At 51.3% G+C, this 100,368-nt stretch carries 67 protein-coding genes and 1 tRNA gene (1 of these 68 running past the window's edge); 43 read left to right on the forward strand and 25 right to left on the reverse strand.

Translation table 11 applies throughout. The features are described from left to right. From lpxA to B0B12_RS14450, 4 genes are all read right to left on the reverse strand, one after another. A protein-coding gene (gene lpxA / locus B0B12_RS14435) for an acyl-ACP--UDP-N-acetylglucosamine O-acyltransferase (RefSeq protein ID WP_076669997.1) crosses the window boundary here: on the reverse strand, positions 1 to 551 show its 5' portion. 241 nt of this gene lie to the left of the window's left edge; the window shows 551 of its 792 coding nt (coding positions 1-551); its start codon is at positions 549 to 551; the stop codon falls past the left edge of the window. Next, positions 548 to 1,942, reverse strand: coding sequence for a bifunctional UDP-3-O-[3-hydroxymyristoyl] N-acetylglucosamine deacetylase/3-hydroxyacyl-ACP dehydratase (locus B0B12_RS14440; RefSeq protein WP_076670000.1), 1,395 nt, complete (start codon positions 1,940 to 1,942; stop codon positions 548 to 550). Before B0B12_RS14440 ends, lpxA begins: the two co-directional genes overlap by 4 nt. 160 nt (positions 1,943 to 2,102) lie before the next feature. After that, the gene (gene lpxD, locus B0B12_RS14445; RefSeq protein ID WP_076670003.1) at positions 2,103 to 3,125 is read right to left on the reverse strand and encodes a UDP-3-O-(3-hydroxymyristoyl)glucosamine N-acyltransferase; all 1,023 of its coding nucleotides are present in this window, start codon (positions 3,123 to 3,125) and stop codon (positions 2,103 to 2,105) included. Between the two features lie 140 nt (positions 3,126 to 3,265). Then, positions 3,266 to 4,498, reverse strand: a complete 1,233-nt coding sequence (locus B0B12_RS14450) for an HD domain-containing protein (protein ID WP_076670006.1) — start codon at positions 4,496 to 4,498, stop codon at positions 3,266 to 3,268. A 168-nt stretch (positions 4,499 to 4,666) separates the two neighbouring features. Here B0B12_RS14450 and porX point away from each other — a divergent pair, with 168 nt between their 5' ends. From porX to B0B12_RS14465, 3 genes are read left to right on the forward strand one after another with little or no spacing between them, the layout of a single operon-like run. After that, positions 4,667 to 6,229, forward strand: coding sequence for a T9SS response regulator signal transducer PorX (gene porX / locus B0B12_RS14455; protein ID WP_076670009.1), 1,563 nt, complete (start codon positions 4,667 to 4,669; stop codon positions 6,227 to 6,229). Next, positions 6,222 to 6,668: a tRNA (adenosine(37)-N6)-threonylcarbamoyltransferase complex ATPase subunit type 1 TsaE gene (gene tsaE / locus B0B12_RS14460; RefSeq protein ID WP_425298499.1), complete on the forward strand. Its 447-nt coding sequence runs from the start codon at positions 6,222 to 6,224 to the stop codon at positions 6,666 to 6,668. The genes porX and tsaE overlap by 8 nt, the downstream gene beginning before the upstream one ends. A gap of 2 nt (positions 6,669 to 6,670) precedes the next feature. Continuing rightward, the gene (locus B0B12_RS14465; RefSeq protein ID WP_076670012.1) at positions 6,671 to 7,897 is read left to right on the forward strand and encodes an alanine dehydrogenase; all 1,227 of its coding nucleotides are present in this window, start codon (positions 6,671 to 6,673) and stop codon (positions 7,895 to 7,897) included. A gap of 653 nt (positions 7,898 to 8,550) precedes the next feature. Here the strand turns inward: B0B12_RS14465 and B0B12_RS14470 are convergent. Further along, on the reverse strand, positions 8,551 to 9,867 hold the full coding sequence (locus tag B0B12_RS14470) for a M20/M25/M40 family metallo-hydrolase (protein WP_076670015.1): 1,317 nt from the start codon (positions 9,865 to 9,867) through the stop codon (positions 8,551 to 8,553). Between the two features lie 112 nt (positions 9,868 to 9,979). Between B0B12_RS14470 and B0B12_RS14475 the strand changes: the two genes are divergently transcribed. Then, positions 9,980 to 11,077, forward strand: a complete 1,098-nt coding sequence (locus B0B12_RS14475; RefSeq protein WP_076670018.1) for an AI-2E family transporter — start codon at positions 9,980 to 9,982, stop codon at positions 11,075 to 11,077. Here B0B12_RS14475 and B0B12_RS14480 read toward each other — a convergent pair. Continuing rightward, positions 11,043 to 11,633: a GNAT family N-acetyltransferase gene (locus B0B12_RS14480; protein WP_076670021.1), complete on the reverse strand. Its 591-nt coding sequence runs from the start codon at positions 11,631 to 11,633 to the stop codon at positions 11,043 to 11,045. The two genes, B0B12_RS14475 and B0B12_RS14480, sit on opposite strands and share 35 nt — an antisense overlap. A 128-nt stretch (positions 11,634 to 11,761) precedes the next feature. Here B0B12_RS14480 and B0B12_RS14485 point away from each other — a divergent pair, with 128 nt between their 5' ends. Continuing rightward, positions 11,762 to 12,358, forward strand: coding sequence for a porin family protein (locus B0B12_RS14485; RefSeq protein WP_076670024.1), 597 nt, complete (start codon positions 11,762 to 11,764; stop codon positions 12,356 to 12,358). Between the two features lie 82 nt (positions 12,359 to 12,440). Here B0B12_RS14485 and B0B12_RS14490 read toward each other — a convergent pair whose 3' ends face one another. Further along, on the reverse strand, positions 12,441 to 13,271 hold the full coding sequence (locus B0B12_RS14490; protein ID WP_076670027.1) for an NYN domain-containing protein: 831 nt from the start codon (positions 13,269 to 13,271) through the stop codon (positions 12,441 to 12,443). A gap of 235 nt (positions 13,272 to 13,506) precedes the next feature. On the opposite strand from B0B12_RS14490, the gene B0B12_RS14495 reads away from it, so the two are divergent. The 3 genes from B0B12_RS14495 (at position 13,507) to B0B12_RS14505 (ending at position 17,132) form a co-directional block, all read left to right on the forward strand. After that, complete coding sequence (locus tag B0B12_RS14495; protein ID WP_076670030.1) at positions 13,507 to 14,562, forward strand: hypothetical protein; 1,056 nt, start codon at positions 13,507 to 13,509, stop codon at positions 14,560 to 14,562. Positions 14,563 to 14,603: 41 nt separating this feature from the next. Continuing rightward, positions 14,604 to 15,599 carry a DUF1028 domain-containing protein gene (locus B0B12_RS14500; protein ID WP_076670033.1) on the forward strand — a complete coding sequence of 332 codons (996 nt, stop codon included), beginning with the start codon at positions 14,604 to 14,606 and terminating at the stop codon, positions 15,597 to 15,599. Between the two features lie 105 nt (positions 15,600 to 15,704). Continuing rightward, the gene (locus B0B12_RS14505) at positions 15,705 to 17,132 is read left to right on the forward strand and encodes a M20/M25/M40 family metallo-hydrolase (protein WP_076670382.1); all 1,428 of its coding nucleotides are present in this window, start codon (positions 15,705 to 15,707) and stop codon (positions 17,130 to 17,132) included. Positions 17,133 to 17,393: 261 nt separating this feature from the next. On the opposite strand, the gene B0B12_RS14510 is transcribed toward B0B12_RS14505, so the two are convergent. The 3 genes from B0B12_RS14510 to B0B12_RS14515 form a co-directional block, all read right to left on the reverse strand. Next, positions 17,394 to 18,608: an S-adenosylmethionine:tRNA ribosyltransferase-isomerase gene (locus tag B0B12_RS14510; RefSeq protein WP_076670036.1), complete on the reverse strand. Its 1,215-nt coding sequence runs from the start codon at positions 18,606 to 18,608 to the stop codon at positions 17,394 to 17,396. A gap of 248 nt (positions 18,609 to 18,856) precedes the next feature. After that, positions 18,857 to 19,021: a DUF2721 domain-containing protein gene (locus B0B12_RS20125; RefSeq protein WP_244554718.1), complete on the reverse strand. Its 165-nt coding sequence runs from the start codon at positions 19,019 to 19,021 to the stop codon at positions 18,857 to 18,859. A 45-nt stretch (positions 19,022 to 19,066) separates the two neighbouring features. Next, a complete protein-coding gene (locus tag B0B12_RS14515; protein WP_076670039.1) occupies positions 19,067 to 19,606 on the reverse strand; it encodes a hypothetical protein in 540 nt (179 codons plus the stop codon). Between the two features lie 1,304 nt (positions 19,607 to 20,910). Between B0B12_RS14515 and B0B12_RS20130 the strand changes: the two genes are divergently transcribed. Continuing rightward, positions 20,911 to 31,650, forward strand: a complete 10,740-nt coding sequence (locus tag B0B12_RS20130; RefSeq protein WP_076670043.1) for a T9SS type B sorting domain-containing protein — start codon at positions 20,911 to 20,913, stop codon at positions 31,648 to 31,650. Between the two features lie 27 nt (positions 31,651 to 31,677). Beyond that, the gene (locus B0B12_RS14525; protein WP_076670046.1) at positions 31,678 to 32,631 is read left to right on the forward strand and encodes a PorP/SprF family type IX secretion system membrane protein; all 954 of its coding nucleotides are present in this window, start codon (positions 31,678 to 31,680) and stop codon (positions 32,629 to 32,631) included. Between the two features lie 701 nt (positions 32,632 to 33,332). On the opposite strand, the gene B0B12_RS14530 is transcribed toward B0B12_RS14525, so the two are convergent. Further along, a complete protein-coding gene (locus tag B0B12_RS14530) occupies positions 33,333 to 35,921 on the reverse strand; it encodes a M14 family metallopeptidase (protein WP_076670049.1) in 2,589 nt (862 codons plus the stop codon). 138 nt (positions 35,922 to 36,059) lie between these two features. Continuing rightward, entirely contained in the window at positions 36,060 to 36,872 is an 813-nt protein-coding gene (locus tag B0B12_RS14535; RefSeq protein WP_076670051.1) for a PepSY domain-containing protein, read from the reverse strand. Between the two features lie 708 nt (positions 36,873 to 37,580). Here B0B12_RS14535 and B0B12_RS20030 point away from each other — a divergent pair. Then, entirely contained in the window at positions 37,581 to 45,923 is an 8,343-nt protein-coding gene (locus B0B12_RS20030) for a PKD-like domain-containing protein (protein WP_083704218.1), read from the forward strand. Between the two features lie 64 nt (positions 45,924 to 45,987). Here the strand turns inward: B0B12_RS20030 and B0B12_RS14555 are convergent, their stop codons facing one another. Continuing rightward, a complete protein-coding gene (locus tag B0B12_RS14555; protein ID WP_076670060.1) occupies positions 45,988 to 46,680 on the reverse strand; it encodes a TIGR02117 family protein in 693 nt (230 codons plus the stop codon). Positions 46,681 to 46,890: 210 nt separating this feature from the next. Between B0B12_RS14555 and B0B12_RS14560 the strand changes: the two genes are divergently transcribed. The 4 genes from B0B12_RS14560 (at position 46,891) to B0B12_RS20370 (ending at position 51,888) form a co-directional block, all read left to right on the forward strand. After that, positions 46,891 to 49,449, forward strand: a complete 2,559-nt coding sequence (locus B0B12_RS14560) for a M14 family metallopeptidase (RefSeq protein WP_244554719.1) — start codon at positions 46,891 to 46,893, stop codon at positions 49,447 to 49,449. Between the two features lie 165 nt (positions 49,450 to 49,614). Further along, positions 49,615 to 50,139 carry a DinB family protein gene (locus B0B12_RS14565; protein ID WP_076670062.1) on the forward strand — a complete coding sequence of 175 codons (525 nt, stop codon included), beginning with the start codon at positions 49,615 to 49,617 and terminating at the stop codon, positions 50,137 to 50,139. A 96-nt stretch (positions 50,140 to 50,235) separates the two neighbouring features. Next, positions 50,236 to 51,675 carry an SLC13 family permease gene (locus tag B0B12_RS14570; protein ID WP_076670064.1) on the forward strand — a complete coding sequence of 480 codons (1,440 nt, stop codon included), beginning with the start codon at positions 50,236 to 50,238 and terminating at the stop codon, positions 51,673 to 51,675. Positions 51,676 to 51,711: 36 nt separating this feature from the next. Continuing rightward, positions 51,712 to 51,888 carry a hypothetical protein gene (locus B0B12_RS20370; protein WP_170871869.1) on the forward strand — a complete coding sequence of 59 codons (177 nt, stop codon included), beginning with the start codon at positions 51,712 to 51,714 and terminating at the stop codon, positions 51,886 to 51,888. A gap of 30 nt (positions 51,889 to 51,918) precedes the next feature. Here the strand turns inward: B0B12_RS20370 and B0B12_RS20375 are convergent, their stop codons facing one another. Both B0B12_RS20375 and priA read right to left on the reverse strand, forming a co-directional pair. Then, positions 51,919 to 52,137, reverse strand: coding sequence for a hypothetical protein (locus B0B12_RS20375; protein ID WP_170871870.1), 219 nt, complete (start codon positions 52,135 to 52,137; stop codon positions 51,919 to 51,921). Positions 52,138 to 52,244: 107 nt separating this feature from the next. Further along, positions 52,245 to 54,776 (reverse strand): replication restart helicase PriA, encoded by a 2,532-nt coding sequence (gene priA, locus B0B12_RS14575; RefSeq protein ID WP_076670067.1) that lies wholly within the window; start codon positions 54,774 to 54,776, stop codon positions 52,245 to 52,247. A gap of 337 nt (positions 54,777 to 55,113) precedes the next feature. Between priA and B0B12_RS14580 the strand changes: the two genes are divergently transcribed. Continuing rightward, positions 55,114 to 55,506: a hypothetical protein gene (locus B0B12_RS14580; protein ID WP_076670388.1), complete on the forward strand. Its 393-nt coding sequence runs from the start codon at positions 55,114 to 55,116 to the stop codon at positions 55,504 to 55,506. Positions 55,507 to 55,545: 39 nt separating this feature from the next. Here the strand turns inward: B0B12_RS14580 and B0B12_RS14585 are convergent, their stop codons facing one another. The 5 genes from B0B12_RS14585 to rpsF form a co-directional block, all read right to left on the reverse strand. After that, on the reverse strand, positions 55,546 to 57,612 hold the full coding sequence (locus B0B12_RS14585) for a thioredoxin domain-containing protein (protein ID WP_076670391.1): 2,067 nt from the start codon (positions 57,610 to 57,612) through the stop codon (positions 55,546 to 55,548). Between the two features lie 114 nt (positions 57,613 to 57,726). Continuing rightward, complete coding sequence (locus B0B12_RS14590) at positions 57,727 to 58,707, reverse strand: GSCFA domain-containing protein (RefSeq protein WP_076670070.1); 981 nt, start codon at positions 58,705 to 58,707, stop codon at positions 57,727 to 57,729. A gap of 349 nt (positions 58,708 to 59,056) precedes the next feature. Further along, positions 59,057 to 59,500, reverse strand: coding sequence for a 50S ribosomal protein L9 (gene rplI / locus B0B12_RS14595; protein ID WP_076670072.1), 444 nt, complete (start codon positions 59,498 to 59,500; stop codon positions 59,057 to 59,059). 13 nt (positions 59,501 to 59,513) lie between these two features. Beyond that, a complete protein-coding gene (rpsR, locus tag B0B12_RS14600; protein ID WP_068838643.1) occupies positions 59,514 to 59,765 on the reverse strand; it encodes a 30S ribosomal protein S18 in 252 nt (83 codons plus the stop codon). Beyond that, positions 59,765 to 60,133, reverse strand: a complete 369-nt coding sequence (gene rpsF, locus B0B12_RS14605; RefSeq protein ID WP_076670074.1) for a 30S ribosomal protein S6 — start codon at positions 60,131 to 60,133, stop codon at positions 59,765 to 59,767. Before rpsF ends, rpsR begins: the two co-directional genes overlap by 1 nt. A 612-nt stretch (positions 60,134 to 60,745) precedes the next feature. On the opposite strand from rpsF, the gene B0B12_RS14610 reads away from it, so the two are divergent. The 19 genes from B0B12_RS14610 (at position 60,746) to B0B12_RS14700 (ending at position 85,949) form a co-directional block, all read left to right on the forward strand. Beyond that, positions 60,746 to 61,978, forward strand: coding sequence for a c-type cytochrome (locus B0B12_RS14610; RefSeq protein ID WP_083704220.1), 1,233 nt, complete (start codon positions 60,746 to 60,748; stop codon positions 61,976 to 61,978). Positions 61,979 to 62,017: 39 nt separating this feature from the next. After that, positions 62,018 to 65,020, forward strand: coding sequence for a TAT-variant-translocated molybdopterin oxidoreductase (locus B0B12_RS14615; RefSeq protein ID WP_076670077.1), 3,003 nt, complete (start codon positions 62,018 to 62,020; stop codon positions 65,018 to 65,020). A 20-nt stretch (positions 65,021 to 65,040) separates the two neighbouring features. Then, positions 65,041 to 66,459, forward strand: a complete 1,419-nt coding sequence (gene nrfD, locus B0B12_RS14620; protein WP_076670079.1) for an NrfD/PsrC family molybdoenzyme membrane anchor subunit — start codon at positions 65,041 to 65,043, stop codon at positions 66,457 to 66,459. Between the two features lie 2 nt (positions 66,460 to 66,461). Beyond that, positions 66,462 to 66,986, forward strand: a complete 525-nt coding sequence (locus tag B0B12_RS14625; RefSeq protein WP_076670082.1) for a DUF3341 domain-containing protein — start codon at positions 66,462 to 66,464, stop codon at positions 66,984 to 66,986. After that, positions 66,986 to 67,609, forward strand: a complete 624-nt coding sequence (locus B0B12_RS14630) for a c-type cytochrome (protein ID WP_076670084.1) — start codon at positions 66,986 to 66,988, stop codon at positions 67,607 to 67,609. The genes B0B12_RS14625 and B0B12_RS14630 overlap by 1 nt, the downstream gene beginning before the upstream one ends. A gap of 26 nt (positions 67,610 to 67,635) precedes the next feature. Next, the gene (locus B0B12_RS14635) at positions 67,636 to 68,922 is read left to right on the forward strand and encodes a quinol:cytochrome C oxidoreductase (RefSeq protein ID WP_076670087.1); all 1,287 of its coding nucleotides are present in this window, start codon (positions 67,636 to 67,638) and stop codon (positions 68,920 to 68,922) included. Positions 68,923 to 68,943: 21 nt separating this feature from the next. Next, positions 68,944 to 70,002, forward strand: coding sequence for a cytochrome c oxidase subunit II (locus tag B0B12_RS14640; RefSeq protein WP_076670089.1), 1,059 nt, complete (start codon positions 68,944 to 68,946; stop codon positions 70,000 to 70,002). A gap of 18 nt (positions 70,003 to 70,020) precedes the next feature. Then, complete coding sequence (locus tag B0B12_RS14645) at positions 70,021 to 71,847, forward strand: cytochrome c oxidase subunit I (protein ID WP_076670091.1); 1,827 nt, start codon at positions 70,021 to 70,023, stop codon at positions 71,845 to 71,847. Between the two features lie 5 nt (positions 71,848 to 71,852). Next, the gene (locus B0B12_RS14650; protein ID WP_076670094.1) at positions 71,853 to 72,929 is read left to right on the forward strand and encodes a COX15/CtaA family protein; all 1,077 of its coding nucleotides are present in this window, start codon (positions 71,853 to 71,855) and stop codon (positions 72,927 to 72,929) included. Then, positions 72,929 to 73,825, forward strand: a complete 897-nt coding sequence (gene cyoE, locus B0B12_RS14655; RefSeq protein ID WP_076670097.1) for a heme o synthase — start codon at positions 72,929 to 72,931, stop codon at positions 73,823 to 73,825. Before B0B12_RS14650 ends, cyoE begins: the two co-directional genes overlap by 1 nt. A gap of 3 nt (positions 73,826 to 73,828) precedes the next feature. Beyond that, on the forward strand, positions 73,829 to 74,419 hold the full coding sequence (locus B0B12_RS14660; protein WP_076670099.1) for a cytochrome c oxidase subunit 3: 591 nt from the start codon (positions 73,829 to 73,831) through the stop codon (positions 74,417 to 74,419). Between the two features lie 24 nt (positions 74,420 to 74,443). Further along, positions 74,444 to 75,190: a cytochrome c oxidase subunit 3 gene (locus B0B12_RS14665; protein WP_076670100.1), complete on the forward strand. Its 747-nt coding sequence runs from the start codon at positions 74,444 to 74,446 to the stop codon at positions 75,188 to 75,190. Between the two features lie 74 nt (positions 75,191 to 75,264). Continuing rightward, positions 75,265 to 75,612: a cytochrome C oxidase subunit IV family protein gene (locus tag B0B12_RS14670; RefSeq protein ID WP_076670103.1), complete on the forward strand. Its 348-nt coding sequence runs from the start codon at positions 75,265 to 75,267 to the stop codon at positions 75,610 to 75,612. 11 nt (positions 75,613 to 75,623) lie between these two features. Continuing rightward, positions 75,624 to 76,292: an SCO family protein gene (locus B0B12_RS14675; protein WP_076670105.1), complete on the forward strand. Its 669-nt coding sequence runs from the start codon at positions 75,624 to 75,626 to the stop codon at positions 76,290 to 76,292. Then, the gene (locus B0B12_RS14680; RefSeq protein ID WP_076670107.1) at positions 76,270 to 76,824 is read left to right on the forward strand and encodes a DUF420 domain-containing protein; all 555 of its coding nucleotides are present in this window, start codon (positions 76,270 to 76,272) and stop codon (positions 76,822 to 76,824) included. Before B0B12_RS14675 ends, B0B12_RS14680 begins: the two co-directional genes overlap by 23 nt. Positions 76,825 to 76,855: 31 nt before the next feature. Next, a complete protein-coding gene (locus B0B12_RS14685) occupies positions 76,856 to 77,125 on the forward strand; it encodes a hypothetical protein (RefSeq protein WP_425298500.1) in 270 nt (89 codons plus the stop codon). Between the two features lie 510 nt (positions 77,126 to 77,635). Beyond that, positions 77,636 to 81,256, forward strand: a complete 3,621-nt coding sequence (locus B0B12_RS14690; RefSeq protein ID WP_244554720.1) for a sensor histidine kinase — start codon at positions 77,636 to 77,638, stop codon at positions 81,254 to 81,256. Further along, positions 81,253 to 84,735, forward strand: a complete 3,483-nt coding sequence (locus B0B12_RS14695; RefSeq protein WP_076670112.1) for a hypothetical protein — start codon at positions 81,253 to 81,255, stop codon at positions 84,733 to 84,735. The genes B0B12_RS14690 and B0B12_RS14695 overlap by 4 nt, the downstream gene beginning before the upstream one ends. A 98-nt stretch (positions 84,736 to 84,833) precedes the next feature. After that, the gene (locus B0B12_RS14700) at positions 84,834 to 85,949 is read left to right on the forward strand and encodes a hypothetical protein (RefSeq protein WP_076670113.1); all 1,116 of its coding nucleotides are present in this window, start codon (positions 84,834 to 84,836) and stop codon (positions 85,947 to 85,949) included. 107 nt (positions 85,950 to 86,056) lie between these two features. On the opposite strand, the gene rfaD is transcribed toward B0B12_RS14700, so the two are convergent. Then, positions 86,057 to 87,022: an ADP-glyceromanno-heptose 6-epimerase gene (rfaD, locus tag B0B12_RS14705; RefSeq protein ID WP_076670116.1), complete on the reverse strand. Its 966-nt coding sequence runs from the start codon at positions 87,020 to 87,022 to the stop codon at positions 86,057 to 86,059. Between the two features lie 108 nt (positions 87,023 to 87,130). Between rfaD and B0B12_RS14710 the strand changes: the two genes are divergently transcribed. From B0B12_RS14710 to lpxB, 4 genes are all read left to right on the forward strand, one after another. Then, a complete protein-coding gene (locus B0B12_RS14710; RefSeq protein WP_076670118.1) occupies positions 87,131 to 88,027 on the forward strand; it encodes an ABC transporter substrate-binding protein in 897 nt (298 codons plus the stop codon). Beyond that, a complete protein-coding gene (locus B0B12_RS14715; RefSeq protein ID WP_076670120.1) occupies positions 88,024 to 89,031 on the forward strand; it encodes a FecCD family ABC transporter permease in 1,008 nt (335 codons plus the stop codon). Before B0B12_RS14710 ends, B0B12_RS14715 begins: the two co-directional genes overlap by 4 nt. Beyond that, positions 89,032 to 89,448 (forward strand): 6-pyruvoyl trahydropterin synthase family protein, encoded by a 417-nt coding sequence (locus B0B12_RS14720; protein WP_076670122.1) that lies wholly within the window; start codon positions 89,032 to 89,034, stop codon positions 89,446 to 89,448. Between the two features lie 84 nt (positions 89,449 to 89,532). Beyond that, a complete protein-coding gene (lpxB, locus tag B0B12_RS14725; protein ID WP_076670124.1) occupies positions 89,533 to 90,651 on the forward strand; it encodes a lipid-A-disaccharide synthase in 1,119 nt (372 codons plus the stop codon). A gap of 105 nt (positions 90,652 to 90,756) precedes the next feature. On the opposite strand, the gene clpX is transcribed toward lpxB, so the two are convergent. From clpX to B0B12_RS14745, 4 genes are all read right to left on the reverse strand, one after another. After that, a complete protein-coding gene (gene clpX / locus B0B12_RS14730) occupies positions 90,757 to 91,980 on the reverse strand; it encodes an ATP-dependent Clp protease ATP-binding subunit ClpX (RefSeq protein WP_076670126.1) in 1,224 nt (407 codons plus the stop codon). A gap of 353 nt (positions 91,981 to 92,333) precedes the next feature. Beyond that, positions 92,334 to 93,032 (reverse strand): ClpP family protease, encoded by a 699-nt coding sequence (locus B0B12_RS14735; RefSeq protein ID WP_170871878.1) that lies wholly within the window; start codon positions 93,030 to 93,032, stop codon positions 92,334 to 92,336. An 88-nt stretch (positions 93,033 to 93,120) separates the two neighbouring features. Continuing rightward, complete coding sequence (tig, locus tag B0B12_RS14740; protein WP_076670130.1) at positions 93,121 to 94,443, reverse strand: trigger factor; 1,323 nt, start codon at positions 94,441 to 94,443, stop codon at positions 93,121 to 93,123. Positions 94,444 to 94,519: 76 nt separating this feature from the next. Further along, positions 94,520 to 94,601, reverse strand: a tRNA-Leu gene (locus B0B12_RS14745). Positions 94,602 to 94,906: 305 nt separating this feature from the next. On the opposite strand from B0B12_RS14745, the gene B0B12_RS14750 reads away from it, so the two are divergent. The 4 genes from B0B12_RS14750 to B0B12_RS14765 are packed head-to-tail and all read left to right on the forward strand — an operon-like array spanning position 94,907 to position 99,246. Continuing rightward, positions 94,907 to 97,096 (forward strand): RelA/SpoT family protein, encoded by a 2,190-nt coding sequence (locus B0B12_RS14750; RefSeq protein ID WP_076670133.1) that lies wholly within the window; start codon positions 94,907 to 94,909, stop codon positions 97,094 to 97,096. Between the two features lie 36 nt (positions 97,097 to 97,132). Further along, positions 97,133 to 97,633 (forward strand): Fur family transcriptional regulator, encoded by a 501-nt coding sequence (locus B0B12_RS14755; protein ID WP_076670135.1) that lies wholly within the window; start codon positions 97,133 to 97,135, stop codon positions 97,631 to 97,633. Beyond that, complete coding sequence (locus B0B12_RS14760) at positions 97,605 to 97,955, forward strand: STAS domain-containing protein (RefSeq protein WP_076670137.1); 351 nt, start codon at positions 97,605 to 97,607, stop codon at positions 97,953 to 97,955. The genes B0B12_RS14755 and B0B12_RS14760 overlap by 29 nt, the downstream gene beginning before the upstream one ends. 7 nt (positions 97,956 to 97,962) lie before the next feature. After that, positions 97,963 to 99,246, forward strand: a complete 1,284-nt coding sequence (locus tag B0B12_RS14765) for an adenylosuccinate synthase (RefSeq protein WP_076670139.1) — start codon at positions 97,963 to 97,965, stop codon at positions 99,244 to 99,246. Positions 99,247 to 100,368 lie beyond the last annotated feature (1,122 nt).

A 100,368-nucleotide genomic window follows, 5' to 3' on the forward strand; every position in this document is an offset into this window, starting at 1 on the left:
GGCTCGCGCGCTGCCTTCACATAAGGAGGCACGTCTTTGCGAACCAGCGAACCACCCGAGATCATGGCATGGGCACCGATCTTCACGAACTGGTGCACGGCGCTCGAACCCCCGATGATGGCGTAATCGCCCATCTCCACGTGTCCGGCCATCTGCACGGCGTTCACCACGATGCAGTTATTGCCCACAATACAGTCGTGCGCAATATGGGCGTAGGACATGATCAGGCAATTGCTGCCCACTACGGTCTTCATCTTGTCAATGGTGCCACGGCTGATGGTCACGCACTCTCTGATTACGGTATTGTCACCGATGATGGCGGTTGTCTCCTCGCCGGCGAACTTGAGGTCCTGCGGCACAGAAGAGATAACGGCACCCGGGTATATTTTGCAGTTTTTGCCTATACGGGCGCCCTCCATAATGGTCACGTTGGGGCCAATCCAGGTGCCTTCTCCGATCTCTACGTTCTTGTAAATCGTGGAAAAAGGCTCTACGACCACATTCTGGGCAATTTTAGCCTCTGGGTGGATGTATGCTAACGGCTGATTCATGCGTCTTTCTTTACTATACTTGCCGACATCTCTGCCTCCATTACCAGCTGGCCACCCACAAAGGCCTGACCACTCATTTTGGCAATACCCCGCTTCACAGGGGCAAGCAATTCACATTTAAAAATTATGGTATCGCCCGGAATTACCTTGCGCTTGAAGCGGCAGCGGTCTATGCCCAGGAAATAGGTCCAGTAGTCTTCCGGATTCTCCACCGTGTTCAGTACCAGTATACCGCCCGTCTGGGCCATCGCCTCGATCTGAATCACGCCAGGCAGCACAGGGTTGCCCGGGAAGTGGCCTTGGAAGAAAGGCTCGTTCATGGTCACGTTCTTAACGCCCGTTACCGTGGTTTCGTCTAAGTGGATGATCTTGTCTATCAGCAGGAAAGGGTACCGGTGCGGCAGTGTGGCCGCAATCTGGTTGATGTCCATCACCGGTGGCTTCTTCGGGTCGTAGGTGGGTACGGTCTTGATCGAAGCTTCCTGTATAAGTTTCTTCACACGGCGTGCAAACGCGATGTTGGCGGCGTGGCCTGGTCTGGCTGCCAGAATCTGTCCTTTGATCGGGCGTCCGATCAGGGCGAGGTCGCCCATCAGGTCCAGCAGCTTGTGGCGGGCCATTTCGTTTTTGAAGCGGAGGGCTGTGTTGTTCAGAATGCCTTCTTCCTCTACTTTCACTTTCTTCTTGCCCAGCAGGTCAGCCAGGTATTCCAGCTCACCATCCTCTACCACGCGGTCCACGATCACGATGGCATTGTCCAGGTCACCGCCTTTGATTAGATTTTGCTTATAAAGCGCCTCGAGCTCGTGCAGGAAGCAGAAGGTACGGCAAGGAGCAATTTCCCCCTCAAACTGGTTCATGTCGGTGATGGAGGCGTGCTGACTGCCCAGTACAGGCGAGTTGTAGTCCACCATCACGGTCAGGCGGTAGTCGTCGAGCGGCAGGGCGGCTATTTCCACGCCACGGCTGTCGTCTTTGTAGCTCACGCCTTCGGTTATCTCGAAGTAGTTGCGCAGGGCGTTCTGCTCCTGCAGGCCTACTTCCAGCAGGGCTTTTACAAACTCAATGGAAGAACCGTCCATGATGGGGGGCTCCGGGCCGTCGAGTTCAATCAGCACATTGTCGATCTGCAGGCCTACCAGGGCCGCCAGCGTATGCTCCACTGTGTTCACGCGCGCGCCGTTCTGCTCGATGGTCGTGCCACGCGAAAGGTCCACCACATTGTCCACGTCTACATTTACAATCGGCTGCCCCTCAAGGTCAATGCGCTGAAATTTGTAGCCATGGTTTGCAGGGGCGGGCTTAAAGGTCATGTTTGACACAACGCCCGTATGCAACCCAATGCCCGATACCGTTACCGGACCTTTGATAGTGTGCTGTTTATAATTCATTTAATGTTTCGTTGTTAGCTTGTGGCGATACTTTCGCTGCTGTAGCGCACAGAGTATGAGCGGACTTACAGCGGAGGGAGCATTGCGAGTGCAAACTTAAGATTTTATACACTGCCTGCCAATTTTAATTATTGGCACAGGGCAACAGTGACCTGAAGTTTTAATTCTTCTCTTTCAGCTCGTCCAGAACACGCTGCATTTCCGGCAATTTGCGGAACACGGTGATGGCTTTGAGGTTTTGTTTGTAGTCGAAGGCAGGGGAGCCTTGAATAACGGTGCCCGACTCTTTCACAGACTTGGACACGCCTGATTGTGCACCAATGGTGGTTTTGTCGGCTATGCTGATATGGCCTACGATGCCCACCTGCCCGGCAATCACACAGTTATTGCCAATTTTAGTAGAGCCGGAAATGCCTGTCTGTGAGGCGATAACGGTATGCTGGCCAACCTCCACGTTATGGGCTACCTGCACCAGGTTGTCGATCTTGGTGCCCTTGCGGATAATGGTAGAGCCCATGGTGGCGCAGTCGATGGTGGTGTTGGCGCCGATGTTCACGTCGTCTTCCAGCACCACATTGCCGATCTGCGGTACATTTTTGTAGGTGCCGTCTGGCTGAGGGGCAAAGCCGAAACCGTCACTGCCCAGTACCACACCGGCATGCAGGGTACAGTTGGCACCCACTACGGTGTTGGCGTATAACTTGGCTCCCGCGAAAATAGTGGTGTTATCGCCAATGGTGCAATTGTCGCCGATGTATGCCTGCGGGTAAATGCGCACGTTCTGGCCAATTTTGCAGTTGTTGCCGATGTAAGAAAAGGCACCGCGGTAATGGCCTTCGCCTATTTCGCTGCCAGCGCCCATAAAGCAAGGCTCTTCTACGCCCACCTTAGAAGCGAGCACAGCCTGCTGGTAATAAGCCAGTAAGGTTGAAAAACTGGAATATGGATCGGCTACACGGATGAGGGAGGCGGACACAGGCTTTTTGAGCTCCAGTTTGTCCGATACGATCACCGCACTTGCTCCGGTAGTGTAAAGATAGGGTTCATATTTTAAGTTAGACAAAAACGCGAGTGCCCCAGCCTGGGCCTCTTCAATTTTGGCTAATGTGCTGACCTTTACTGTATTGTCTCCTTCAACTTCTCCCTTCAAAAGGTCTGCAATCTGTTGAATAGTGAATTCCATCTTGTAAAATTAGAGCAAAAAATAAAATGTGCTACCCGTCGGGGACGCAAACTTACTAAAAACTTTACGCTGCGCCGCCATATTCTGCCGCAGATTACGGAGAGGACAAGCAAATCCCGTGCAAATCCTATAGCCGGTTTCTATAAAGCTGCTACTTCCTTCGGGTAACAGACAAAGTATTTCTCCACTTTGTTGCTCAATGCCTGTATGTTGGGCAGATCCGAGGCATCGGCCGCGTTCACCACATAGCCCGTTTTCGTGAGCACGTTAATGGACTGCCCCTCAGCCTGATAGGCATTGTTGCTGATGCGGCCCGAAATCATCAGATATTTCACGTCTTCAGGATGCACCTGGAAACGCTCCATCACCAGTTCGCTTATACCCAGCATCATCTCCTCATCAATCGGCTTGCTCGAGATGTATACCTTGAACAGCTTGCGGTTGAGGATGCTTTTGGAAAGATAAGAAATGACCGGGTCGGAGTGGCTGGCCCATTCTTTAATGCCGCTCCACACATCGTGGTCGTCGAGCGAAACGAAGCGCTCCAGAATGCTGGCATCTCGTTGGAAATCCTCCAAAGTGAGGTTGGAAGACAAAAAGAACTTGAGGCAGGAGCTGGCGGGTACGTCTATACCTTGCTGCAGCAACTCGCGGGCGCGCTGCACGGTACGCAACACCATGTGCTCGGCACTGATCACAGTCTTGTGCAGGTATACCTGCCAGTACATCAGGCGGCGGCTCACCAGAAAGTTTTCGATGCTATAAATAGCTTTTTCCTCTACCACCAGCTTGTCGTTGGCCACGTCCAGCATCTTGATCAGACGGTCGGCGCCGATCTTTCCTTCGTATACACCGGTATAGAAGCTGTCGCGGTTCAGGTAGTCGAGGCGGTCCACGTCGAGCTGGCTTGAGACGAGCTGGTGAAAGAAGCGGCGGTGATAGGTATCCGTAAAAATTTGAATGGCCAGGCTCAATCTGCCGCCAAATTCTTCGTTAAGCAGGTGCATGATGTGCAGCGAAAGGTGCTCGTGGTGCACCTCTTGGAAAATAGCCGTCTCCAGCGCATGCGAAAAAGGTCCGTGCCCCACGTCGTGCAAGAGGATGGCAATCAGCGAGGCTTCGAACTCAGCATCGGAAATCTCGTTGTTCTTGCCGCGCAGCGTGTTCAGGGCCAGGTTCATCAGGTTCATGGCCCCCAAGGCGTGATGAAAACGGGTATGCAGGGCACCCGGGTATACCATCTCGGTCAACCCCAATTGCTTGATCCGGCGCAGACGCTGAAAGTAGGGATGGTCGATGATGTCGAACAGCAACTCAGACGGCACCGTAATGAAACCGTATACAGGGTCGTTTAATATTTTTTTCTTATTCACAAAAACCGAGGTTTTTAATTGTTAAATTGCTAATCGTTAATCGGTTGCTCATACAGAAGCCAAATCAGCCCCGGGCATTAACCGCCACCTGTGCGCGTTTGTTTGCGTTTAGGTATAGTAACCAATTAACAATGAAGCTATTTAGTAACCCGCGCAACAAATAAAACTATGCAAAGATATACCATTTTATGGGCCGATGACGAAATCGACCTGCTCAAGCCACACATTCTTTTCCTGGAAGAGAGAGGCTACGATATTACCCCTGTCAACAGCGGCGCCGACGCCATCGAGAAGGTGCAGGAACAAGCTTACGATGTGGTGTTCCTCGACGAAAACATGCCCGGCATCAGCGGCCTCGAGGCCCTGAACGAGATCAAGACCATCCGGCCGGCCATGCCTGTCATCATGATCACCAAGAGCGAGGAAGAGCACATCATGGAGGAGGCCATTGGCTCCAAAATATCCGACTACCTGATCAAACCGCTCAATCCGAACCAGATCCTGCTTTCAGTTAAAAAAACGCTGGAGAACAAGCGTTTGGTATCCGAGAAAACCAACATGAGCTACCAGCGCGACTTCCGCCAGCTGGGCATGGCCTTTGGCGAGCGCCTGAGTCCGGGTGAGTGGGCCGATATTTACAAGAAACTGGTGTACTGGGAGCTGGAGATCGACGAGACGGAAAACAAGAGCATGGCCGACGTGATCAACATGCAGAAAGACGAGGCCAACTCCAATTTCGCCAAGTTCATCATGGACAATTACGAAGACTGGATCAACAAAGAGTCGGATGATGCGCCGATGATGTCGCACCAGCTGTTCCGCGAGCGCGTGTTCCCGATGATGAAGGAGTCAGACAAGCCAATCTACTTTGTGCTGATCGACAACCTGCGTTATGACCAGTGGAAGGTGCTGGAGCCGCTCATTTCGGAATACTTCACGGTAGACTCAGAGGAGATGTTCTACTCCATTCTACCCACCACCACCGCCTACGCCCGTAACGCGATCTTCTCAGGTATGATGCCGACTGAGATCGTGAAGAAATACCCCAACCTGTGGGTGAGCGACGACGAGGAGGAGGGCAAGAACCTAAACGAGCCGGACTTTCTGGATATACAGCTGCAGCAGAACCGCATTTCTGAAAAGCACAGCTACCATAAGATCACGAACCCGGCCGCGGGCAAAGACCTGAACAGCAAGTTCAATAACCTCGACAACAACAAGCTGAACGTGATCGTGTACAACTTTGTGGACATGCTCTCGCACGCCCGCACCGACAGCAACATGGTGCGCGAACTGGCGCCGGACGAGTCGGCTTACCGTTCCATCACCCGCTCGTGGTTCATCCACTCGCCGCTGTTCGAGATGCTGAAGCTGATTGCCGACCGCAAGGCCCGCCTCATTATCACGACCGACCACGGCACCATCCGGGTGAAGCGTCCGTTCAAGATCATCGGCGACCGCCAGACGAACACTAACCTGAGGTATAAGCATGGTAAGAACCTCGGTTACACCGACAAAGATGTGTTCACGGTACGCAAGCCGGAGCGATTTTTCTTGCCAAAGGCCAACGTTTCCACTACGTTTGTATTTGCGATCGAAGACTACTTCTTCGCATACCCGAACAATTATAACTATTACGTGAACTACTACAAAGACACCTTCCAGCACGGAGGCGTGTCGCTGGAGGAGTGTATTATTCCGTTTGTGACACTGACGCCCAAGAATGCATAACATAGGAGTGGAGAAGGCAAGTATCAAGATGTCGTCGTTGGCTGACCTGCCGGCGGCGGCTTCTGTGCTTTTAGAGGAGGCTCGCGAGGAGCCCATTATTTTGTTTGAAGGCCCGATGGGTGCCGGAAAGACCACGCTGATCAAAGAGCTCTGCCGCCAGCTAGGCGTGGAGGAGAACGTAAGTAGCCCGACCTTCGCCCTGGTGAACGAGTACGAAACGAACGAAGGGAACCTAATTTATCATTTTGACTTTTATAGGATTAACGAGGAACGTGAGGCGCTCAACATCGGGGCGCTGGAGTACTTTGACTCCGGCCATACCTGCCTGATTGAGTGGCCTTCTATGATCCCGAACTTGTTGCCGGAGCATTACCTGTTAGTACAGCTGCAGCCCGCTGCAGAAGGAGAGGAGCGCACCATGACCATAAACCGTGTATGAGCATGACGGAGAGATTCGCCGTTGAATTAGGAAAACTGGCTGCCAGCCAGGCCCTTTACCCCAAGGAGTCGATGCTGGCGGTGGAGGAGCGATACAAGAGCCTGTTTATCGGGCTTCCGAAAGAGTCGTCGTTTCAGGAAAACCGCATCGGCCTTACCCCCAATGCCGTGAAACAACTCACCGACCAGGGCCACGAGATCTGGGTCGAGACTGGCGCCGGCGGCCCGTCCAAATACTCCGACAACGACTACTCCGAAGCAGGTGCCCGCATTGTGTACTCCTGCAAAGAGGTATACGAAGCCGGTATCATCCTCAAAATAGCACCTCCTACGTACGACGAGATCGAGTACCTGCGCCCCGGCCAAACGCTGATTTCCGCCCTGCATTTCGGCAACCTGACCTCCGATTACATCAATGCCCTGCTCCGCAAAAAGATAAACGCCATTTCCTTTGAGCTGATCCGCGACAAGTCGGAATCGAAGCCCGTGGTACGCGCCATGAGCGAGATTGCTGGCAGTTCGGCCATGCTGATCGCGGCGGAATATCTGAGTAGCAGCAAAGACGGAAAAGGCGTGATTCTGGGAGGTATAACGGGCGTGGCCCCATCCAAAGTGGTGATCATGGGTGCAGGTACTGTGGCCGAATACGCCGCCAGAGCCGCCCTCGGACTGGGAGCGGAAGTAAAGGTATTTGACAATCATATTTACAAACTGCGTCGCCTGAAGCACAACATTGGCCAACCGATCTTCACTTCCACGCTAGACAAAACGATTCTGCACCATGAGCTCAAAAACGCAGATGTGGTGATTGGCGCACTGGTAGCGGAAGAAGGCCGCATGGCGTGTATGGTAGAGGAGGGAGTCGTCGCCCAAATGAACCCGGGCTCCATCATCATCGACGTCTGCATCGACCAGGGAGGCTGCTTTGAGACTTCCGAGCTGACCTCGCATAGCCGCCCGATCTTCCGAAAATACGATATCATTCATTACTGCGTACCGAATATCGCTTCGCGTGTGCCGCGCACCGCTTCCACAGCGCTCAGCAATATCTTCACCCCGATTTTTACCGAGATCTCCAAATTCGGCGGCATCAACGAGGTGCTGTTCATGAACGAGCACTACCGCAGCGGCGTTTACATCTACAAAGGCAGCCTGACGAATTCGCAGATCGCCAAGAAGTTTGGGATGCGGTACAAGGAGCTGGGGTTGATGATTGCGGTGAGGAATTAAGGTATAGCGTATAGCTATTAGGTATAACAGAACAGGTCCCGTCTAGGTATAGGCGGGACCTGTTCTGTTTTGTAACTACGGATGTTGCAGGTATAGCCATCTACGTTGCTTTGTAGCTTCGCCTGTGCAGCGGGCACCGTTTGCCCTGGCCGGGCGGGCCTTACTTTTTTCCTTGATGAAAAAAGTAAGCAAAAAAATCAAGACGCTCCAAACTCGCTGAACGCTCAAACAGTGGAGCGTCGAAAAGCGCACCTGGCACGACTTCTAGTTTCATAGTGCAAGGGGCAAGTTAGTCTTTCGATGCGTGCCAGTGTTTGTTTGCTACAGTTATTATACCTATGAACTGTCAGTTACAGAAACTCCCTTAGACAAGGAGGGGTTAGGGGTGGTTGGACCCGGCAGGGCCATACCTTTGCTACAAGGCTTATACTATGGACAAGCAATAGCCGCAAAGTCCCCCTTTGAAGGGGGCAGGGGGATGTCAATGGTGCACCGGAATCCTGTTAATCCGTGGGGATGGGGGCCCTATTTAAAATCCTGCAAATCCTGATTCAGACAAAGAAAGAGGCACGGGAGATAGGCAAAAGCTGCGAATCTATACCTGCATCAGAAAAAATTCCCCCTCCTGTTTTTAGGAGGGGGGTAGGGGGGAATTACTTCACCAATGCCTTATCCACTCGCATTGGCGTGTCCTCACCCGACACAACACCCTGTGCAGCCAGCGCAATGGCGCGGATCATGCTGGTGAAGTGCGGCATATCGAGCAGTTCGAACTCGTCTTTTACGGTATGGTAGGTTTTGTCTTGGTCGATCTGCACCGATGAAATGGTATGGGCTGGTACACCTAAGCGGGCTAGGGTGGCATTGTCGGAGCGGTAGAAGAGGTTTTGCTCCGGGTAGGGGTCGGCGTGAATGCTGTAGGTGGTGCCTTCGAGGCGCTTCTGCATCATTTTGCCCAAGTCAGACTTTTCGTAACCAGTCAGGTAGGCGCTGTTCGGACCGAATTTAGAGGGTTTGCCCACCATCTCGATGTTGAACATGGCCACGATCTGGTCGGGGTTGAGTTGCTCGGAGAAGTAGCGGGAGCCGTGGCCACCGATCTCTTCGGCTGTGAAAGCGGCGAAGATCAGGGTACGCTCCGGTTGCGGCTGTGCTTTGTAGTAGCGGGCCAGCATCATCATGGCTGTGGTGCCGGAGGCGTCGTCGTCGGCACCGTTGGCAATACTGTCGCCGTCGATGGTGTGGTGGAAGCCGATGTGGTCGTAGTGGCCGGAGAACACCACAAACTCGTTTTTGCGCTTGCCTTCGATCATGCCCACCACGTTAGAAAGCGGCAGTTTCTCTACTTTGTTGGCAAACTTCACCTCATACTTCTTCGGGGCAGCCTGATCGGTGAGCACGTATACCTTGCTGCTGCCGGTACCCACTTCTTTCCGCACGCCACCTCTTGCAAAGTAGCCTCGGTAGTTGGCAAAAGCCTCGGCATGGCTTGGGTGTACGAGCACGATCGCGTCCTGCTCCGCTGCATTCGCCTTCCCGAAAGCCGCCCTGAAGTTCTCTCCCTCAGGTATAGAGATGATGTTGATCTTGTTCTTATGCTTCCAGTTGAACCCCTCGTGTGCCGTGTTCACAAACAAATGCTCCGGTGCAATGGTCTTTTTGCCTAGCTTTACTTCTGTCTGGCTGGGCGTGAGGCGATGCACATAAAAGGTCTGGCGGTAAGAGGGTGCCTGGCTGGAACTGGTGCCATTGAGCGGCGTGAGCCCGGCGGCATGAAACTCCTCCTCAATAAAGTCAGCGGCTTTTTCTATACCTGCCGAGAAGGCGGCACGGCCCTGCATGTTGTCGTGGCTGAGGGTCTGTAGCAGGCGGGTGGCCTCCTGCTGGTTGATCACGGAGAGGTCCTGGGCAGAGAGCGAAGCACCCAGCAAGAGAGAAAAAGCGGTAGCAAATAGCTGTTGGCGTGTCATAGGTATAGCAGTGTATACGATTAGGATTTTGGTGTTTTTTTGGAAATATTGTCGGGGTAAACGCTGCCTCTGGAAGCAACTGTACGGAAACAGCAACCCAATATAGCGAAATATGGAAAAGAGCTCCAAAGTTAACTGGCTAAAGTTACTGCAATTCATATTGCTGGTGGCGGCCTTGTTATACTTCGGGCGCACGCTCTTCGTTCCGCTCAGCTTTTCGCTCCTCATCAGCTTCATTCTTTACCCCGTGGTGAAGTGGCTGGAAGACCGTGGCTGGAGTCGCTGGGGTGCGATTCTGTTCTGTCTGCTGACCTTGCTTTTAGTGGTGGGTGCGTTGAGCTGGCTGCTGGTGCGGCAGATGATCAGCTTCGGGCAGGAGTGGCCCATGTTGCAGGAAAAGCTGTTGCAGGCCTGGCAGCAGTTCGGACTATACCTGGAGCAGCAGTTTGGTGTGGACGATGTGCAGCGGAGCAACTGGATGGAGGGGCTCGTGAACGATGCTGCTTCTTCTGTGCTGAAGGTAGGAAGAGGTGTGCTTTATGCCTCTGTTACCACGGTGGTACTTTTTCTCCTGATTCCCCTTTACGCGGCGCTTATCCTCTACAACCGCGAGCAATTGGCAGCGGCGCTTTTCTCGATGTTCCCGCAAACCGAACACAGCAAAATCCGAAGCATCCTGCACGAAACTATCACGACGTACTACAACTTCATCAAGGGCATGATCATCGTGTATGCGGTGGTGGGTGTGTTGAACAGCGTGGGACTGTTGCTACTAGGTATACCGCATGCCATTTTCTTCGGTATCGTGGCCTCTATCCTCACTTTTATACCTTATGTGGGCATCTCCATCGGAGCGATTTTGCCGATGGCCGTTGCCTGGATCACCTATGACTCGGTTTGGTATCCGGTTGGGGTGGTGATGGTATTTACTGTGGTGCAGTACCTGGAGGCGAACCTTATTTTTCCGCTCGCAGTAAGCTACAGGCTACAGGTGAACATGCTCTTTACTTTGCTGGCCATTGTAGCGGGCGGCATCCTGTGGGGAGCCTCCGGTATGATCCTGTTCGTGCCCTTTGTGGCCATCCTGAAACTGATCGCAGACAAGCACGAGGAGCTGCGGCCGGTGTCGCTGCTGCTCGGTACTGGTAAGCCGCCTGTTAAACCGAAGCCCGGTATTAAGCTTGTTCGTTTCCGCCGGCCGGAGGAGTAGCGTTGTTCTCCAACCATTCCCTTTTCAGCAGGCTGTATACCTCCAGGTCGATGAAGCGGCCCTGCAACCACTCCCCGTCGCGCTCTATACCTTCCATTTTGAAGCCCAGCCGCTGCGGAATGCGATTGCTTTTGCCCACGCCCACCTTTATCTGAATCCGGTTCATGCCCATCTGCTCAAACGCCTGTGTTATCAAAGCCGCGCAGCATCGGGCCATGATGCCCTTTTTCTGAAATTCCTCGCCCAGCCAATAGCCGATTTCCAGTTTGCTGTTCACGCGGTCGATGGTTTTGTAGCCGATGATGCCCGCCACTTTATCCTGATACCGGATGACGTATACCTGGTCCTGCAAATTGCCGGGTGCGGTGACGCTGCGCAGGTATAGCTCGGTGTCGGTTGCGGAATGGCTGAAGTCGATGAAGGGCAGCCACTCCCGCAGGTATAGCCGGCCCCTGTCGATCAGTTGGAAGAGCGCAGCGGCGTCGCTCACCTGGGCTTCGTGCAGAGTGATGCCAGGTGCTACCGATAGGGGTTGTAGAGTTGAGGCAGATCGCATGGTATGGCAGGTGCTAGGGTAACGTTGTGAAAATACATGTGCTAAACATATGGGCCTAAAAATGAGTTAAATAGCTTAGAGTCAGGTAATGCTGCTCTTTTATGAACGCACATATTTGTTACAAGACTATGAAAAACACCTTACTACTGCTGCTTTTTTTAAGCCTCACATTTACAGCCGCCGCGCAAGATACCAACATTGATCTGGGCGCCAAAATAGGACTCAATATCTCCAACATCAGCAAAGACCCTAGCCTTGTGGATGAATCAGCTGGCCTGGGCACAGAATTCGGACTTTTCGCCCGCATCGGCGAGCGCTTTTTTGTACAGCCGGGCGTCGATTTCGTGAACAACAAGCTAACCATCCAGCGCACTGTGCAGCCTCGCTCCGGCGAGAGCGACGAGGTGCGCTTCCGCTATTTCCGGGCTCCGGTGCTGCTGGGCTTTGAGGGTGACTATTCCAGCGGCGGCGGCTCTACCACGTACCGGCTCATGGCGGGGCCCTCTTTTGCCTACAACATCGGGGTGAGCGACAACAACCTGGACGTGCGCCGGCGCGATGTGCGTAATGCCCAGTTTGCTCTGCACGGCGGTGTGGGCATTAAACTGCTCCGTCTCATAGAACTCGATTTGATGTACACCCATGGGCTCACCACGGTGTTCAACGACAGCGGTGCCGACGGAAAGTTCAGGAATATCTCGCTGACAGTGGGTTTTAGTATTTAGCAGGTATAGCCCGCCACAAAAAAGCCTGAGAAAGCTAGTATGTTGCTTTCGCAGGCTTTTGTTTTAAGGTATAGCCAAAGGCTTAGTTACGCTCGCTGCGCTCTTCTCTGACAGGGGCGGCTTCCCTTTCTTTTTCTTTGCTGGCCTTGCGTTTTCTGTCAGCACTGCGGCGCTTCACGTACACTGCCGACGAGCCTTTGTCGTCTTCTTTTCGGATCGTGAACAGGTCTTTATGCGCCTTGATGAGTTGAATCAACTGGCTATACCCAAAGGTGCGCGGGTCGAAGGCAGGGTCGAGGGTGCGCAGGCTGGTGCCTATACCTCCCAGGTGCGCCCAGCCATCTTCGCCTACGGCCATCTCGAATGCCTCTTTCAGCATGGGCACTGGGTTGGGTCGTGGGTTTTCCTTTCCGTTTGGCGTGGATTTATCTGCCTCCGCTATTTGTTTCTCGCTGATGTCGTCTGTCAGGTTTTCGGTGTAGATGAAGATGTTGCAGGCGTTCACAAAGGGCTTGGGTGTTTTGCGCTGCCCGATGCCCATCACAAAAATGCCCGCCTCCCGGATGCGGGTCGCCAGTCGGGTATAGTCGCTGTCGGACGACACGATGCAAAATCCGTCCACCAGGTGACTGTGCAGCAGGTCCATCGCGTCGATGATCATGGCGCTATCGGTGGCGTTTTTGCCGACGGTATAGCGGAACTGCTGGATGGGCTGTATGGCGTGGTTGTTCAGGCAGTCTTTCCAGCCGTTCATCTGCGGTGTGGTCCAGTCGCCGTAAATGCGGCGGATGGTGGTTTGTCCGTATTTGCCGGCTTCGGCCAGTATTTTGACGATAAGGGTTGGTTGCGCGTTGTCGCCATCTATCAGCATGGCCATGCGCTGTTGTTTTTTGTCGTGGAAGGGTTTGCTCATAAGTTGTTTCGACGGGCTGTTGTCGCCCGGGCTGTATCAGGTAGGTTATACTTCCGAAACGGCGCTGGGTTGTAAACAGGTAGGGAATTTACTATATAAGGGGAGAATGGTTATATTGGGGTGGGGTTGAATGGTTTTATAATCAGATGGATAAGTTGAATAACTTTAATTGGCTTACAGCTTCGGGTTATCTGAAAATGAGCCTCAGTTAATATCATGTTAAATTCAGAGACCAATGCATAAACTACTTGTGCTTTTGCTGGCAATAGCGGCCTTTTCTTGCACCAATAAGCCGGGCTCCACGGCGCAATCGGCGAATTCCGAGCAATTAGTGTTTGACAGGATCGCGTATGTGTATCAGCTTAAACCAACTATAGCCAAAGATATCTGGCCGGGTTTTGATGAGGAGCGCTACGATGTTCCTTTGATTTATTACACCGACTCCTCGTCCTTTATAGCTAACCCAACAGACAAGTTTCTGCAGATGTATAGCCCTGCACTGGTTTTCCAAAACAGCGCTTTACAGATATACAAAACAGCCGCCCGCCTCGATAGCACACCGTTTCATATGGCTGTTGGTTTTTCCTTTAGCGATGCAAGCGATTACGATTATTTCTCGCCCTTCATGCACTGCAGCAGCCTGGAGGAAACAGCCAAAGTTGTAACCGATGTGGCGGCAACAGAAGTATGGGTGAGCATGGTTGTCCACGAGTATTTCCATGGGTTTCAGCTCCAGCATAAAAGCTATCGTCAGTACTTCGCAGATAGCTTGGGTAGTTTTAATAAGGGCTTACTGAAGGGCCTTTACAAAGACCAGGTATGGTTTAAAAAGCAAATAGACCAAGAAAACACCCTGTTGCTACAGGCTTTAGAAACGGATAATCGTGATGAGATCAGGAAACTGCTCAGTGCTTTTTTCAAGGAAAGGGAAAACCGTAGAAATGAAACAATGCTGAAGCACGACGTAGACATTGGGGCTGCCGAAAAGTTGTATGAGACAATGGAGGGTACGGCCAGGTATGTGGAACAAAAACTTTACGAGAAGTTTTCACAGAAACAACCCGACGCCAATTTACAACGGGCAGATTCAGCGTATCAAGGGTATGAGTATTTCAAAAGCCATAAATTAGACAATGACAAATGGCTATACCTGACAGCGGAATCGGGCGTATATTTTTACGCTACTGGCTTTAATATGGCAAGAGTCCTCGATAAACTGGGTGTGCCCTACAAGGAACGCCTATTTAAGGAAAGTAAACTGTCATTGGAAGATATTCTTAGAACAATTTAAGGGTAAAATCAGCGCTAGCTATTACTTAACTCATTACCCCCATGAAAAACCTATTCTCCATCCTAACCCTCCTCCTCACCGTGACACATTTCTCAGCACAGGCGCAGGTGTTTAAAAGTGAAGCACCCTTTGCCCATACCTACTCAATTGTAGCCCGCGACGCAAAAACCGGCGAGATGGCCGTTGGCGTGCAAAGCCACTGGTTTTCGGTGGGTACGGTGGTTCCTTGGGTAGAGGCGGGCGTAGGTGTGGTGGCGACACAGTCTTTCGCCAACAAGTCGTTTGGCCTGCGGGGCTTGCAGCTGCTGAAAGAAGGCAAGTCACCCCAGGAGGCGCTGGACATTTTACTGGCCGATGACGAGGCCCGTGAGGTACGGCAAGTGTCGATCCTCGACGCACAGGGCCGCGTAGCGACGCATACCGGCAAACAGTGCGTCCGCTATGCAGGGCACACCATCGGCAAGGACTTTTCGGTGCAGGCGAACATGATGCTCACCAACAAGGTATGGCCGGCCATGGCCAAGGCTTTTGAGATGAGCGCCGGCAAGCCGCTGGCCGAGCGGGTGCTGCTGGCCATGCAGGCAGCGGAGCGGGAGGGAGGCGACATCCGGGGCAAGCAGTCTGCGGTGCTGGTGGTGGTGCGCGGCGAGGCAACAGGTCAGCCTTGGGACGATAAGACCATGGACCTTCGCGTGGACGACCACGAAAAGCCGCTCGACGAACTGGCACGCCTACTCAAGGTATACCGCGCCTACGAACACATGAACAACGGTGACCTCGCGGTGGAAAAGGGGCAGACCGACAAGGCGATGGAAGAGTACGGCAAAGCGCAGGCCATGTACCCGGACAACCTCGAAATGAAGTACTGGCACGCCATCGCGCTGGCTAACAAGGGCGACATCACTGGGGCGACCAAAATCCTGAAAGAGGTATACAAGAAAGACAAGAACTGGAAGGAACTGACCGAGCGTCTGCCCGAAGTTGGGCTGCTTACGCTGAGTCCGCAAAATCTGGAGAAGGTGCTGCAGGTGAAGTAGGTATAGCCGGAAATAGTTGGGATGTTGTTTGTACTTCGAAATGATTTCCTAACTTAACCCCACAAACTAATCTACACTAACCTTTCAAGCATTATTCACCTGATGATGTTACTTAAACACAAACTTCGCGCCTTCGTAGCGGGGGCTGCCATGCTGGCCGCTATACCTGCTGTGGCGCAGCAAAGCACCTACAAGTCAGATTCCACCGTTATCCGCAAATTCTACGACGGCGCCCTCACCAGCTACGAGAGTTACGAGAACCTGCGCTACCTCACCAAAAACATCGGTGCCCGCCTGAGCGGATCGCCGCAGGCTGCCGCCGCCGTGGAGTGGAGCCGCCAGGTGATGGAAAAGATGGGCCTCGACCGCGTATACCTGCAGGAGGTGATGGTACCGCACTGGGTGCGTGGCGATAAGGAAGTAGGCCGCATCTTGAGCGGACGCAACGGCAGTCAGGAGGTGAACATTCTGGCGCTGGGCAGCTCGGTGGGCACTGGTACGCAGGGCTTGAGCGCGCAGGTAATCGAAGTACAGAACTTTGAGGAGCTCGAGAAGCTGGGCAAGAAAAAAGTGAAAGGCAAAATCGTGTTCTTCAACCGTCCGTTCGATAACAAGCATGTGCACACCATGGCCGCTTACGGCGGTGCCGTGGATCAGCGTGGCGGCGGCCCGGTGGCGGCTGCCAAACTCGGTGCCGTGGCCGTTTTAGTACGCTCCATGGCCAACGACATTCAGGACGTAGCCCACACCGGCAACACCCGCTATGCCGACGATGTGGAGAAGATACCGGCTGCGGCCATCAGTACCAAAGGTGCGGATGAGTTGAGCGCCATGCTGAAAAACGACCCGGAGCTGAAATTCTACATGCGCATGACCTGCGAAACCCGTCCGGATGTGCTTTCCTATAACGTGATCGGCGAGATCAAAGGATCTGAAAAACCCGAGGAAATCGTAGTAGTAGGCGGTCACCTGGACTCCTGGGACGTAGGCGAAGGCGCCCATGACGATGGCACTGGCTGTGTGCAGTCGATCGAGGTGCTGCGCCTGTTCAAAGAGCAGGGTATACGTCCGAAACGCACCATCCGCGCCGTGATGTTTATGAACGAAGAAAATGGTTTGCGCGGCGGTCGTAAATATGCCGAGGAGGCCAAAGCGAAAAACGAAAAGCACGTAGCAGCCATCGAGTCGGATGCCGGCGGTTTCACGCCACGCGGTTTTGGTTTCGACGCCAACGACGAGCAGTTTGCCAAAATAATGGGTTGGAAAGAGTTGCTGGCCCCATACGGCCTGCACGAAATGAACCGTGGCGGCGGTGGCGCCGACATCGGCCCGCTCAAAGGCCAGAATAACGTCGTACTGATCGGCCTGCGCCCTGACTCACAGCGCTACTTCGACTACCACCACACTGAGATCGACACCTTCGAAACCGTAAGCCGTCGTGAAATGCAGCTGGGCTCCGCAGGTATGGCCGCCTTGGTATACCTGATCTCAGAGCACGGCCTGAACGGAGGAAGTGCCAAAGTAGAAAAGTAATTGTCTGTAATCAGCATCAAAAAAGCCAGTTCTATACCTGAGATAGAACTGGCTTTTTGTTTGGTATGCAATAGGGTTGCTTCAAAGACCTCGCAGTGTCCGCAGGCCCCGCGAGTGTCTTAACCAACCACGGTGCTATACCTTAGTTTTTACATAAACTATACCTGATATCAATGCGACCGGAGCGCCATACCTATACCTTGCTTTGTAGTCAAAAAGACACTCGCGGGAGCTGCGCACACCGCGAGGTCTTGGCGAATTCTACGGCAGCAGGAGGGAGCTGTCGCCGTAGCTCAGGAAGCGGTAGTCGTTGTCGAGGGCATGTCGGTATACCTGTTTCCAGTCTTCGCCGATGAGGGCGGCTACCAAAAGCAGCAGTGTACTTTCGGGTTGATGGAAGTTGGTAACGAGTCCCTTGCACAGCCTGAAGGTATAGCCCGGCGCGATAATGATTTGCGTGCTGGCATGCAGGTACTGTGTTTGGTGCCGGTCCATGTAGTTGAGCAAAGTCTGCAGTGCCTCAGCAGCGGCAGGCGGCGTTTCGGCTTCATAGGGCAGCCACTGCGTCACGTGCAAATCTTCGGGCCTTAGATCCGGTTGCCTCCAAAGTAGGGTGCCTAGCCAGTATAGGCTCTCCAGGCTGCGCATCGAAGTAGTGCCTACAGGTATAAGCGGTCTGCCTAGGTGTTCTAGCAGTTGCGCCACCACCTCTCGCGACACCATCAGTTGTTCGGCGTGCATTTCGTGGGTTTCCATGGTGTCGGCCTTCACCGGTTTGAATGTGCCGGCGCCCACATGCAGGGTCAGGTAAGTGCTGTCTATACCTTTGGCCTGTAGCTGCGCCATTACTTTGTCGGTAAAGTGCAGACCGGCAGTCGGGGCAGCCACAGCGCCCTCGTTGCGCGCATAAATGGTTTGATAGCGGGAGCGGTCTTCGGGGATGAGTTCGCGGTTCAGGTAGGGGGGCAGTGGCAGTTTGCCGCAGCGCTCCAGCACCTCCGCGAAGGTCAGCTCGGCAGGCGTCCACGTGAAACGGATCAGAAAATGGCCTTCCTGCTGTGCCTCGCGCTCGGCAGTCACCACGCCCCCTTCAAAGAATATTTTCAGCGGGCCTTCTTTCCAGCGCTTGTTGTTGCCCACCAGGCATTTCCAGGTGCAACTGCGGGTCTGCTGCATGGCCAGCTGCACTTCGCGGTGCGGCTTTACCGGCTCCAGGCAAAAAACCTCCACCGCACCACCCGTCGGCTTGCGGAAAATCAGCCTCGCCTGCACCACTTTGGTATTGTTAAACACCAGCAGACTCCCCGCTGGTAGCAGCTCCGGCAGGTCTGTAAAGGTATGGTCGGCTATACCTTGCTGCTTATAATAGAGCAGCTTGGACTGGTCGCGCTCCGGCAGCGGAAACTTGGCAATGCGCTCCTCTGGCAGCTCGTACACAAAATCCTTAATGGCCAGATTTTTCGGGTTGGCATTCATGTGGGTTAGTTAAGAGTTTAAAGTTATGAGTGGTGTAGGAGGACATCTCATTTCTAACTCCTGACTCATAATTTCTAACTTAATGCAGTGCAAAGGTACGCAAGGATGAATAAAATTATACCTGGCTATAACATTTGGTGTGGAAGCAAGTGGGGAAATGAATATGAGATCTCTGCGGAAAGACGTGCAGCAACCCTAAAATAGGGTGACGGAACATCGGGCAAAATTTTTAGAGGGGGTGAGAAAATCTAGGGTGCCGAAGTTTCCTCGAAGTCATCCAATTCCAACTCTAACGACTTCACCGATATCCGGATTTCGCGCAAGGCGGGTGCCAGTGAGATTATCAATAGCGAAAGGCTCAGGCCGAAAGTATATTTGCCCACAGTACTATACCCTGCAAAGAGGATGAGCATACAGTTGTCAGGGTGATTTCCATGGACCCAAATGGGAAACCGTTACTACTGAATGCTCTTCAGGAAGTCCTCATCCAGAGGCTCGTCGTCATCGTCGGCTTGCGGGGCGTCGAAGTCAATGTCCTGCAGCGCTTCCAGGCCTTCCAGAATCAGGTCATCCAACTCTTCTTTCGATGTGGCGTCCAGCGTTTGTTCAAACAGGGCCAGCAAATGCTCGCGCTGCTCGTTCACAAATATTTCGTGGTACAGGTTATCGAACAAGCCGATCTTCTTCTGGATGATCTTATCAATTTCGCGGGTGTTCTTCGCCTTCACAGCCTCTAGGAGCAGACCGAGTACATCCTTAGCGCCCTCATTGTCGGCCAGGCGGGCATAGGCCTTAATCAGCGCGATGGCTACGCCCAGGCGCAGACGCTCAAACCGAAAACCTACCTCATCCGACACATTCGCTCCCTTGCTGATGCGGGATTGCTTCAGGGCCTGTTCCAATTGCTGGTAAACAGCAGCGGCGGGCTCCTCAAATACCTGCGGGGTTTCAGGTGCAAAGGCAGTTTGGAGTAATAGCTCGAAGCTCTTGGCGCTCATAGTAGCGTGGGTGTTAAATGAGAGATGTGCAAAGGTAATATTTTGTGACAGGTTTTACTAAAAACATAAGCTTCCGGGCATTGTCATAACATTTCACAAACTGTGAAAATACTTAGAATTGATTCATGTATCGTAATATAACTATATTTAAGCGTCAGCTTTGAAAAGGTATAGTTACCTTTTGTATATTTATTCCTTTCTATTAAATATATTTTGCATAGTTTTGACATGCCAATAATGCGCTGCAGAGACCTTTTGTTACTCTAAACAAATGATTAATAGCCAGGATGCGTGTTTTAAGGCGTTTTTGATGGAAGCGCAAAACCTTGTGGCAACCTGTTATTTTTGCTCGATTATATTTAATTTATTATTCATATAGTTTAATTAGTTCTATTTAATTCTAAATGCATACAGGTAAAGTTATATTGGGTATTTAGCTTAAATGCCCGATTGACGTGTTACTTTATGCGCTTTAACCTATTTTTTCAGATTATGAAGACTCTTAACTCAGTTGAAACATTAACCCTGCCTATATGGAGATAAACTTTACTCAAAAAATTTCCCACTTTCTTGCGATTTTACTCTTAGGGATGTTACAGCTGGTAGCATCCCCTAAAGTGTTTGCGCAGAATAATGAAGTACCTACCTATACCATTGACCTGACCGGTAAGCCCAACGGCTATTGGCAGTCACCTGAAGTGAAAAGAAAGGGTGTCATTTGTAATGCGCCCAAAGGTGATTGTATACAGTTTATCGTTATCCTAGACAAGGATGCCGCACAGGTAGAACTCGATGTAGTTTCAGGGGCTGAGTCTGGCGGCTCGATGGGCTATACAGTTGACTGCGGTACACAAGTGTTTCCTGTTGGGCAGGCGATGTGTATTCCCAGAACAGAGAGTAAATATATAACACTTACAATATGTAAACCTGGTGGGAACGCTAACATATACTCCATAACATCGCTGGCTGCTTTTGAGCCGCAGGGTGACATTTCTGTAATAGGTGGATGTTCTGCGCAACTTAGAGCGCCTGCCACCTTCCTGGACGATGGTACAATCCTCTGGCAGGATATTTCAGGGCGTGGTTATGAAAAGTTTTTAAGCGACGTTAGGGCTGCAAATCCTATGGTCACACCTGATGCTACTGCGCCGGCGTATGTAGACTATAGAGTGACAGGTTCTGTGAGACCAAGTGAGTGCGCGACTTCTTCTACTCATTATGATGAGGTTAGAGTATATTTTCACCCAGAACCTGTTGTTTCCGTTGGGCCTGAGCCAGCCATTATTTGTCCGGGAGGAAGCAGTGTGGAGCTTACCGGCAATGTAACAGGCGGTGATCAGGCAGCTGGCTTTGACTACTTCTGGTATAATTCAAACGGCGTTGAAGTCGGGCGGGGCATCACTTATACCGCTCCTGCTGTCGGAACCTACAAATTTGCGGCGGTTCCGAAAAACTCCCTTAACTGTAAAGAGTTCTCGGCCACGGTTAACGTGGTGACCAACCTTACCGCGAACGCCGGGGCAGATCAGCTGGTCTGTTCTTCGGGCACGGTGCAGCTGGCCGGTACGGTCACAGCTGCCCTCGGAGGGCGCTGGAGCACGAGTGGCAGCGGTACGTTCTCTAACCGGGATGATTTGAATGCCGTTTACACGCCTTCTGCTGCCGATATCGCTGCCGGGGCTGTTACGCTTACCCTCGAGTCAACTGGAAACGGCAACTGTTCGCCGGTTCGCAGCACGACGCGCATCACCTTCTATAAAATGGAGGTAAACCTGACAGGTACGCCTGTGATCTGTAACGGCACGCTCGGCACCATCACGGCAAACGTAACGGGTGCGCAGGGCGCCTTGCGCTACCGCTGGAGCAACGGTGCGACAACAGCCACGATCAACGGCCTTTCCGCAGGCACTTACTCCGTAACGGTTACGGACGAAAAAGGCTGTGCTATTACGCAGTCGTTTACAGTGACGCAGGTAACCGGCCCGGCTGACTTCGCGGCCACACCAACCAACACGACTTGCGGTAACGCCAACGGACGCATTGTGGTGAATGGCGTAACAGGCGGCACGGCACCTTATACCTACAGCAAAGACGGGGCGAATTTCCAGACTTCCACTACCTTCACCGGGCTGGCTGTGGGTAACCATACCATTACAGTGAAAGACGCCAATGGCTGTATCGTTGCCAAGTCCTTCACGCTGACCAATACGCCGGGGCCAACGGCCGTAGCAGCCACTTCAAACCCAGCCAGCTGTCTGAACAACGACGGCTCCATCACGGCGGGCGCAGTGACGGGCGGCACGGCACCTTATGAGTACTCCATCAACGGCACAACCTTCCAGGCGGGCACTGTCTTTACCGGCCTTGCCTCCGGAAGCTATACCTTAAGAGCCCGCGATGCCAACGGCTGTATCATTACCAGAGCGGTGACCGTTACTCAGGCAACACTGACCAACTTCACCGTTACCCCAGTTGCTTCTACCTGCGGCGCCAGCAACGGTACCGTTACGGTGAGCGATGTGGTGGGTGGTATCAGTCCGTATACCTACAGCAAAAACGGCACTACCTTCCAGACTTCGGCAGAACTTACCGGATTTGCGGCTGGCACGCATACCATCACCGTGAAAGATGCCAAAGGCTGTACCTTCGCCAAGCAAGTGACGGTAACCAACATCGCCGGCCCTACTGATTTCACAGCCAGCCTGAAGGCCACCACCTGCGGCGCTACGAACGGCGAGATCACGGTGACAGGCAGAACAGGCGGCACGGCTCCGTATACTTATAGCAAGGACGGCGTGAACTTCCAGACCTCAGCCACCTTCACCGGCCTGGCGCAGGGCGCTCACACCATCACGGTGAAAGACGCCAACGGCTGTATCATCGCCAAGTCCTTCACCCTGACCAACGTGGCCGGTCCAACGGCAGTAGCGGCTACACCAGCAGCAGCCAGCTGCGCCGACAACGACGGCTCCATTACAGCCGGTGCAGTTACGGGTGGCACAGCTCCCTATACCTACAGTATCAACGGTACCACTTTCCAGACAGGCACGGCTTTCACAGGCCTTGCCTCAGGCAACTATACCTTAACGGCGAAGGATGCCAACGGCTGTATTATTACCAGAGCGGTGACGATCGATAAAGTGATGCCGACAAACTTTACGGCTACGCCAGCTGCGGCTACTTGCGGCAACGCAAACGGCACCGTGGTAGTGAGCGGTATTGTGGGTGGCACGGCGCCTTATACCTACAGCAAAAACGGCACGACCTTCCAGACTTCGGCTACGCTGACTGGTTTGGCGGAAGGAACCCACACCATCACGATTAAGGATGCGCGCGGCTGTACGTTTGCCAAGACGGTAGCGATCACCAATGTCCCAGGTCCGACGGATCTGCAAGCGACGGTGAAGGCCTCTACCTGCGGTGATCCGAATGGCTCATTTACCGTGAACTCCGTAACCGGCGGCACGCGAAACTATACCTATTCCATCAACGGCGGCGCTTACCAGACCTCGAACACATTCACTGCATTGGCGGCTGGCAGCTACCAGGTCAGAGTGAAGGATGCCAACGGCTGTATTTATATGGAGACGGTGATGGTGCCAAACATTGCCGGACCAGAACTGACGGCAACAGCCACATCCTCTACCTGCGGTGCCAGCAATGGCCGCATCAATGTAGCGGTGAGCGGCGGAACGGCTCCTTTCAAGTATAGCAAAGACGGCACCACGTTCCAGGATGCGGCCTTGTTCGACAACCTGGCGGCCGGAAACTATACCATCACGGTGCGTGATGCGAATGGCTGTTTGAATACGGCCGCCGTGGCCGTGACCAACATTGCCGGACCTACGAACCTGAACCTGGCCAGCACAGCCTCTACCTGCGGAAGCGCCAACGGTGTGGTGCGCATTAACGGAACAACGGGCGGCGTTTCGCCTTATACCTATTCCATCAACGGCGGTGCCTTCCAGAGCACTACCTCGTTCAGCAACCTGCTGGCGGGCAACTACTCCATCACGGTGCGCGACGCCAACGGCTGTACCTTCACTAAAGCAGTTACAGTAACCAACACAGCTGGCCCGTCTGCACTGACCGCTACCGTAAAGGCCTCAACCTGCGGCGCCAGCAACGGACAACTGACTTTGAGCGGCGTGACAGGCGGAACATCTGCCTATACCTATAGTATCGATGGCACCAACTTCCAGACCTCGGCTACTTTCACAGGCCTGATCGCCAAAACCTACAACGTGACGGTGAAGGACGCCAATGGCTGTACCCATACCCAGGCAGTTGTGGTGCCGGATGTGGCGGGCCCTTCTGATTTCACGGCTTCTGTTACCACCACTTCATGCGGTCGCAACAACGGCAGCATCCGGGTAACGGCTGTTTCGGGTGGTACCTCTGCCTATACCTACAGCAAGGATGGGGTGAATTTCCAGACCTCTAACGCCTTCGGATCACTCACAGCCGGTACCTATACCATCACGGTGAAGGACGCAAACGGCTGTACCTTCGCGAAGTCTGTAGTGGTTGAAGACGTGCCTGGTCCAAGCGATTTCGCGCTGACGGCCAGTTCCTCGACTTGCGGTGCCAGCAATGGTTCCATTGTGGTAGGTGCGGTTACGGGCGGAAAAGCCGGTTATACCTACAGCAAAGACGGCACGAACTTCCAGGCTTCCACCACTTTCGGATCGCTGGCGGAAGGCAACTATACCATTACGGTGCGCGATGCCAACGGCTGTACGTTTACCAAGCAGATCAGCGTAACCAACATTGCCGGTCCAACTGATTTCACCGCTAGCCTGAAGGCCACTACATGCGGCGCTGCGAACGGAGAGATTACGGTGACAGGCAGAACGGGCGGCACGGCTCCTTATACCTATAGCAAGGACGGGGTGAACTTCCAGACCTCGGCAACTTTCACAGGACTGGCACAGGGTGCACACACCATCACGGTGAAAGACGCGAACGGCTGTATCATCGCCAAGTCCTTCACCCTGACCAACGTGGCTGGTCCAACGGCGGTGGCGGCTACTTCGGCAGCGGCCAGCTGCGCCAACAACGACGGCTCCATCACGGCGGGTGCGGTAACGGGCGGCACGGCTCCTTATCAGTACAGCATCAACGGCACTACGTTCCAGACAGGCACTGCCTTCACAGGTCTTGCCTCCGGAAGCTATACCTTGACGGCGCGCGATGCCAACGGATGTACAGTCACCAGAGCGATTACGATCAACAAGAACATCCCAACCAACTTTGCTGCTACGACTACTGCCACCACTTGCGGAAGCAACAACGGCACGATCACGGTAGGCGCGGTAACGGGTGGATTTGCTCCTTATACCTACAGCAAGGATGGAACGACTTTCCAGACTTCTTCAACCCTGACAGGCTTTGTGGCAGGCACGCACACCATCACGGTGAAAGATGCCAAAGGCTGTACGTTCGCCAAAACTGTGACGGTAAGCGATGTGGCCGGTCCGGCTAACCTGACGGCTACTGCCACTTCCTCAACCTGCGGCAACCCGAACGGTCAGCTGACTGTGACAAATGTGAGCGGCGGCGTGGAGCCTTATACCTACAGCCTCAACGGCGGTACTTTCCAGACTTCAGCTACTTTCACAGGTCTGGCAGAAGGCACCTACAGCATTGCAGTGCGCGATGCCAACGGCTGTACCTTTGCCAAAGACGTGGTCGTGACTAACATCGCCGGTCCGAACTTTGCGGTTACCGCGCAGGCCTCGACTTGCGGCGCCAGCAACGGACGCATCAGCGTGAGCGAGGTGAACGGTGGCACGACTCCTTATACCTACAGCATCTACGGTGGCACCTTCCAGAGCGGCAACAGCTTCGCCAATCTGAAGGCGGGCACTTATACCATTGCCGTGAAAGATGCCAATGGCTGTACTGCGGTGAAGGAAGTAGAAGTGACGGACGTCGCTGGTCCATCGGACCTGACGCTTGCTTCGAAAGCCTCTACCTGCGGCAGCACCAACGGCTCTGTTTCAGTAAGCAACGTGGCAGGCGGCACGGCTCCTTATACCTATAGTGTAGATGGTACGAACTTCCAGGCAACGGCTTCTTTTGGAACCCTGCTGGCCGGTACCTATACCATCACCGTGAAGGACGCCAACGGCTGTACGTTCAGAAAGGAGGTTGTGGTAGAAAATATCGCCGGGCCAACGGACCTGACCGCTACTGCCAAAGCCACTACTTGCGGTACCAGCAATGGTGAAATTACAGTAACAGCTGTGATAGGCGGAACATCCGGCTATACCTACAGCAGGGACGGCGTGAACTTCCAGGCTGAGACCACCCTGACCGGTTTCGCAGCAGGCACGCACACCATAACTGTAAAAGACGCCAACGGTTGTACTTTCTCCAAGTCCGTAACCGTTGCCAACATCGGCGGCCCGACGGCTGTAGCAGCTTCGGCAACACCAGCCAGCTGTAACGACAACGACGGTACGATCACGGCCGGTACGGTAACCGGTGGCACAGCGCCTTATACCTACAGCATCAACGGTACTACTTTCCAGACTTCAACAGCCTTCACGGGCCTCGCTTCCGGAAGCTATACCTTGTCGGTGAAGGATGCCAACGGCTGTATCGTGACACGCACGGTGACAGTAGGCGAGAACGTGCCGACGAACCTGGCCCACACCACCGTGTCATCTACCTGCGGTCGCAGCGACGGTAGCATTTCGGTTGGAACAGTGACAGGCGGAACGGCTCCTTATACTTATAGTGTAAACGGCGGCAGCTTCCAGTCGGGTACCACTTTCACCGGACTGGCAGCGGGTGCGCACCGCATCACCGTACGCGACGCGAAAGGCTGCGAGTTCACCAAGTCGGTAACGCTGGAGAATGTGGAAGGTCCGCAGTTCACAGCCACGACAAAAGCCACTACCTGCGGCGCCAGCAACGGCAGCATTTCGGTAGGAACAGTAACAGGTGGCGTGGCCCCTTATACCTACAGCATCGACGGCACCGCGTTCCAAAGCACTACTACTTTTGCCAATGTAAAGGCAGGGGAGTATGCGGTGTCGGTGAAGGACGCCAATGGCTGTATCGGCACGGTAACGGTACAGGTACAGGACATCGCCGGACCATCTGACTTCACACTAGCGGGCGCTTCGTCCACTTGCGGAAACCGCAATGCGAGCATCACCGTGAGCAATGTGATGGGTGGCACAGCGCCGTATACCTACAGCAAAGACGGCACAAACTTCCAGACTTCGGCCAACTTCGGTTCGCTGGCGGCAGGGGAGTACACCATCACGGTGAAAGATGCCAACGGCTGTTTGATTGCCAAGGACATCACGATCGAGAACATCCCGGGACCAAGCGAACTCACACTGGCCAGCACGGCCTCTACCTGCGGCAGCGCCAACAGTGTGGTTACCGTGAACGGCGTAACCGGTGGAACAGCTCCTTATACCTACTCGATCAACGGCACGACCTTCCAGGTTGGAACACGCTTTGAGTCCGTACTGGCTGGTAAGTATACCGTAACGGTAAAAGATGCCAACGGCTGTACCCTGAGCAGAGAGATCACGGTGACTGACATCGCAGGTCCATCTGACCTGGCAGCCACTGCCAAAGCCTCTACCTGCGGCACGTCTAACGGCGAACTGACCATCACAGGCACAACAGGCGGCACTGCTCCTTATACCTACAGCAAAGACGGCGTGAACTTCCAGGCTGAAACGACCCTGACTGGTTTTGCAGCGGGGTCGCACACCATCACCGTGCGTGACGCCAACGGCTGTATTTTCGAGAAGGCCTTTGATGTGACCAACATCGGTGGACCTACTGCAGTGGCAGCGACATCTGGTGCAGCGAGCTGCGCCGACAACGATGGCTCCATCACGGCGGGTGCGGTAACAGGCGGTGTTGCTCCTTATACCTACAGCATCAACGGCACGACGTTCCAGACGGGCACTACTTTCTCAGGCCTTGCCTCCGGAAGCTATACCTTGTCAGTGAAAGACGCCAACGGCTGTATCGTGACCAGAGCAGTAACCATCAACAAGAACATCCCGACCAACTTTGCCACTACTACTATCTCAGCTACCTGTGGAAACGGTAACGGTACGATCACAGTGGGTGCGGTAGAAGGTGGCACGGCTCCTTATACCTACAGCAAGGACGGGGTGAACTTCCAGACCTCAGCAACCTTTATTACTATGCTGCCGGGCAACCATACTATCACAGTGAAGGATGCGAAGGGATGTACAGTAACAAGGACTGTAACACTGGACAACGTGCCCGGTCCATCTGACATGACTATTGTAGTGAAAGCTTCTACTTGTGGTAGCCCGAATGGTCAGATTACAGTTAGCGCCGTAACAGGGGGGACTCTTCCTTATACCTATAAGATAGACGGCACAGCCTACCAGGAATCCAACACATTTACTTCGGTAGCGGCGGGCGAGTATACCGTGTCCGTGAGAGATGCCAACGGGTGCTATTTCTTTGTAACGGTTGTTGTTGAGAACATCCCAGGACCGTCTGACTTCGTAGCTACTGCCCTGTCTTCGAGCTGCGGTCGCGCGAACGGTTCTATTACCGTGGCTTCAGTAGAAAAAGGCACAGCGCCTTATACCTACAGCACCGACGGCTCCAACTTCCAGGCCTCGGCTACGCTGACAGGGCTGCTGGCTGGCAAGCACACCATCACGGTAAAAGACGCCAACGGCTGCGTGATCTCGAAAGAAGTGACGATAGAGAATGTGCCTGGTCCAAGCAACATGACGCTGGCCAGCACGGCTTCTACCTGCGGCGCTGCAAATGGTACCATTACGGTGACAGGTGTAACAGGCGGAACAGCCGGCTATACCTACTCCATCAACGGGAACAGCTTCCAGGCAGGCACCACCTTCGAGGCGGTACTAGCCGGAACTTATACCGTGACCGTGCGCGATGCCAACGGCTGTACCTTCAGCAAGGAGATTGTGGTGACGAACATCGCCGGGCCTTCCGACCTGACGGCTTCTGCCAAAGCCTCTACCTGCGGTGCGGCAAACGGCGAGCTAACCCTGACGAATGTTTCAGGTGGAACGGCTCCTTACTCTTACGCCATCGATGGCAAAACCTTCCAGGCTGCGGCTACCTTCACAGGGCTGCTGGCCGGAAACCATACCATCACGGTGAAAGACGCCAATGGCTGTACGTTTGCCAAAGCCTTCACGGTAACAGATATCGCGGGTCCATCTGCGGTAGCGGCGAGCGCGCAAGCGGCAACCTGTGCTGACAACGACGGCCGCATTACGGCAGGCACAGTAACAGGCGGCGTGGCTCCTTATACCTACAGCCTAAACGGTGGTGCGTTCCAGAGCGGAACAGCCTTCACGGCACTGGCTTCAGGAGAATATACCCTGACCGTGCGCGACGCGAACGGTTGCGAAACGACCACAACAGTGAAAGTTGAGAAGGACGGTCCGGGCAGCTTTGTTGCTTCAACCAACAACTCCACTTGCGGCAGCGACAACGGCAGCATCCGCATCACTTCGGTTACCGGCGGCGTGGCTCCTTATACCTATAGCCTGAACGGAGGCGCCTTCCAAAACGCAGCCAGCTTCTCAGGTCTGCTGGCAGGGGAGTACACGGTAACGGTAAAAGACGCCAACAACTGTACGCACACCGAGACCATCACCATCAGCGACGTAGCCGGCCCATCTGACCTCACAGCCGCTGCCCAGAACACTACCTGCGGCAACAGCAACGGACAGATCAGCGTGAGCAACGTAGCGGGCGGCACGGCTCCTTATACCTACAGCATCAACGGCACCAACTTCCAGACAGCAGCCAGCTTCTCTGGTTTGGCAGCTGGCGAATACCAGGTGACGGTGAAGGATGCCAATGGCTGTACCTTCGCCAAAGCGGTGACAGTAACGAACACCGACGGTCCTTCCGGATTTGCCACTACGACCAAAGCCTCTACCTGCGGTGCCAGCAACGGCAGCGTGACGATAGGCACGGTGACGGGCGGCAAAGCACCTTATACCTACAGTAAGGACGGCACAAGCTTCCAGGCTTCGGCTGAACTGACAGGTATGGCGGCTGGTAACCATACAGTATACATCAAAGACGCCAACGGCTGTACCTTCAGCAAAGCGGTCGTGATCGAGAACATTGCCGGTCCGACGGAGTTTGCGCTGACAGCCTCTACCGCAACCTGCGGCGAAGCCAACGGCGGCATCGTGGCGAGCGGCGTGAAAGGCGGTACGGCTCCGTATACCTACAGTCTGAACGGCGGAAGCTTCCAGAGCGAAGCGGCCTTCACTTCAGTAGCGGCAGGTGAGCATACTGTCGTGGTGCGCGATGCCAACGGCTGTACCATCGAGAAGAAAGTAGTGGTGGAGAACGTAGCCGGTCCATCGGCCGTGACTGCTAACGCCACCGCTGCCTCTTGCGACGCCAAGGACGGTAAGATCACAGTGGGCCAGGTAACCGGCGGTGTGGCACCTTATACCTACTCACTTAACGGCGCTGCTTTCCAGGCTTCCACGGCCTTCGCGGCACTGGCGCCGGGTGAGTACGAAGTGACGGTGAAAGACGCGAACGGCTGTACGGTTGCCACCAAGGTGACAGTTGGCCAGAAAGGTCCGAAAGAAGCGACTGTAGCAGCCAAGCAGGCGGCCTGCGGTGAGGCAAACGGCTCGATCACGGTAACGACTGTAGACGGAGGCACAGCCCCTTATACCTACAGCCTGAACGGTGGCAGCTTCCAGGCCTCGGCCACTTTTGCTAACCTAGCAGCAGGTGCTTATACCATCACGATCAAAGACGCCGAAGGCTGTGCCATCACAGTAGAGCAGGCGGTTACAACAAGCGGAGGTATAGAGAGCTTCACAGCGACCGGCACCGATGCCAGTTGCGATGAGCGCAACGGCCGCATTGCCATCAGCGCGATCGTGGGTGGAACGGCTCCTTATACCTACAGCCTCGACGGTACGAACTTCAGCTCAGAACCAACCTTCACGGGTCTGGCCGAGGGAGAGTACACGGTAACGGTAATAGACGCCAGCGGCTGCACACTGGTACAGACCGTGACGCTGCAGAATTCTCCGATGCTGACCGACGTGAAGTTCACTGTATCGGCCGCGGCCTGCGGCAATGCGGCTGGCGAAGTGAAGGTAACCGAAGTGACAGGTGGCACAGCACCTTATACCTACTCACTTGACGGTACGAACTTCTCCGCTTCGGCCACCCTGGCTAACGTAGCAGCCGGTAGCTATACCTTGATCGTGAAAGACGCCAAAGGCTGTACCTTCTCAGTGCCGGTTACTGTGGTTGGTCTGTCGAGCAAAGTGGCCAATGTGACGCATATCAGCTGCTACGGCGAGAAGAACGGGGTGATCCTGATCGAGGCGACCGGCGGCGATGCCAACACCGAGTACAGCATCGACAACGGCAAGACCTTCCAGAAGACTCCGGAGTTCACAGGACTGGCCAAGGGCACTTACCAGGTCGTGACGCGCTTCTCTTCCACCTGCACCATCACACTGGGTGCTGTGGAGATCAAGGAGCCAACCGCCCTGCAAGTGGAGATGGACGTGAACGACGGTATACCTGGCAAGCCTAACTCAGGCAGCGCCAAAGTGAGCGCAATCAGCGGCGGAACGGCACCCTACGCCTACTCCCTGAACGGTGGCGAGTATGTGGCTGAGTCGGAGTTCCAGAACCTGCGCGGTGGTAAGCACTACCTGAAAGTGCGCGATGCCAACGGCTGTATCACCGAAGTGGAGTTTGACGTGACGAGCCTGGGCGAGCTGGACATTCCGAACGGCTTCACACCGAACGGCGACGGCCTCAACGACACCTGGGTAATTCGTAACCTGCCGCAGGTTTATCCGAACTGCCGCGTGACGGTGTACAACCGCTGGGGTAGCCCGGTGTTCGAGTCGAAGGGATATGTAAAAGAGTGGGACGGTACGCACAATGGCAAACGCCTGCCAGACGGCACCTACTACGCCATCATCGAGTTCGGTGACGGTGACAAGACCCCGGCCGTCAAGACTTCAGTGACCATCATGCGTTAAGTTTCGCCATTTTAGAAAGAGACCGTTATGAAAAATAATATCTTAATAATTTGCTTCCTGCTGATCGCGTTCACGGCATCGGCCCAGCAGAAAGCCCTTTACTCGCAGTATATGACCAATTACTTCATTCTCAACCCGGCAGTAGCCGGGTTCGAGAAGGATGTAAGCATCAAAATGGGCTACCGTAACCAGTGGGTTGGCTTTGAGGGCGCTCCCAAAACCTTTTACGTGAGCGGCGAGGGTGCCCTGTTTAACAAGCACCTCAAGCGCAGCCGCAGGGCGCAGGGCTTCCATGGCGCGGGCGGCATGGTCTACACCGACCAGACTGGTCCCACCACCCGTACCGGCGCGCTGGCTTCCTACGCGTACCACGTACCCCTGAACCGAAGCATCTTCCTGTCGTCTGGCTTCTCAGCCGGTTTCCAGCAGTTCCGTTTCGACCCAGCCAAGGTGCGCCTGGCAGACGGCTCCAACGAGCGCGACCCAGTGACTAACCACGGCCGCGTGGATGCCTTCATGCCCGACCTGACGCTGGGTACGTTCATGCACTCCAAGGACTTTTACTTCGGCATATCTCTGTTTCAGGTACTGGGCAACAAGATCCACGAAGTGGATGGGGGAGAAGAAGTAAGCCGCCTCTCGCGCCACTTGTTTGTGTCGGGTGGGTATAACTTCGATGTGCACGACGAGATCATGCTGATGCCCTCTGCTTTGCTCAAGTACGTGCAGGGCGCCCCGATCCAGGCTGACTTTAACCTGAAGGCCTCCTACCACATGAGCAAGCGCCGCCAGAAAACCGTGTACGACGACCAAGTATGGGCTGGCGTTTCGTATCGCACCCAGGATGCCATTGTGGGTTTGGTTGGCGTGCAGTTTCAGGAACAGTTCCAGCTCAGCTATACCTACGACATTACCGTATCGCCGATGCGCCACCAGAGTGCTGGCTCCCACGAAATTGTACTAGGTTACCGCTTCAAATAAGAGCCAGGTCCATCGTTTACAAAAGAGAAAGGCCGGCGCATTTGCGCCGGCCTTTCTGCTTTTAAGGGCAGTTTATTGCCATTGAGTGTAGACTTGACTGGTTTGCTTTGTAGTTGCTTCTGCTGCAGGTATAGCAAGAGTGCTATTGCATAGCTGGCTTTTCGCCTGTGCGGCGGGCAGGTGGTATAGCTGGAGCTGTCGCAGGTATAGCAACCTGTACTGCTTTGTAGCTTGCCCTGGCCGGGCGGGCCTTACTTTTTTCCTTGATGAAAAAAGTAAGCAAAAAAATCAAGACGCTCCAAACTCGCTGAACGCTCAAACAGTGGAGCGTCGTAAAGTGCACCTGGCACCGCTATTCACTTTGTAGCCAGCGTGCAAGTTAGTTTTGCTATACCTGCCAGTTGTTTGTAACAATACCGGAAACTACAAAGTCAATACCTGGCACTGGTAATGGCAGAAAGTCCCCCTTCGAAGGGGGCAGGGGGATGTCAATCGTTACCTAATACCCTTCCGAAAAGAACGAGGGGAATGCATAAATCAGCTAAAGCACCAATTGAAACTACACTGCTATACCTGAGAAATAGCAATATCATAAATGTTCTCCCTGGTTGATAAAAGAGGCTATGTATTACAACCTGTAAAGCCAACAAAAAAGGCCGGTGCTCATGCACCGGCCTTTTTCTCAAAAGATAATCTATACCTTATTCATGTGCTGCTTCCTCGGCACGGGCGGAGCTTCCGCTGATAATCTGGCCGAAGAAAATGCTGTTGAGGAATAACTTGTTGGTACCAAACCAGAAGGCGCGGAAATTTGGGTTGTCCGTCATGCCGATCACTTTGCCGCCACCTAAAGCAGAAACAGAGATGGCTGCGGTGTTACCAAGCTGCTGCAGGTTGGGTTTTGAAATATAGCCGCTCAGCAGTGGCTTGGCAGTGTATAGCAACGGGTTTGCAAAAGGGCTCTTGCTCGGCTCCATGAACAAACGGTTGTCGCGGAACACGGGTAGTTTGCTGTTGTAGTAGCCATAGCCCAGCGGATGTGTCAGATCGAGGCTGGTTTCGAAGATGGCACCGCCGATTACCTGTGCACCGGTTGTGTTGCTCATGCTGGCGTAAGGTATACGGGCTGCGTTGTCAGCGGCTTCGTCCTGCTTGAAGCTGAAGCTGCCGATCTTATTATCCGCGAGCCAACGGGTGGCATTGCCCATACCGATTAACGTTCCTCCCTGCTGCACCCAGGTGCGCAGTCTGGTTTTGCCCATCTCCGAAATGCTGCCATAAGAACCATCCGCCATCACGATCACATTGTAGCGGCTTAGGTCGATGCGGTTCACAGAAGCGGCATTCACCATACTGGTGTTGATATCGAAACGATGGTCGAGCAGGTGCCAGGCCTCGCCGGCATCGTTGCTGTTCACGCCATCGCCAATCAGCATGGCTACTTTGGGCTGCTGCAAGGTATAGATGCCGGGACTTCCGAGGTTGATGCCGTCGGTAAATCCGGTGTTCATGGCGTGTACCGTAATGCCGTTGTCTTTGGCTATCTGGGTCATTAGTTCATGTATGCGCTCGGCATTGTGCGGCTGACCTGTCACCGGGATCAGGATGGTGCCATAGTCGAATTGCTTTCCATCGCCTGTAAACTTGCTCGTCGCTACGCGGGCCTGCAGACCGTGGTTGAAGAGCGTGTTGAGCGCTCGTGGGGCATAGTAACCGTGCCACTCAAATGCGTAAGCATATGCGCTGTTGCCGCCCACTACCTGACCTGTCGGGAAGTCAACAGAGGCGAGCTTCTGGCCCAGCATGTTGCGTTTGAACTGACCGGACTTCAGGTTGGCGTGCTCCAGGTTAAAGGCAAGCGGCAGCGTCCAGGCCGACACGTCGTAAAAGAGGCTGTCCTGGAACGAAGTGCGGCGCTCGAACATCCCTTCGATCAGCTTGTACTGCGGCTGATTGGTCGGTATGATGTAGCTATTCTCAGGCGTATAGGTCACGTTGTTGATCGTAAATTTTTCCTGCGGACGGTAAATGTCGATCTGATGCTGGTGGATGATCTCGGCCAAGTGATAGGCACGGGCAGGGTCTTTCTCGGCACTGAATACATAGGCACTGAACGAGGCCTTGGCAGACTCTCTCAGGGCATCGCGGTAAAAATCACGCTGGTGGGCCAGCAACTCCTCACGCATGTTCTGCACAGCCTCCAATGTAGAAAGCGTCGTGGTGAACTGGTTGCGGATGGTGAAAGGGAAAGTCAGTACGCCGTTCACGCTCTCCTGCGCATGGCCTCTGGAACTGGCCTGCTCAAACAAGATGCCGATGGCGCCATTCACATCCGGATAGGTGGAGCCTTTGCCATAATAGAAGTCATCGAAGCTCTCCTCGGTGTAGTAGAAAGATCCGATCTTATCGAGGGCCTTGGCATGGAAGCCGGCGATCTTTTTGGTCAGTTCGTAGTTTTTGGCTGGTGTGAGCGGGTGGTTGCGGCTCGGTATACCTGGCTGGAAGAAGAAAGTAGAGTTGGTGCCCATTTCGTGGTGATCGGTAAGCACGTTCGGCTTCCACTCATGGAACTTTACCAGTCTGCCCCTCGACTCAGGGTGCTGCAGTGGCAACCAGTCGCGGTTCAGGTCGAACCAGTAGTGGTTCGTGCGGCCACGTGGCCAGGCCTCGGCAAACTCCTCGCTGTTCGGGTCTGTTACCAGGTTTTTGCCGCGGTGCGTGTTCACCCAGCTGGCAAAGCGGTTCAGCCCGTCCGGGTTAATGGAGGGATCGATCAGGATTACCGTTTCGCTGAGCAGCTTTTCGATCTCAGGACCCTGCGCGGCAGCCAGGTGGTACAAGGTAAGCAAAGACGCATTGCTGCCGCTCGGTTCGTTGCCGTGCACGCTAAAACCCATCCAAACCACACCCGGCATGTTCTTGATGTCGAGCTTGCCAGAGGCATTCGGATCCGTCAGCTGACGGTGCTGCTCCTTGATGCGCTGGATGTTCTTGTGGTTCTCCGGTGAGGTGATGGTGAGCAGGTATAGCGGGCGGTTTTCGTGGGTGCGGGCATACTCCTCTATGGTGATACGATCGGAGAGCTCTGCCATCTGGCGCATATACATCGCCAATTGGTCGTGGCTCACGTGCCACTCGCCAACATTGTAGCCCAATATTTCTTTGGGGGTGGGAAATTCTTTGTTGTAGCTCACATCCTGCGGGAGGTAGTAGGAGAGGTCTCTCTGCGCCAAAGCCCACTGGCTAAGGAAGACCAGGGCCGCCGTGGCGAGCGCGTAAATTTTTCGCATGGGTAAGATAGTTTTAAGGGTGATCGTAGATTAGCGTTAGGTATGCAATTTCCCCTTTTGACGCGCCTTTTCCAAAAATAAAAGCCCCGCCGGTTAGGGCAAGGCTCAGGTGGAGAAGGTATAGCAATTTATTGAAGCTTAGCTGATAACGGGCCGCTTCCGTGCTTGCGTTCGCAACATGCTTCTGCGGGATGTGCCGTTGCTCACAAAATAGAGCGCGAAGCCGGAGAGGATCGTCACGATGCCAGCAACAGAAAACACCCGAAGCAGCAGATTGCCAAAGTTGTCGCGCCCCTGGTAGTCCATGGTGTGCAGCATCCAGAGGAAGTCGAAAACGCGCCACTTGTCGTTGCGGAATTTCGTGACCATGCCCTGTTCGGCTGCCACATACACAGTGGTCTGGGTAGGGTGCTCCATGGTGATGGCCCAGGCTGGGAGGGCGCTGCCCCTGTATTCGTGGTGCCCGGTCATGTTCTCCTGTGTGATATACTCCACTTTCGCCACCGCGACCGGATCCACGAAGCTTTGTTGGGCAAGTTCGATGGCCTCCTGTTCATTCAGGGCAGGGCGCAGCTCACCAGTTGCTGCAACGGCGAGCTGGGTTCGTACCATAGTTTGTCCCTGTTCGTGCCCAGTCCCGTGTTCGGCATAATCCTCAGCCTCCTGATAAGCGATTTGGTAGTGCGGTGTGCCCAGAATGTTGATCAGTTTGAGTGAGGTGATGGTAGCAGTGCGGGGTAACTGTGCCATGACCTCAGCAGGGGAGGCAAGTTTCGTATCGCTTGCAAGCGCCATGCCACCTGCTTTGCGCTGGTGGTCGCCGTGGATCTCGTCCAGGTCGCTGAAGCTGAAATAGATGCCTCCGATGGTCCACATAACAAACTGTATACCTGTGATAAGGCCCAGGTAGCGATGGGTTTTGCGGATGCGGAGGTGGGTGGTTCTTTTCATGGCATTTATCCTACAGGCAATCAATATACAGGATAGAATTACTTCGCACAAGCACTGCTTTTGTCAAACTCTAGGATTTTTTTAGCCTTTCATTGCTTTCTCATTGTCAATTCGTTTAACAGACTCTCAAATAAATGTCGGAGAAATTAGTGCAATTTATACTTAGACTAAAATATATATAAGTATTCATATTTAAGCTTGAATCATTATTAGGCGCATGTTGCGCTTTTATTCTAGGAGTTCTGAATTTAACAAGGGGTAAACAATAGTGCAATTTATTATATTTTTTTATTAATAACTTTAATATTATTTATTAAAAATTGCTATAATTATAACTAAATATGAAACTTTTATATTTAATAAAGGTATCATAAGCTAAATACGCTACCCTAACTAGCAAATCCTGTGAGTAATTTAGCCGAAAGTTTGCCAGGGCCATCCCTGTTCAAAGCAGATGGTCCATGTGAGTCAGCACCATCTGGCTCGTCAGTATCCTATATTCCCCCACCACAATGACAAAGCCCGGCTAACTGCGCCTGCTGGGCCAGCGAAAGCCTGACACTAACCAGGTAACTCTTACACAAGAGGCCTGCCTCCCCCTCCGAAGCTCCAGTAGAGCTTTCGTATGCTCCCTATTGCCTATTGTAAGCGAAAACAAGCACCAAATCCCTAATAGCGTGCTCGCATCTCACCTTAACCTTTGAGTATATGAGAAAGAATTTTACACGATTGATTAGTAGTGTTTCCCGAACCAAAAGCTTTGCAATCGCCCTCACCAGCCTGATGATTCTGGCTGGTTCTGTATATTTGATGGCGGCTGTGGGAGTGACTATTACTGGAGGAGGCTCCTTTCCTATTTCTGCTGATTTGGCTGCGAATGCAACAGCACCTGGCTTTACTTCAGTTGGGACAATTACTATTAGAGAAGTTTCTACTAATGATTTCGGTTCAAGTGGGAATATTGTATTAAGAGCTCCTGCAGGCTGGCGATTCAGAGGTTCGGGTGTTACAGCGAATGTGGCTATATATAATGATAACGGAGGTGTATCAATTGCTACCGGAGCGGCCACTTATAGCGCAGATGGAACAACTATTACAATTCCATTGACAGTTAATGGAACAAATAAACGTGAGCAAATAACTATATTAGGTGTTCAAGTTCAGGCTTTGGATGGTGCTAACGTGCCAGGAACTGGAAATATTAGGATTGAGGTGGCTGATGGTGCTACAGTTTCTGGTTTGCCGACTACGTTAATGCAATCAATATCCCAGAGAGCAGGTGCCGCTCGCAAATTAGCTTTTGCGCAACAGCCTACCACAACAGACATTTATACTGCTATTTCTCCTGCGCCTACCGTTCTTATTCAAGACCAGTTTAGTAACACGGTAACCAATGCTACCAATAGTGTCTCAGTGGCATTAGGTAACAATCCGGCTGGAGGCACACTAGGGGGAACTAAAACAATGGCTGCCGTTAATGGTATAGCTACTTTTTCTAGTTTAAGTATTGATGCTTCTGGAACAGGCTATACCTTCACAGCTTCCAGTAACTTGTTAATTTCTGGAACAAGTGCAGCTTTCAACATTACCAGTACACAACCGAACTTAGAATCGATTGAAGCACCTTGTATTACAATTGGAGCAGGAGCGACAGAGATTACATTACGTGGCTCCAACTTTGCCCGAAATGCAGTAGGCCGTATAGGAACTAGCGGTACCGGCATCAGAACTACCACATTTGTAAGCTCCACAGAGTTAAAAATGACTTTAACGGCTGGTGATTTAGCTACTGCTGGAAACAAGACCATGTATGTCGTTAACCCAGTTCCCGCTAATGGAGCAAATGTGTCTTCAGGACAAACAGTTGAGGTACACCATACAATAGAAACGGCCACAATTGGCAATAGTACGAGAAGTCCAGAATGCACGGGGGCCAGCAGAACGTATACTGCGCCAGCAGACTTTACTAACTACGATTGGACAGTATCTGAAGGTGCTACCATAACTTCTGCAACTTCTAATTCAAATGCGATCACTATTAGATATAATGATGTTGCTCCAACATCAGGCAAAGTAACTGTAACTGTAAAGGCTACAAATCCTTGCGGGGTTGCTGGAACCCGCTCATTTGATATCCTCGTTAACCAAACTCCTCCGGATGTCATCACTTATGACACTCCAACCACGTTCTGTGAGGGAGGTTCTGTGGTGCTTAAGGCCCCTGTGGCAGCATCTGGCGAACCTGCCTATGGTTATCAGTGGTTGCTTAATGGGGCAGCAATACCGGATGCAACTGCTTCGACTTACAAAGCAGAGGCAGCAGGAGGCTATAGAGTTACAGTTAGGGCAGCCGACCCAAATGTCTGTAGCAATACATCCGGTACAGTTACTGTATCCATCACTTCACCGCTAAATCAGGGAGCAATAACAGGAGTCACAACCTATTGCCATCTTGCCACTGTCGCTTCAGTAGATAGGCTAACCGCGACAGTAGAGGGGGGAACATACAATGATGGCAACTCTACTCGCCCAAGAACCTACCTTTGGGAGCAAAGCACCAATGGAAGTACAGGCTGGGAACCTGCCGCTGGTACAAACACCTCATCAGTTTATACCCCTTCTACAGCCGAGACCGGCACCACATACTACAGAAGAACAGTTTATGCCGGTGGTTGCGAAAATACCACGGAGCCAGTAGCGGTACTTGTAAAACCAAACCCAGTTACAACTGTCAGTGCAGACAATGCTGCAATTTGTCAAGGGGAGTCGGTAAAACTTACAGCAACTGGTGCGGATTCCTACGTCTGGTCTGTAGGCGGTATTCCGTTGAGTTCTTCAGATGCTGAAATTACAGTGACGCCAGCTGCAACTACGACCTATACTGTAGTAGGCTGGACTAATGACTGTAAATCTGCAACACAAACTATCACCATTACTGTAACCCCAGCCCTCACGCAGGGTGCTATAACCGGAACAACACAATACTGCCAGGTTGCAGGCGGAACAGGAACCAATCTGACCAGCACAGTCGCAGGCGGTATAACCGCAAAAGCCTATCAGTGGGAACAAAGCGTGAATGGAAGTACGGGTTGGGAGCCTGCTGCAGGTACAAATAGCACAGCCAACTTTGCTCCTTCTATAGCAACGGCAGGCACTATGTACTACCGAAGAGTAGTAACTTCCGGTAGTTGTACCAGCATAGGCGATCCAATAGCTGTAACTGTTACGCCTGCTGTAACAAATGAAATTTCAGAGACGCAGGTTGTATGTTCAGGCGACCCTATTCAACCACTGACAGGCACATTCACAGGTGGCGACCCTGCTGATATAAGCTTTGTTTGGGAGCAGAGCCCAAATGGCTCCACCTCTTGGACCGAGGCAACGGGGGCAAACACGGGGGCAAACTATGCACCTGCTACAGAGAATGTAACTACTACTAAAACAACTTACTACAGACGCAAGGTTGTATCCGGCAACTGTACGCTTTATAGCAATACAGTTAGTGTGAGAATAACGGCACGACCTGTGGCTGCTATTACACAGGGAACGAATACTTACTTTTGTCCTACTGGCAGTCCTGGTACAGCGGCTCTGACTGCCTCATTATCTGGAGCAAGTTATAACTGGTATAAAGTAGGCGAGTCAGAGTCCATTGGTGATACTCGTACTATAAACGTTTCTGAAGCCGGTGAATATTTTGTAGTAGTGACGGCAAATAATTGCTCAGCAACATCTGACAAGATTTTGGTTCAGGAAACGGTTGTGAATAACAACGTACTGAATAGCCCGAACCAATTGGTATGCTATGGAGGAACTCCAGAAAAACTCGTAGGTAGCGCGGCATCCTCCCGCTTTAATAATGTGGTATATCAGTGGCAGGAAAAAACTTCAGAAGGAGGTAGCTTTACAAACATATCAGGAGCAACAGGTGCCGACCTTATACTGGGTGCCCACACTGCCGACAGGTGGTATCGCAGGGTAGCCGCAGAAGGTAGTTGTGCGATCTACAGTAATGAGATTCATGTTGAAGTCAAACCTGAGCTAAAGGTTACGAATATACCAGCTTCAGCTACTGCTATTTGCAATAGTACTTTGTTTCAGTTCGATCCTAATGGAAGTGCAGCTGGAGCTACTTTCGCCTGGACTAGAGCTGCTGTAGAAGGTATCAGCAATCTGCCTGTTACAAACGGGGGGGGCGGTATAAACGAGACGTTGATAAATACCTCTACGGCACCAATAGATGTAACTTACATTTATACGACTAGTGGCAATGATAACTGTACCGGCGCTCCACAAAACCTAGTAGTACGCGTCAATCCAACGCCTGTGCTAAATAGCTCCCTAACACCCCCAGCTATTTGCGGCGGGACTGAATTTGATTATACTGCTAGAAGTGCTACTTCTGGTACAACATTTAGCTGGGTACGACAACCTGCTGCAGGTATAACAACAACTGCAGATGCTAGTGGCACCGGAGCGAAAGTAGAACATGTTCTAACAAACACAACCGCAGATCCAATAGATGTAACCTATACCTATACACTGACTGCGAACGGTTGTTCCAACACCCAGGATGTTGTGGTTACAGTTAACCCAAGGCCACAACTGAGCAGCACCTTGACACCTACAGCGATCTGCAGCGGAACCGCATTTACTTATGAACCAGACAGCGAAACGGATGGGGCTTCATTCTCCTGGATCAGACTAGCAGCCACAGGAATAACAAGCGATGGCGGGACAACAGGAGTTGGGACTATCAACCAATCGCTCACCAACAGTGGCACTGCTCCAGTAAATGTGACTTACCGCATCACGACTACTGCAAATGGATGCCCCGGCACAGCCCAGGATGTTGTGGTTACCGTTAACCCAAGTCCAAAATTAAGCACCCCACTTACAAGTAGCGTATGTAGTGGCAGTACATTCATATACGAACCTGCCAGTGCGACTACTGGTGCTACATTCTCTTGGAGCAGAGCAGCATCAGGAGGTAATGCAGCTTCTAGCGGGACAGGCGATATTAGTGAAGTGCTCACCAACTCGACCACTGCGCCGATTACAGTTACTTACGAAATCACTACACGGGCGAACGGCTGCAACGGGGAGCCACAGAACTTGGTAGTAACCGTTAACCCGAGACCACAACTTAGCAGCCCACTTACCGCCACAGTTTGTAGTGGTGTGGCCTTCAGCTATACGCCTGCAAGCGCTACAACAGGAGCTACTTATACCTGGACAAGAGCTGCTGTGCCAGGTATTTCGAACGCGGCAGTAACAAACGGAACCGGCGCAGTAAACGAAACGCTGGTGAACACAACTGCTAATCCGGTTGATGTAACATATGTTTACACAACAACGGCTAACGGCTGTGCAGGAAACTCAACTCAGAACGTAGTGGTAACTGTTAACCCAAGACCACAACTAAGCAGTACCCTCACACCTACTGCTGTATGTAGTGGCACACCGTTTAGCTATGAACCAACAAGTGCTACAACGGGTGCGACATTCTCCTGGACCAGAGCGGCTGTTACAAGCGTCAGCAATCCAGCAGTAACTACGCCGGTCGCAGGCGCTGTAAATGAGACATTGGTGAATATCGGCACTGCTCCGGTTACCGTAACTTACCGTTATACCACTACTTATGCATCGAATGGTAGCTCATGCGCAGGTACTGTTCAAGAGGTAAAAGTAGTCGTGAACCCTTCGCCAAGACTGAGCAGCACGCTAACGCCAACAGCAGTATGCAGCGGAAACACATTTACATATAATCCTCAAAGTGCCACAACTGGAGCTACCTACACCTGGACCAGAGCAGCGGTGCCAGGCATTAGCAGCCCGGCCGTTACAACGCCGGTAGCAGGAGGTGTGAGTGAAGTGCTGGAGAACACAACTGCCAGCGCAATTGATGTAACTTATGTATTCAACACGACAGCTAATGGTTGTACAGGTGCTTCACAAAATGTAACCGTAAAAGTGAATCCAAAACCTGTTGCAACTTTCAGTGGTGTCACAGATGGCCAGACAGTGTACTCAGATGGCGGAACGATCACACTTACGCCAACGGTAGCGGGAGGAACTTTCTCCATCGTATCTCCAGCAGGCACCGAAGGTTTAGATGGACGTGTTCTGACTCCTTGTACAGCACTGGGTTCAGCAACGGAAAAGGAAATCACCATCCGTTACACTATAAATCCATCCTCCAATGGCATTACTTGTACAGCTTTCGAGGAAAAGAAAGTACTTCTGAAGCGGTCAAGATACGTTGTTGTAATCGAAGCAAATCCGTTCCCAACTTGTAGAGGTCAGAATACAACTTATAGAGCGGTAGTTTATAAAGATCCTGTATCTGTTACGTATCCTTATTTGGTTAATAGTAATGGTCAACCTGTAGATAGAAATGGAAGTTTATTGGGTGCCAAGACCTATCCTATACCCAATCCCGCTTACCCTTACCCAGCAAATGCTCCTCAGATTCTAAAGGATAATGCCTACAGATATTACCAGCCTATTGTAGTGGGCGGTGAGAGAGTGAACGATGGAGCAGATGCAGCGAAGTTTACTTACCGCTGGACTAAAAACTACGATGTTTATCCTTTTGGTAATACTGTAGAAGCCGGTAACGCGGGCCTTTCATCTGAAGACTACTATGCGGTTTCTATAACAGCTGGTCCTGCAAATAGCTGTATATCCTCTATTCCAACGGGTCCAGATGGCCCAACGAGTGGCATCTGGTCAAACCGAACTTATACAGCGGCCCCTATCAACTACGTGGTAGATCTGACAACTGATAAAACCACTATTTGCGAAGGTGGAGCAGTCACAATGTCGGCCAACCTGGATGCAGCCTTTGCATTCTGGAAAGACATTGAACTGACACTTTATTGGATGGTGCAGCGGCCAGGAATTCAGACACCAATTGAGTTAAGCTCAACAAAATACACTACCGGTAATACTGTCTCTTTTAGCACGACAGGTCCAGCTGGTGGCTTCCGTGACGGGGACATCGTTTATGTTGAGTTCAGTTCCGTAATAGATAGGCAAAACAATGTGAGCAGTAAGTGCTCCAGAGGTTTTACAACAAACCAGATTCCGATCACCGTAGTTGGTACTCAGACTATGGCCGGAGGTGGTGCATTCTGTTCGGGTGGCACAGGAGTACCTGTAAGCCTTGCCAGTTCACAGCGAAATGTGTTTTACCAACTGATGCGTGATGGTCAACCTGTTGGCAGTCCTGTAGCAGGTACAGGTAACGCACTGCCTTTTGGTAACCAAACAGTAGCTGGTTCTTACACCGTACAGGCATTAGCTACCACCACTGCAACAGCTTGTCTCACTTACGGACCTGTGAATGTGTACGTCACGCCACAGCCTATAGCTCAGACCTTGACAGCAGCCAACAATGGGGAATACTGTGCAGGAGGTACTGGTGTAGCAATTACGCTTAATGGATCTCAAAGCGGTGTGAAATACCAGCTGCAGCGCACAGTGAGTGGTTCAACCACAAATGTGGGTCAAGAAGTGTTAGGAGATGGGCAGCCAATTGTATTCCCAAATCAGACAGCTGCTGGTGAATATCGAGTATTGGCTACCACAGTTGCACAGGATGGAACAGTAGCTGCCTGCCCGCTGCCAATGGGTAGAGCAATTATCACCATCAATCCTATACCTACTGTTGCTGTAAACAGCCCGTCAACCTGTGCCGGAACGCCAGTGCAGGTAACTGCTACTCCAGTAGTAGGTACAGCACCGTTCAGCTATACCTGGACTGTTCCAGCGGGTTGGACAGGACCTATCCCGACTACTGCTAGCTTTATGACAACGGTGCCGGGTACCTACACGGTAGCGGTGAGAGACGCTAAATCCTGCGCTATGAGTACGCCTGTTAGCACGACTGTGGTTGTGAAAGAACTGCCGACTGTAACGGTGAACGACGTGACGGTTTGCGCAGGTACAGCTGCTACTGTAACTGCTACACCAGCTGATGGTGTCGGCCCTTATACCTATACCTGGACAGTTCCGTCAGGAGCCGCCAATCCTGGTAACGTAGCGAGCTTCCAAACTACGACTGCAGGCCAATACAGCGTACGTATCCAGGATAGCCAATCCTGCTCTGCCAGCGAAGCCGCAACTAGTACAGTTACTGTCAACCCTATTCTCCCGGTAACTGCTAAAATCCTGATTTTCGATGAAACTGGTACTCAGATTGAGGACGAATCCAAAATGGAGTTTGGTATGAAATATACCTTTAAGGTCGAGTCTAACATGATTGATCTCGATGGTGCTGATATTAGCTCTATAAAATGGTGGATGGGTGATGGCACAGACGGCGGCTGGGTAATGGTAGAACAAGGAGTTACCGAGTTTACCATGAAAGAACCAATGGGTGCCTTGCGGGTGTCAATCAAATGTGATATACCTGCAGTACCAGGAACCTGTTTCGCATTGGACGCGAGTAACATATTCTCCATATTTACTGAACCCATTGTCCCTCTCCCAGTCGAACTCCTCTACTTCAATGCCAAGAAGCAAGGTGCCGACGTAGTCCTGGATTGGGCGACGGCTTCCGAGCTTGACAACAAAGGCTTTGAGGTGCAGGTGTCGAGTGATGCGAAGAACTTCAGAGCACTAGGCTTTGTGGAATCGAAGGTGAATACGACCAGCCTGAAGCAGCTCTATACCTTCGTGGACAAGGAGAACGGCAAGCAGGGTGTGCGTTACTATCGACTGAAGCAGGTGGACCTGGATGGCAAGTCTGAGGTCTTCAACATCAGGGCGGTGCACTTCGATGTGGTGTCGGCCAACAAAGTGAAGGCTTATCCGAATCCATTCCACTCTGAAATAGAGCTGAGCATCGATGCGGAACTGGACGGCGAGCTACAGATCACGGTGACCACGGCTACCGGCCAGCAATTGCTGCAGCGAACTGTGCAGGTGGCCAAGGGCACTAACATCGAAAAGCTGACGCTCGATCCGAACCTGCCACGCGGCGTGTACATCATCTCTACCCGCATGGGCGATTTCAACAGTCATTTCAAATTACTCAAACAATAGACTATTAGGGTTTAATAAGAAAACCCCGGGTATCTTACCCGGGGCTTTTATTTTTATACCTGGCTCAATCCCGCACCTGCCGCATCACCACAAACGAAAAAGGCGCCCAAAGCGCGGCCCGGTGTCCCATGGCTTTGAGTCCGCCGTTTACCCAGCTGTTGCAGGTCTTGAAGAGGTGAAACTTGCCGTTGGCTTCGTAGAAATTGTCGCGGGTATGGTAGCCTTTGCCTTCGATCAGCAGAAACTCGCCATTGGGTTGCTGCTGGAAGGTGTTTAGGATATACTGCACAAGGGCCTGGTACTGCGCCTGGGTGATAATAACAGGCTGCTGGTATTTGTTTTGCCGGAGCGGTTGGGCGATATATTCTACGTGCATGGCCGTGCGGGTAGGCCAGAAGAGCGAAGTGATGGCAGTGGTGAGGGTAAGGTCTTTCCACTCGGGTGTTTCCATGTAAAACTGCCGGTCGCCCCAGCCAAAGCCCACATGGGTAAAGGAACTGTCGGCACCGGCAAAGTCCTGCAGGTATAGCCTGTCGCGCCAGTCGATGAGGTCGGTCTTCACAGGCAGCACCAGGTCGGTGTGCACGCCGTTGTCGGTCACAAAGATCTCTATACCTTCGGTGGCCTGTGCGTAGCTGCTGTTGACAGGTATGCTGCCCAGCGTCAGGCCGGCCAGTACATACAGCACGGTCATGATGGCTAGCCCTGCCAGAAATGCCAGGAAACCCTTGCCGGTCTTTCGCCAAAACAGATACATCGCTATAGGTACGCACATAAACGGTTTGGTATCAGGTATAGAAAATAAACGGAAGGCTGCCCGCTTAAATTCCATGCTCGATTTGGATAAGTTTTCTGATAAAAGTATCCCCAAGCTTTAGCGGTATAAAATTGTCAGATTCAGCTTTTTTGCGCAGATTGTGCCTTTATTTTCCATACCTGTCACATCCCCTCTTTAAAGAGATACATCATGCAAAACACCATGAAGCGATTGTTCGCTTTTGCCCTCTTGTTGCTGAGTTTGCAAACGGCCTTAGCCCAAAAGCAGGCCCTGCAGACACCGGCGCAATTCCTGGGCTATACCTTGGGCCAGGAGTTTACGACCCACGCCCGCATTACAGACTATGTGCTATACCTGGCACAGCAGGCTCCAAACCGTATACGGGTGCAGGAGTATGGCAAAACCTACGAGGGACGCCCTTTGCTGCTCGCTTATGTGGCCAGCGACGAGAACCTCCCGCGTCTGGAGCAGATCCGGGAGAACAACCTGCGGCAGGCAGGTATAGCCAGCGGCGCAGTGCAGGGCAAGCAGCCGGCAATCCTCTGGATGAGTTACAATATTCATGGAAACGAGTCGGTGAGCAGCGAGGCGGTGCTGCAAGTGCTCTACGATCTGGTAGACCCCAACAACCAGCAGACCAAGAAGTGGCTGGAGAATACGGTCGTGATCCTGGACCCATGCGTGAACCCGGATGGACGCGAGCGCTATGTGCAGTGGTACAAGCAGACACAGAACCGCGGTGGCAATGCCTCGCCCTATGCCTGGGAGCACTACGAACCCTGGCCGGGCGGCAGACCCAACCACTATTACTTCGACCTGAACCGCGATTGGGCCTGGCAGACACAGATCGAGTCGAAGCAGCGTATGGCGCAGTACAACCAGTGGCTACCGCAGGTGCACGCCGACTTCCACGAGATGGGACCGGAACAGCCTTACTACTTTTCGCCAGCCGCCAAGCCGCTGCACGAGAGCATCACGCCCTGGCAGCGCGACTTCCAGTATACCATCGGTGATTATAACCGTAAATACTTCGACCAGAACAACTGGCTCTATTTCACCCGCGAAAACTTCGACCTTTTCTACCCCAGCTACGGCGACACCTGGCCTACCTTCAACGGCGCCATCGGCATGACCTACGAGCAGGGCGGCTCCGGCCGGGCTGGGCTGGCCTACAAGAAGCAGGACGGTGACACGCTCACCCTAACGGACCGCATCGCGCACCACCACATCGCCAGTTTGGCCACTTTGCAAGCTACGGCTGAAAAGGCAGACCAACTGACGCAGGAGTTTCGCAAGTACTACGACAACAACCTCAAAAAGCCGGGTGGCGACTACAAGACCTTCGTGTTCAAGGCTGATGACCGCAGCACCGGCAATCTCAAAGCGCTCACCGACTACCTCGACCAACAGCAGATCCGATACGGCTATGCAGGCAAAAACAGCTCAACCAGAGGCTTCAACTACGCCACCGGCAAAGAAGAAAGCGTGAAGGTTAGCCAAAACGACCTGGTGGTGAGCATGTACCAGCCGAAATCCACGCTGGTGAAAGTGCTGTTCGAACCGAACTCCAACCTGGAGGATTCCCTGACTTACGACATCACTTCCTGGGCCATGCCTTACGCTTTCGGTGTGCAGGCCTATGCCCTGAAGAGCCGTCTGGAGGCAGGCAACCAAAAACCAACCAAAGTGGCCAACACTATTACTGTGGAGCGTCCTTTCGCTTACCTGGCCCGTTGGAATAGCCTGCAGGACGTGAAATTCCTGACCGACCTGATGGCACAGAAAGTAAAAGTACGCATGTCGGAGAAGCCGTTTGAGATGGAAGGCAAGCAGTACGAAGCCGGTACCTTGATCATCACCCGTACCGGAAACGAAGGAATGGGCGACAAACTGGATGCTGTGGTTCGTGCCACTGCCGACAAGCATGGCGTGCCGCTGCAGGCTTCCACGACGGGCTTTGTGAGCAGCGGCGCCGACTTCGGTTCGGGCAGTGTGCGTTTCCTCAAAATGCCGAAGGTAGCGGTGATGTCGGGAGAGGGTGTGTCGCCTTACGCGTTTGGGGAAATCTGGCACTACTTTGAACAGCAGATCGGCTACCCAGTGACGGTGCTGGGCACCAATTACTTCGCCAATGTGCCGTTGCACGAGTTCGATGTGCTGATCTTGCCTGCCGGTTCTTACGGCCGCGTGCTGAACGAGCAGGCGCTGGAGCAAGTGAAGAATTGGGTGCGTGGTGGCGGCAAACTGATCGCGCTCGAGAGTGCCGCAGGTTTCCTGGCAGGCAAGAAAGACTTCAACCTACAAAAGAAGAGCGAAGGAGAGGGTGCAGAGAAAGACAAGGCCAAAGAATCAAAAGAGGACCCCTACCGACTGCTTCGTGCTTACGGCGACCGCGAGCGGGAAGCCATTTCTGAAGACGTGCAGGGCAGTGTGTTCCGCGTGAACCTCGATAAAACCCACCCGCTGGCATTCGGCTACGGCGACACGTATTATGCCCTGGTGCGCACCTCCGATACCTTCAGCTTCATGAAGGACGGCTGGAACGTAGGCGTGCTCAAGAAAGACAATTACGCCACCGGCTTTGTAGGTGCTAAGGCGAAGGAGCGACTTAGAGACGCACTGATCCTGGGTACGCAGCCCATGGGCAGGGGGCAAGTGGTATACCTGGCCGACAACCCGTTGTTCCGTGGTTTCTGGCACAACGGCAAACTGCTCTTCGGCAACGCTGTCTTCCTGGTGGGGCAATAGCCATTTCCTGTCTGCCGCCGCTGAGCAGTAGGTATAGATTGAATCATTGCAAAGGCCTGGCTTTCACAAGTCGGGCCTTTGTTTTTAGTTGTATTTGGGAACAGGATACGCGTATAATTTGTACCTTCACGTATACCTATGGTACTACCATCTTAAGCCAAAACTATGGAGAGAATCATCACCGCGCCTGATCCAACTGAATACGACGAATTTTTCAACAGCTACATCACCAATGCGAACACCGACGACTTGTTGTCGGCGCTGGCGGCAAGCGAGGAGTACATTGTCAATTTCATGCTCTCCCTCAAAGAGCAACAGCTGAAACACCGCTACCAGCCCGGCAAGTGGTCGATCAAGGAGATGCTGGTGCACATGGCCGATACCGAGCGCATATTCGCCTACCGTGCCCTCTGCTTCGCCCGAAACGATAAGACAGAGCTGCCCGGTTTCGATGAGAACGCTTATGCCGAACATAGCAAAGCCGATGAGCGACCGATTACCTCTATTTTGGCCGAATATGCCGCTGCACGTCAATCCACGATCGAGCAATTTAAGGCCTTTGATGACGAGATGCTGAGTCACGCAGGTATAGCCAGCGGTCGTAAGGTGTCGGTGCGGGCATTGGGCTTTGCCATTCTGGGCCACGAGATCCACCATCTCAACATCATCCGGCAGCGTTACTTAGTCTAGCCCATAGGGCTATACCTTGCGCAGGTAGAGCGAAGTTGTTTTTCTGTGTAGCGATAAACCAGTAAGTAATGCTGGCTTATCGCTATATTTATATCCATGACGCTTACCAGAAGAAATATAGGCTTGTTGCTGGCGCCTCTGCTGGCTATTGTGATGTGGTGGCTGACAGATGGCCTCGAGCCGCAGGCACGGAAAGTGGCCACGATCATGGTTTTTTGCCTGGTCTTCTGGATGACCGAAGTGATTCCGCTTTCCATGACAGCTTTTCTGGGCGTCACGCTGGCTATCCTGACAGGTATAGCCGACGTCAACACAGCCTTCCAGAACCTGGGCCACCCGATCATCCTGCTCTTTATCGGTAGTTTCTTGCTGGCCCGCTCCATGACCCGCCACGGGCTCGACAAACGCATCGCCCTTTACATCTTGTCGCGACCTGTCTTCCAGCGAAGTCTGTTCAGCATGTTTCTGGGTTTCTCGCTGGTGTCGTACTTGCTGTCGATGTGGGTGAGCAACTCGGTAACGGTGGCGATGCTGCTGCCGCTAACCATCGGGGTGCTGCACCTTATCCAGGAGCCGGAGTCCGGGAAAAGCCCGGCGCCATTTTTCCTGCTTGGCATCGCCTACAGCGCTTCTATTGGAGGAGTGGGCACCATTATCGGCTCGCCGCCTAACCTGATTGGGGTAAACTACCTGGCTAAAGAGGGCATCACGATTGACTTTCTGCAATGGATGATCATGGCCATGCCCATGTCGCTGAGTATGTATGGGCTTATGCTGCTGTATATGTGGTGGTTTTTGAAGAAATTCAGCTTTAGTGCGGCAGGTATACAAGCCTATGTGGCGGAGCACACCCGCTCGCAGCCGCCCATCTCGAAGGGAGAGCAGATCACCATGTGGGTGTTTTTGCTGGCCGTTGTGCTGTGGTTGAGTCCGGGCGTGTTTAACCTGCTGGGTATGGAGCAGGCCTATACCTTTATGAGTACTTATTTTGCCGAAAGTACGGTGGCCGTGCTGGCTGCTTTGCTGCTTTTCCTGATTCCGCCGGGGCAGGAGAATGGGGGAGAAGGCACCCTGACCACGGCCGACCTTGTGAAGATAGACTGGGACACGATTCTGTTGTTCGGCGGAGGCATGGCCTTGGGGCAACTGGTAGTAAGTTCGGGTTTGGCTGGGCTGATAGGAACGGGCATCATTTCTTTTGTCCACCCGGGGCAACAGGTGTTGCTGGTGTTTGTGCTGGTAACAGGCGTTATTTTCCTGACAGAGGTGAGCTCGAACACCGCCATCGCCATTACGTTCGTGCCCATTGTGATCGGCATTGTCAACCAACTCGGTGTGCCGGAGCTTTACCCTGTGCTGGGCGTGGTAGTGGCATGCAGCATGGCATTTATGTTACCCGTAGCCACGCCGCCCAATGCCATTGTGTATGGCACCAAGCAAGTTTCCATCGAAGAGATGGCGCGTGCTGGCTTTGTACTCAACGTACTCGGCTCGTTTGTGATCACAGCCTGGGTGCTCTTCTTTATGTCCCGCTGATTTTATACCTTGTCATTTGTACCGAAACAGACACATATGCAGAACCGACGACTATTTAGAATATTGCTCACCATTGCCTGCTTTGTATTTGCAGGTCTGAAAGGCTGGCAGATCATGCAGGGAGATTACGAATGGGTAGATGTCTTTTTCCTGATTGTGTTCTTGGTCTTCGGTATTATGTACGTGGTACTCTTGAAGAAAAACAAGACCTAGGAATAGGATAAAAAGAGAAAAACCTGAAAGTTATAAAATATCTCTAAAGACATTCCAAACTTTCAGGCTTTCAACTTTTAGCCAAAGGTACTCATTATACGGGCCTGTTTTTGACAGGGTTACGGCTGTTCCGTAATTTTGTAATATTTTTTCAGATGCTTCGGTGAGCAGTGAGTTCTGGAAAAGAAAATTGTACTGATTTTTATATTCGTTACCTAAGAGACATAAGGCTGCTGCTAGTCCATTCATATCTCATCACCATCAGCAAGGTACGGGGAAGTATGGGCTAGTCTACTGCTATGCATGCTAGGTGAAACTTCCATACCTTCAAAAACCAAAATTAAGCTAGTATCTAATCAAGCCGGATCCACATCCGCCACTACCCGAACTCCCTTAAAATCAGGTAACAGGTATAGCTGCTGAATTACCTTGGCAATCGCCTGCTTAGCGGCTCGTAAGTTCACGTTTTCCCGTGGGAGCTTCACGTGGATCTCATTGAGGAAAAGATTCCGGATCTTGAAAATGTACGGCACTTCTGGGCCTAGCACCAACTGCGAACCCAACTGGTCCGTTAGGTCCTTGGCGAGTACAATAGCAGCATTTTCTGACACCTTCTCGTCAGGGTGCTTTACCGTGATGCGGATCATGCGCGTGAAAGGAGGGTAGCCGAAGCGCATACGCTCTTCGATCTCGTGCTCGTAGAGCGAAGTATAATCGTTGCTGTGCACTTTGCGGAAAATCGGCTGCAGCGGGTCGCGGGTCTGGATCAGGACCGTGCCGGGTTTTCCTTTGCGGCCGGCGCGGCCGCTTACCTGCACAAACAGCTGGTAGGCCCGCTCGTGCGCCCGAAAATCAGGGAAGTGGATGATGCTGTCGGCATTGAGTATACCTACCAGGCTCACATTCTCAAAGTCTAGGCCCTTGGTCACCATTTGCGTACCGATTAGTACATTCGTTTTGCCGCTCTCAAAGTCGGCGATGATTTGCTGGTAGCTGTTTTTCTTCTTGGTGGTGTCCAGGTCCATGCGCTGCACCTCAGCGTTGGGCAGCATTAACTTCAAGTCGTCTTCTACCTTTTCAGTACCGAAGCCCATGCTTCGGAGCGTGGTGGCGCCACAGGCCGGACAATCGTGCGGCATGCGCTCGTGGTAGCCGCAGTAGTGGCAACGGAGTTCGTTGTTATACTTGTGGTAGGAGAGGCTCACGGCGCAATGCTGGCACTTCGGAATCCAGGAGCACTCGTCACAGCTGATGAAGGGCGCGTAGCCGCGGCGGTTCTGAAACAGGATCACCTGTTCGTGCCGCGCCAGCCGCTCTTCTATGGCGGTGACCAGTCTGCCCGAAAAGTGGCTGTGCATGTTCTTGCGCTGCTGCTCTTCCCGCACATTGATCAGTTCAATATCCGGTAATTGGGCATCCCCAAAACGTTTGTGCATGTTCACCAGACCCCAGCGACCGGTTTTGCAGTTGTAATAGGTCTCGATAGAAGGGGTGGCCGAACCGAGCAGCGTCTTGGCGCCCTGCAAATGCGCCATCATCAAAGCTGTTTCGCGGGCATTATACCTGGGGGCCGGGTCGTACTGCTTGTAGCTGGGCTCGTGCTCTTCGTCGACAATGATCAGCGAGAGATTGTGAAAGGGCAGGAACACTGCCGAACGCACCCCCACCACCATCTGGAAACGACCCGACAACACGCCCTGCCATACCTCCGCACGCTCATTGTCGGAGAATTTGGAGTGGTAGATGCCCAACTTGTCACCGAACACCTTCATCAGGCGTGTCACGATCTGAGCCGTCAGCGCAATTTCTGGCAGCAGGTATAGCACCTGGCCACCGGCCTCCAAAGCATGCTTAATCAGGTCGATATACACTTCGGTTTTGCCACTGCCCGTCACGCCGTGCAGCAGCACGGTGTCTTTCTCTTTAAAGAGGCCCAGTATCTCATCCTTTGCCTGTTCCTGGTGCTCCGACAGCTTCATGGGCTGCAGCGGCACGGTGTTATCGACAGGAAAACGGGAAATGATCTGGTCAAATTGCTCAAACACCCCTTTCTTGATCAGCGAGTCGATGGACGACTTGGAAAGGTGCGGGTTATTGGCCAGCACGCTCTTTTCTATACCTGCTGCGTTGAGGTGGATGTTCTGGTGCACCGGCACCTTTTGGAGGTAATTGAGCAGAATGTCGAGTTGCTTGGGTTTGGCGGCCAGCTGGTTGAAGAGCTCCTCCAGCATACCTTCCTCCTGCACAAAATGCTCGGTCAGGCGGATCTTCTTCACCACCTTGGGTGAGAAGCGGTCACTCACCTGCTCGAATATGATGATCGCCTCTTTCTGAATCAGCGATTTGATGTACTTGTGGTAACTCTTGACCTGCAATAGGTTGCCTACCTCGGTAAAGGTCAGGGCCGGATTCTGCTCCAGCGCATAGATGATCTTCGCCTCCTGTGCAGCCAATGGAATATCGTCTTCTTCCGGATTAAAATGCGGATGCAGCTGTATGCGCGACTCGCTGCTGAGCTTGAGCGCGGAGGGCAGGGCCGCGTTGATCACCTCCCCGATGGTGCACATGTAGTAGTCGGCAATCCAGCGGAAGAGCCTGAGTTGCGGGGCGGTGACGATCGGTTTGTCGTCGAGCACATCCATAATATACTTGGCCTGGTAGTCAGCGGGGGCGTTTTCGTGTATGTCGGCTACGATGCAGCTGAGCACCCGCTTGGCACCGAACTGCACAATTACCCGTGCGCCCACCAGCACCTCGTCGTTCATCTCGAAGGGGATACGGTAGGTATAGAGCTTGGGCAGCGGCAGTGGCAGAATCACGTCGGCAAAAAGGGTGACGCGGTCCACGGCCGGCTCCGGCGGGTAATTGAAATTGAGTAGTTCGGACAAAGGTGCAGATATAGGTTGTCTTGCAAATGTCGCAAAAAAGCATGTAAATCCCGAAGGTATAGCCCTACCTGTTGTCTACCTTTCTCTTTAATGTATAGCTATACCTGTCGTGCATCACTACCCGTCTCAAAATGAGCCCAAGTCTTTGAATAGGTATAGCACCGCACGCATACCTGTGCTTTGTGTTTGTATTCTCAGGCGTTTTCTCATTTTCTTCTTAATATTGATTGCCAGTCGGTTGCAGGTTGGGAAAGAGCATGAAGACAATTTGATGGATGTGCCTGGACGTGGTTGTATCAGCGAAGCGCTGTGCATCAAAAGAAAACAAGACGTTTTTATGAAGACTACCACTATGATCGCAATTGCCCGGGTGCTACTTGGGGCCATCTTCACCTTCGCCGGGCTCAACGGCTTCCTCTATCTGTTGGGCATCGAACCCATCGGTGCCACCTCGCTGCACGTGCCTTTCATGCAGGTGCTGGTAAGCACGCCTTTTGTATTTGTACCTTTGAAAACGCTGGAGCTTGTGGCAGGTATAATGCTGCTGACAAACCGCTTTGTGTTGCTGGCCCTGCTCATTTTGCTGCCGATCGGGACCAATATCCTGTTATTTCACCTCTTTGCTGACCCATCGCTTCTGGTCAATGGCATCGTGGTAATGGTTCTCCTCGGGCTGCTGCTGTTCCACTACAGAAAGCACTATGCCGGACTATTGGTAAGCAAGTTGTAGGTATAGCCATTGCTTCTGAGGGCAGGTATGACGGCGGGACTAGAGTGCCGGAAATTTCTGATTCCCGCTATTGCCGTTCTGCAACTGCTCCAGTGCTTCTGCCGCAGTATGTACCGGTAGCTGACAGGTCTTGTTGTAACACACATACACGGTCGTTTTCCCGTCGATGGCGCTGCGATCTTTCAGCAGCGGTAAATCGCTTCGGTTCTCGGTGCCGGCCAGCAGCATGTTCGGGATATAGAAAGAGCTGAGTTCTGAGCGCATTTCCGGTGCCTGGTGCCCCACAATAGCCACTTCTGCCGTCGGTTGCAATCGGTCGTAATACAGACTGGCCCAATTGCCCATGTGCCCCGGCTCTTTCACAACTAATTCTTTTACTTGCGCAAGCATCGCATCAGCCAGTTGCTGGTAATGCTCCTCGTCGAAGTAAAGCCCCAGCAGGTATAGATTCGTAGCCATTACCGAGTTGGAAGAAGGAATCACATTATCAAGCAGCTCTTTCTTGCGGGCCACCAGCTTTTCGGCGTTCTGGTCTGTGAAGTAGAACAACTGCTCCTGCTCGTCGAAGAAATTAGCTAAGGTATAGTCTGTCAGTTTTTTGGCCTCCTGCAGGTATTTTTCGTCGAAGGTAATTTCGTATACCCGGATCAGAGCACCGATCAGCAAAGCGTAGTCTTCCAGAAAACCATTAACCGAGGCTTTCCCATTTTTGTAGGTATGGAGCAGCCCCTCGCCCTGTTTAAAGTGCCGGAGGATGAAATCCGCATGGCGGACGGTCAGGTGCAGGAAGTGCTTGTTGCCAAAGGTATAATAGGCGTCGGCCAGCCCCTTGAGCATGATGGCGTTCCAGGAGCAGAGGATCTTGTCATCCAGGCCTGGGCGGACGCGCTGTGATCTCACCTCCATCAGCTTCTCTTTCCAGGTTTTGACCATCTCTTCCAGCACCTCCAGTTCCAGTTCGTTTTCTTTGGCAAAATGCGCGTCGCTGATGCGGCGGTGCAGGATGTTTTGGCCATGCTCAAAATTGCCGGTTGTGGTCGCGTGGTAATATTTCGACAGGATGGGTTCTTCTGCTTCGAACAGGTCCTGCAGCTCCTGGCGGGTGAAGGTATAGAACTTGCCTTCCACACCTTCGCTGTCCGCGTCGAGCGACGAGTAAAAGCCGCCCTCCTCACTCATCAGCTCGCGTTCTGCAAAGGCAATCGTTTCATATACCACATCCTTGTAAAGGGGCTCCTTGGTGAGCAGGTAGGCTTCGGCATACAGACTGATCAGCTGCCCATTGTCATAGAGCATCTTTTCGAAGTGGGGCACCAGCCATTTCGCATCGACGGAGTAACGGGCAAATCCGCCACCGATCTGGTCGTAGATGCCGCCATAGGCCATCTCGTGGAGCGTGTGGTTGAGGTGCTGCAGGGCAGCGGGATTTTCTGTATGCGCGTAATACCGCAGCAAGAACAACAAGTTGGCCGGCATCACGAATTTGGGGGCGGAGCCAAAGCCACCGTGTTTTTTGTCGAACTGCCGGGCTAAATTCTTGTAGAGCTCTTCAAACTCTTCTTCGCTCACGCCCGTCCGAGACTGCGACAAACCGAATCTTTTCAGCTCGCTCTGGTTGAGATGCTGCACGAACTGCTCTGCTGAGCGGTCGAGTTCCTGCCGGTCTTTCCTATAGGCCTCCGCAATATTGAGCAGCAGATTGACCCACTGCTGGGGCGTAAAGTAGGTTCCGCCGTAAAAAGGTTTGGCATCCGGGTTCAGGAAAACGTTCAGGGGCCAACCGCCCTGCATACCTATAGCCTGCAGCGCGTCCATGTGTATAGCATCCACATCCGGACGCTCTTCCCGGTCTACCTTGATACACACAAAGTGCTCGTTCATCACGCGGGCAATTTTCTCGTTTTCAAAAGACTGATGCGCCATGACGTGACACCAATGGCAGGCCGCATAGCCGATGCTTACCAGAATGGGCTTGTCTTCTTGCTTTGCTTTCTGCAAGGCTTCTTCCCCCCATGGGTACCAGTCCACGGGGTTGTAGGCATGTTGCAGCAGGTAAGGACTGCTTTCGTGTATCAGCTTGTTCGGACTTTTCTCTTTCTGGGCCATTGTCATCGTTTTGCAGGCTTTTGGCATTCTATACCTACGGGCAAGGCCGGCAAAAGTATGTTAAAGACGCAGAAGGGCGCTGTAAGGGCAGGAGGCAGGCTGTATACCTGAAAGCTACCGAACCAGCTGTTGCTTCAGGGCATTTTCCTCTTCAGTAACATCCAGCTTATACCTGGCGGAAAGCTCAAGGAGCTGCTGAAGCGTGGCTGTTAAGAAAGTCTGATGCGCTTCGGACTCGGGATGAAAGGGTCGGTGAGCGATGGCTCGCCGCATTTTCTCCCACGCTTTCAGAAAGCTTCTAAAATGCTCACTCAGGTATGCGTTCGCAAATTTATCCCAGATGTAGTCTTCAGCCACCTCCGTTGGGTGCACCATGTCCCGGCCGTAGAAGCGGTAATCGCGTAGGTCGTCCATCATAAGCTCAAAGGCAGGAAAATAGTGCGCCTGCTTGTTGCTAACCATGATTTCGTGACAAAGGAGCCGCAGGATGGATTTGCTAACGCTGTTCACTTCGATCGTCTCTTTGATGTGGCGGACCGGGCTCACCGTAAGCATCACCTGCAACGCGGGGTTGAATTGCCAGAGTGTTTCGAGGGTTTGCTGCATGTCAGTAAGCAGGGTGCCGAAGGGGAGAAGTTCGCGACTGAACTGGCGGGCGGGTAGCTTATGGCAATTGGCCACCACCTCGCCGGAGTGCTGCAAGCGGTAGCCCACCGCCGTACCAAGCGTTATGATCAGCAAACTGGCTTGTTGCAGGGTATGGCGGGTCAAAGCTAGCCGCTCTTCGATTTGCAGCAGTAAGGTGTCGCGCGAAGGGGAGGAGAGGGAGGAGTGGAGGTCGTAGGCATACCAAATGCCCTGATGCTGCACCAGGTTGTCTGCAATGGAGTGTGGCCCGCTGATGGAGGCCCGCAGCAGTTTGCTTACGGAGAGCGGGTTGAAGATCGTCCCGAACGGATTGACAACTACCTTCGCCTTATTCTTCTGTAGCCTGCGCCCGATCACCTCGGCAAAACAGGAGCCCATCGTCAACACGCCGCTCGACAAGCCCAGGTCGAGGCCACTGGCAGGTATGTGCAGTTCAGTCCGGAACATAGGTATAGGGTTAGCAGGATGAGGAAAATTTTGACAAAGGACAAAAGACTAGCCATAATAAACAACTGTTCATACCATTGGCATGGCAGCTTGTTTGGACAGGCCATATACTGCAGTATGGGCTACATACATGATATCCGGCAACTGCTGCAGGTATAGCGCGTGTTTTGCTGCAGTATGAGGGGGTGCAAGCCGATGTATCTGGTACCTTTCACCCAGCTCCTTTGTCCTTTGTCGAAAGATCATTTGTCTCAAGACAAGGTATAGCGCAAATTAACCAGAGACGGGGAATAAAAAAAGCGCCCTGCTTTTGGGGCAGGGCGCTCTGTATGCTTGGCAGCGGCTGAAATTACTCAGCTACTACGTTGAAGCGGATCTGGTGCTTCACTTCTTTGTGCAGGTTCAGCGTGGCAGTGTACTCACCAGCTGTTTTCACATCCTGATCGAAAGAAATGCGCTTGCGGTCTACATCGTGACCTTTCGCCTTCAAGGCCTCAGAAATCTGGTTAGTTGTAACAGAACCGAAGATCTTGCCGGTCTCACCTACTTTAGTAGGGATTTCCAGTGTGATGTCGCCGATCTTGTTAGCCAGATCCTGCGCATCGTTCTGGATTTTCTCCAGTTTGTGGGCAGCCTGACGGATGTTCTCAGCTACGATCTTCTTGTTTGTTTTGTCAGCCAATACTGCCAGACCCTGTGGGATCAGGTAGTTACGGCCATAACCTGGCTTTACAGTAACGATATCGTTTTTGTAACCCAGGAATTTAACGTCATCTTTAAGTATTACTTCCATGTTCGTTACCTCCTTATTTTAAAGAATCAGTTACATAAGGTAAAATAGCCAGGTGACGTGCGCGGGCAACAGCCTGGGCAACTTTACGCTGAAACTTCAGGCTAGTGCCTGTCAATCTTCTTGGAAGGATCTTGCCTTGCTCGTTTACAAACTTAAGCAGGAAGTTGCCATCCTTATAGTCGATATACTTGATACCGCTCTTTTTGAAGCGGCAGTATTTCTGACGATTTTCTTGCTTGTGTACTCTTTCGTTAACTAGGCTCATTATGCTTTAACCTCCTCTTTTTTAGCCTGTGATTTGAATTCACCTTTTCTTCTGCGCTCGTTGTAAGCAACTGCGTGCTTGTCAAGTGCCGTTGTCAGGAAGCGAACAACTTTTTCGTCGCGGCGATAAGCCAGCTCAAGCACATCAATTACAGTAGATGGAGCCTTAAACTCGATGAGGTGGTAGAAACCAGTTGATTTCTTCTGGATTGGGTAAGCAAGCTTACGCAGACCCCAGTTCTCTTCGTGGATAATGTCGGCGCTATTTTCCTTAAGCACCTGTCTGAACTTCTCGACCGTTTCCTGCATCTGCGTCTCGTTCAACAGAGGCGTCAGAATGAAGACCGTTTCGTAATTTTTTAATTCCATTTGGTTATGAGAATTTTTTTGATTTAGCGTGCAAATATACGGCAATGATTCTGTAATCCAAAAACTTGCACTAAAATAAATATGGCATCACACAGCATACCGACTGTATCGCGCTACCCTTCGAATTGCACCTGGCATGCGATAACACCAGATGATGGAAGCGTTTCTGAATAAAACTACTCCTATATATATACTATAAAGTATGTAAAGGCTCGGAAGAAAAGGAGCCAAAGACCGAAATCGAATTCTAAAAATTATTGGAAGCTAACGACAACAAAACCAGTGCTTTATAAGTTCAAGTGTTGGTGTGCCTGAATTAGCATTATAAGCTAGGTGAAACTGGATAATTTTGTGCAGAAAACAGGACAAAACGTAAGGCTTATTTAGAATAATTTTAAATAAAATTGCCCATTCTATTAAGATAATGCAGAAAATGGTCCTAAAGTGATTGTACTTAAGGGGATATTGTGTATAGGGGTAAAAATAAGCACATAATATTTGATTAATGGGTTTCAGGTAGTAGATTTGTGCCCGTAAAGTAAATTCACCATTATACTAAACACAAGCGTCCTGGCTATGATTAGCTGTATACAAAGAGCAAAAACCAAATTCTTGATTGCCTTCTTGTTTGCCTTGGCGGCCTCTTTCGGGGTGTCGACCACTGGGTATGCGCAAGGCGCAAGTCTGCCTGTTGATGATGCAGGTATTGTAAGTGCGGGCGAGTCCCTGTACAAGAACAACTGCGTGGTTTGCCACTCTGTGGGAAGCGATGTAGTGGTTGGTCCTGGTATGAAAGGCGTGAACGAGCGTAGAACGCAACCATGGCTGCTTAGCTGGATCAAAAACTCGCAAGCTCTGATCGCTTCCGGAGACAAAGATGCTGTAGCTATCTACAACCAGTTCAACAAGCAGGCGATGCCATCTTTCGCTTTCTCTGACGAGGAGATTGTATCTATCCTGACATACATCAAGTCTGCTGAGTCTGCTGCCGCCGAGGCGCCAGCCGACGGTGCTGCTACTGCTGCTGCCCCAGGTGAGAATGTTGGAACAGATGCTGTTGGTGCAGTTGGAGGCTACCTCGATATTATTCTGGTGGTGCTGATCGTAGTGCTGATTGTGCTGGTTGTGACGCTTTTGCTGATCACGTCCGTTCTGAAAAACTACCTGAACAAGAACAAGCAACTGGACGAGTACGATGCTGAGATTGTAAACCAGCGCTTCGACTTCTCCAAAATATATAAGTCTAAGGCCGTTCGCACCCTGGTTGTTCTGATCTTTGTGGTTGTGTTGATCGACCTGACACTGGACAAAGCCATGGGTGTCGGTATACAGCAAGGCTACGCTCCAACACAGCCTATTGCTTTCTCGCACAAACTGCACGCTGGTGAGCACCAGATCGACTGTAACTACTGCCACACAACAGTATACGAGAGCAAGAGCGCCAGCATTCCTTCGGCTAACATCTGTATGAACTGCCACAGCCAGATCAAAGCAGAGTCGCCCGAGATTCAAAAGATTTACAAAGCCATTGAGCGCAATAAGCCAATTGAGTGGGTGCGTATCCACAACCTGCCTGACCTGGCTTACTTCAACCACGCACAGCACACGCAGGTGGGTGGCGTAGAGTGCCAGACCTGCCACGGTCCTATCCAGGAAATGGAAGTGGTGTACCAGTACTCTCCGCTCACAATGGGCTGGTGTATCGACTGTCACCGCGAAACTCCTCTTAACACAGAAGGAAATGCCTATTATGACAACCTGGTGAAACTGCACGAGTCGACTACGAAGAGTGCCTTCACAGTGTCATCAAACGGTGGTGCAGAGTGTTCTAAGTGCCACTACTAATCAGCTAAAAATTAAGGGTTCGAGTTTTCTAGATATAACATGCAAGACAGAATAAAATACTGGAAAGGAATAGAGGAGCTTGAGAATACTCCTGAATTCGCGAAACATGCTCATAATGAGTTTCCAGAATTCCTGCCGATAAACGAAGCCAAAGGTGAGAGCGCATCCACAGGATTGGCAGCTCCCCGAAGAGACTTCTTGAAACTGTTGGGCTTTGGTCTGGCTGCCGCTACACTGGCTTCATGCGAGGCCCCTGTAAGAAAGGCCATCCCATACCTGAACAAGCCAGTTGATGTAGAGCCAGGCGTAGCGAACTGGTACGCTTCTACATATTACAACAATGGCGACTTCAACAGCATTCTGGTTAAGACGCGTGAAGGTCGTCCGATTAAAGTAGAGCCAAACCCAAGCTCTACGCTTACTCCAATGGGTACGAGCCCAAAGGCACAGGCCTCTATTCTGAGCCTGTACGATAACAACAGACTTCGTACACCGCTTATTAAAGGCAAAGAAGCGAAGTGGGAGCAGGTTGACAGCGAGGTTCGCGCAGCCCTTTCAAGAGTAAACGGCAAAGTAGCCTTTGTTTCTTCTACTGTTATCAGCCCTTCAACCAAGCAGCTGATCAACGAGTTTGGAGCTAGAGTGGGCAGCTTTGAGCACGTAACCTACGATCCGAACTCGGCCTCTGCCCTGATCGGTGCCAATGGCGGCGTGGTGCCAGGATATGATTTCAGCAAAGCCAACATTATTGTGAGCATCAGCGCTGACTTCCTGGGTACGTGGATTGCTCCGGTTCCATTCGCAAAGCAGTACATCCAGAACAGAAAGATTACGGCTGAGAACTCGAACATGTCACGCCACTACCAGTTTGAGACAATTATGTCGCTTACAGGTGCCAATGCGGACGTTCGTGTGCCAATTAAGCCTTCCGAAGAACTGGCAATCGCGACAGCGATTTACAATGGTCTATCAGGACAGGGTGTGAATGCCCCTGCCAATGTTGACAAGAAATCACTGGAGAACGCCATCCGTGACCTGCGTGCTAACAACGGCCGTGCTCTGGTAGTTTCCGGTTCAAATGATCCTGCTGTACAAACACTGGTAACAGCTATTAACAAAACGATCGGAGCAGAGGGTGTTACGATTGACACTGCTTCTCCCTATCTGGTAAAGCAGGGCAATGATGCCCAGATGCTGCGTCTGATCGAGGAAATGAACAATGGCAGCGTAGGCGCCGTGTTCTTCTACAATTCCAACCCTGTTTACGACCACCCATTAGCCGACCGCGTGAAGACTGGTCTGGCGAAAGTGGGTCTTAAAGTTTCTTTTGCCGATAGAGTAGAGGAGACAGCTGCGCTTGCAGACTACGTGGCACCAGACAGCCACTACCTCGAGTCTTGGAACGACTTCGAGCCGAAGAGAGGCTTCCTGAGCCTGGCACAGCCAGTGATCAGCCCAATCTTCATGACACGTCAGGCACAGGACAGCTTGCTGGCCTGGAGCGGTAACAAAACAACTTTTTACGATTACATCCGCAATAACTGGCGTAAAGGCGCAGCAGGAACGGATGCGCAGTGGGAGAAAGTAGTACACGATGGCGTGTTGGAGAACGGAACCAGCATGCTGGCCCTAAGCCCAGCTACAGCCAGCGCTATGACGGCAGCTCATGCAGCAGGCAGAAAACCAAGAGCGGCCGCTAGCGGTAGCATTGAGGCCGTCGTTTACGAGAAAGTAGCTATCGGCACAGGCTCTGAGTCCAACAACCCATGGTTGCAGGAAATGCCTGACCCGATCACAAAAGCAACCTGGGACAACTACATCACCATGCCACGCAAAATGGCAGAGGAGATGGGCGTTGCACAAGGCAATGTGATCAAAGTAACTTATGCGAATGGCAAGTCCCTTGAGCTTCCAGCGCTGGTTCAACCAGGACAGGCACAGGGCACGGTAGGTATAGCCATGGGCTACGGCCGTGAGCTGGACTCTATGCCGACTGCAAAAGGACGTGGCGCCAATGCCTTCCCGGTTGCAACTGTAGCTGACAACAGCATCCTGTTTGCAGGTGCCGTACAGTTAGAGAAAACAGGTTCGACAGTTGAGATTGCCCAGACACAAACGCACCATACTATTATGGACCGTATTGTGGTACAGGAAAACACGCTGGCAAACTACAAGGAGAATCCGAAGGAAGTAACGAAGTACGTTAAAATCGCCACCCACGAAGGTCCTGCCAAGCCATCTGCCATCTCACTTTGGGACGACTACGAGTACAAGAACCACCACTGGGGTATGGTCATTGACCTGAACTCATGTATTGGTTGTGGTGCCTGTACGGTAAGCTGCCAAGCAGAGAACAACATCCCGGTTGTAGGTAAGGAAGAAGTACTGATGCGTCGTGAGATGCACTGGATGCGCATCGACCGTTACTACAGCGCCGTAGAGCATGAGCCGAAAGATTACAAAACGATGGAAGATCCTGCGGAGAATCCAAGCGTAATCTTCCAGCCAATGCTTTGCCAGCACTGTAACCACGCGCCGTGCGAGACTGTTTGTCCGGTTGCCGCTACTATGCACAGCTCAGAAGGCCTTAACCAAATGGCTTACAACCGCTGCGTAGGTACACGCTACTGCGCTAACAACTGCCCTTACAAAGTGCGTCGTTTCAACTGGTTCGCTTACGCTAACAACGACAAGTTCGACTTCAACATGAACAACGACCTTGGCAAGATGGTGTTGAACCCGGATGTGACGGTTCGTTCAAGAGGTGTGATGGAGAAATGCTCTTTCTGCGTACAGCGTATACAGTTAGGTAAACTGGAAGCTAAGCGTGAGAGCAGAAGACCGGTTGATGGTGAGATCGTGACAGCCTGTGCGCAGTCATGCCCAACAGATGCCATCATCTTCGGTGATATGCTGGATCCGGAAAGCCGCATTTCAAAGACCCTCGCACGTGAGAAAGGTGAGAGAGCCTTCCACGTACTGGAGGAAATGAACGCGCAGCCGAACGTGACATACCTGACAAAAATTAGAAACTTAGCTTAATTTATAAATTAGATAGCGCTATGCAGCACGTATCTCCGATAAGAGAGCCTCTGGTAACGGGGGGGAAAACATACCACGATGTCACTGAAGATGTCTGCAGACAAGTGGAGGCCAAGCCCAACGCACGTTGGGCCGCCGCCTTTGCTGTATCTCTGGTAGGTCTGGCTATTTTCTTTTACTCAGTATACCGCACACTTTGGTTCGGTATTGGTGAGTGGGGACTTAATAAAACTGTAGGTTGGGCATGGGACATCACCAACTTCGTATGGTGGGTAGGTATCGGTCACGCCGGTACGCTAATCTCCGCGATCCTTCTCCTGTTCCGTCAGAAATGGAGAACTTCCATTAACCGCGCAGCCGAGGCGATGACGATCTTCGCCGTAATTTGCGCCGCGATGTTCCCGGTTCTGCACATGGGCCGTCCTTGGCTGGCATACTGGGTACTCCCACTGCCAAACACATTCGGTTCACTTTGGGTTAACTTCAACTCACCACTTCTCTGGGACGTATTTGCGATCTCAACTTACTTCTCTGTATCGCTCGTTTTCTGGTACATCGGTCTGATTCCAGACTTCGCCACCATCCGTGACAGAGCAACTGGCCCAATCGCCCGCAGAGCTTACTCCATACTTTCCATGGGCTGGACTGGCTCCGCAAAAGCATGGTCTCGTCATGAAACTGTGTCCTTGATCCTTGCTGGTCTTTGTACGCCGCTGGTACTTTCTGTACACACGATCGTATCCATGGACTTTGCAACGTCTGTTATCCCAGGCTGGCACACAACCATCTTCCCTCCATACTTCGTGGCAGGTGCAATCTTCTCAGGTTTCGCAATGGTTCTTACGCTGATGATTATCACACGTAAGACGTTCAAGTTGGAAGATTACATCACGCTGGAGCACGTAGAGTCCATGAATAAGGTAATTATCCTGACAGGTTCTATCGTGGGTGTGGCTTATATTACAGAGTTCTTCATCGCTTGGTACTCCGGTGTGGAATATGAGCAGTACGCTTTCATCAACCGCGCAACCGGACCTTACTGGTGGGCTTACTGGTCGATGATGACGTGTAACGTAATCACGCCACAGCTCTTCTGGTTCAGAAGCATCAGAAGAAGCCTTACTGCTACCTTCATCATCTCTATCTTCGTGAACATCGGTATGTGGTTCGAGCGTTTCGTAATTATCGTAACCTCCCTTCACAGAGACTTCCTTCCATCTTCATGGGTGATGTTCTCTCCAACCATCATCGACATCGGAGTATATGTAGGTACGATTGGTTTGTTCTTCACACTCTTCCTGTTGTTCTGTAAGTTCTTCCCAGTAATCAACATGTTCGAGGTGAAATCAATTCTGAAGTCTTCATCCGAAGTGAAGCACCATCCGAATGGTGCAATGCACGGTACTAACAAGGATTCGCACACTAATACACATCCATAGCAATGACTAAAAAATTCGTTCTAGGTATCTACGATGATGAGGATGTCCTGCTGCAGGCCATCGAGAACGTCCGGGCTGCCGGTACTAAAATTTACGAAGTTTTTTCGCCATACCCGATTCACGGTATCGATGATGTATTAGGTGTTAAGCGTTCAAGACTTCCAATTGTAGCCTTCTTCTGCGGTCTGTTCGGAATGTCCTTCGCGCTCTGGATGCAGATCTGGATGCTTGGTTTCGACTGGCCCATGATCATCGGTGGTAAGCCGCACATCGCCTTACCAGCATTCATCCCTGTAACATTCGAGCTAACTGTACTGTGCGCCGCATTCGGTATGGTGATCACTTTCTTTATTGTTACTAGACTGAGACCTTCCTTAAAGGTGAATGTTTTTGACAAGCGCTCAACAGATGACAAGTATGTGATGGCGATAGAGGTGAAAGAAGGTGTGACTGATATCTCAGCCCTTAACAACCTGCTTCGTTCAAACGGTGCTATCGAAGTAAATGAGAAGGAGGTAATCAAATAATGAAAGGTCTACTAAATTTAGGTATCAAAGCCTCTGCCGTATTATTTTCAGGCGCCATGCTGGTAGCCTGTAGCAACGAGAAAGATCCGGGTCTGGAATATGCTCCAGACATGTATCACTCTGTTCCGTTGGATCCTTATTCTCAGGTAAAGGAAAATCTCTATAACCCAGGCGGCATGAACATGCGTGAGCCTGCACCGGGTACAGTTGCCCGTGGCAAGATGGGTTATAACATGTATCTCTCCAAAGACGAAGCTGAAGTAGCCGGTGTGGAGTTGAAAAACCCACTGGAGAAGAATGAGCTTAATCTGGCTGAAGGACAGTTACTGTATACCAGATTCTGCTCTCCTTGCCATGGTGACCAAGGCGATGGACAAGGTCTTGTAGGACAGAAGTTCAAAGGCGTTCCATCTTATTCTGCAGGCCGCGTTGCTACGCTTCCTGAAGGACACATCTACCACGTTATCACCAACGGACGTGGTCGTATGTTGCCACACGGCTCACAGGTTAACCCAACGGAGCGCTGGAAAATTGTGATGTATGTGCAACAGCTTCAGGGTGGCGATGTGCCAGCTCCTGCCGCGGCAGATTCAACAGCAACAGGTACTACACCTACTAACTAAGTCTAAGGCATAATATCAAAAGGATAATGACAGAAGAAAGACTCATCATTTCCAGAAAAACGAACAACAAGTTTTTCTTGATGATAGCTATAGGTGTTGTATTGCTTATAGCAGGTATAATCATAGCTGCGATGAGCGGTGGTCACCAGGCCGAAGGGCATGGTGAAGCAGCCGCCGCAGGACACGAAGCAGCTCATTGGACCAAAAGGCTCTACATGAACCTTTGGCTGAATAACGTTTATTTTACAGGTATCGCGCTGATTGGCGTATTTTTCGTAGCCGTGCAATATGTGGCCTACGCAGGATGGTCAGTACTAATCAAGCGTATACCTGAGGCAATGGGCTACTACCTTCCGATCGGTGGTGCTGTAATGCTGATCACATTCCTTTTAGGTGGTCATGACATCTTCCACTGGACGCACGATTACCTGTACAACCAATTCCTGGAAGACGGTGTGACTCCAAACCCTCAGTACGACCCAATCATTGCCGGTAAGGCGCCATACCTGAACTTCTGGTTCTTCCTGATCAGAATGGTTGCTTACTTCGTGCTGTGGATCCTGTTCTTCAACTGGTTGAGAAGAAACTCTCTTAATGAAGACTTGCAGGGAGGTACGAACTATTACCACAAGAGCATCAGAATTTCTGCCATGTTCCTGGTAGTATTCGGTGTGACTTCTTCTACTTCTGCCTGGGACTGGGTGCTTTCTATTGACACGCACTGGTTCTCAACCATGTTTGGCTGGTACGTATTCGCTAGCTGGTGGGTATCTGGCCTGGCGGTAATCACGTTGGCTGTAATCATCCTGAAGCAGAACGGCTACCTGAAAATGGTAAATGCGAACCACCTGCACGACTTAGGTAAATTTGTATTCGCCTTCTCCATCTTCTGGACCTACGTTTGGTTCTCTCAGTTCATGCTGATCTGGTACGCTAACATTCCGGAAGAGTCGATTTACTTCATCGAGCGTCTGGGTGGTAATGGCGGTCACTTCAAATGGATCTTCTTTACAAATCTGCTGATTAACTTTGCCTTCCCTTTCCTTGTTCTGATGACAAGAGATGCAAAACGTCAGATGATTATGTTGAAAATCGTTACAATCGCAATTCTGATTGGCCATTGGCTGGACTTCTATCTGATGATGATGCCGGGTACAATGCGTACAGATGCAGGTATCGGATTTATTGAAATTGGCACCACCTTGATCTTCCTGGGAGTATTCCTGATTACATTCACAAAGGGCCTGACAAAAGCCTCACTTGTGCCAGTAAATCACCCTTTCCTGGAGGAGAGTGTTCACCATCATGTTTAGTCATACTAAAAACATTATACAATGATTACGTTAGCCATAGGTTTATCCATCGTCCTGTTACTAGTTATACTGTTCCTGTTATTCAGGATCGGTACACTAGCCTCTATCTTCAGAGGATCTTCACAGCGCGCTGTTGGAACCACTAAAACAAGTAACAAAGTAAACAGCATCTTGATGCTCCTCTTCCTGATCGTAGGAGGAGCCATCTTTGCCTGGTCCTTTGCAGATGCATGGGACGACATGAACCAACCTGTTGCCTCTGTGCACGGCGGTTGGACGGATAGTCTGTTCTGGACTACCATGATTGTGATCGGTATTGTGTTTGTGATCACGCAGATCCTGCTTTTCTGGTATTCTTACAAGTATCAGCATAAAGACGAAAAGCGTGCTTATTACTACCCGCACAATAACAAACTGGAGATTGTTTGGACAATGATCCCAGCTGTTGTAATGGCGCTGTTGGTATTTGCAGGATGGCAAACATGGTCTAATATTACGAGTGCGGCACCTTCAGACGCAGTTGTGGTTGAAGTGATGGGCAAGCAGTTCAGCTGGCTTGTACGTTACCCTGGACCGGACGGGAAACTGGGTGAGGCAAACGTAAACCTGATCGATGCTACAAACGAAATTGGTGTCGACTTCAGTGATCCAAACGCCATGGACGACTTTATGCCACGTGAGATTCACGTACCAAAAGGTAAGCCTGTGCTTTTGAAAATTCGTTCACGTGACGTTATCCACAGTGTTTTCCTGCCACATTTCCGTGTGAAAATGGATGCTGTGCCAGGTATGCCAACCAAATTCTGGTTTGTGCCTACTAAAACTACTGAGGAAGTGCGCACTGAAACGGGCAACCCTGACTTCAACTTCGAACTGGCTTGTACTGAAATCTGCGGTCGCGGTCACTTTGCGATGCGATTTATCTTAGTTGTTGATGAACCTGAGGAATATGAGGAGTGGTTAGCTTCGCAGACTCCTTTTATCGAGCAGAACCCACAGCTTCTTTCAAAGTTCACCCAGGATTCTAAAGATCAGGTGGTGCTGGAGAAGAGTGCAGAAGAAGTAAAAACAGAGTTGTAGCATTAAAAAATATCAACAATGTCGAGTACAGATATCTCTCTAAATAAAGATGTGCATCACGCTCACGACGAGCATGATCATCATCACGACCAAAACTTCTTTGAGAAGTACATCTTCAGCCAGGACCACAAAGTAATTGCAAAGCAGTTCCTGTTTGCAGGTATCTTTTGGGGCTTTATCGGTGGCTTCCTGTCAATCATCTTCCGTTTGCAACTAGGCTGGCCAGAAGCTACTTTCACTTTCCTGGAGCCAATCCTGGGTGGCTGGATCGTAAATGGTAAACTCGATCCGGAGTTCTACCTGGCGCTTGTAACCATGCACGGTACAATCATGGTGTTCTTTGTATTGACAGCAGGTCTATCAGGTACATTCAGTAACTTCCTGATTCCGCTGCAAATTGGTGCACGTGATATGGCATCAGGTTTCATGAACATGCTTTCTTTTTGGATATTCTTCCTGGCAAGTGTGGTCATGTTCTGGTCACTGTTCCTTGAAACAGGCCCTGCTGGTGGTGGTTGGACAGTATATCCTCCACTAAGTGCATTGCCACAAGCAATATCGGGCTCTAAAGGCGGTATGACAATGTGGTTGATCAGTATGGCTTTGTTTATCGCTTCGCAGTTGTTAGGTGGTGTTAACTATATCACGACTGTTATTAACCTGAGAACAAAAGGTATGTCGATGACAAAGTTGCCATTGACTATCTGGGCCTTCTTCCTGACTGCAATCCTGGGTCTGCTTTCATTCCCGGTTCTTTTGTCAGCTGCCTTGCTTCTGATTTTTGACCGTAGCTTCGGAACCAGCTTCTTCCTTTCTGATATATACATTGCCGGAGAGGCTCTTGCTAACACTGGGGGTAGCGCTATCTTGTTCCAGCACTTGTTCTGGTTCCTGGGTCACCCAGAGGTATACATCGTAATCCTTCCAACATTCGGTATCGTTTCTGAAGTAATCGCTACAAACGCTCGTAAGCCAATCTTCGGTTATAGAGCCATGATCGGTTCAATGCTGGGTATTTCAGTACTGTCGTTCGTTGTGTGGGCTCACCATATGTTCGTGACAGGTATGAACCCATTCCTTGGATCTGTCTTCATGTTCCTGACGCTGATTATTGCAGTACCATCTGCGGTGAAAGTGTTCAACTGGATCGCGACGCTTTGGAGAGGTAACATTCGCTTTACGACAGCAATGTTGTATGCAATTGCTTTCGTATCGTTGTTTATCTCTGGTGGTCTGACAGGTATCATTTTGGGTAACTCAGCGCTGGATATTCAGCTGCATGACACATACTTCGTAATCGCTCACTTCCACCTTGTGATGGGTGCGGCTGCTTTCTTTGGTATGTTCTGCGGTATTTACCACTGGTTCCCTAAGATGTTCGGTCGCATGATGGACGAGAAACTGGGTGCTCTTCACTTCTGGTTGACCTTCCTGTCTGCTTACCTGGTGTTCATGCCAATGCACTACATCGGTATCGCAGGTTTCCCAAGAAGGTATTACTCTTGGACAGGTTTTGATGCCTTCAATACATTCACTGACCTGAACAGCTTTATCAGTATTGCGGCTATCCTTGGTTTCACTGCTCAGTTGATCTTCTTGTTTAACTTTGTGTACAGCATCTTCAAAGGACGTCGTGCTACTGCCAACCCATGGCATTCAAACACACTGGAGTGGACTACTCCGGTTAACCCAGGACACGGTAACTGGCCAGGTGAGATCCCTACAGTTTACAGATGGCCTTACGATTATAGCAAACCAGGCGCTGCTGAGGATTATATCCCACAGAACGTGCCTTACTCTCAGACGCAGTCTTCAAACCTGCCATACGAGAGAGAATTAGAATAGCTTAAATGACAAATAAATCTTTTCCATACAAAAGGTTTAGGAATATTGGAGTACTAACAGTAGTAGCTGTTTACTTCCTAATATTAGTTGGAGGAATCGTGCGAAGCACGGGCTCAGGAATGGGATGTCCGGACTGGCCCAAGTGTTTTGGCAGTTGGGTTCCTCCAACTGATGTTAGCCAGTTACCAGATGATTATCTGGAAGTCTACAAGCATCAGCGAGTAGAGAAAAACCAGAGGCTAGCCGGGCTTCTGGATAAGGTGGGTTTCGATACAGTGGCAGGCGAGTTACGCGATCATCCGTTGCAGCACATTGAAACTGATTTCAATGTGACCAAGACCTGGATAGAGTATATCAACCGCTTGGTAGGCGTGGTAATTGGAATACTGATTTTCCTGACTGTGCTGTATGCTATACCTTATCTTAAATCCGACAAGTCTGTTTTCTACCTCTCGCTGCTGAGTTTTGTGCTGGTGGGTTTTCAAGGTTGGTTAGGCTCCATTGTGGTGTCTACGAATCTGCTCCCGGTTACAATTTCCATACACATGGCGGTTGCGCTTGTGTTGGTCGCCTTACTGCAGTATGTGGTCATTCGGTCGCAGTCTGCTTTTATAACACCACGGTTTGAAGCATCGAAGCAGCTGTTTTTCGTTATCGGTCTGGTAGCAGCCGCTACTTTTGTTCAGATATTGATCGGAACGCAGGTGCGCGAAGAAGTGGATACCGTCGCTTTTGAGATGAATGGAAGTAACAGAGATCTTTGGGTTGACCAGCTTGGGCTGAGTTTTAATATCCACCGCTCTTTCTCCATTCTGTTACTGGCGCTGCATCTTTACATGGCTTATCTGATTTATAAGCTAAAAGACCGCCGGTTGAATATGATGACAAACTGGATGATGGTGTTGCTTGTTGCTGAGATAGCGTTCGGTGTAATTATGGCTTATTTCGCTATACCTGCATTCCTGCAACCGCTGCACCTGACGATCGCTACTTTGCTGTTCGGAGTTCAGTTTCTAATTTTAATTTTTTATTACTACGCCTCTAAAAAGGCGGTCGAAAAACCGGTAGTGGTTCTTAACTAATGATTACAGAAAGGTCAGAATCGGTAGTATCTCTAGTTAGTACAGCGCAAAAAGCGTCAGCATACTTCAAACTCCTGAAGTTCAGACTGAGTTTTACAGTAGCTTTCTCAAGTGCCATTGGTTACATACTAGGACATCCAGGTGGAAGTTGGATAAAGATTGCATTAGTGATGCTGGGTGGCTTAATGGTAACAGGCGCTGCCAACATCGTGAACCAGATACTCGAAAAGGACCTGGATAAACTAATGAAGCGCACGGCAAACAGGCCGCTTCCAACAAGCACACTCAGCGTGATGGAGGCTGCTATATTTGGTGCGCTTATAGGTATAGGTGGACTGCTGCTGCTGGCTACTGTTTTCAACACACTGACTGCAGCCATTGCACTGTTATCACTTATACTTTACGGGTTTATCTATACACCGCTGAAGCGCATCAGTCCGATCAATGTGTTTGTAGGGGCTATACCTGGAGCGCTGCCTCCGCTGATCGGTTGGGTGGCTGCAACAGGGGTTGTAGGAGTAGAGGCCTGGATTCTTTTTGGAATTCAGTTTATCTGGCAGTTTCCGCATTTCTGGGCGATCGCCTGGGTGTTGGACGATGACTACAAAAAGGCTGGATTCAAGATGCTTCCGATGGAAGGAGGCAAAAATCTGAAAACTGCCATCCAGATCATGATCTATACCTTGCTCCTGATTCCATTGAGCTTATTACCCTTGCAGTTCGGGATGACGGGCACAATTTCAGCAATGATCGCTGTGATTTGCGGAGTTTTGTTTTTGGCTCAGACATTTCATCTGATGCGCACTTGTACCAACAAGGCAGCTATGAACATTATGTTTGGGTCCTTTTTGTATTTGCCTATCGTGCAGATCGCGTTTGTTTTAGATAAAATTTAGAATATGGATATGGTTGCGAAATCATTCGGGGAAGAGAACAACACAGGCGGAATTCATCCTTTAAAGTTTACGCTGTGGTTGCTTATTATGAGTATAATTATGATGTTTGCAGCCTTTACGAGCGCTTATTTGGTGCGCCGTGCAGAAGGCAACTGGTTAGAGTTTGACTTACCAAACATCTTACTGATTAACACAGTGCTTATTGCCTTGAGTAGTGTTACCATGCAGCTGGCCCATAATGCGGCAGCTCAGGACAACTTAGGCAGGCTGCGCCTCATGCTCTATTTAACGTTCGGATTAGGAGCTGCTTTTCTGGTAGGCCAGTGGAACGGATGGGCAGAACTGGTAAGTAACAATGTGTATTTCGGAGGAGAGACAAGTAACCCTTCCGGTTCATTTATGTATGTATTAACAGGTGTACATGGTTTTCACCTGATCACCGGCCTTATTTATGTGGCGCTGGTAATAGTGGCAAGTTTGCGTTATAGAGTACACTCGAAGAATATGCTGCGTATACAGCTTTGCACCATTTACTGGCACTTCCTGGGTGGCCTATGGCTATACTTGTATATATTTTTGAGACTAAATCACTAAACACGTTTTTTTCAATACTAAACTATGTCTACATCAACTACGCTGGAAGAACCTAAAACAGGTACATGGGATGGTGGTAACGAGCCACTAAAAGCGAGCTATGGAAAACTCATGATGTGGTTTTTCCTGCTGTCCGATGCCTTTACCTTTGCTGCCTTCCTGATCGTTTATGGTCTGTCGCGTCACAGTCACCTGCCTTACACCGGTAGTCCGGAAGAATTTCAGTTTTCTACGGAATGGTGGCCTATACCCGAGAAGGTGTTCAACGCTTTCCCTGGTTTCCACGGTGTAGACCTTCCCCTGGCTTTCGTGGCATTAATGACCATGATCCTCATTTTGAGCTCCGTGACAATGGTGTTGGCAGTAGAAGCCGGTCACCGCATGGATAAAAATGATGTTCAGAAGTGGTTGCTGTGGACAATCCTGTTCGGTGGTACCTTCCTGGGCTGCCAGGCTTGGGAGTGGACGCACTTTATTGTAGGAACTGAAGAAGGTATGCTGCTTGCCGACGGTACGCGCATTTTCGGGGCTAACATGACCATGAACCAATATGGTCCGCCTTTGTTTGCTAACCTCTTCTTCTTTATCACTGGCTTCCACGGCTTCCACGTAACGGTAGGTTGGATACTCCTGGTAATCGCCTTTATCAGCACAGTGAATGGCGTGTACCACAAACGCGGTCACTACGAGATGGTGGAGAAAATTGGTCTGTACTGGCACTTTGTAGACCTGGTATGGGTATTCGTATTTACTTTCTTCTACCTGATCTAATTAATAAGTCAAACGTTAAACAGCAGCAGTATCCGTGGAAAACCGGATACTGCCTTATAAAAATAAAGCATACTATGGCAGCTCATTCTGATCATTCAAACGAATTTCAGCAGACTGGTGAAATACCTAAGGCACAGACTAAAGTTATCTGGAAGACGTTCTTTATTCTGGTAGCACTAACAGCAGTCGAGTTCTTGTTCGCTTTCACCATGGATGCCGGCACACTCCGTAATGCCATCTTCATCATCCTGACGGTGTTCAAGGCATTCTACATTGTGGCCGAGTTCATGCACTTGAAGCACGAGACGAAAGCTTTGATCTGGTCGATTATCTTACCAATGGCCCTGGTAATGTGGCTAATGGTAGCGCTGATTTCGGAAGGAAGCTATTACTTCGATTCGATAAGAAATTACTTTAACTAAGTATACTGAATATGAGTAACACAAAGGCACTAATATTAGGGATCCTACTATTAGTGCCTCTTCTTATTTTTATATTTATCGGAAGTTTCGGTGAACACCATTTCACGCTCCGTAAATATTTTCCTCAGGTAACCGCCACAGGCGAGGTTGTCCGCAATGCGGAGGGAGACACCCTTTTCAATCAGGTTCCAGCATTTGAATTGATTTCTCAGCAAGGTCAAAAGGTCTCGCAGAATGAACTCGATGGCAACATCTATGTCGCTGATTTTTTCTTCGCCACTTGTCCTGACATCTGCAAGCAAATGTCCTCGCAAATGGTGCGGGTGCAGGAAGCCTTTCTGGATGAAGAGCAGGTAAAGATAGTTTCCTTTACAGTCAATCCGGAACATGACACTCCTGAAGTATTACGTGAGTATGGAGAACGCTACAATGCCGACCCTACGAAATGGTATTTCCTGACCGGTGATCGTGATAAAATTTATGATCTGGCACAGAAGGGTTTCTACCTGCCGGTGATGAAAGTAGAAGGTCAGCAGGATTTTATTCACAGTGAAAAATTCATGCTCGTGGATAAGAACAGGTATGTGAGAGGTATTTATGATGGTACCGACAAGGAGGATGTGGATCGCCTGATTCTGGAAATTAAAGTTCTTTTAGATGAATACAGCAAATCAAAATAGTCCTGCTGCAGGCAACGACAAGAAATTTTTAGTAGTAATTGCCATCCTGTCTATTACTATACCTGTGGTGGTGGCGATGCTCTTCTTCATGCCGAAAGAGGGCTCCAATGCCGTAGATGTTTCCTTTCTGCCGACCTTACATGCTATACTGAACTCCATGACTGCCTGCCTTTTGGTTGTTGGCTATTACAACATCCGAAAAGGCAACATAAAAGTGCATCGCACAGCCATGGCCTCAGCATTCGGCTTGTCGGCCATTTTTTTGGTGTCGTATGTCACGTACCATTTTCTGGGTGAGCGCACCATCTATGGCGGCGACGGCTATTTGAAACTCTTCTACTACTTTATTCTGCTTACGCACATTGTGCTGGCCGTGGTGATCGTTCCGTTGGTGCTCCTGTCAGTGTACTTTGCTTTGTCCGAGCAGTTTACCCGCCACCGTCGTATATCAAGATGGACCTTCCCGATCTGGCTTTATGTAGCCGTAACGGGTGTGCTGGTCTACATCATGATTTCTCCGTATTATACTTAATGTAGTATCACTTACTTCTTATCTTATGATTATGAAGCGCCAATTATTCAAAATATTCTTTTCGGGCCTGCTGATGCTTACGCTTAGTCTGGTGTCAACTGAGGCCTATAGCCAGTGCGCCATGTGCCGCGCCACGGTGGAGTCGAACGTAGGGACCGGTAAGACGGACTCTGACTCGCAGGTAGGAGCAGGGCTGAACACAGGAATCCTATACCTGATGCTGATCCCCTATGTGCTGATAGGAACTGTTGGTTTCCTTTGGTACAAGAGCAACAAAATGAAAAAAGCTAAAGTAGCCTAATTATGTTCTAGTCATATTGCGCTAGACTACGATTCGACTTTACGTTCTACTATATCAATCACACAAAACCACATGCCGCGTTGCCTGCATGTGGTTTTGTTTTTAGTCCTGATTCGGAGCTAATGATAGGGCAAATAAAGTATAAGGACGGGAATTGCGCCAACAGTATAGTATCTCTAATTCGAAGCTGTCAGGCATAGGATATCGGCTAGTCTTTTTTTAAAGACCATCCAGCCTTCTATACCATGGTTCTACTTTTACCAAATATTTGATTTCTGGACTGAATTTTGATCCATTTTCGTACGGAATTCCTTTCCAAATCGGAATTTTACATGATCAGGGGCTGTTGCTTTCATTTTAGCCGCTTATCAGTCATGCTCTTATAACACGAATTGCTTAAATTCGTGGATAATCCCTAATGTCTTGAACCGGAAATTTGCACCCTTCATCCTATTTGCCCTAGCTGTGCTGTGTTTTATGGCGACAGCTTTTTTGCATTATAGGGTTCCGGTGGCTTGGCTTCAGGCGGATAGGGAAAAGACACAGCAGCACATCTCGCAACGTGTGCAGGCACTGCTATCGGATGCACACCAGGAAGCAGTGCAGTTGGGAGATCAACTACAGAAAGACCGGATTAGCTTTACGAAGCTTCTCTCCAAAACGCACTACCCCACTTTTGTATACAAGAATGGTCGCCTAGTGTACTGGTCCGACCATACGGTTATACCTGACCTGGATTTGCCCCCAACATCTCATTCCATCTCTACCATCCGGAACAGTTACGGCACGTTTGTGGTCATGCCCCATCAGGTCTCCGAGTATCGGATCTATACCTACATCCCGCTTCAGATAGACTACGGGACTACGAAGGATTTCCTCTCTTCAGGTTTGCAAAAGAGCATTTTCGGGAAGGCGGATGTGCGGCTGGTGCTCGAAAATCCCGGACAATTGCCACAAGTGAAAACCAGTGAGGGAGAGTTTCTGTTTGCGGTCGACTACGGGTCCGGGAGAGCGGATGTTGGTTTCGACCAAATACAGCTTGTGCTGCTTATTCTGGGGACCATCTTTTTTGTGTGGTTCAGCATTTCGTGGAGCAGGTATTTCTTAAGACGGCAGCGCTATACGGCGGGCATTGTGCTATTGCTGGTACTGCTGGTAGGTTTTCGGTTGGCGCTCCTTTTTCTCAACCTGCCGTTTCTGATCGTGGAGACGGAGCTGTTCGATCCGCGCCTTTACGCCGCTTCTTTTTGGTCGCCTTCGGTTGGGGATCTGGCGCTCAATGTGCTGCTGCTCGTGACAGTGGCCTGGGCTGCGTCGTATCTTTTCCACAAAAACGAAGTTTTAAACACTTTTAAAGCCTACCCGCCGAAGAAGAGCAAAGTGGCACTTGGCATTACGATGCTGGTATTCTTTGTGCTGCTGGCTGTTTTGTTCCGCTTCTACTATGGCATCTACCACAACTCGCCGCTAGCCCTCGACATCAACCAGTCTATTGAGATGGAGCGGTACAAGCTGGTCATGTACACCCTGATGTTTCTGCATACTGTGGCGTTGAGTCTCTTTGCTTATAAGCTGGCTTCGGTAGCCAATGTGCTGTTGCGCCGGCTGAGTGAATGGTGGCCTTACCAGCTGCTACTAGGTATAGCGGTTGTGCTGACAGTGCTGGCGTTGGTGTTTGATATGCGCTGGATACCGGTGCTGTTGATCGGCACTGTCTTCTGGGCAATCGTGCTATTGGCAGCGCAGCATCGACAGGCGATCAGCTTGCCTTACCGTACCTATCTTTTTCTATTTCTGATCATCGCGGTGAGTAGCCTGACGGGGGCGGCATCACTTTACACGCATTTTCAGAGTGAGCTCCTGGCTTATAAACAGAAGTTTGCGTTTGACCTGATGCAAGGCAACGACGTGCTGGCGGAGTACTTGCTGGAAGAAGACGTAGCGGTGCGGGTATCGGAAGATGTGCTGATCCAGACAAAAATGAAAGGTCCGTACGTGGATGCTTTCTTCATCAAACGGAAAATATCGCGTCAGTTTCTGCCGGATTATTTCGACAAGTACGAAGCCAACATCCTTTTGTTCGACAGCCAGGGGCGCACGCTGGAGAGTGCCGACACCACGGCAGCCACCTTAGACGAACTGCGGAAGAAGTACGCCACGGCCCACAACAAGACGGAGTACGACAACCTATACCTGGTAAACGACCCGGCACGACCGCACACCCGCTTTTACTTAAAGCTGATCGAAGTGCCACTGGGCACGCAGCTGTACGGTACCATTGTGCTGCAGTTGAGTCTAAAAGAACTTCTCCCAAACAGCTTGGTTCCGGAATTATTGGCCGGGCAGCAACACCAGCAGCCATTTCAGGCAGATATCCTGAGCTACGGAATCTACGAGAAAGGAAGGTTAACCTATAGCGAAGGAGAGTTTGACTACGCGACCAACTTCGACCGCAGCGAGCTGGGGAAAAGTGAGCTATACCGGCAAGGTTCGACTGAGGAGGGTTTCCACCACCTGGGTGTAAAAACCGACTCCGGCCCGACCGTGATCATCACGACGAATAAGTACGGTGCCCGTGAAGTACTCTCCAATTTTTCGTTTCTGTTTCTGTTCTTCACTGGCTGCCTGATTGTGGTGGCCCTGCTCTATGTGTTGCTGAATCGGGAACGGCTGCGGGATTTTCAGCCGAACTTCAGCACCAAGATTCAGCTTTTCCTGAATTTTGGCATCCTGTTGCCCCTGATGCTGGTGAGTATCGTGACGGCTAGTTTGGTGACCGGCTCCTATAAGAAAGACTTGCTGTCGTCTTACGAAAAAAAGGGTGAGGCTATACAGGACCATTTGAGTAGGCCGACTACGCTGGAAGTGATGCCGGACCGCAACCGCCTGCTGCGGCGTGTTGCTTCTATTGCGGCCTTGTCGGAGGCCGATGTCAGCCTATACGACCGCAACGGGCGTCTGATGGTAACGAGTCAGCCGCTGATTTTCGAATCGGGGCTGCTTTCCAAACTGATTAACCCGAATGCGTTCGCTGCCATTTCGGAGCGGCAGGCCCTCCGCGTGCTGCTCGATGAGCATGCCGGCAACCTGAATTTCAATGCACTATACCTGCCTCTGCGCCCCGACAACGACCCCGAAAAACTGATCGGCTTTATCGGTATACCTTTCTTCGACTCCGAACGGCAACTGGACCTGAAGCTGATCGAGCTGATCACGACCACCATGAATATCTTCACGGTGATGTTCATCGTGTTCATCATCCTGACCTTCTTTGCCTCCAGGGCGCTGACCGTGCCGCTGCGTATGCTGGCCGACAAGCTCAAGCGTACCTCGTTGACGGGTAAAAACGAGATGCTGGCCTATGAAGGGGCTGATGAGATCGGGATGCTGGTGAATGAGTATAACCGCATGTTGCTGACGCTGGAGCAGAACAAAGTGGAGCTGGCTATGCGCGAGAAGGAAGCTGCCTGGCGGGAGATGGCGAGGCAGGTGGCGCATGAGATCAAAAACCCGCTCACCCCGATGAAGCTTTCGCTGCAGTACCTCCAGAAGGCCATTGCGGAAAAGAACCCGAACACCGAGCAGATGATCAACAAGATATCGCATACGCTGATTACGCAGATCAACATCCTGAGCGATATTGCCACCTCATTTTCGAATTTTACCTCCATGCCGGAGCCAAAGGCTGAACTGATGGACCTGGGGGCTGCCCTGCACAAGGCGGTTGACCTGCATACCAATCCGGCTTCTGTGAGAACGAAGCTGCGTATACCGGAGGAACCAGTCATGGTGATGGCCGATGAGGCGCTGCTCGTTCGTACCTTCAACAACCTGCTGCTGAACGCCATACAGGCAGTGCCCGCTGAACGGAAACCCCTGATCAGGATAGAGCTGAAAGTGAACGGGAGTAGCGAGGCGCTTGTGTCGATTGCGGATAATGGAAGCGGTATACCTGCCGAGATCCAGCACAAAGTGTTTATACCTAACTTCAGCACCAAGTACACGGGCTCAGGTATAGGACTGGCTGTTGCCAAAAAAGGAATTGAAAACGCGGGAGGTCGCATCTGGTTTGTGACAGAAGAGGGAGAGGGGACGACATTTTACATTGCCTTACCGCTGGCCAGCCCATGATCCGGTGTCTGATTACCGGTGTGCTGCTGTTGTTGCTGAGCCTGTCTGCGCTGGCCCAGGCCCCCGTTAATAACCGGCACTGCAAGTGGCTATACCTGACCGACTACCCCCAGCAGCTCGACACGCTCACCATCGATGTCAGCACCGTTACGTTCGTTGGTCCCCGCAAAGACCAGATCAAGTTTGAGTACAACTACTATACCCACGAGTTCAAGCTGACGGAGTTTCCGGCCCCCACTTATCAGATCATCGATACGCTCGGGACAATGGTGCCTATACCTGATTCGGTGCTGGTGTGCTACAGAACGCTGCCGCTGAGTCTGGCCAAACCTGCCTACCGCCGCGACATCCTGAAACTGGATCGAAGCGGTTCGCCGAAAGAACTGTACAAAGAGGACTTTGCCCAGCGGGAAGAGATCTTCAAAACGCCTGGCCTGAACAAGACGGGAAGCATTTCACGCGGTATTTCCTTTGGCAATACGCAAAACGTGTTTGTGAACTCTGCCCTGAACCTGCAGCTCGACGGAAAGCTGACCGACGACATCGACATCACTGCGGCCATCACCGACCAGAACATCCCTTTCCAACCGGAGGGCAATACCCAGCAGCTGAACGAGTTTGACCGGGTGTATATCACCCTGAAGCACAAGCAATGGCAATTGTCGGCAGGCGATGTGGTGCTGCGCAGCAAGCCGTCGTACTTCATGCAGTTTTACAAAAACGTGCAGGGCGGTGCTTTTGAGACCACCTTCGGGAAGTCGCCGGAAAAGCTGGGTACGACTACGGTAGCCGCCTCGGTGTCTAAAGGGAAGTTTGCCTCGCAGGCGGTGGAGGCCCTGGAAGGCGTGCAGGGACCCTACCGGCTGCGTGGCCCAAACAATGAGCGCTTCATCATTGTGCTGGCCAACTCGGAACGGGTTTTTCTGGACGGGCGCCTGCTTACCCGGGGCTTTGACTTTGACTATGTGATCGACTACAACCAAGCCGAGATTACCTTCACAACTAGGCACGTCATCACCAAGAATTCCCGCATCCGGGTAGACTTCGAGTACTCCGACCTGAACTACAGCCGCAGCATTTACCACGCCAGCCATTACCAGCAAATGGGGAAGGTGCAGGTATACGCCAACTACTACAGCGAGTCCGACAACCCAAACAACCTGCTGCACCTCGACCTGCGCGACGAAGACAAACGCTTGCTGGCAGGTATAGGCGATAGCCTGGACCTGGCCCTGGTTCCGGGAGCGACGCAGGTACCTTTTGATCCGGCGCAGGTGCTGTACGCTCAGCGCGACACGCTCGTGGACGGTTTGCCGCAGCAGGTATATGTGTTCTCCAGTAACCCGGACTCGGCGGTTTTCAATGTGCGGTTTTCGGAAGTGGGGGCCAACCGTGGCAACTACGTGGCGACCAGCAGTGCTGTCAATGGCAGGGTATACCGCTGGGTGGCACCTGTCAACGGTGTGCCGCAGGGTAACTACGCGCCCGTACGTATTCTGCCCACACCCCGCAAAAAACAGCTGATTACGCTGGGTGGTAACTATGAACTACAGAAAGGCGTGAACTTCTTCCTGGAAGGTGCCGCTTCGCAGAATGACCTGAATCGTTTCTCGCGCCTCGATGCGCAGGACGACAATGGGGCCGCTTTGCGGGTGGGCTATGCCATACAGGACCGGCAGCTTTCATTTTTGGGCAAGTACCGCCTCAACAGCACACTCAACTACGAGTATACCGACGTCAATTTTGAGCCCATCGACCGTTACCGTCCTATTGAGTTCGACCGCGACTGGAGTCTGGACAACCCGAACCAGAAAGCCGAAGACCATATCTTTCACTTCTCGGTAGGGGCGGCGCGTGATCCGCAGAACCTGGTCAATTACCGCATCAGCCGTCGCTACCGGCACCAGCAGGTAGACGGCACACAGCACCAGCTGGATCTGAACCGCTCGTTTGGCAAGCTGGAGTTGCGCAACAGCTTTTTTATGCTTCATAGCCAACAGGCCACCCGCGACTCAGAATGGTACCGGGGCGATGTGGGCGCCAGGTATAGACTCGGCAAAGTGGTACCCGGCTACAGGTATAGCTTCGACAAAAACAAACTCACCGCCCTCGGCACCGATTCCGTGACCGGCTCGGCCATGTATTTCGATGAGCATGTATTATTTGTGGAGAGTGCCGATACCGCCAAAACCCGCTTCCGTGTAGACTACAGCTACCGTACCGACCTGCGCCCGACCGCCCAAGGCGAGATGGGAGCACCGGAAGTAGGGCAGACGTACAACGCCATGCTCCAGCGCAGGTATGGCCGCGACAGCGACATTTCCCTGCAGGCAACCTATCGCAACTTGGAGCTTGCCCAAGGGCAGGACGAAGAAACTGTGCAGTCGCGCATCGACTGGAATACCTCTTTCCTGGATGGCAGTTTCCGGTCTGAGATGAGTTATTCGGTGGGCACAGGCCGCGAACTAAAGCGCATTTTTGTTTTCCGGGAAACCATGCCGGGGCAGGGCACACACTACCTCCGCGAAGGCGGCAACCCCAACGACCTGAACGACTACCTGGAGGCGCAGACCGTGGACCAGCGCCGCTTCATCAAAGTTTTTTTGCCGACAGACGAGTACATCAACGCCTATACCAACCGATTCACCTACCGCCTCAACAGCAATGTGCCCCGCAGTTGGCGCAGCGCGGAGGGTTTCAAGGGTTTCATGGCCAAGTTCTCCGCCCTCAGCTTTGTGAGCATCGATAAGAAGACGACAGATGACGAGGTGATGAACCGCTTCAACCCGTTCAGTGAGGATTTTGAAGACGAGTTTCTGATCTCGCTGGTGAAATCGCTGCGCAACACGCTCTACTTTAACCGCAGCAATCCCAAATACGGCCTGGAATACACTGTGCAGCAAAACCAGCAGAAATCGCTGTTGGCCAATGGCACCGAGACACGCAGTGTTGGGAATCATCAGTTGATTGCTCGCCTGAACCTGAACGAAGTGCTGAGCTCCAAAATCAGTCTGGCCCAAAACGTGCGCGATAACCGCTCCAATTTCCTGAGCTCGAAGAATTTCAGCATTGTGTCGCAGGAGCTGACGCCGGAACTTGCCTACCAGCCCAACGCCAAGCTGCGCTTTACCGGCACTTACCAACTGGCCCTGCGCGAAGACAAGCTTTCGCCCGCCGATGCTGAGCAGGAGGCGACTTTCCATGAACTGGGCCTGGAAACAAAGCTGAGCCAGGTGAGCAAGCGCACCGTGTCTGGCCTTGTAAAGTGGGTGAACATTGAGTTTGCCGGTGACATGAATTCCTATGTAGGGTATGAGATTCTGAATGCCCTGCGTCCCGGCAACAACCTGACCTGGTCCTTCAATGTGCAGCAGCGCCTGAGCAATGGCCTTAATATTTCGCTCAACTACGATGGAAGAAAGGCCAACAGTGTCGGAGCTGTGCACACGGGCCGCACGCAGGTGTCGGTATTGTTTTAGCGTAATCAGCGGTAGTGGTTGAGTACATTCTTGTCTTTGTATAGGGAAATCTCTATCTTTAGCTAAAGTATCGTACTGCTAATCACCACCTTCATCTCATGAAACAAATTTCCTCCTTCAAAGCCCTCTTCTCTTTATTATGCCTGTCACTAATGCTATCCTCCTGTAAAAAAGAGCTGGAGGAAATAGAAGTGGACCCGGTAGTAGCCTGGGAAGTGCATGATAAATTCCTGTATAGTCAGCGTTACATCGCCAACCTATACGCGGCAAATGACAAGTTACAAGTACTGGGGATGGACCTTTTCTCTACCATCTCGCTGGAGGCGGGGCAGGAAGATGTAAAGCATTACGTTCACCCGTTCAATAATGTGTCAAATCACAAGCATCCCATGAGCTCCAGAATATTTGGCGGAACTGATGGTCGCTTTCTGTACTTCAAAAGTGTTAATAATCCTGTAACTAGCGGATCAGGGATTCTGCTTGATATAGCCGAAATTGACCCACAGTTCAGGGAATTCCGTTTAGTGCTGTCACGCTCGAGCGCAAGTTTTGCTATATCAGAGAATAATGTGGCCTTGGTACCCTATACCTACCTCAATGAACAAACCGGGAGGCACAGCCTAAGGTACCTGTTGATTAAGATGGCGGTTGAGTCGAACTATTTTGATGACAACAAGATCGTGCTGGAAGAAACCCGTATTCTGACCCCGGTTGAGCAGGCAGGTTATGTACGGTACATGCGCTCCCACCAGAACAATTTTTACGTGGGTACAGACTGGGGTTTCTACAAGATTACAGAAAACGGAGATATAAATTTCCAGATGCCCGATCAGGTGGCCTTTACTTCCTTTGAGCATAAGGGTGAACTCTATACTATGGCCAGGCATGGGAGAAAGCAGAATCATAGTTTGTTCCGGTCCCAATCGGAGCATGGCTGGTCTTTGGATGCTCAGCTTGGCAACACAGCAGAGTGGTTTTCCTACCATGACATCAGCGATGAAATATTGCTGGCCAGTTACAATAGCCAGATTTTCCATGTGGAGCCAGGTATAGACAAACTAAATATAAGGGAGCTGGACAATACTGGTCTGGAGGGGCATGCGATCACATCCATCGCGATGGTTGGCAACAAGGTATACATTGGTACCCAGTCGGGCATGTTTAGCAAATCAGCGGAACATTTGCTGACTTATAAAGAGGAAGAGAAGAAGTAAATAGCCCTGCCATTTTAAAGAAAAGGCCCCGCTTAGGATGAGTAAGCGGGGCCTTGCTATACCTGCCAAACATCAACGGTTCGACATTAATCACTAGTCATTACTCATTAATAATACTTTCCTTCCACCAGGTAGTTCTGCACATAATCCTTCACGCCTTCCTCCAAGGTATAGAATTCGCGGTCGTAACCGATCGAGCGCAGTTTGCTCATGTTGGCCTCCGTGAAGTACTGATACGTGTCGCGGATGCTCTCCGGGGTGTCTACAAAGTCGATGTTGGGCGTTACACCCATGGCTTCGAAGGTGTTCAGGGCCAGTGCCATAAAGGTGCGGGCCTTGCCGGAGCCGAGGTTGTAGATGCCGGAGTTTTTACGGTGCTGCATCAGGAATATACATACCTCCACCACATCCTTCACATACACGAAGTCACGCATCTGCTCGCCGTCCGCAAAGTCCAGGTTATGGGAGCGGAACAATGTCAGGCTGCCTTTCTCTTTGATCTGGTTGTAGGCGTGAAATATCACCGACGCCATGCGGCCTTTGTGGTACTCGTTCGGGCCGTATACGTTGAAGAACTTCAGGCCCGCCCAGAAGAAAGGCTTTGCCGTTTGCTCCAGCGCCCACTTGTCGAAATCGTTTTTGGAGTCGCCGTAGGGGTTAAGGGGCTGCAGCAAAGGTATAGTAGCCTCCTCGTCGTCGTAGCCAAGCGTGCCGGAGCCGTAAGTAGCGGCAGAGGAAGCATAAACCAGCGGGATCTGGTACTCGCAGCAGGCGTTCCATACCTTTTTGGAGTAGTTCAGGTTGAGCAGGTCGAACACATCCTTGTTAAACTCGGTGGTGTCGGTGCGGGCGCCCAGGTGGAAAATGAACTCCACTTCTTCGTAGTTATCGTCCAGCCACTCAAAGAAACCGTCGCGGTCTACGTACTCCTTTATCTTTTTCCCTTTCAGGTTTCCTTCTTTTTTGGAGACAGAGAAATTGTCCACCACCACAATATCATTAAAATTAGCCGCATTGAGCCTGCTCACAAGGCAACTCGCAATAAAGCCGGCAGCACCAGTTACAACGATCATATTTCAGTTTTATAGGCTGTAAAGTAATATTGCGCTAAATTTACGAAAATAAACGGAGCCAGGACGCAAACTGGCCTTTGGTCCTTCAATCAGAAAACGATCTATACCTTGCATCCATACCTGAAGAAGTTTTTAGCGATATGCCTGCTGATCGTTTGCTGGTCTTGCGGCTCTGAGAAGGAAAAGCAGGTAGGGCAAGCGTTGGTGCTGCAGGACGGCTTGGGGCGTACGGTTAAGCTGGAAGGACAGCCGAAGCGGGTAATGGCCTTCGCCTCTTCCATGACCGAGATGCTTTTTGCCGTATGCGACACAGCCACCATCGTAGGCCGCACCCCACAGTGCGATTACCCGGCTGGGGTATACAGCAAGCCAGTCGTCAACAATTACCCTGTCGATTTTGAGCAGGTGCTGGCTTTGAAGCCCGATCTGGTTTTCACGGTGGAAGGTATAACGCCCCTCGATATGGCTGCCCGCCTGGAAGAACTCGGTATACCTGTCTATTATCAGAAGTATCGCAGCGTGGAAGATATTCTGCAAGGTATAGAAGACATTGGCTGCATCATGGACCGCGAGCAACAGGCAAACTACTTGGCCGATTCGCTGCGACAAGAGGTACAGGAGATTGAGCGCAGGTATAGCGGACAGGCAAAGCAGCAGCGCGTGCTGACCATCACCTGGAGCGACCCAATCTATGTGTACGGCCAGAACACCATCCTAACAGACCAGCTACGTATACTCGGTGCACAAAACGCCGTGCAGGAAGTTTTCGATCAGCCCTACCCGGCCCTCACCCGCGAGTATATCCTGAAACTGAACCCGGATATACTTTTAGGCGGAAGCATCGAGCGACTGGAGCGGGAGTTCTTCAGCCTGTACCCGGAACTGCGCAAAATTGCCGCTTACCAGAACAAGCGCATCTACCAGCCTACCGGCAACCTCATTGAGCGGCCTAGCCCCCGGGTGGTAGAGTCGATTCGCGAACTTGAAAGCTTCCTATACCCATGAGAGGCGCCTTGTACTTTGCGGGGGCCATCCTGCTGATCCTCATAACGCTAGTGCTCGGCCTGCAGGTAGGTACTTTTGAGGTTGACTTGCCTACAATCTGGGATGCCTTCTTCCATTACGACCCCGATAATACGACGCATTTTGCTATCACGCATCTCCGGTTGCCGAGGCTTCTGTTGGCTTTGGTGGTGGGGGCCTCGCTGGCTTTTTGCGGTTACCTGATGCAGGCCATGGTCAACAACGGACTGGCCGATCCTTACCTTTTGGGGACGGCTTCCGGCGCATCACTGGGGGCGGTGGTTGTGTTCTTTGGGTTTGTTGAGGTGTCGATCGGGGGCTTTTACATGCCGCCTGTTTTTGCGCTGTTGGGAGCTTTCATCGTGACACTTTTTGTTGTAGCGCTCGGCTACCGGAAGCGCCAGCTTATACCTGCACAACTGCTGCTGGCAGGTATAGCCATCAGTTCGCTGGTGACAGCCATGGTAGGCTTGCTCACGTTTCTGTCGGATTCAGAGGGTAAACTCAAGTCTGTGATATTCTGGTCGATGGGCAGTTTTGAACGTGCCAGCTGGTCGCTGCTGCCATACCCTGCCACGGCATTGCTTCTGGCGCTCCTGCTTTTTGCTTTCCTGCAGAAGCAGCTCAATATTCTGCTGCTCGGCGCCGATAGGGCACAGGCACTGGGCGTGAACGTGGCGCAAACCCGCTGGGCCATTCTGGGCACTGTTTCCATCGTAACAGGCTTTGCCGTGGCCACCTCTGGCCCCATCGGCTTTGTGGGCCTGATCATCCCGCACGTGACCCGCGGACTGATGGGCGCGACGGGTAGGAGCAACCTGCTTTTCTGCGCTTTTGTGGGCGGTCTGTTCATGCTCCTCTGCGATCTGTTGTCCCGGATCTTATATCCGCCTGCCGGTCTGCCAATTGGAATCATAACTTCGTTCTTTGGTGTTCCTTTCTTCGTATATTTGCTGTCCAGAAAGAATTATAAGTTTAGCAGTTAAATGATTTACGTAAGCAGATTAGAGCATTTTAACGCAGCCCACAAGCTGCACAACCCGAACTGGTCGTTGGCGAAGAATAAGGAGGTGTTCGGACCATGTGCGAATACCAACTGGCATGGGCACAATTATGAGCTGATCGTGACCGTAAAAGGCAAGCCGGACCCAGACACCGGTTTCGTGATTGACCTCAAAAAACTCAGCACGCTCATCCGCAAGAACATCATCGAGAAGGTAGACCATAAAAACCTCAACCTCGATGTGGCCTTTATGGAAGACAAGCTGGCCAGCACCGAGAACCTGGTGGTAGAGTTCTGGAAGATTCTGGAGCCTAAAATAGCTGAGATTTCGCAGGCCAGGCTGCACAGCCTCAAATTATATGAAACTCCGCGCAACTACGTGGAGTATTTTGGCGAATAAGCAATCATAGCTATCTAGCTATACCTGTTCGGTTGCTTTCTTCGTTTCTGCTCTATCAGGCAGGCCCAAACGCATACACATTACATGAAATATTACATTATAGCCGGCGAACGCTCAGGCGATCTGCACGCTTCTAACCTTATTAAGCAGCTCCGGAAACAAGATCCCGAAGCGGATATCAGGGGCTGGGGCGGCGACATGATGCAGGAGGCCGGCATGCACCTGGTCAAGCACTACCAGGAAATGGCCTTTATGGGCTTTGCGGAGGCTGCCGCCAATTTTTTCAAGATACTGGGCTTCCTGCGTGAGTGCAAGGAAGATATCACGGCTTACAAACCGGATGTGATCATCCTGGTTGACTATGCCGGCTTCAACATGCGGATTGCCAAGTTCGCGAAAGAGCACGGGCTGAAAGTATTTTACTACATCTCCCCTAAAATCTGGGCCTGGAACCAGGGACGCGTGCATAAGATCAAGCGCCTGGTGGACCGCATGTTCGTGATCATGCCCTTTGAGGAGGCATTCTACGGCCGCTTCGACTACAAAGTAGATTACATCGGCAATCCAGTAGCGGACTCAGTGAATGATCATGTGGTAACACCTGATTTCAGAAGCCGGAACCATATTCATAACAACAAGCCGATCATTGCCCTGCTGCCGGGCAGTCGCAAGCAGGAGATCGAAAACATGCTGGAGGTGATGCTGAGCGTGCTGCCTTCCTTCCGCGACTACCAGTTTATCGTGGCCGGCGTCTCTGACTTCTCGAAAGAGTACTACGAGCAGTATAACAAAGACCCGAACATCAAAATCATTTATGACCAGACCTACGACCTGCTCTCACATGCAAAAGCGGCGCTCGTTACTTCGGGTACGGCCACACTAGAGACAGCGCTGTTTGGCGTGCCGCAGGTGGTGTGCTACAAGACAAGCGCTATCTCTTACGCCATCGGCAAGCGTGTGATAAAAGTGCCTTATATCTCGCTCGTCAACCTGATTGCGGATAAGCCTGTCGTGACAGAATTGATACAGGAAGACTTTACGGCCAAGAAAATTGTGGCTGAGCTGAAGAACATCTTGTTCGATAAGTATGCGTTGCAGAAGCAGATGGAGGGTTATGCGCTCGTGAGGCAGCGAATAGGGGAGCACCGTACCGCCGAGCGAGCCGCCGAACTCATGGTCGGCTACCTGAAAGAGAAGGTATAGAGTTAGTGACTAATTAAAATAAGCTATACCTTGCGTATACCTAAAAAGAGAGGGCTTCAGCTGAAAACAGCTGAAGCCCTCTCTTTTATTGATTTTTGCTATACCTTAGGCAACACGTAGCTGCTTCAGGGGTGATTTGTCAAATTTGTCGCGGGCATACTCTCCGGTGATCACCAGTTCTTTGGCTCCCTCTTCAGATGGCAGCTCGAACATGGCATCAGTCATAATACCTTCGCAGATAGAGCGCAAGCCACGAGCCCCCAGCTTATACTCTGCTGCTTTCTCCACAATGTAATCCAGCGCATCGTCATCGAAGGTGAGGCTGATGTTCTCCATTTCGAACAGGCGCTTGTACTGCTTCACAATGGAGTTCTTCGGCTCCAGTAGGATCTGACGAAGTGTTTCCTTGTCAAGCGGGTTCAGGTGTGTCAAGACAGGTAGACGACCGATCAACTCAGGTATAAGACCGAAGTTTTTCAGGTCCTGCGCGGTCAGGTATTTCAGGAAGTTCTCTTTCTCTTCCGCTTCATCCTGCTTCGACTTCGAGAAACCGATCGGACGCGTGTTCAGGCGGTTTTTGATCAGACGGTCTATACCTACAAAGGCGCCACCGCAGATGAACAGAATGTTCTCGGTGTTCACGGTAATCATCTTCTGCTCCGGATGCTTACGGCCACCTTGTGGCGGCACATTCACGACCGTACCCTCAAGCAGTTTCAGCAAAGCCTGCTGCACACCTTCGCCACTCACGTCGCGGGTTATTGAAGGGTTATCGCTCTTGCGGGCAATCTTGTCAATCTCGTCAATGTACACAATGCCGCGTTCCGCTGACTCTACGTTATAGTCGGCAGCCTGCAACAGGCGGGTCAGAATGCTTTCCACGTCTTCGCCTACATAACCAGCCTCCGTCAGCACCGTCGCATCGGCTATACAGAAAGGTACCTGCAGGATGCCGGCCATCATGCGTGCCAGGTAAGTTTTACCGGTACCCGTCTCGCCTACCATGATGATGTTGGATTTCTCGATCACCACATCATCTTCGTTGCTGCGCTGCATCAGGCGCTTGTAGTGGTTGTACACCGCTACTGACATGACCTTCTTCGCTTCGTCCTGGCCTACCACAAACTGATCAAGGTATTCCTTCATCTGCTTCGGCTTCATCAGGTTGAACTTCGGCGTGCGGCTGTTGGCGCGTATCTTATTCTCCTCATTCAGGATCTGCTGTGCCTGGCCGATGCAACGGTCGCAAATATGCGCGTTGATACCGGATATCATTACAGATACGTCTTTTTTGTTCTTGCCACAAAATGAGCAGGTAATTTCAGCCATAAAAAAGTTTGTTCAGAAGATCTTATTAGCCCTCGGGGGTGTAATTCAGAAGCAAAGGTACAAAATTGAAACCTTACTAAGGTAGTGTTTTAATCTTTAAAATGTTGATATGATTATAAAAAGTAACCATAAATTAAAAAATTACTATTACTGTATCTTAGTTTAAAAGGCTTACAGCCAATATTTTACGCACTTTCAGTATCCACATACCTGTGTTGATAAATTTTTAGGTATAGTTCAATTTTCAGGAATTGTGCGTTTATAGTGCAATTCTTTCTTATTAAATAAAATGGCAAGGCCTATACCTGCATGCAGGTATAGGCCTTGCCATTTTTTCAGAACCAAGTATCTACTTAGTCCTTCTTGCGGTGCAGTACTTCATCAATCAGACCGTACTCCTTCGCTTCCTCGGCCTTCATCCAGTAGTCACGATCAGAGTTGTCGTATACTTCCTGGTAGGACTTGCCAGAGTGCTCGGCCAGAATTTCATAAAGCTCCTTCTTCAGTTTCAGGATTTCACGCGCTGTGATCTCAATATCCGAAGCCTGGCCCTGCGCGCCGCCCATCGGCTGGTGGATCATGATGCGGGCGTGTGGTAGGGCAGAGCGCTTGTTCTTGGCACCGCCTGCCAGCAATACCGCACCCATAGAGGCAGCCAGACCTGTACAGATCGTCGCTACATCCGGGTTCACATATTGCATGGTGTCGTAAATGCCGAGACCAGCGTATACCGAGCCACCCGGGCTGTTGATGTACAGCAGAATGTCTTTCTTCGCGTCAGCCGACTCGAGGAACAGCAGCTGGGCTGTGATAATGTTGGCAATAAAATCGTCAACCTGCGTACCCAGGAAAATGATACGGTCCATGATCAGGCGCGAGAACACGTCGATCTCACGGAAGTTCGTCGGACGTTCTTCAATTACAGAACGCGTCATGCTTTCGATTGTGTGCATGGCACGGCCTTCTACATGGCTAATATATTGATCTACGCCCAGGCCGCTCATGCCCTGGCCTTTTACGGCAAATTTCCGGAACTCGTCTTTGTTAAACATCATCTTGTTTAGATTTACGGTTTGGTCAAAAATAAAAAAGTCCTTTAAATAATAAAGGACTTTTTAGGTTAAATATTATAGTGCGTTCTTAGAACGACATGTTTTTGAAGTCCTCTGTAGAGATGGTCTTCTCTACAACAGTCATCTTTTCTTTTAGTTTAGCGAGCACCTTCTCGGCCAGCAGTTGCTCGTACTCATTAATGTAGTTACGGCCATTGTCCTGCTGCAGATACTGGTTAGCATAGTTATTCATGCTTTCTACCAGTTCCTCCGGAACTTCTGGCATGTTGAACTGTGCCAACATTTTCTCTTTCGTGCTGCTTACCACCTCTTCGTTGGTAACTTTCAGCTCGTTTTCCTCAACTACCTTGTTCTTGATCATCGACCACTTCAGCTCCTTCAGGTACTTGTCGAAGTTCTCTTCGATCTGCTCTGAAGTCAAGCGGCCTTCGTTGGTCACTTGCAGCCAGCGCTTGAAGAACTCCTGAGGAAGCTCCACGTCCACGTTGTCTACCAGGGTATCGATTACGTTGCGGCTCAGCAGGTTGTCTGCCTCGCGGTCGTAGTTCTCCTTGATCGTCTCACGGATCTTGGCGTCGAACTCTTCTTCCGTCTTCACCTCGTCCTTGCCAAACAGCTTATCGAACAGCTCCTGGTTCAGCTCGGCTGGTTCTGTGCGGTTGATTTTCTCTACCGTGAATTCAAACTCACCGTTCAGGTCAGCCACTACGTCTTTGCTCAGGCCAGTTACGTGGGCCAGTGCGCTGTTGTCGTCGCCAAATGCTTTACGGATATCGAAGCGGATCACGTCACCGGCTTTCACGCCCATGAACTGATCTTTGCCTTCTACCACACGGTTTGTAGGGATAAGCGTCTTAGACTCGAACTCGCCTTCCACCTGCTTCAGGTCACCGTAAATAAAGTCACCTTCTTCAGAAGTTTCCGGGTTAGTCGTTTTGCCGAACTGGCGCTTCAGGTTTTCGTAAGCCTCGTCCACCGTCGTCTGGTCCAGCTCTACAGTGTACCCCTCTACGCTTTTATCCAGCGGAAGGTTGAAGTCTGGCAGCAGGCCAACAGCATACGTAAATTCAAAGTCTTTCTGGTTATCCCAGTCAATGTTCTCCTGGCTTGGCTCCGGAAGCGGCTCGCCCAGCAGTTTCACATCGTTGTCCTTGATATACTTCGAGATCTCCTCCTGAAGAAGTTTGTTTATCGCCTCTACCAATATGCTCTTGCCATACATCTTCTTGATGAGTCCTGCAGGCACTTTACCAGGTCTGAAGCCTTTGATCTGGGCTTTCTTGCTGAATTCTTTTACTTGCTGGTCAACTTTAGGAGCATAGTCTGCTTCTTCCAGAACTACCTTCAGTTGCGCGTTAGTGCCGTCGGTTTGGTTTAATGTAATATTCAAGGCTTACAAAAATTTATTGATGATACATCTAGTAAAAACAAACCCCCAACATGGGCTGTTGAGGGTTTCGTTTGTGTGCGGATGGAGGGACTCGAACCCCCATGCCTCGCAGCGCTAGATCCTAAGTCTAGTGCGTCTACCAATTTCGCCACATCCGCATGTGTGCTTGTTTGTAATGATGGTGCAAATTTACGAACGCTATGTTTAAATGCAAGAGAGAGTCTTAAAAAAAGCGAATATTTTTTCTTTTTATACCTGCGCGGCGCAGCGGATAGGAGCTTAGGTATTCAGCCTCAGTAAATTGCACGATTCGCATGGCATTGTGTGCAGGAAAGCGGATATTCGTGTATATTTGAAACTTAAAACGCCACTACCTCACTTATACCTATAGACAGTAGCACATAAGTATGGCTGCAGGTCAGCCCGGCCTGAGCGTCCTATACTTCCTAGCTTTAGCAAGAACATGATCGATCCAGAAGCAGAACGCAAAGAGATCCTTAGACACTACCGCAGATTACTGAGGCACGCCAAACCCTTCCTAAAGGATAACGATGCCAAAATTATCAAGAAGGCATTCAATACATCCTTAGAGGCCCACCGGGACATGCGCCGAAAGTCCGGAGAGCCATATATTCTGCATCCGTTGGCTGTGGCACAGATTGCCGTGGAAGAGATCGGGCTCGGGACCACCTCTATTGTGGCGGCCCTGATGCACGACGTGGTGGAAGACACCGACATGGAGGTAGAGGAGATCGAGCGTGAATTCGGTACGAGCGTGGCCCGCATCATCGAAGGGCTCACCAAGATCTCCGGCGTATTCGATTATGGCACTTCGCAGCAGGCCGAGAACTTCCGCAAGATGCTGCTTACCCTGTCGGACGACGTGCGGGTGATCCTCATCAAGCTGGCCGATCGGCTGCACAACATGCGCACGCTCGACAGCATGCCGCGTCACAAGCAGCTTAAGATTGCATCCGAGACCATGTACCTGTATGCTCCGCTGGCGCACCGCCTGGGGCTCTATGCCATCAAGTCGGAACTGGAGGACCTATACCTGAAGTATACCGATACAGATACTTATAAAGACATCTCGACCAAAATCCGGCAGACCCGCAGCGCCAGAGGGAAGTTCATCAAAGACTTTATCTCTCCAATAGAGGAAGAGCTACGCCGGCATGGCTTTAAATTCAACATCAAAGGCAGACCAAAGTCGATTTACTCCATCTTAAAGAAGATCAAGAAACAGAACATCACCTTTGAGGAAATCTACGACCTGTTTGCCATCCGCATTATACTGGACGTGCCGCTCGAGCACGAAAAAGCAGCCTGCTGGCAGGTATACTCCATTATAACCGACTTCTACCAGCCAAACCCGGACCGCCTGCGCGACTGGGTGAACACGCCGAAGGCCAATGGCTACGAGTCGCTGCATACCACCGTGATGAGTAAGTCTGGCCAATGGGTGGAGGTACAGATTCGCACCAAGCGCATGGACGAGATCGCAGAGCGTGGATACGCCGCTCACTGGAAGTATAAGAGTGATGGCAGTGGTGGTGAGTCCGGCCTGGAAATGTGGATCAACAAAGTGCGCGACATGCTGGAAAACAACACAGCCAACGCACTGGAGTTCATGGACGAGTTCCGCAAGAACCTGTTCGTGGAGGAGGTCTTTGTCTTTACGCCTAAAGGCGAACTGCTCATACTCCCGGACCGTGCCACGGCCCTCGACTTCGCCTTTGAGATTCACTCAGAAATTGGCCTGCACTGCCTGGGGGCTAAGGTAAACCAGAAACTGGTGCCGCTCAGCTTCCGACTGCGCAACGGTGACCAGGTTGAGATTCTGACATCACAGAAACAGAAACCGAACGAAGAGTGGCTGGACTATGTGGTGACCTCCAAGGCACGCTCCCGCATCAAAGAGTACCTGCGCGAAGACCGCAAGAATAAATCTGAGCAGGGCAGGGCTATGCTGGAACGCCGCCTGGCCTTCCTGAAGGTACCTGAAACGCAGGGGAATTTGAATAAGCTGATGGCCTTCTTTAACGTGCCGACAGTACAGGACCTGCACTACCGCATCGCCACCGGGCACATCGATGTCAAGAACATCAAGGAGGTGATTTTTTCCGCACAGGCGGAATGGGGAGCCTCCATGCTTGAGCCCAAGTCTTTTGACCGGGAAGTGCAGAAAATACGGGGCGTTACTTCCGATATGCTGGTGATCGGCGAGAATACCTCGAACATGAATTATAAGGTAGCCACGTGTTGCAACCCTATACCTGGCGACGAGGTGTTTGGTTTTGAGTCAGAAGGAGACGGCATCGAGATTCACCGCACTACTTGCAAGAAAGGTATAGAGCTGATGTCGAACTACGGCAACCGCATTATCAAAGCCAAGTGGACGGATCAGAAGGAACTTGCCTTCCTGGCAGGTATACGCATCAAGGGAACCGACCGGGTCGGCCTGGTGAACGACCTGACCCGCATCATTTCGAACAGCCTCCGGGTGAACATGCGCTCGATCACAATAGATTCGAATGATGGAATCTTTGAGGGGAACATTATGGTTTTTGTTAATGACACCGGCCATCTGGATAAACTGATCCAGCGCATGGGCAAGGTGACGGGTGTACTCACAGTCGAACGGTTCGACTAGGGGCTTACACCTATTATATATTAAGAGTGAAAAGACATGGTAACAGACCTGCAGAATAGAATAGAGCAAGTAAAGAAGATTTTCACGGCATACCTGGAAAGCAAAGGGCTTCGCAAGACGCCGGAGCGCTACGCCATTCTGGAAGAGATTTACTCCCGTTCCGGACACTTTGATGTGGAATCGCTCTACATCAGCATGAAAAACAAGAACTACCGTGTGAGCCGGGCCACCGTGTACAACACCCTGGACCTGCTGGTGGAGAATGACCTGGTGAGCAAGCACCAGTTTGGCCGCAACCTGGCACAGTACGAGAAATCGTACGGCTACCGACAGCACGACCACGTGATCTGCACGGAGTGCCATAAGGTGGTGGAGTTTTGCGACCCGCGCATCCATAATATACAAACGATGGTGGGGGACCTTTTAAATTTTCATATCTTGCATCATTCCCTCAATCTTTATGGGGTATGCGGCGATTGCCGTACCAAAAAAGCAACTGAACAACAGCATGAAGTATCAGACAGAGCTAAAGGATGATGTCCTGTTTATCAGACTGGAGGGAGACCTGATTGCGGGTCCGGATACCCAGAACCTGATGAATGTGGCCGAAGAGCAGGTGGAAAACAAAGTGCTGTTGTGCGCGGTGGACCTCTCGAATGTCCGCTTTATGGACAGCAGCGGAATGGGTGTGCTTGTATCGTTGCTCACCAAGTTCAGAAACAGGGGAGGGGAGTTGGTTTTGATCAAACCATCCGATCATATCCGCAAACTTTTGATCGTTACGAAGCTCAATGCCATTTTTACCATCGCAGAAAATGATAACTTCGCAGCGCAATTCTTAAAGGAATCAATTTACTAACGTATAAATGGCAGTTGACATATTAATAGGTCTGCAGTGGGGCGACGAGGGCAAAGGCAAAATCGTCGACGTACTGGCTCCTACCTATGACATGGTGGCCCGTTTCCAGGGAGGCCCTAATGCAGGACACACACTCGAGTTCGAAGGCACCAAGCACGTACTTCACCAAATCCCATCCGGTATTTTTCATCCGCATATTCAAAACGTAATTGGCAATGGCGTTGTGCTCGACCCAATCGTGTTTCGCACCGAAATGCAGAAACTACTGGATCGCGGTGTCGATGCATCCCTTAACCTGTTTATTTCAAAGAAAGCTTCGCTCATCCTGCCATCACACAAAGTGCTCGACCGTGTTTCGGAAGAAGCGCTGGGCGACGGGAAGATCGGCTCTACTTTAAAAGGCATTGGTCCAACCTACCAGGACAAGATCGGCAGAGTGGGACTTCGCGTTGGCGATATTCTGGAGGATGATTTTCAGGCCCGCTATAACAAGCTGGTCGATCGTCACCGTAAAACAGTGGAGTTCTATGGTCAGACCTTAGATCTTGGAGAACAAGAGCAGAACTTCTTTGAAGCGGTAGCTTATCTGCGCACACTCAAATTAGTGGATAGCGAGTACATGATCAATGAGGCACTGAAGAATGGCAAGCGTATTCTGGCTGAAGGAGCACAAGGCTCTTTACTAGATGTGGACTTTGGTACCTATCCATTTGTTACTTCCTCCACCACCTTAGTAGCAGGTGCCTGCACAGGCCTTGGTGTGGCGCCACGCTATATCGGTGAGGTATATGGTATCTTCAAAGCATACTGCACCAGAGTAGGTAGTGGTCCTTTCCCGACAGAGCTACTGGATGAAGTGGGCGACCAGATCAGGAAAGCAGGAAATGAGTTTGGATCAACTACTGGCCGTCCGCGCCGCTGTGGCTGGGTCGATCTCCCAAGTCTGAAATACTCTATCATGCTCAATGGTGTGACGCAGCTTAATATGATGAAGGCTGATGTATTGACTGAGTTCGATACAATCAAGGTATGCACGCATTACAAACTGGCATCGGGTGAAGTGACAGATCAATTGCCACATGTTTTGAATACAGAGGCGATGGAGCCAATCTACGAAGAACTGCCAGGCTGGAAAGTAGATTTGAATCAGATAGATACTGTAGAAGGATTGCCAGATGCTTTTAATAACTACATGACTTTCCTAGAGAAGCACCTGGAGGTACCTATTACCATTGCATCAGTAGGTCCTGACAGAAAGAGTACACTAAGAAGAGAGAAAGCTAGCGTATAGCTTGATCAAATGGTACAGACAAACAAGGCCTTACTCTTTCGGAGTAGGGCCTTGATCGTTTAAAAGCATAATAAAGCTTTCGGGCTGCAAAAAAAGAGGGTATTTGGAAGTCGATATCTAGGATAAAATACCAGAGCAATAAAAAGAAATTAAAAAAAGGTAAGTGGCGGGAACTTCAGGGGATAAGGAAGCTGTTATACCTAAGCCGCCGGAAATAAAGCCGGGTAATGATGGAGAATACCACGGGCAATCGCACAAGCAGCCCCTTCATGTGACAGGCAGATCAAAGCATTCACGAGATGAATGTAAAAACTCTAAAGATTTTTGAAAAGTATTCGCCGTGCTGGAGAGGCAGTTAGGCGGAACCTGGCTGGATCAGGGGCCGCAGCTAACACAGGGCGCTTGCGGATTCGGATTTTTTGTGGACCTTTGCACTCCCAACCCGCTAAAGGGGGCGGGGAAAGAGAAAGGAAAGCGGCCAGCCGGCAGGGCGGCCATCGGGAAAGGGATCGAAAGAGAACACACCGAGAAAGATTGCTGAAAAAAACTTTTGCCCGGGGCTTGCAGCTTCGAAAAAGCTTCTTACCTTTGCAGCCCGCTTCAACAGGAGGCGGCCACGGAGGGTGAAGGCGAAGGCTAAAGCGATCCGAAAGATTAGTGAAAAAAACTTTTGCCCAGGGGTTTGCAGGTTGAGAAACTCTGCTTACCTTTGCAGCCCGCTTCAGAGAGGAAGCTTTTCAAACGGTTCTGCTAACACAGGGCCGGAAAGGAAAAGAAAAAAAAGTTTTGCCAAGGCATTGCAGGTTTAAAAAAGCTGCTTACCTTTGCAGCCCGCTCCGAAAGGGGCGACCTTCGAGGCCGGCAGGGCGGAGAGGAAAAAGAAAAAAAAGATTGAGTGTTTTGCTTGCGGATTGGAAAAGATTTCCGACCTTTGCACACCGAAAACGACGGACGGTCGGCACGGTAGTAAAAGCAACACACACGCCTTGGAACGCCGGGGCGCTAGCGGAAGAAAACGTCTTCCGGAAAGTTCTTTGAGAGATTGTTGAGACAGAAAAGAAAACAAGAATAGGTACATCCGCGCGGGCGAATCTTAAAGATTCCCACCGCGTCAATTCACAA

Source organism: Pontibacter indicus (assembly GCF_900156345.1).
Classification (GTDB): domain Bacteria; phylum Bacteroidota; class Bacteroidia; order Cytophagales; family Hymenobacteraceae; genus Pontibacter; species Pontibacter indicus.

Excerpts from the sequence above, each read along its gene's own strand:
- B0B12_RS14440 (WP_076670000.1), bottom strand. The coding sequence starts at position 1,942 with ATGAATTATAAACAGCACACTATCAAAGGTCCGGTAACGGTATCGGGC.
- B0B12_RS14670 (WP_076670103.1), top strand. The coding sequence starts at position 75,265 with ATGGCAGCTCATTCTGATCATTCAAACGAATTTCAGCAGACTGGTGAA.
- B0B12_RS14640 (WP_076670089.1), top strand. The coding sequence starts at position 68,944 with ATGATTACGTTAGCCATAGGTTTATCCATCGTCCTGTTACTAGTTATA.
- B0B12_RS14530 (WP_076670049.1), bottom strand. The coding sequence starts at position 35,921 with ATGCGAAAAATTTACGCGCTCGCCACGGCGGCCCTGGTCTTCCTTAGC.
- B0B12_RS14720 (WP_076670122.1), top strand. The coding sequence starts at position 89,032 with ATGATTTACGTAAGCAGATTAGAGCATTTTAACGCAGCCCACAAGCTG.
- porX (WP_076670009.1), top strand. The coding sequence starts at position 4,667 with ATGCAAAGATATACCATTTTATGGGCCGATGACGAAATCGACCTGCTC.
- B0B12_RS14535 (WP_076670051.1), bottom strand. The coding sequence starts at position 36,872 with ATGAAAAGAACCACCCACCTCCGCATCCGCAAAACCCATCGCTACCTG.
- B0B12_RS20030 (WP_083704218.1), top strand. The coding sequence starts at position 37,581 with ATGAGAAAGAATTTTACACGATTGATTAGTAGTGTTTCCCGAACCAAA.
- B0B12_RS14505 (WP_076670382.1), top strand. The coding sequence starts at position 15,705 with ATGTTACTTAAACACAAACTTCGCGCCTTCGTAGCGGGGGCTGCCATG.
- nrfD (WP_076670079.1), top strand. The coding sequence starts at position 65,041 with ATGCAGCACGTATCTCCGATAAGAGAGCCTCTGGTAACGGGGGGGAAA.
- B0B12_RS14630 (WP_076670084.1), top strand. The coding sequence starts at position 66,986 with ATGAAAGGTCTACTAAATTTAGGTATCAAAGCCTCTGCCGTATTATTT.
- B0B12_RS14660 (WP_076670099.1), top strand. The coding sequence starts at position 73,829 with ATGGATATGGTTGCGAAATCATTCGGGGAAGAGAACAACACAGGCGGA.
- B0B12_RS14760 (WP_076670137.1), top strand. The coding sequence starts at position 97,605 with ATGAAGTATCAGACAGAGCTAAAGGATGATGTCCTGTTTATCAGACTG.
- B0B12_RS14565 (WP_076670062.1), top strand. The coding sequence starts at position 49,615 with ATGGAGAGAATCATCACCGCGCCTGATCCAACTGAATACGACGAATTT.
- lpxB (WP_076670124.1), top strand. The coding sequence starts at position 89,533 with ATGAAATATTACATTATAGCCGGCGAACGCTCAGGCGATCTGCACGCT.
- B0B12_RS14490 (WP_076670027.1), bottom strand. The coding sequence starts at position 13,271 with ATGAGCAAACCCTTCCACGACAAAAAACAACAGCGCATGGCCATGCTG.
- B0B12_RS14580 (WP_076670388.1), top strand. The coding sequence starts at position 55,114 with ATGAAGACTACCACTATGATCGCAATTGCCCGGGTGCTACTTGGGGCC.
- lpxD (WP_076670003.1), bottom strand. The coding sequence starts at position 3,125 with ATGGAATTCACTATTCAACAGATTGCAGACCTTTTGAAGGGAGAAGTT.
- B0B12_RS14485 (WP_076670024.1), top strand. The coding sequence starts at position 11,762 with ATGAAAAACACCTTACTACTGCTGCTTTTTTTAAGCCTCACATTTACA.
- B0B12_RS14510 (WP_076670036.1), bottom strand. The coding sequence starts at position 18,608 with ATGAATGCCAACCCGAAAAATCTGGCCATTAAGGATTTTGTGTACGAG.
- B0B12_RS14500 (WP_076670033.1), top strand. The coding sequence starts at position 14,604 with ATGAAAAACCTATTCTCCATCCTAACCCTCCTCCTCACCGTGACACAT.
- B0B12_RS14525 (WP_076670046.1), top strand. The coding sequence starts at position 31,678 with ATGAAAAATAATATCTTAATAATTTGCTTCCTGCTGATCGCGTTCACG.
- B0B12_RS14715 (WP_076670120.1), top strand. The coding sequence starts at position 88,024 with ATGAGAGGCGCCTTGTACTTTGCGGGGGCCATCCTGCTGATCCTCATA.
- B0B12_RS14470 (WP_076670015.1), bottom strand. The coding sequence starts at position 9,867 with ATGACACGCCAACAGCTATTTGCTACCGCTTTTTCTCTCTTGCTGGGT.
- rplI (WP_076670072.1), bottom strand. The coding sequence starts at position 59,500 with ATGGAAGTAATACTTAAAGATGACGTTAAATTCCTGGGTTACAAAAAC.
- B0B12_RS14495 (WP_076670030.1), top strand. The coding sequence starts at position 13,507 with ATGCATAAACTACTTGTGCTTTTGCTGGCAATAGCGGCCTTTTCTTGC.
- clpX (WP_076670126.1), bottom strand. The coding sequence starts at position 91,980 with ATGGCTGAAATTACCTGCTCATTTTGTGGCAAGAACAAAAAAGACGTA.
- B0B12_RS14750 (WP_076670133.1), top strand. The coding sequence starts at position 94,907 with ATGATCGATCCAGAAGCAGAACGCAAAGAGATCCTTAGACACTACCGC.
- B0B12_RS14570 (WP_076670064.1), top strand. The coding sequence starts at position 50,236 with ATGACGCTTACCAGAAGAAATATAGGCTTGTTGCTGGCGCCTCTGCTG.
- B0B12_RS14665 (WP_076670100.1), top strand. The coding sequence starts at position 74,444 with ATGTCTACATCAACTACGCTGGAAGAACCTAAAACAGGTACATGGGAT.
- B0B12_RS14615 (WP_076670077.1), top strand. The coding sequence starts at position 62,018 with ATGCAAGACAGAATAAAATACTGGAAAGGAATAGAGGAGCTTGAGAAT.
- B0B12_RS14625 (WP_076670082.1), top strand. The coding sequence starts at position 66,462 with ATGACTAAAAAATTCGTTCTAGGTATCTACGATGATGAGGATGTCCTG.
- B0B12_RS14675 (WP_076670105.1), top strand. The coding sequence starts at position 75,624 with ATGAGTAACACAAAGGCACTAATATTAGGGATCCTACTATTAGTGCCT.
- cyoE (WP_076670097.1), top strand. The coding sequence starts at position 72,929 with ATGATTACAGAAAGGTCAGAATCGGTAGTATCTCTAGTTAGTACAGCG.
- B0B12_RS14735 (WP_170871878.1), bottom strand. The coding sequence starts at position 93,032 with ATGTTTAACAAAGACGAGTTCCGGAAATTTGCCGTAAAAGGCCAGGGC.
- B0B12_RS14515 (WP_076670039.1), bottom strand. The coding sequence starts at position 19,606 with ATGAGCGCCAAGAGCTTCGAGCTATTACTCCAAACTGCCTTTGCACCT.
- B0B12_RS14635 (WP_076670087.1), top strand. The coding sequence starts at position 67,636 with ATGACAGAAGAAAGACTCATCATTTCCAGAAAAACGAACAACAAGTTT.
- rpsR (WP_068838643.1), bottom strand. The coding sequence starts at position 59,765 with ATGAGCCTAGTTAACGAAAGAGTACACAAGCAAGAAAATCGTCAGAAA.
- B0B12_RS14755 (WP_076670135.1), top strand. The coding sequence starts at position 97,133 with ATGGTAACAGACCTGCAGAATAGAATAGAGCAAGTAAAGAAGATTTTC.
- B0B12_RS20375 (WP_170871870.1), bottom strand. The coding sequence starts at position 52,137 with ATGAATGGACTAGCAGCAGCCTTATGTCTCTTAGGTAACGAATATAAA.
- B0B12_RS14480 (WP_076670021.1), bottom strand. The coding sequence starts at position 11,633 with ATGCGATCTGCCTCAACTCTACAACCCCTATCGGTAGCACCTGGCATC.
- B0B12_RS14645 (WP_076670091.1), top strand. The coding sequence starts at position 70,021 with ATGTCGAGTACAGATATCTCTCTAAATAAAGATGTGCATCACGCTCAC.
- B0B12_RS14560 (WP_244554719.1), top strand. The coding sequence starts at position 46,891 with ATGCAAAACACCATGAAGCGATTGTTCGCTTTTGCCCTCTTGTTGCTG.
- B0B12_RS14465 (WP_076670012.1), top strand. The coding sequence starts at position 6,671 with ATGACGGAGAGATTCGCCGTTGAATTAGGAAAACTGGCTGCCAGCCAG.
- B0B12_RS20370 (WP_170871869.1), top strand. The coding sequence starts at position 51,712 with ATGCAGAACCGACGACTATTTAGAATATTGCTCACCATTGCCTGCTTT.
- rfaD (WP_076670116.1), bottom strand. The coding sequence starts at position 87,022 with ATGATCGTTGTAACTGGTGCTGCCGGCTTTATTGCGAGTTGCCTTGTG.
- B0B12_RS20125 (WP_244554718.1), bottom strand. The coding sequence starts at position 19,021 with ATGCTCATCCTCTTTGCAGGGTATAGTACTGTGGGCAAATATACTTTC.
- B0B12_RS14555 (WP_076670060.1), bottom strand. The coding sequence starts at position 46,680 with ATGTATCTGTTTTGGCGAAAGACCGGCAAGGGTTTCCTGGCATTTCTG.
- B0B12_RS14765 (WP_076670139.1), top strand. The coding sequence starts at position 97,963 with ATGGCAGTTGACATATTAATAGGTCTGCAGTGGGGCGACGAGGGCAAA.
- B0B12_RS14695 (WP_076670112.1), top strand. The coding sequence starts at position 81,253 with ATGATCCGGTGTCTGATTACCGGTGTGCTGCTGTTGTTGCTGAGCCTG.
- B0B12_RS14475 (WP_076670018.1), top strand. The coding sequence starts at position 9,980 with ATGGAAAAGAGCTCCAAAGTTAACTGGCTAAAGTTACTGCAATTCATA.
- B0B12_RS14700 (WP_076670113.1), top strand. The coding sequence starts at position 84,834 with ATGAAACAAATTTCCTCCTTCAAAGCCCTCTTCTCTTTATTATGCCTG.
- B0B12_RS14680 (WP_076670107.1), top strand. The coding sequence starts at position 76,270 with ATGAATACAGCAAATCAAAATAGTCCTGCTGCAGGCAACGACAAGAAA.
- rpsF (WP_076670074.1), bottom strand. The coding sequence starts at position 60,133 with ATGGAATTAAAAAATTACGAAACGGTCTTCATTCTGACGCCTCTGTTG.
- B0B12_RS14590 (WP_076670070.1), bottom strand. The coding sequence starts at position 58,707 with ATGTTCCGGACTGAACTGCACATACCTGCCAGTGGCCTCGACCTGGGC.
- B0B12_RS14685 (WP_425298500.1), top strand. The coding sequence starts at position 76,856 with ATGAAGCGCCAATTATTCAAAATATTCTTTTCGGGCCTGCTGATGCTT.
- B0B12_RS14585 (WP_076670391.1), bottom strand. The coding sequence starts at position 57,612 with ATGGCCCAGAAAGAGAAAAGTCCGAACAAGCTGATACACGAAAGCAGT.
- B0B12_RS14650 (WP_076670094.1), top strand. The coding sequence starts at position 71,853 with ATGACAAATAAATCTTTTCCATACAAAAGGTTTAGGAATATTGGAGTA.
- tsaE (WP_425298499.1), top strand. The coding sequence starts at position 6,222 with ATGCATAACATAGGAGTGGAGAAGGCAAGTATCAAGATGTCGTCGTTG.